The following is a 115,343-nucleotide window of genomic DNA, read 5'->3' as shown; positions in this document are numbered from 1 at the left end:
GATCGTGATGCCCTGCTCGCGCTCGGCCTCCAGGCCGTCGGTCAGCAGCGAGAAGTCGATGCCGCCTTCGGCCACGCGCTTGTACTTGGCGCGCGAGATCGCATCCAGCTGGTCGGCGAACACGCCTTTGCTGTCATACAGCAGGCGGCCGATCAGCGTCGATTTGCCGTCGTCGACCGAACCGGCCGTGATCAGGCGCAGCACGCCCGTGCCTGCGCCCGAAAGAAAAGAATCGTTTACTGCATTCATGTGCGTCCCCTGTGGCCGGCGCTGCGCCGGCCGCTCGTGCAATCAGAAATAGCCTTCTTTCTTGCGGCGCTCCATCGAGGCCTCGGAAGTCTGGTCGTCCATGCGCGTGGCGCCGCGCTCGGTGATGTCGGTCACGGCCGTCTCGGCGATGATGGCGGCGGTGTCGGCGGCGTCGGACGCCACCGGGCAGGTGCACGAGATATCGCCCACCGTGCGAAAGCGCACCGGCAGGCGCTCGACCGTCTCGCCGTCCTGCGGCGGCGTCAGGCGCGTGACCGGCACCAGCAGCCCCTTGCGCCGGACCACCTCGCGCTCGTGGCTGAAATAGATCGGCGGCAGCGCCAGCTGCTCGCGCTGGATGTACTGCCAGACGTCCAGCTCCGTCCAGTTCGAGATCGGGAACACCCGCATGTTCTCGCCGCGGTGCACCCGCGTGTTGAACAGGTTCCACAGTTCCGGACGCTGGGCCTTGGGATCCCATTGGCCGAACTCGTCGCGGAACGAGAAGATGCGTTCCTTGGCGCGCGCCTTTTCCTCGTCGCGGCGGGCGCCGCCGATGCAGGCGTCAAAGCCGAATTCCTCGATGGCTTCCAGCAGCGTCACGGCCTGGGCGGCGTTGCGCGAATCGGTTTCGCGGCGCAGCACCACGCTGCCGCGCTTGATCGAATCTTCGACGCTGCGCACGATCAGGGTCTCGCCCAGCTCGGCGGCGCGGGCATCGCGAAAGGCGATGACCTCGTCGAAGTTGTGGCCGGTGTCGATGTGCATCAACGGAAACGGAAAGCGCCCGGGGCGGAAAGCCTTCTCGGCCAGGCGCAGCAGCACCACCGAGTCCTTGCCGCCCGAGAACAGCAGCACGGGCTTTTCGCTTTCCGCGGCCACCTCGCGCATGATGAATATGGCTTCCGATTCCAGCCAGTCCAGGTGGCTGCGTTGGATCACTGCGGACATAGGTATTCCCCTAAAACAGATTTCTGATGAGCGGCGGGCGTCACGTGCGCGCCGGCACGACGCTGACGACGCGGTTGCCAGCGTGCAGGCCGCATTCCTTGGAATCGGACGATTCCCACCACCACCGCCCCGCCCTCAGGTCTTCGCCTGGACGGATCGCGCGGGTACAGGGTTCGCAGCCAATGGACGGGTAGCCCTGGTCGTGCAGCGGGTTGTACGGAATGCCCAAGGCGCGGATGGCGCCCCAGACGTCCGCCTCGCTCCAGTCGGCCAGCGGGTTGAATTTGTAGAGGCCGAAGGTCTGGTCGTCTTCTTCCAGGTGCAGTTCGCCGCGCGTCGTCGACTGCGCTCGCCGCTGGCCCGTGATCCAGGCGCCCCGCCCGGCCAGCGCGCGCTTGAGCGGTTCGACCTTGCGGATCTGGCAACAGGTTTTGCGCAGGTCCACGCTTTCATAGAACGCAAAGGCGCCGTGTTCGGCCACGTGGCGCTCGACCGCCTCGGCGACCGGCCGGTACACGGTGATGTCACGGCCATAGCGCTCGCGCACGGCGTCCAGCACGCCCAGCGTTTCCGCGTGGAGCCGGCCGGTATCCAGCGTGAAGACCTCCAGGTCCAGCCCGGCGTCATAGATGGCATGCGTCAGCACCATGTCCTCAGCCGCCAGCGACGAGGCCAGCGCGGCGTCGGGATAGCGCTGGCGAATGTCCGCCAGCCTGGTGATCAGTTCGGCCCAGCGCGCCGCGAGCGCCGGCTCGGCATCCCGTGCGGCCTGCGGGGCCAGTTCAGTTGCCGTCATGATTGCACCGCGAAAATGCGCGCCCGGCGCGGACGCGCCAGCAGGGTTTCACCGTCCTGCAGCCCCAGTTCCCGGTACAGGTGCTCGGGCACTTCGGCTTCGAGGATGGCGTCGGAATCCTGGCGAGTCAGTTCCAGGTACGCGCTGGGGCCGGCCAGGTAGGCATGGGCCAGGCGCACCGGGATGCCGTCGCCGCCCGCGCGATAGCGCTCGATATCGAATTCGTGCGGCCGCACGTAGGCGGTGGCGCGCTGGTTTTCGGCCTGCGCCAGTTCGGGCGCCGGCAGCGACAGGCCCGCGCCTTCCCAGACGCCGCGGCTGGCCACGCCTTGCAACTGGTTCACGTCTCCCAGGAAGCCGTAGACGAACGGCGTGGCCGGGCCTTCCCAGACTTCGCGCGGCGTGCCCACCTGTTCGATCTTGCCGGCGTTCATCAGCACCACCCGGTCGGCCACTTCCAGCGCTTCTTCCTGGTCATGCGTGACGAACACGCTGGCCACGTTCAGTTCATCGTGCAGCCGGCGCAGCCAGCGGCGCAGTTCCTTGCGCACCTTGGCGTCCAGCGCGCCGAACGGCTCGTCCAGCAGCAGCACGCGCGGCTCGACCGCCAAGGCGCGCGCCAGGGCAATGCGCTGGCGCTGGCCGCCCGACAGCTGGGCCGGATAGCGGTCCGCCAGCCAATCCAGCTGCACCAACCCCAGCAGGTCGTGCACCTTGCGCTGGATCTGGTCTTCCGACGGCCGCTGCGAGCGGTGCTTGACCCGCAGCCCGAAGGCCACGTTCTCGAACACGGTCATGTGCTTGAACAGCGCGTAATGCTGGAACACGAATCCCACCTGGCGCTGGCGTACGTCCACCGACGTGGCGTCTTCACCGGCGAACAGCACGCTGCCGCTGTCGGCCGCTTCCAGCCCCGCGATGATGCGCAGCAACGTGGTCTTGCCACAGCCCGAAGGCCCCAGCAGCGCCACCAGCTCGCCGGTCTCGATGTGCAGGGATACGTCGTTGAGCGCCCGGAACTGGCCGAAACGCTTGGATAGGTTGCGAACTTCGATGCTCATGCTTGTCTCCGTCTGGCCGGCCGCGTCAGGCGGCGGCCGGCTTGATGGCCGTCACGGGCCCGGGATATTCGACCGGCAGTTCCGCCGCCCGCAGATAGCGCGCGTTGCGCCACTCGACCACGTTCTTGGCCACCAGCGTCACCAGCGCCAGGAGCGCCAACAGCGAGGCCACCGCGAACGCCGCCGAGTACTGGTATTCGTTGTAGAGAATCTCGACATGCAGGGTCATGGTATTGGTCAGGCCGCGGATCTGGCCGGACACGACCGACACCGCGCCGAACTCGCCCATGGCGCGCGCATTGCAGAGAATCGCGCCGTACAACAGGCCCCACTTGATATTGGGCAGCGTCACGCGCCAGAAGATCTGCCAGCCGCTGGCGCCCAGCGTCAGCGCGGCCTGCTCTTCTTCGCTGCCCTGCGCCTGCATCAGCGGAATCAGCTCGCGCGCGACGAACGGAAAGGTCACGAACAGCGTGGCCAGGATGATGCCGGGCACGGCGTAGACGATCTTGATGTCGTTGTCCTGCAGCCAGCCGCCGAACCAGCCCTGGGTGCCGAACAGCAGCACGAACACCAGCCCCGCCACCACCGGCGACACCGAAAACGGCAGGTCGATCAGGGTGATCAGGAACTGCTTGCCGCGGAACTGGAATTTGGTGATGGCCCAGGCCGCGGCCACGCCAAACACCAGGTTCACCGGCAGCGCAATGGCCGCCACCAGCAACGTCAGCTTGATGGCCGACCAGGCATCGGGCTCGACGATGGCGTCCAGATACAGCTGCCAGCCCTTGCGGAACGCCTCGATGAACACGGCGGCCAGCGGTACCAGCAGAAACAGCGTCAGAAAGCCCAACGCCAGGAACAGCAGCACGCCGCGCACCCAGCGCGGCTCGGTCAGGTGGGCCGGACGGTCTATAGCGCTCATGCCTGTCTCCCCAAGCCGCGACGGGCTTGCCAGCCCTGCAGCAGATTGATGACCAGCAGCAGCACGAAGGACAACGCCAGCATCACGGTCGCGATCGCTGCGGCGCCGGCATAGTCGAACTGCTCCAGCTTGGCGATGATCAGAAGCGGCGTGATCTCGGACACCATCGGCATGTTGCCGGCGATGAACACCACCGATCCGTACTCGCCCACCGCACGGGCAAACGCCAGCGCGAACCCGGTCATCAGCGCGGGCAGGATCGTGGGCAGCAGCACGCGGCGGATGGTCTGCCAGCGGTCGGCGCCCAGGCTGGCCGCGGCCTCTTCGATCTCGCGTTCGACGTCTTCCAGCACCGGCTGCACCGTGCGCACCACGAACGGCACGCCGATGAAGATCAGCGCAATCACGATACCCAGCGGCGTGAACGCCACTTTCAGACCGAACCACTCGGCCAGCGGTGCGCCCAGCCAGCCTTTTTCGGAATACAGCGCCGTCAGCGCAATGCCGGCCACCGCGGTGGGCAAGGCGAACGGCAGGTCGACCAGGGCGTCCAGGATCTTCTTGCCGGGAAAGCGATAACGCACCAGCACCCAGGCCACGATGGTGCCGAACACCAGGTTCACCACCGCCGCCAGCAGCGACGCGCCGAAGGTCAGCTGATACGACGCCACCACGCGCGGCGCCGTCACCGCATCCCAGAAGCCCTGCCAACCGAGCGAAGCGCTCTTGATGGGCAGTGCCGCCAGGGGGATCAGCACGAGCACGCTCAGGTAGAGCACCGCGTAGCCCATGGAAATGCCGAAACCGGGCAGCACGCCCGGGCTGTTGCGCCGAACGGCAAAAGGCGCCTGCGCGCCCTTTGCCGTCGGAATCGAGGCTGAAGTCATGGCCGTCGTCCGCTGGTTGTCCGCTTATTTCTTCTGCGGCTGGTAGATCTGGTCAAACGTGCCGCCGTCGCTGAAGTGATCCTTCTGCGCCTTGCGCCAGCCGCCGAAGATCTTGTCGTCGATCGTCACCAGCTTGACCTTCGGGAATTTGCTTTCGTACTTGGCGGCCACGGTCTTGTCGATCGGGCGGTAGTAGTTCTTGGCGATGATTTCCTGCGCGGCGGGCGTGTACAGGAATTCAAGATAGGCTTGCGCGGCGGCGCGGGTGCCCTTCTTGTCGACGATCTTGTCGACGATGGCCACGGGCGGCTCGGCCAGGATGGACAGCGACGGCACCACGATGTCGAACTTGTCCGGACCCAGTTCCTCGAGCGCCAGGAAGGCCTCGTTTTCCCAGGCCAGCAGCACGTCGCCCACGCCGCGCTCGACGAAGGTGGTGGTGGCGCCACGGGCGCCGGTATCCAGCACCGGCACGTGCTTGAGCAGGTCGCCGACGTAGGCACGCGCCTTCTCTTCGCTGCCGCCGTTCTTTTCCAGCGCGTAGGCCCAGGCCGCCAGGTAGTTCCAGCGCGCGCCGCCCGAGGTCTTCGGGTTGGGCGTGATCACCTGCACGCCGTCCTTGATGAGGTCGTCCCAGTCCTTGATCTGCTTGGGGTTGCCCTTGCGCACCAGGAACACGATGGTCGAGGTGTACGGCGAGCTGTTCTGCGGCAGGCGCGCCTGCCAGTTCTCGGGCACCAGGCCGCGGTCGGCGATGGCGTCGATGTCGTAGGCCAGCGCCAGCGTCACCACGTCGGCTTCCAGCCCGTCGATGACCGAACGCGCCTGGCGGCCCGAACCGCCGTGCGACTGGCGAATCGTCAGATCGACGTTGGCCTTTTCCTTGTATTGCTTGATGAAGGCGTCATCGATGGCGCGGTACAGCTCGCGCGTCGGATCGTAGGACACGTTCAACAGGGTCTGCTTCTGCTGCGCCTGGGCCGGCGCGATCGCGGCAAAGGACACCGTCACTGCGGCCAAGGCGGCCAACCAACCCGCTTTCCTGAAAGACATTCCTTGCTCCCTTCCCGTGTTTGGCAATGTGGAAGCAAGTTTGCCGGGGGCCTGTTCTGAACGGAACGAATCATTCTTTGATTGCTCATCGCTCCCAGGCATATAGCGCGGCGGTGCGCGGCGTCCCCAGAATGCAAAAAAGCCGCGCTTTCCCAGGGGAAAACGCGGCGCTACGGGCATTGCCCGCCGAAATCGGGTAAGGCGGCGCGGGCCGCCTTGCGCACGATTTTCTTATTTACTTATTCGGTTGCGGCGTAATGCGCAGGTACGGGCGCACGGCCTTGTAGCCCTTGGGGAATTTCTGCTTGATCACGGCTTCGTCCTGCAGGGACGGAACGATGATCACGTCGTCGCCGTCTTCCCAGTTGACCGGCGTGGCCACGCTGTGGCTGTCGGTCAGCTGCAGCGAATCGATGACGCGCAGGATCTCGTTGAAGTTGCGGCCGGTGCTGGCCGGGTACGTGATGGTCAGGCGAACCTTCTTGTTCGGATCGATGATGAACACCGAGCGCACCGTCAGGGTGGCGTTGGCGTTCGGGTGGATCATGTCGTACAGCTCGGACACCTTGCGGTCCTTGTCGGCCAGGATCGGGAAATTGACCTTGGTGGACTGCGTGTCGTTGATGTCTTCGATCCACTTGCTGTGCGAATCGGCGCCGTCCACGGACAGGGCCAGTACTTTCACGTTGCGCTTGGCGAATTCATCGGCCAGCTTGGCGGTGTAGCCCAGCTCGGTCGTGCAGACCGGCGTGAAGTCGGCCGGATGCGAGAAAAGGACACCCCAGCTATTGCCCAGATACTCATGGAAGCGGATCGGGCCGGCCGAGGATTCCTGTTCGAAATCGGGGGCGGTATCGCCCAGGCGTAGATGACTCATGGTGTCTCCTGCGTGCGCATTCAGGTTTACGGAACCGGCGGGTCTCCAGGCCCGGGACCCACCGGGTAATCGTTTCAGTGGCGGCAAGGGCCGCCCCGGAAATCGATTCTTCCATCAAACCTGTTGCGGGGGAAATACGCAAGGCATATAACCTTATGCAATATTCGCAGCGGCCCCGCACGCGTCCGCGACCACCCCGGCACGCACCGCGGCGGACAGCGCCAAGGCGCGCGGCAGGATGTGCGCCGCATAGAACAATCCGGTGGCCAGCTTCTCGCGATGGAACGGATCGGACGAGCCCCCGGCCAGGCGCCGGCGGCATGCCAGCACCGCGCGCGCCATCTGCCAGCCGCCATGCACCACGCCGGCCAGCATCAGGTAAGGCACGCTGCTGGAATAGACCGCGCGGATGTTCGCGGCCGATTGCTCAAGTATGAATTCCACGCCGGCCTCATACGCCTGAATCGCGCTGTCCAGGTTGTCGCGCAGCAAGCGCAGGCCATCGCGCTCGGCGCCCGAAGCGCGCGAGGATTCGGCCTCGACCGCCCGCAGCGTTTCGCGCATGGCCGCAATGGCGGCGTAGGCCGTGGCGCCCGCGTCGCGTTGCGTCTTGCGGCTGACCAGGTCGTTGGCCTGGATCGCCGTCGTGCCTTCATAGATGGGCAGGATGCGGGCATCGCGGTAATACTGCGCCGCCCCGGTCTCTTCGATGTACCCCATGCCGCCGTGCACCTGGATGCCCAACGACGCCACCTCGACGGCGGACTCGGTCGAAAAGCCCTTCACGATGGGCACCATGTATTCGTAGAACGCCCGGTTGCGGGCGCGCTGCTCGGGATCGGGATGGTGCGTGCCCTTGTCGTGCGCCGCCGCCGTCACGTAGGACACGGCCCGCGCCGCCTCGGTCAGCGCCTTCATGGTCAGCAGCATGCGCTGCACGTCCGGATGGCGCGCGATGGCCACCGGCGCCGCCGAGCCTTCCACCGCGCGCCCCTGCACCCGCTCGCGTGCATAGGCCAGCGCGTGCTGGTAGGCGCGTTCGGACACGCCGATGCCCTGCTGCCCCACCGAATAGCGGGCGGCGTTCATCATGATGAACATGTATTCCAGCCCGCGGTTCAGCTCGCCCACCAGGTAGCCCACCGCGCCCTCGCCGGCCTCGCCCTTGCCCGAGCCGTACAGCAGCACCGCGGTGGGGCTGCCGTGGATGCCCAGCTTGTGTTCCAGCGACGCGCACCAGACGTCGTTGCGCGCGCCCAGGCTGCCGTCGGCGCCGACCAGGAACTTGGGCACGATGAACAGCGAAATGCCCTTCACCCCCGGCGGAGCGTCCGGCGTGCGCGCCAGCACCAGGTGGATGATGTTCTCGGCCAGGTCATGTTCGCCGTAGGTAATGAAGATCTTCTGGCCCGACAGCCGGTAGCTGCCGTCTTCCTGGCGCACGGCGCGCGTGGCCACCTGCGCCAGGTCCGAACCGGCCTGCGGCTCGGTCAGGTTCATGGTGCCCGTCCACTTGCCGCCGATCAAATTGGGGACGAACTTCTTGCGCTGCTCGTCGGACCCCACCGTCAGGATGGCCTCGATCACGCCGTCCGTCAGCATCGGACACAACGAGAACGCCAGGCTGGCCGCCTGGATGTTTTCGCCCGGCGCGGCCGCCACCAGCTTGGGCAAGCCCTGCCCGCCCCAGGCCTGCGGATGCTGCAGGCCCTGCCACCCCCCGGCGGCATAGTCCTTGAAGCCCTGCGCGTAGCCCGGCGTCGCCGTCACGTGCCCATCGTTCCAGACGGGCGGCCGGGTGTCGCCCGGCACGTTCAGCGGCGCAATCGCCTGCTCGACGAAGCGGCCGTTTTCTTCCAGGATGGCGTCCACCAGGTCGGGCGTCACCTCTTCGAAGCCGGGCAGCTTCAGGACGTCGTCCAGGCCGGCCAGTTCTTTCAGCGCAAAGCGGAAATCCTGCAACGGGGTAAGGTAGGGCATCGTGTCTCCATGAGCCTGTCGTCCGTGACGGCGGACGCGGCGGTATGCGGGGGGGCGCCGCCTTCGGTGACACGCGTGGCGCGGGTCGATGGACGGTCTCGGTGGTTTCCCTAACCGATCTTAAACCCTCAACCGCGGTTTGCGGGCGCGCCGCTCGCAAAGTCGCCGCGACAACCGCGCCGCATCACCGGCGCCGCACGGCGGCCTGCTCAGCTCAGGTGATACGCCAGCGACACGATAATCGGCCCCAGCACCGGCAGCAACACGTTGGCGATGGCGTAGGTGACGGTATAGCCCAGCAGCGGCACGGCGCTGCCGCTCGCCCCCAGGATCGCGCTGATGGCCGGCGTGCTGACGTGCTGGCCGGCGATGGCCCCCACCAGCAGCGGCCCTTCTATCTTGAGCAGCTTGTGGCCGACCCACAGCGACAGGCAGGCCGGCCCCAGGGACACCAGCAGCCCGATCAAAGGCAGCACGGCGCCATGCTCGCGGATCAGCGACACCGCTTCGGGCCCGGCCGACAGGCCGACGCAGGCGACGAACACCGCCAGCCCCAGGTCCTTGAGCAACTGCACCGCGTGGTCGGGCATATGGCCCAGCGCGGGCCGCTTGGCATTGATCCAGCCGCACACCAGGCCGCTGACCAGGGCGCCGCCACCGCTGCCCAGAGAAACCGGAATGCCCCACAGGCGCGCGCTCAGGCTGCCTATCAGCAACCCGGCCAGGATGCCGAACGCCAGGAACACCAGGTCGGTCACGCCGCTGCGACGCAGCTCGTTGCCCAGCGCCGCCCCGGCCTCGGACAGTTCCGGTTCGGTGCCCACCAGCGTCACCAGGTCGCCGTACTGCACCACCGTGGCGGGCGTGACCGGCAGCATATGCCCGGACCGCTGGATCGATTGCAGGAACACGCCGCGGGCCCGCTTGGCCCCCGGCCGCTGGGCCAGCTCGCCCACCGTATGGCCGTTGACCGCCTTCTTGCTGACGATGACCGCCAGTTCGCTCAGTTGCAGGTCGTCGGCATGCGCTTCCGGCAGCTGGATTTCCGGCCCGATCACCGAGCCGGCCCGCAATGCGAAGCGGCGCAGGCCCAGCACGACCACGATATCGCCGGTCGCCAACGTATCTTCGGGTGCGGGTTCGACCGCCTCGCCATTGCGCAGGATGCGGCTGATGGCCGTGCGTCCGCCCAAAGCCGCCTCGACCTCGGCCACCGTCTTGCCGTCGGCATCCTTGACCACGTGCGAACGGCCCACCAGACGCGGCAGCGTCGGCAAATTGCTGTCTTCGCTTTCGCCCGAGGCCACGCCCAGCTTTTCCTCCAGCGCCTTCGAGGCGTCGCGCAGGTTGATGCGCAGCAGGGCCGGCGCCACCTGGCTGGTAAAGAAGACGATGCTGATCAGCCCCACCAGATACGTCAGCGTGTAGGCCGTGGCGATATTGGCTTCCATGCGCTGCACGTCGGCATCGGGCAGACCCAGGTGCTTGAGCGCTTCGGCGGCGGTACCCACCACCGCCGATTCGGTTGCTGCACCGGCCGCCAGGCCGGCCGCGGTGCCCGCGTCCAACCCGAACAGCGGCACGGCCGCCAGCACGATGGTCAGCACCAGCAAGGCTTCGATCACCGGCAACACGATGTAGCGCAGGCTGGACCGGTTCAGGTTGGCAAAGAACTGCGGCCCGCCTGAATAGCCCATGGCGAAGATGAACAGGGCGAACGCGACCTCTTTCAGGTCGCCGCGCATCTGGCAGCCGGTCTGGCCGATCAACAGGGCGACGATCAGCGTGCCGCACACGCCGCCCAATTGAATCGGTCCGACCTTGAGCTTGCCGATCAGGTATCCCAACCCCACCGTCAAGAACAGCACCGCGATGGGAACGCTATTGAAAAACCCGACTGAGCACGTCATAAGGTCATGTCGCCCTGGTGGTTGCTGCTAGGGGCTACTTGCCCGCCGTGGCCTTCTTGGCGGAACGTTCCGCCTTGGCGGCCTGCTTCACCGCTTTTTTCACGGCCTTCTTGGCGGCGCCCTTGTCGCCGGCCTTGCGCTTGGCCGCCGATGCCTTGACCGTCTGGCCCTTGCCCGCGGTGGGGCCCGAACGCACCAGTTGGCCGGCCTTCCAGGCTTCGACGTATTCCGTGGCAGCCTCGACCATGTGCTTGCCGATCTTGGAATAGTCGCCATCGTCCAGGTTGGCCAGCGAGATGCGGATGGACCAAGGCGGGCCGCCGAAGCCGCCGCCGTCCATCAGCACCACGCCCGACCTCTCGGCCAGGCGGAACAGGAAGTCCACCGGTTCGTAGTTCGTCGTCATGTACTTGCAGAAGGCATCGCCGTAGGTGTTCTTGGCCCACACCATGAAGTCCAGCTCGACGTAGTACCAGCCGCGCATGGGATCTTCCGGCGGCAGCGGCGCCCCCAGGCCGCGCCACAGCGCATCGCGGCGCGCTCGCACGATCTGCATTGTCAGGTGCTTGTACGCATCCTTCAGGTCCAGCAGGTGCGACAAGGCGAAAAAGCCCATCTGCACCTGCTGCGGCAGCGACAGGCCGGCGGTGTGGTTCAGGGCCACGTTGCGGCTGTCGGCCACCATCCGGTCGATGAACTTAAGCTTTTCCGGCTCCATCGTCATGGCGCCATAGCGCTTGTTCAGGCGCTGCTTCCACGACGCAGGCAATTCGGCGATGCGGCGATCCATCGTGTTCTTTTCGTGGGTCGCGATCACGCCCAGGCGCCAGCCCGTGCAGCCGAAGTTCTTCGAGAACGAATAGACGCAGATGGTGTTGTGCGGCACCTCGGCCATCAGCGAACGGAAGTTCGGTACGAAGGTGCCGTACACGTCGTCGGTCACCAGCACCAGGTCCGGATTCTTGCGGATCAGGCCCACGATCTGCTTCATCTCTACCGGGCTGAAGGCCACCGACGGCGGATTGCTGGGGTTCACCGTCACCGCCAGCTTGATCTTCGGGTTCTCCAGCTTGGCGATCTCGGTCGCCGGATAGTGCCAGTCATGGGTGCCGTCGGCGCGCACGCTGCTGGCATTGATGGCCACGATCTTGAACTGGAAGCGCTCCAGGTGCGCGATTTCGATATACGGCGTGAAGGTCGGCAGGAACAGCGCGATGGTGTCGCCCTGCTTGAGCAGGCCGTTCTGCATCAGCGAGTCGAAGATGTAGCACATGGCCGCCGTGCCGCCTTCGACCGGGAACAGGTCGAACTTGCCCTTGGGCGGCTGGCCGTCGCACATTTCCTTGATCAGGTAGTCGTGCACCACCTGTTCCAGATGCACCAGCGCGCGCGGCGGCACCGGGTAGTTGTCGCCGATGATGCTGTCGGTCAGCTCATGGATCCATTCGTCCGGCACGAAGCTCTTGATCTTGACGCCATACTCCAGCACCCCGGCCAGGAAGTCCGCCCCTGCGGCGCCCTTGTTCTTGGACAGGAACTTGCGCAGCCGGTCGGCGCAGCCCTTCTTGGGCGGCATGCCCGCCAGGATCACGTCATCGCGTACCCGGCGCGCTTCCTTCATGGCGAACTGGCCCAGCAGGAAGAACGCGTCGCGCGGTTCGGTGGCGATCCAGTTGGGGTTGCCGCGACCGGCGTTCAGCATGGTCAGCGCGGCGGTCTGCTGGCTGTCCTTGGCCAGGGTGATCAGGTAATCCTTCAGCTCGAACGGCGACAGTTGTTCCAGGTCGCGCTGGCGGGAACGGGTGGTTTTCAGGGCCGAGGCCAGGCTGACGGTGAGAGGCGCGGTGGAAGCCATTATTCAGTACTCCTGGTTTGCGATTTGACAGGCGCTTGCCGGGGATTTCCCCCGTATCCGCTTGATGCCCCGCTCGCGCTGCGCGAGCGGGGATTTGCCGCTAGGTCATCAACATGACGATGACGATGCCCCAAATGATGAGCAAGGTGTTGCCGATGGCATAAGGCACGGTGTAGCCCAACGCGGGCACCTGGCTCTTGGCGGTCTCGGTGATCTGCCCGATGGCCGCCGTGGTGGTGCGGGCGCCGGCGCAGACACCCAGCACGATGGCGGGGTGAAACTTGAACACGTAGCGGGCGATATACACCCCCAGGATCATCGGTATGCTGGTGGCGATGATGCCGGCGATGAACAGCTTGGCGCCCAATTGCTGGAAGCCCAGCACAAAGCCCGGCCCGGAACTGATGCCGACCACCGCCACGAAGGCCGTCAGGCCGACGGATGTCAGGAACCAATGCACGGGTTCCGGCACCCGCCCGAACGTCGGATGCACCGACCGCAAGTAGCCGAAGATCAGGCCGGCGATCAGCGAGCCGCCCGAGGTCGACAGGGTGATGGGAATGCCGCTCACGGTCAGCACCAGCGTGCCGAACAGGCCCCCCAGCAAGATGCCGAAGCCCACGAACACCATGTCGGTCTGCTCGGTGGGACGGTCCACGTAGCCGACCTTGCCGACCACCCGTTCCACGTCGCGCTTGGCGCCCAGGATGAACAGGTGATCGCCGCGGTCCAGCTTCAGCCCCCAGTTGACCGGCATTTCGTGCCCGCCGCGCACCACTTTGCGCAGGAACACGCCCCGGCCCAGCTGACGGACCGACTCCAGCTCGGAAATCTCCTTGACGGTCTTGCCGGCCAGATTCTTGTTGGTCAGCACCACCTCGATGATTTCGGCGGGCAGGTTGAGCAGGTCTCGGTCCTCGACTTCGGTGCCGATGATGCCGGCCGCCTGCAGCACCAGCGCATCGTGCCGGCCGGTCACGCCCAGCACGTCACCGGCCTGCAGCACGGTGGTGGAATCGTTGTCGATGATCTGGTCGCCGCGGCGGATGCGTTCGACGAACACGCGCGCCTCGACAAAGTGCGATTCCAATTCGCCGACGGTCTTGCCCACGTATTCCAGGTGCTCGAGCTTGTAGGCGCGGGCCGTGAACTTGCGATAGCCGGACAGTTCCATCGAGTCGGAAGCGCCGGACATCTTGGCCTCGTACTCCTTGCACTCTTTGACGATGTCCACCCGCATCAGCTTGGGTCCCAGCGATGCCAGCAGCCAGGCGCTGCCGACCGTGCCGAAGATGTAGCAGACGGCATAGGCCACCGGAATGCTGTCGATCCATTTCTTCTTGGTCGCCGCATCGATGCCCAGGCCGTTGATCGTGTCGGTTGCCACGCCCATCACGGCTGAAATCGTCTGCGCGCCGGCCAGCAGGCCCGCACCGGTACCCGCGTCAAAACCAAAGCCCACGGCGGTCGCCCAGGTGACCAGCAGGCAGATGACGCAGATGACGACGGCGAAGATGACCTGCGGCAGGCCATCGCTTTTCATGCCACGGAAGAATTGCGGTCCGACGCCATAACCCAGGCCGAACAGGAACAACAGGAAAAAGACTTGCTTGACGATAGGGGCGATGGTGATGTCGAGCTGGCCGACCAGCACGCCGACCAGCAAGGTGCCGGTCACCGCCCCCAGGTTGAATCCGAATATTTTCTTGGCCCCTATCCAATACCCCAGACCCAGGGTGAGGAAGATTGCAAGCTCCGGATATTTTCGCAGAGTGTCAAAGAACCATTCCATCCCGAATCTCCTTCGTTATGTATAGGCCAAGCACTTGCGCGAATCTAGCTGCGCGCGGAACACATTATCAGAATCTTTCCAAAGATCAAAAGTTTTAGTGGGTCGATATCAAATAGTTTCGATTGTCAGCCGGCCATGAAAAAACCCGCGGACATAATGTTCGCGGGTTTTGGGTACCACTGGATTATCGAGGCTTACAGCGCGCCGGTCAGTTCGGGAACGACCTGGAACAAATCACCCACCAAACCATAATCGGCCACGCCGAAAATCGGCGCTTCGGGGTCTTTGTTGATGGCCACGATGACCTTCGAATCCTTCATGCCGGCCAGATGCTGGATGGCGCCCGAGATGCCCACCGCCACGTACAGCTGCGGCGCAACAATCTTGCCGGTCTGGCCGACCTGCCAGTCGTTGGGGGCGTAGCCGGCGTCGACGGCTGCGCGCGACGCGCCCAGCGCGGCGCCCAGCTTGTCAGCCAGCGGATCCAGGATCTTGAAGTTCTCAGCGCTGCCCAGGCCACGGCCGCCGGACACGACGACGCGGGCGCCGGCCAGTTCCGGACGGTCGCTCTTGGCGACTTCGCGGCCGACGAAGCTCGACAGGCCCGAATCGGCCACGGCGGCAATGTCTTCCACGGCAGCCGAACCGCCCTGCGCGGCCACGGCGTCAAAGCCGGTGGTGCGCACGGTGATGACCTTGACCGAGTCGGCCGATTGCACGGTGGCAATGGCGTTGCCGGCGTAGATCGGGCGCTGGAAGGTGTCGGCGGATTCCACGCCGATGATGTCCGAGATCTGGGCGACATCGAGCTTGGCGGCCACGCGCGGGGCCACGTTCTTGCCCGAGGCGGTGGCCGGGAACAGGATGTGGCTGTAGTTCGAGGCCACGGCCAGCACCTGGGCCGCGACGTTTTCGGCCAGGCCGTCGGCCAGTTGCGGGGCGTCGGCCAGCAGCACCTTGGCCACGCCGGCCGCTTGCGCGGCCTGGTCGGCCACGGCGCGGGCGTTGGCGCCGACGACCAGCACGTGGACGTCGCCTCCGATCTTGGCGGCGGCGGCGACGGCGTTCAGGGTTGCGCCCTTGAGCTGGGCGTTATCGTGTTCGGCAATAACCAGCGTCGTCATCTCAGACCACCTTCGCTTCGTTCTTGAGTTTGTCCACCAGGGCGGCGACATCGGCCACCTTGATGCCGGCCTTGCGGGCGGGCGGCTCGCTGACCTTCAAGGTCTTCAGGCGCGGCGCGGGGTCCACGCCCAGGTCTTGCGGCGTGACGGTGTCCAGTTGCTTCTTCTTGGCCTTCATGATGTTGGGCAGCGTGACGTAACGCGGCTCGTTCAGGCGCAAGTCGGTGGTGACGATGGCGGGCAGCTTGAGCGTCAGGGTTTCCAGGCCGCCGTCGACTTCACGGGTGACCGTGACCTTGCCGTCGGCCAGTTCGACCTTGCTGGCGAACGTGGCTTGCGGCCAGTCCAGCAGCGCGGCCAGCATCTGGCCGGTCTGGTTGGCGTCGTCGTCGATGGCTTGCTTGCCCAGGATCACCAGTTGCGGTTTTTCCTTGTCGACCAAGGCCTTGAGCAGCTTGGCCACGGCCAGCGGCTGCAGCTCGGCGTCGGTCTGGACCAGCACGCCGCGGTCGGCACCGATTGCCATGGCGGTGCGCAGGGTTTCCTGGCATTGCGCAACGCCGCAAGAAACCGCCACGACTTCGGCCACGGCGCCCTTTTCCTTCAGGCGGGTGGCTTCTTCGACGGCGATTTCGTCAAAGGGGTTCATGGACATCTTCACATTGGCGATATCCACGCCAGTCTGATCAGACTTGACGCGCACCTTGACGTTGTAGTCAACGACGCGCTTGACAGGTACCAACACCTTCATCCCGCTGCCTCCAAATGGAAATTAATTACCCGGCGTATGCGCCGGGATCGCATTGCACAATTTTTTCCTGATTCTACAGCTTCGCCAGCGCCCGTATATGCGCCACGACGCTGCGCCCCAGGGCGGACAGGTTGTAACCGCCCTCGAGCGTGCTGACGATCCGGCCCTGGCAGTGGCGTTCGGCCACGTCCACGAGCTGCTCGGTGATCCAGGCATAGTCGGCCTCCACCAGCCCCATCTGCCCCATATCGTCCTCGCGATGGGCATCGAAGCCGGCTGATATCAGAATGAGTTCCGGGCGGTGTGCTTCCAGGCGCGGCAGCCAGGTATCGGTGACGATGGGGCGCACGGCCGCGCCCGTCGTATAGGCGGCCACCGGCACGTTCAGCATGTTGGCGGCCGGGTCGGCGGTGCCGCTGTTGGGAAAGAACGGGTGCTGGAAAAAGCTGCACATCAGCACGCGGTCGTCGCCCGCGAAGACATCTTCGGTGCCGTTGCCGTGGTGGACGTCGAAATCGACGATGGCCACTCGCGACAGGCCGTGGAAATCCAGCGCATGGCGGGCCGCGATGGCCACGTTGTTCAAGAAGCAAAAGCCCATGGCCTGCGAGCGGCAGGCGTGGTGCCCGGGCGGACGCACCGCACAAAAGGCCGTGCGGGCCTCGCCACCCATCACCGCGTCGACCGCCGCCACCCCTGCGCCGGCCGCATGCAGCGCCGCCTCGTAGGTGTGCGGGTTCATGAGGGTGTCGGGATCTATCGGGTAATACCCGTGGTCCGGCGAATGTTCGCGCAGACTGTCCAGATACTGGACAGTGTGCACGCGCAGCAGGTCGTGGCGGGACGCCTGGGGCGCCTGCCGGTCGTCCAGATAAGGCATCAAGCCGCTGGCGAGCAATTGGTCGGAAATGGCATCCAGCCTCTGCGGGCTCTCCGGATGCCAACTGCCCATTTCATGCAAGCGGCATGCCGGGTGGGTAAGATACATGGTCTCCATAAGGAAGATTATGTTCATCTGTCGGCGAATCCTGCAACTCGGAACCCTGACGGCCCTCCTGGCCGGGTGTTCCACCACCGCTCCCACCGCCCCGAATTCAACCGCCGCCCTGGCACCGGCGACCACTGGCACTACCCCCATCCGCATCGGACCCACCGCGCCGACACCCGGCTCCGACGTGGCGGATGACGGCCCGGCCACCCTGACGCCCTCGGGCGCCCTGCGGCCCGAGGTGCGCGCCTTCGTCGAATCGCTGGCGGCCGAACGCAACCTGCCGCTCAAGCCGATGGTGTCGGCGCTGGAAGGCGCGCGCTACAACGCCACGGTGGCGCGCCTGATCGCGCCGTCGCCCCCGGGCAAGAAAATCTGGCGCAGCTGGCTGACCTACCGTTCGCGCTTCGTGGAACCCAAGCGCATCGGCTGGGGCGTGGAGTTCTACAACGAACACCGCGACCAGCTCAACCAGGCGGCGCAGCGCTTTGGCGTGCCGGCCCCGATCATCGCCTCGATCATCGGCGTTGAAACGCTGTATGGCCGCAACATGGGCAACTTCCGCGTGCTTGACGCGCTGGCTACCCTGGCCTTCGACTACCCGGACCCGGCCAAGCCCGAACGCGCCACCATGTTCCGTGGCCAGCTGGCCGACTTCCTGACGCTGGTCATGAACGGCAAGCTGGATCTCGAAACCCGCGGTTCGTATGCGGGCGCCATCGGCATGCCGCAGTTCATGCCCACCAGCATCAAGCACTACGCGGTGGACGGCGACGACAGCGGCCATATCGACCTGACCAACAACACCCGCGACGCGATCATGTCGGTGGGCAGCTTCCTGGCGCAGCATGGCTGGCAGCGCGGCCTGCCGGTATTTGCGCCGGTGACCCTGCCGGCGGACCCCACCGCGCTGGTCGATGGCGGCCTGGAGCCCAAACAAAGCTGGACCAGCCTGACCGCCGCGGGCGCGCGCCTGCAGCCCGGGGCCTCGAGCACCGGCTGGGGCAACCAGCCGCTGGGCGTCGTGGACCTGGTCGAAGAAGCCCGCGGCACCGCGCAATACCGCGTGGGCACGCCCAACTTCTTCGCGCTGACCAAGTACAACCGCAGCTATTTCTACGCCACCTCGGTGGCCGATCTGGCCAGCGAAATCGAGGCCCGGGTCGGACGCTGACCCCCGCACGCCGCACAGACAACGGGCCCGGCTTGCCGCCGGGCCCGTCCTCTTTCAGCGGCACGCTTTCAGCCGTTCTCCACTGCCGCTCAGACCGTGGCCACCGGCGTCGCAGGCGAACCCACCGCGCCGGGCAGGTTCAGGGGTGGTGCGGTCAACAGGAACCGGCTGCGGCCATGCGCGGCCAGCCAGCGGGCCAGCGCGCCCAGGTACCACATCTCGCCGATCGGCATGCCCAGCTTGAAGATGCAATGGTGATGCAGCGGCAATGCGGCGCAGCAGGCGTTGGGCTTTTGCGTCGGGTAGATTTCCAGCGCGTGGTTGTCCGACGCCATGGCGGCCACTTTCGAATCGGTGATCCACTGCAGCAGCCTGTCGTCGCTGCCATCCAGGCCGGCGCAGATCTCGTGCAAGGTGTGAGCGTCCGGCTCGCGGTTCTTTTCCAGCAGGGCATCGCCGAATTCGGTATGGAACAGCACGATATCGCCCTGCTCGATCTCGATCCGGTCCGCCTCCAGGATGCGCATCAGGTCGTCGTAGCCCACCGCCTTCTGCTCGCGGCCGTAGTGCCGGGCCAGATCGACCATCACGCCCCGGCTTTGCAGGCACGACTCGGCCAGGTGGGTGATGTCCAGCTTCTTGGCGTTCGACGCGCCGCCCTGGCCCAGGTCGGTCTTGGCAAAGCCGTTGTCCACGTCGTAGTCCACCGGACCCACCACGTGCTCATTGGGGCGGTAGCCGTTGTAGTAGACGCGTTCGGGCAGGCCGTCGCCGTTGGCGTCGAACAGCGCGCCCACGTGGGCCAGCGAATCCCATTGGGTCGAGTACTGCAGGCTCATCTCGACGATGTCGTCGCTGAGCACGTCGACACAGCCCGGACGCAGCCGCCCCAGCGGGAAGTTCAGGTACAGGTCGCCATCCCTTTCGGTGGGCCGCAGCTTGGGCGGATGGCGCCGGACATTGACGCCGTTGCCCCCGGGGTAATCCAGCGGCAGCGACAGGCAGAAGCTCAATCCCTCGCGGACTTCCTGGATCGCCTTCATCACGTTCGCGGAGGTGATGTAATTCAGGCAACCTCTTTGGTCATCAGGGCCGAAGTCCCCCCAGTTCGATCCCTCGGGACGGTTCTTCCATCTCATGCGTCGCAACTCCTAGGCGATTAACTGCGAATTGACATAAATTTATCACGTATAGGATAATATCATCATGGATGTGAAAACAGCCGCTCGGGTACTCGATGTCCTGAACCTCTTTGCCGAGGCGCAGAAGCCGCTGCTTTACAGCGAAATCGCGGCCCAGATGGAGATCCCGCTGTCCAGCTGCCATGGCCTGCTCAAGACCATGGTCGCGCGCGGCTACCTCTATGAAATCGGCAAGAAGCACGGCTACTACCCCACCCAGAAGCTGATCCACGTCGCCACGCTGATCTGCCGCAGCGATCCCCTGAACGCGGTGATCGAACCGGTCCTGGCGCGCGTGCGCGACATCACCGGCGAAACCGCCCTGCTGGCCAAGCTGGCGGACGACAAGGTGGTGTATCTGATCGTGGCCGAATCCAAGCAGACCATCCGCTTCTCGCACCAGCCTGGCGGCTTCAAGGCAGCGCACGCCACCAGCTCGGGCAAGGCCCTGCTGTCGGTGCTGACCGAAGACGAACGCCAGAAATGGTTCAAGACCTATACGGGATTCACCCGCTACACCGAAACCACGCTCACCAGCCAGGCCGCGTTCGAACGCGACCTGCAGGCCGGCATCCAGCGCGGCTGGCAACGCTCCATCGGCGAAAACGTCGAGGACGTGATGTCCATCTCGCTGGGCTTTCGCGCCTATGAGCAACCCTTCGCCATCGTGGTGGCCGGCCCCTTGGGGCGCATGCAGAAAAACGAAGCCGCCACTGGAAAACAACTGGAAGAGGTCAAGGGGCTGCTGCTCGCGGCCCTGCCCTCGGCCAATCTAACCTTTGTAGGAGAAGACAGCTGATGAACAAGCGCACTTTGCTCGCCGCGGCAGGTTCGGCGATCGCCATCGCGGCGTTGCCGCTGGCCAGCGCGCAGGCGCAGGACGCCTATCCCGACAAACCGATCCGCGTGATCATGCCGTGGGCGGCAGGCGGCCCGACCGACGTCGTGGGCCGCGTGATCGCGGTGCGCATGGGCGAGATCCTGGGCCATCCCCTGGTGATCGAAAGCCGGCCCGGCGCCAGCGGCACCATCGGCGCCGCCCAGGTGGCGCGTGCGCCGGCCGACGGCTACACGGTGCTGATGAATCCGTCCGTGCAGGGCATCTACCCGGCGCAATTCAAGAGCCTGACCTTCGATCCCATCAAAGATTTCCGCATGGTCGGCGTGCTCGGCACGGTGCCCATGGTGGCGGTGGTGCCGCCCGATTCGAAATTCAAGACCTTCGGCGAGCTGATCGCCCAGGCCAAGGCCCAGCCGGGCACGCTCAGCTTCGCATCCCCCGGCGTGGCGACCCTGCCGCACCTGGCCGGCGAGCTGATCAACACCACCACCAAAGCGTCGATCTCGCACGTGGGCTACCGCGGCAGCAGCCCGGCCCTGACCGATGTGGCCGGCGGCCACGTCGACCTGATGTACGCGCCGCTGGCCCCCGCCCTGCCCCTGATCCAGAGCGGCAAGGTGCGCCCGTTGGCCGTCACCACCAAGGCCCGTCTGGCCGAACTGCCCGACGTGCCCACCATCGCTGAAAACGGCCTGCCGGGCTTTGACATCGTCACCTGGTACGGCATGTGGGTGCCCAAGGACACGCCCGAGCCCATCATCGCCAAGCTGAACAAGGCCATGATCGAAGCGTCGCAGTCGCCCAAGGTGATCGACGCCCTGAAGTCGCAAGGCACCCTGCCCAGCACGATGAGCTACCAGGAAGCCGAAGCCTTCAACCTGGCCGAAAGCGCACGCTGGATCAAGGTCATGAAAGACGCCAACATCCAGCCGGAATAAGCGTCAGGGCGCTTGCTGCGACCCGAAGCAAAAGCCCCGCGCGCCGGAGACAATCCGGTGCGCGGGGCTTTTTTTGAGAGCCGCAACGCGGCTGCCCGGCCCTGCGATCAGTTGAAGACGCCCGTGGACAGGTAACGGTCGCCGCGGTCGCAGACGATGAATACGATGGTCGCGTCGTTGACGCGCTCGGCCACGCGCAGGGCCGCCACCAGGGCGCCGGCCGACGAGATGCCGCCGAAGATGCCTTCTTCGGACGCCAGGCGGCGCGCCATGACCTCGGCGTCGGCCTGCTCGATGGATTCGTAGGCGTCGACACGGCTGCGGTCGAAGATCTTGGGCAGATAGGCCTCGGGCCACTTGCGGATGCCGGGAATGGACGAGCCTTCGGCCGGCTGCGCACCCACCACCTGCACCGCGGGATTGCGCGACTTCAGGTAGGTAGACACGCCCATGATCGTGCCCGTGGTGCCCATGGCGCTGACGAAGTGGGTCACGCGGCCGTCGGTCTGGTTCCAGATTTCGGGGCCGGTGGTTTCGATGTGGGCGCGGGGGTTGTCGGGGTTGGCGAACTGGTCCAGCACCAGGCCGCGGCCATCGGCCTGCATTTCGGTGGCCAGGTCGCGGGCATATTCCATGCCGCCCTTGTCGGCCGGCGTCAGGATCAATTCGGCGCCGTAGGCCGTCATGGCGGCGCGGCGTTCCACCGACAGGTTGTCGGGCATGATCAGGATCATGCGGTAGCCGCGCATGGCGGCCGCCATGGCCAGGGCGATGCCGGTATTGCCGCTGGTGGCTTCGATCAGCGTGTCGCCGGGCTTGATGTCGCCGCGCGCTTCCGCATGCTTGATCATGGACAGCGCCGGGCGATCCTTGACCGACCCCGCGGGATTGTTGCCTTCCAGCTTGGCCAGGATGACGTTGCCCCGCGCGGCGCCCGCGGCTCCGGGGATGCGCTGCAGACGCACCAACGGCGTATTGCCGACGGTCTGCTCGATGGTGGGATAGGTGGTAGTCATGAGGCCGATCATAACTCTCCCCGGCGCGGGCCGCGGCGAAAAGCCGCGCTCGCGCCAGGGGTTCATGGCCGGATCAGGGACGAGGCCGCGCCGCGGCGGCAGGCTTGGCGGATGGGGCCGAAGCGCCTGCCTTGGCGCTGGCGGGGCCCGCTGCTCCTGCCGCGCCCATGGCGGGCTTGGCACCGGATCGGGCCGGGTTCGCCGCGAGGTCTGGCGCCACGGCGCTCTTGGCAGCGGATGCGCCGCCCACGGTCAGGCCGGCCGCCTCCAATGCCTGGGCTTTCTTCGCACTGATGCCGCGCACGCGTTCGGCCAGGTCTTGCAATGATTCGAACTTGCCCCCGCGATCGCGCTCGCGCACGATGGTTTCCGCCGTACGCGGACCGATGCCGCGGATGCCATCGAGCTGCTGCGCGGTGGCGCCATTGACGTCGACCGCGTGCGCGGGGGCGCTGGCCAACCCCGCCGCCAGCAGGGCCGTACCCAGCGCCAGCCGCAGCACGCGGCGCGCGGCGCTCGCCGCCGTCCGCGGCCGGCGCCAAGGCGCGGCAAATCGGGGCGCAACCTGGGGCGCCACATGAGGCACCACATGAGGCATCACATGGCTCGCCGCTCGGGTCGCCAGATCAGCCGCCACGGTGGAATGCAAAAAGGGATTCATGAACAGGTCTCCGGATAAGGGCGGCGCAACGGCTGTTGCACCACGACCTGATCATGGCCCGGCGTGCATCGGCGGTGCCTGGCCGGTGAACGATTGCATCCACCCCGGCAACTACGCCGGATGAAAAAAAGCCACCAGCAGTGCGGTGGCTTTCTCAAGGTGACAGGCAAGCGCCCACACGTGGCCAGGCGGCCAGCCCGGCAGCCCTACTTGCGGGCGCGCCAGTAGCGCACGTATTCAGCCACGCCGGTCTGCACGTCGCGCATCGGCGCGGTAAAGCCCGCCGCGCGCAGCTGGCTCACGTCGGCCTGGGTGTAGCTCTGGTAACGGCCCTTCAGGTCGTCCGGGAACGGGATGTAGCGGATCAGGTCTAGTTCGACCAGCTGGGCCAGCGTCAGTTGCGCTTCACCGCGTTCGGCGCGCAAGGTGTTCACCACCGCCGCGGCGACGTCGTTGAACGGCTGTGCACGGCCGGTACCGCAGTTGAAGATGCCCGACGTTTCCGGGTGGTCCAGGAAATGCAGGTTCACGGCCACCACGTCTTCGACCGAGATGAAGTCGCGGCTCTGGCCGCCATCCACATACCCATCCCAGCCTGCGAACAGGCGCACGTGGCCGTGTTCCAGGAACTGGTTCATGTTGTGGAACGCCACCGACGCCATGCGGCCCTTGTGCTGCTCGTGCGGGCCGTAGACGTTGAAATAACGCAGGCCGATGACTTGCGCAGTCAGGCTGTCCATGCGGGTGCGCAGCACCTGGTCGAACAGCAGCTTGGAATAGCCGTAGACGTTCAGCGGGCCTTCGTTAGCCGGGTCTTCGACGTAGACCGACGAACCGCCATAGACGGCGGCCGACGAGGCATACAGGAACGGAATGCGGCGCGCCTGGCAGAACTCGAACAGCTCCAGCGTGACGCGGTAGTTGTTGTCCAGCATGTAGCGGCCGTTGCGCTCGGTGGTGTCCGAGCAGGCGCCCTGGTGCAGCACCGCACGGATTTCCGGCAGGCTGCCCTCGGCGACGCGACGACGGAAATCGTCCTTGTCGAGGTAGTCGGCGATCTTGCAGTCGACCAGGTTGACGAACTTGTCGCCTTCGGTCAGGTCGTCGACCGCGATGATGTCCTGGATGCCGCGGCGGTTCAGGCCCCGCACCAGGTTGCTGCCAATGAAGCCCGCGGCTCCGGTTACGACGATCATGAGAGTTCTCCTGCCAATTCGGCGGCGGTGACGACGGACGTGCCCAGCTTGCCCACGGCGATGCCGCCGGCCCGGTTGGCCCAGCCCATGGCATCCACCCACGGCAAGTCGATGGCGCGCGAGACGGCCAGCGTGGCCAGCACGGTATCACCCGCGCCGGACACGTCGAAGACCTCGTGCGCCTGCGCGTCGATGTGTTCGCGGCCCGTGTCGGTAAACAAAGTCATACCTTGCTCGGAACGGGTCACGAGCAGGGCTTCCAGGTCCAGATCGGCGCGCAGGCGCTGCGCCCGGTCGGTCAGTTCGGATTCGGTGTTCCAGCGGCCCACGGCCTGCTGCATTTCAGAGCGGTTGGGCGTCACCAAGGTCGCGCCGCGATAACGCGAGTAGTCGTCGCCCTTGGGGTCGACCAGCACGGGAATGCCGGCGCTGCGAGCCAGCGCGATCAGCGACTCGACCCGTGCCAGCACGCCTTTGGCGTAGTCGGACAGCACCACGATGTCGTGGTTGGCCAGGTGGCGCGCCAGGGCGGCGTCGATGCTGTCCAGGGCTTCCTGCGCCGGATGCTGTTCGAAGTCGACCCGCAGCAATTGCTGCTGGCGTCCCAGCACGCGCATCTTCAGCGTCGTGTGCAGGCTGCGGTCGGTGATCAGGTCGGCCTGGATTCCGGCCTCGACAGACAGGCGGCGCACGCTGTCGCCGGCCTCGTCTTCGCCCAGTACGCCCACCAGGGTGACATGGCCGCCCAGCGCGGCCACGTTGCGGGCCACGTTGGCCGCGCCGCCCAGGCGGTCTTCGCGGCGCGCAACGCGCACGACCGGGACCGGCGCTTCGGGGGAGATGCGTTCCACTTCGCCGAACCAGTAGCGGTCCAGCATGACATCGCCCACCACGAGCACGCGGCTATGCGAAATGGATTCGGCGGGAAATTGCTTCATTCAAGTTCTTCCAGACGACGCGGCGCGTAGGTCTCCCAGGCATTGCAGCCCGGGCATTGCCAATAGAAGCGGCGCGCTTGAAAACCGCAGCTCCGGCACGCGTAGCGGTCCAGACGTTGCGTATGCTTGTGGATCAGGCTGCGCAGCAGCGTAAGGTCGGCGCCGGGCACCGGACCTTGCTCGGTGGCGCCCTCGCCATTGGCGAGTTCTGCTTCGAGCAGGCGATCCAGGCCCAGCAGCGAGGGATGGCTGCGCAAGGCGCCGCGGGCGAATGCCCAGGCGGGGGCAGACCCTTGCTGCACGCGCAATTCACGAAACACGACATTGAACAGGTCGAGCGAGGCGTGGCGCGCATACTGCCGCTGCAGCAGCTCAAGCCCGGCCGCGGCCTGGTCGGCCGCACGGTAGTTGGCCAACAGCCGTTCAGCCACCAGGCCGGCGTATTCGGGGGCGTCGGTCATGACCGACTCCAGGTACAGGCGCTCGCGCTTGGGGTCTTGTTCGAGCAAGGCCAGGCGCGCGCGCAGCATGGCGGTGCGCACGATGGCGCCCTTGCTCGACATGCCCGCATCGGCCGTGGACAAGGCGTGGTCGGCCGCATCAAGCGCCGTGTGCGCGGCATCGACGTTGGGCGGCTTGGCCGCCAGCGCGGTGGCAGCCTGTTCGCAGTAGTAGTGCACGATCTGCGGCATGGGCTCGTCGACCAGGCCATGCAAGGTCTTGACGGCTTCGATGGCGCGCGGCCAGTCGTGTTCCGATTCGTAGATGCGGATCAGTGAACGCAGCGCCGGCAAGGCGTAGCGGGTGTCTTTGAGCTGCTCGAAACCACTTTCGGCGCGGTCCAGCATGCCGGCCTTGAGGAAATCCTGGGCCAGCTCGTGCTGCGCATGCTCGCGCTCGGCGACGGGCAGGTCGGACCGGTTCAGCAGGCTCTGGTGCACGCGAATGGCGCGTTCCATCTCGCCACGACGGCGAAACAGGCTACCCAGCGCGAAGTGCAGTTCGGTGGTTTCGGGGTCGAGCTTGGCGACTTCGACGAACGCATCGATGGCGCGGTCGGGCTGCTCGTTGAGCAGGAAATTCAGCCCCCGGAAATAGGAGTCAGGCAGGCTGCGGGTTTCCCGGAGCATCTGCCGGATGTCGAAACGCGCGGCCAGCCAGCCCAGCGCGAACAACACCGGCACGAATATCAACCACCAAGGTTCAAAATCCACTGTGCGGGCTCTTGCGGTAATTCAGTACGGGAAAATGGGCATGCCGGCGGCGCTGCACCATCACAGCGGCGACATCGGGGCGACGGCTTCCGGCGGCACGACCGGCGTGGTGCCATTGACGGCGGCCTGGACGCGGTCGAGTTCGCGGCGCAGGCGAATGGCCTCGCGGCGGCGGCGCATGGCAGCGGGCACGGTCAGGAGCAGGCCGAACAGAGCGCCCACCACGAAGACCACCAGCATGACGACGATCAGCGGCACATCCTGCACGACGTAATCGGCGTAGAACTTCACGGCGACGGGATCGGTGTTCTTCAGTGCGAACATCAATACCGCCACGAACACGAGCAATCGCAGGGCCCAGACAAGGTAGCGCATGACGCATGCTCCTAAGTATTCAAGAGGGTCAATTGTAAGCGACCTCCACTACTGAAGGGAGGCCCCAAAAAACAAAGCCCCTTGATTGCTCAAGGGGCGTTGCTCGCGGTCCGATCTGCCCGAAGGCAGCCTTACTGGCCGGTGCCGTCAGTGCATGGCGTGAAGACCTGCCATGGACGGCATCGGTTCACTCGATCCAGAGGATTGAGCGTCCTCGTCGTTGCCGCCGACCAAGTCCACCCGCTCGCGCAATTCCTTGCCTGCCTTGAAGTGCGGCACCTGTTTACCAGGCACCAGCACTTGTTCGCCGGACTTCGGATTGCGACCGATGCGGGGAGACCGCTGCGACAGCGAGAAGCTGCCAAAACCGCGGATCTCGATACGCTGACCCGAGGCCAGGGCCTGGGTCATTGCATCGAGCACGGTCTTGACCGCGTAATCGGTGTCGCGGGCGGCCAGCTGAGGATAGCGGGCCGCCAAGGCGGCGATCAGCTCCGACTTGGTCACGAATTAACCGTCGTTGCGCTGTTGGTCCAGCTTGGCCTTCAGCAGCGCGCCGAGGTTGGTGGTGCCGGACGAAGCGCTGGCATCGGACATGCGCTGGATCGTTTCGGCGGTTTCGGCGTTGTCACGGGCCTTGATCGACAGCTGGATCGAACGCGTCTTGCGGTCGATGTTGACGATCATGGCTTCGATGTTTTCGCCGGCGTTCAGGACGGTGGTGGCATCTTCGACGCGGCCCGAGGAGATCTCGGAAGCGCGCAGGTAGCCTTCGACGTCCACGGACAGCGTCACGACGGCGCCCTTGGCTTCGACCGACTTGATGGTGCCCGGAACCACGGCGCCCTTGTCGAACGTGGCAACGAAGTTGTTGAAGGGGTCGCCTTCCAGCTGCTTGATGCCCAGCGAGATGCGTTCCTTGTCGGTATCGATGCCCAGAACCACGGCTTCGATCTCGTCGCCCTTCTTGAAGTTGCGCACGGCTTCTTCGCCGGTTTCCGTCCACGACAGGTCGGACAGGTGAACCAGGCCATCGATGCCGCCGGGCAGGCCGACGAACACGCCGAAGTCGGTGATCGACTTGATGGCGCCGCGGACCTTGTCACCACGCTTGAAGTTGGTGGCGAACTCTTCCCACGGGTTCTGGCGGCACTGCTTCATGCCCAGCGAGATACGACGACGGTCTTCGTCGATTTCCAGGACCATGACTTCGACTTCTTCGCCCAGGGTCACGACCTTGCGCGGATCGACGTTCTTGTTGGTCCAGTCCATTTCGGAGACGTGCACCAGGCCTTCGATGCCGGCTTCGACTTCAACGAACGCGCCGTAGTCGGTGAGGTTCGTGACCTTGCCGAACAGGCGGGTGCCTTGCGGGTAGCGACGAGCCAGACCCACCCACGGATCTTCGCCCAGTTGCTTGACGCCCAGCGAGACGCGGCTCTTTTCCTGGTCGAACTTGAGGACCTTGGCTTCGACTTCCTGACCCACTTGCAGGACTTCGGAGGGGTGACGCACACGGCGCCAGGCCATGTCGGTGATGTGCAGCAGGCCGTCGATACCGCCCAGGTCCACGAACGCGCCGTAGTCGGTGATGTTCTTGACCACGCCCTTGACCACAGCACCTTCGTGCAGGGTTTCGAGCAGCTTCTGACGCTCTTCGCCCATGCTGGCTTCCAGCACCTGGCGACGCGACAGCACGACGTTGTTGCGCTTGCGGTCGAGCTTGATGACCTTGAATTCGAGGGTCTTGCCTTCGTACGGGGTGGTGTCCTTGACCGGACGCAGATCCACCAGCGAACCCGGCAGGAACGCGCGGATGCCGTTGGTCATGACGGTCAGGCCGCCCTTCACCTTGCCGGTGATGGTGCCGGTAACCAGCTCGCCGTTTTCCAGGGCCTTTTCCAGTTGCAGCCAGGCCGACAGGCGCTTGGCGCGGTCACGCGACAGGATCGTGTCGCCGTAGCCGTTTTCCAGGGAATCGATGGCCACCGAGACGAAATCGCCGGGTTGCACTTCGAGCTCGCCCTGGTCATTCAGGAACTCTTCCAGGGGGATCAGCGCTTCGGACTTCAGGCCGGCGTTGACGACGACGAAATTGTGGTCGACGCGCACGACTTCGGCGCTGATGACCTCGCCGGACTTCATGTCCTGGCTCTTGAGGCTTTGTGCGAAAAGGTCGGCGAAACTTTCGCCGCCGGCGGCGGTAGTGGAAACGGAAGACATGGGGTTGAAATCCATTGGGCCGAAATGGCCGTTAAGAACACACCGCAGCGGATTGCCCGCCACAGTGGAGTCAAAATACCTGCCTGCCGGTTTGCCCTTGCGGGGTGTCCCGTGGGGGTGTCGCCTGGCTAGCGCAGGGCCTATAACAAAAACAAAAAAAGACGTACTTGCTCTACGAGTTTGCGCTACGGATTTGCTGCGGACTGCCAGAAATCCAGGATCGCCTGCACGGTTTGCGCAATCGTCAGATTCGACGAATCCAGTACCTGTGCATCTGCCGCGGGGGCCAAAGGCGCCGTGGCGCGCTGGGTATCTCTTGCGTCCCGCTCGCGCATATCTCGTAGGAGGTCATCAAGATTAGCAGAAATTCCCTTTTCGATCAACTGCTTACGCCGCCTCTCGGCCCGAGCGACCACATCGGCCACCAGGAACACTTTCAGGGACGCATCCGGGAACACCACCGTGCCCATGTCGCGGCCATCGGCCACCAGGCCGGGAGGCAGGCGAAAGGCCCGCTGGCGTTCAAGCAGCGCCTGCCGCACGCCGGGAAACGCCGCCACGCGGGAAGCAAAATTGCCGACCGCTTCGCGCCGGATCTCGTGACCGACGTCGGCTCCCTCGAGATAGACGTGCGGGCCGTCGAAACGCACATCCAGCGTTTCGGCCACCCGCGCCACGGCAGGCTCGTCGGCCGCATCCACGCCGCGGTTGATGGCGGCCAGGGCGGTCAGCCGGTACAGCGCCCCGCTATCGAGCACCGCCCAGCCCAGCGCCTTGGCGACGCGGTGGGCGACGGTGCCCTTGCCCGACGCGGTGGGGCCATCGATGGTGATGACGGGAGCGGGAGAAGTCACGCTTGAATCTGTCAGAGTCATGGAAAAGGAAAGGGCCGCGGCCCGTGAACGCTACGCCGACACCAGGCCCGCGTAGACATCAAAGTAACCCGGGAACGTCTTGCTGACACACCCCGGATCGAGGATGCGCACCGCCGCCGGGCCAAACGCGGCCAGCGAAAAGCACATCGCCATGCGGTGGTCGTCCCAGGTGCCGATGTGCGCGTCGCGCCAGGCGCCCTCGGCGGGCGGGGTGACGCGCAGCCAATCCGCCCCCGATTCCACATGCGCGCCCAGCTTTTCCAGCTCGGTCTGCATGGCGTGGATGCGATCGGTTTCCTTGACGCGCCAGCTGCCGATATTGCGCAGGCGGCACGGACCGTCGGCATACAGGGCCAGCGCGGCCGCAGTCATGGCGGCATCGGGAATCAGGTTGAAGTCGGTATCGAAGGCCTTCAGGCGGCCGCCCTCGGCCACGCGCACGCCGGTCACCTCGATCCAGCCGTCGCCATAGGTGACGCTGGCGCCCATGGCGGCCAGCGTGTCGGCGAATTTGACGTCGCCCTGGATGCTGTCGGCACCCACGCCGGTTACCCGCAGCGGGCCGCCGCCAATCGCGCCCAAGGCCAGAAAATACGAGGCCGTGGACGCATCGCCCTCGACCGCGATGCGGCCGGGGCTGCGGTAGCTGGCGCCGGCCTCGATGGTGAAGCGGCTCCAGCCGTCGCGGCGCACGGTGACGCCAAAGCGCGCCATCAGGTTCAGGGTGATCTCGATGTACGGCTTGGAAATCAGTTCGCCGACCACCTCGATGACGACCGGCTGGCCGCTCTGCCCCGCCTGCAGCGGCGCGGCCAGCAGCAAGGCGGTCAGGAACTGGCTCGACACCGATCCCTGCACCTGGGTGATGGCGGGCGCGGCGATCTGGCCGCGGCCGATGTGCAAAGGCGGATACCCCGGCTGGCCCAGATAGTCGATACGGGCGCCCAGGGCGGTCAGTGCGTCGACCAGGTCGCCGATGGGACGTTCGTGCATGCGCGGCACGCCCGACAGGCGGTAGTCGCCGCCCATCAAGGCCAGCGCGGCGGTCAGCGGCCGGATGGCGGTGCCGGCGTTGCCCATGAACAGGTCGGCGGCGTCCACGGGAAAGCGGCGCACGCCCTGCACGGTGACCTGGCCATTTTCCAGGTCGGACACCGCCACGCCCAGTTGGCGCAGCGCAGCCAGCATCACGCGCGTATCGTCGGAATCGAGCAGCCCCGTGATCGTGGTGGCGCCGTCGGCAATGGCCGCCAGCAGCAGCACCCGGTTGGAAATGCTCTTGGAACCCGGCAAGGCCATCACGCCCTGCGCGCGACGCACGCGCGGCAGATCCAGGAAAGGCAAAGCGCCCATGTCAGCTACTCCTTGCGCCAATGGCGACGCGCCTGCGCCGCGGTATCGAGCAGCGCCAGCAAGGCCGCGCCATCACCGCCGTCGATCGCGCGCTCGGCGCGATCCAGCACGGCGCGCACGGCCGCGATCTCGGTCAGCATGGCGCCGCGGTTGGACAGAAAAATATCGCGCCACATCTCGGGCGAACCGGCGGCGATGCGGGTGAAATCGCGAAAGCCGCTGCCGGCCAGCGCCAGGCGGGTCGCGGCGTCATCGGCGGTGGCGACCTGCTCCATGTAGACGGCCGACAGCAGATGCGGCAAATGGCTGACCGAGGCCAGCACCCGGTCGTGCGCCTCGGCATCCATGTCGATGACGCGGGCGCCGCAGGCCTGCCAGGCGGCGCGCACAAGCGCGACGGCCGCGGCGCTGTTTTCGGGCTGGGGGGTCAGGATGACGCAACGGCCACGGTACAGCGCCGGGTCGGCGGCTTCCGGGCCGGTACGCTCGGCGCCTGCAATAGGGTGGCCCGGCACGAACTGGCCGATACGCTCGCCCAACGCCGCACGGGCCGCGTCGACGACTTCGGCCTTGGTGCTGCCACCGTCGGTCAACACGACACTGTCGGGCAAATGCGGCAGCATGCGCGCCAACACGTCCTGCAGGCCACCCACGGGGGTAGCCAGGAAAACCAGGTCGGCACGGGCGGCGGCGTCTTCGGCGCTGACGGCTTCGTCGATCAGGCCCAGTTCCACGGCACGCGCCAGGGATTGCGCATTGCGCCCGACTCCCAGCACCCGGCCCACCTGCCCCGCCTGGCGCAAGGCCGCGGCGAAGGACCCGCCGATCAGGCCCACGCCCACCACCGCCAGCACAGGAATCAGGGGGCCAGCGGCCCCCTGATCTGGCGTAGAGGAAGCGCCGTTCATTCGGACAGGATGGCGGTCAGCGCGTCGATGAAGCGGGCGTTCTCTTGCGGCAGGCCGATAGACACGCGCAGCCACTCGGGCAGGCCGTCGCCGGCCACCGGACGCACGATGACGCCGCGCTTGAGCAGCGCCAGGTTGATGCGCGGGGCATCACCCACGTGCACCAGGACAAAGTTGCCATAGCTGGGCACGTAGCGCAGCTTGAGCTGGTCGAACGCCGCGCACAGTTGCGCCTTGCCGGCCTTGTTCGAAGCGTAGGCCTCTTCCAGGTAGGCGGCATCGCCCAGCGCGGCCACGGCGGCGGCCTGCGCCAGGGTGTTAACGTTGAACGGCTGGCGCACGCGGTTGAGCAGGTCGGTCAGGGCCGGCTGCGCCACTGCGAAGCCCACCCGCAGGCCCGCCAGGCCGTAGGCCTTGGAGAACGTGCGCGAGACGATCAGGTTGGGATAGCGGCGCACCAGCGCGGTGCTGTCGAAACGGTGCTCCGGATCCAGGTATTCGTTGTAGGCCTCGTCCAGCACCACCGTGACGCGATCGCCATGCGCGGCGTGCACGCGTTCCAGGAAATCAGCCACCTTGTCGCCCGGCACGAAGGTGCCGGTGGGGTTGTTCGGGTTGGCGATGAACAACAGGCGCGTGTCGTCGGCAATGGCCTCGAACATGGCGTCCAGGTCATGGCCGTAGTCTTGCGCCGGCACCACGATGTGGCGCGCGCCGCGGGCCTGCGTGGCCAGGCGGTAGACCGCGAACGAATGCTGCGCGTACACCGCCGAGGCGCCCGGCTCCAGCAGCGCCAGCGCCGCGATTTCCAGGATGTCGTTGGAGCCGTTGCCCAGCGTGATCCAGTTCGTCGGCACGTCGTAGCGCGCGGCCAGCGCGGCCTTCAGGTCAAAGCCGTTGGGATCCGGGTAGCGCGCCAGCGATTCGGCGGCGGCCAGCATGGCCGCACGCGCCGACTGGGGCATGCCCAGCGGGTTTTCGTTGGACGCCAGCTTGACGATGCCGGCCGGATCCAGCCCGAACTCGCGGGCCAGTTCTTCGATGGGCTTGCCCGCCTGGTAGGGCGCGATGGCGCTGACGTGGGCAGGAGCGGCGAGGGGCTTGGTGGTGTTGGTCATGGCAGACTCACGGCGCCGGGTAGGAACCCAGCACTTTCAGGTAGGCAACCTGCGCCCGCAGGGTATCCAGGGCGAGCGCGACGTTCGGATCATTGCGATGTCCCAGGACATCGACGTAGAAATAGTATTCCCACTCGCCGGTGCGCGCCGGCCGCGACTCGAAGCGCGTCATGGAAACGCCATTGGCAGCCAAGGGCGCCAGCATTTCATAGACTGCGCCCGCGCGGTTGGGGACAGCCAGGATCAGGCTGGTCTTGTCCTTGCCGCTGACCAGGGGCTCGATGTTGCCGATGGCCAGGAAACGCGTGCGGTTGTGCGGATCGTCCTGGATGCCGGCGCTGACGACCTGCAGGTTCCAGGCCGGCGCGGCGACTTCGCCGGCGATCGCGGCGATGGTCGGATCGGAGGCGGCCAGACGCGCGGCTTCGGAATTGCTGGCCGCGGCCACGCGATCCAGGTCGGGATAGTTGCGCGTCAGCCAGCCCTGGCACTGCGCCAGCGCCTGCGGGTGCGCGGAAATCGTCTTGATGCCGTCCATGTTGCCCGACTGCGACATCAGGCAGTGGCGGATCACCAGCGAGCGTTCGCCCAGGATCCGCAGCGGCGTATTGAGCAGCAGGTCCAGGCTGCGGTTGACCGCACCCTCGGTGGAATTCTCGACCGGCACCATGCCGACGTCGGCCTGCCCGGCCTCGACGGCGCGAAAGACCTCGTCGAACGACACACACGGCAGTTTCTGCACGGCATGGCCGAAATGCTCAAGCGCCGCCTGCTCGGAAAACGAGCCCTGCGGCCCCAGGTAGGCAACCGTCATGCCGCGCTCGAGGCCGCGACAGGCCGAGATGATTTCCGTCCAGACGGACGCCACACCCGCGGCCGGAAACGGGCCGGGATTCAGTTGCTGCAGGCGCCGGATGACTTCGGCTTCGCGCTCGGGGCGCAGCACCGGGCCATCGGCATGCGCCGCGTGCTTGGCTTCGCCGACTTCCTGCGCGGCGCGGGCGCGCTGCGACAGCAAGTCCAGAATCTGTGCATCGAGCGCATCGATGCGGTCACGCAAGGGGCGCAGCTTGCGCTGCAGATCGTCATCCATAGCGGCGCTCGAATTCCTTCAGGTACTCAACCAGCGCGGCCACGCCGGCCAGCGGCACCGCGTTGTAGATCGACGCACGCATGCCGCCCACGCTCTTGTGGCCCTTGAGCTGGGTCAGGCCGGCCGCGTCGGCGCCTTGCAGGAAGGCGTCGTTGAGCGACTCGTCGCGCAGCACGAACGGCACGTTCATGCGCGAACGCACGGGGGCGTGGATGGGATTGCGGTAGAACTGGGTGCTGTCCAGGTAGCCGTACAGCAGGTCGGCCTTGGCGCGATTGGCTGCATCCATGCCGGCCACGCCGCCATTGGCCTTGACCCACTTGAACACCAGGCCAGCGATGTAGATGGCGAAGGTGGGCGGCGTGTTGTAGCGCGAGTGGTCCGCGGCCACATTGGCGTAGTCGAACGCCGACGGGCAGATCGGCAGCGCGTGGCCGATCAGGTCGCGGCGGGCGATGACCATGGTGACGCCGGCCGGGCCCGCGTTCTTCTGGGCGCCCGCGTACATCATGCCGCAGCGGCTGACATCCATGGGACGCGACAGGAAATGCGACGAGGCATCGACGACCAGCGGCACGTCGGGCGCGCCCAGGGCGGCCGTGTCGGGCCAGTCCATGAACTCGACGCCGCCGATGGTTTCGTTGCTGCACAGGTGCAGGTAGGCCGATTCGGGGCGCACCTTCCAGGTGTCGACCGAGGGCACCCAGGTGAACGGCGCCTGTTCGCGACCGTCCAGCTGGGTCGCCTGGGCGCTGGTGGCGGCGACGTGGGTGTCGCCATAGCGCCCGGCTTCCTTGTAGGAACGCGACGACCAATGGCCCGTCACGACGAAGTCGGCTGCCGGCGCGCCGCGCCGGCCCATGAGGTTCATGGGGACGATGGCGTTCTCGCCGGAACCCCCACCCTGCATGAACATCACGGCGTAGTCGGGCGACAGGCCGAGCAGTTCGCGCAGGTCGTTCTCGGCTTCATCGCAGATCTGCACGAAGTGCTTGCCGCGATGGCTCATTTCCATCACGGACATGCCGCTGCCGTGCCAGTCCAGCATTTCCGCAGCGGCTTGCTGCAGTACCACCTCGGGCAAGGCCGAGGGGCCAGCCGAGAAGTTCCAGGGGCGGGCCATTATTGCTCCGTAGGTTCCGTCGTATCTGCTGCGCCGGCGTCGTCGCCTTCGCCACCTGCTTCCTGGCCGTCTTCCAGATCTTCGCCGTCGTCGTCCGCATCGCTTTCGACGACACGGCGCACGCCGGACAGCGTGCTGCCGTCGTCGACGTTGATCAGGGTGACGCCCTGCGTGGCGCGGCCCATTTCGCGGATTTCCGCGACGCGGGTACGCACCAGCACGCCGCCGGTGGTGATCAGCATGATTTCATCCGAAGGCATGACCAGCACGGCACCGACAACCTTGCCGTTGCGCGAGCTGGTCTGGATGGCGATCATGCCCTTGGTGCCACGGCCGTGGCGCGTGTATTCGCCGATCGGGGTGCGCTTGCCGAAGCCATTTTCGGTGGCGGTCAGCACGGTCTGGGTTTCGTCGCCCGCGACCAGCAGCGCAATCACGTTCTGCGTGTCTTCGAGCATCATGCCGCGCACGCCGCGGGCATTGCGGCCCATCGGACGCACGTCGTTTTCGTCGAAGCGCACGGCCTTGCCGGCGTCCGAGAACAGCATGACGTCGTGCTTGCCGTCGGTGAGGTCGGCGCCGATCAGGTAGTCGCCATCGTCGAGGTCGACCGCGATGATGCCGGCCTTGCGCGGGTTGGAGAAGTCGGACAGCGGGGTCTTCTTGACCGTGCCGCGCGAGGTCGCCATGAAGACGTAGTGGTCTTCGCTGAATTCCTTGACCGGCAGCACCACCGTGATCTTCTCGCCGTCAGCCAGCGGGAACATGTTGACGATGGGCTTGCCGCGCGAGTTGCGCGTGCCCTGCGGCACTTCCCAGACCTTCAGCCAGTACACGCGGCCGCGGTTCGAGAAGCACAGCAGGAAGTCGTGCGTGTTGGCGATGAACAGCTGGTCGATCCAGTCGTTTTCCTTCATCGCGGTCGCCTGCTTGCCACGGCCGCCGCGCTTTTGCGAACGGTATTCGGACAGCGGCTGGCTCTTGATGTAGCCGCCGTGCGACAGGGTCACGACCATGTCGGTGGGCGTGATCAGGTCTTCGGTGTCGAGCTCGGTCGCGTTCAGCTCGATGTCCGAGCGGCGCGAATCCTTGGCGCCGGTCGAGAACTCGGCCTTGATGGCCTGCAGCTCTTCGCCGATGATCGTCGTGATGCGCTCCGGACGGGCCAGGATGTCCAGCAGGTCGGCGATGGTGGACATGACGTCCTTGTATTCGCCGACGATCTTGTCCTGCTCCAGGCCGGTCAGGCGCTGCAGGCGCATGTTCAGGATTTCCTGCGCCTGCGTGTCGCTCAGGCGGTACATGCCGTCGCCTTGCAGGCCGAATTCCACGCCCAGGTCGTCGGGGCGGAAGGCCGCCCGGCCGCCCGGCGTATCGCCGTCGGCGCGCGAGAGCATCTCGCGCACCAGCGACGAATCCCACGACTTGGCCATCAGTTCCTGGCGCGCGACGGGAGGCGTCGGCGCGGCCTTGATGATGGCGATGAAATCGTCGATGTTTGCCAGCGCGACGGCCAGGCCTTCCAGCACGTGGCCGCGTTCGCGGGCCTTGCGCAGCTGGAACACCGTGCGGCGCGTGACCACTTCGCGGCGATGCTGCAGGAAGTAGTCGATCATCTGCTTCAGGTTGAGCAGGCGGGGCTGGCCGTCGACCAGCGCCACCAGGTTCATCCCGAAGGTGTCCTGCAGCTGCGTGTTCTTGTAGAGGTTGTTCAGGACAACCTCGGGCACTTCGCCGCGCTTGAGCTCGATGACCAGGCGCATGCCGTCCTTGTCCGATTCGTCGCGGATGTCGGAGATGCCTTCGATCTTCTTGTCGTTGACCAGCTCGGCGATGCGTTCCTGCAGCGTCTTCTTGTTGACCTGGTAGGGAATCGCGTCGACCACGATGGCCTGGCGATTGCCCTTTTCCATGTCTTCGAAGTGGGTCTTGGCGCGCATGATGACGCGGCCACGGCCCGTGCGGTAGCCTTCGCGCACGCCGGACATGCCGTAGATGATGCCGCCCGTGGGGAAATCGGGCGCCGGGATGATCTCCATGAGTTCATCGACCGTGCAAGCCGGATTGCGCAGGCAGTAAAGGCAGCCGTCGACCACTTCCTGGAGGTTGTGTGGCGGAATGTTCGTGGCCATGCCCACGGCGATGCCCGAGCTGCCGTTGACCAGCAGGTTGGGCAGGCGCGAAGGCAGCAGCAGCGGTTCTTGCTCGCTGCCGTCGTAGTTGGGGCCGAAGTCCACCGTCTCCTGGTCGATGTCGGCCAGCAGTTCGTGGGCGATCTTGGCCAGGCGGATTTCGGTGTAACGCATCGCGGCGGCGTTGTCGCCGTCGATGGAACCGAAGTTGCCCTGGCCGTCGACCAGCATGTAGCGCATGGAGAAATCCTGCGCCATGCGGACGATGGTGTCATAGACGGACTGGTCGCCGTGGGGGTGGTACTTACCGATGACGTCCCCGACGATACGCGCCGACTTCTTGTAGGCGCGGTTCCAGTCGTTGTTCAACTCGTGCATCGCGTAGAGCACGCGCCGGTGGACAGGCTTGAGCCCGTCCCGCACATCCGGTAGCGCCCGCCCGACGATCACGCTCATCGCGTAATCGAGGTAACTGCGGCGCATCTCTTCTTCCAGCGAAACCGGAAGCGTCTCCTTGGCAAAGGAATCCATATATATAACGACAGAATCGTGTAAGGAGGAACCCGGGCCGGGTAAACAGGAAATTCTATCATTCGATTCGGATCGCGGCCCGACGGGCGCCGCCCCTGGCCCCGCGCGGGCCCCGGACCGGATGTCGACGGCGGGCGGCGCCGGCGCGTCCGCCAACGCCCCGGCACCCTGTTGCCAAAAACCAACAGGCCAAACGGATGGAGCGCCGAAATCGCCATATCCAGCGTCAATGCGCCTCTCCAGGGAAGCCAAAGCCCCCCAAATGCCTTAAGATTGTTTCCAGCACGCAGGAAACCCAGTAGCTATTCCTTTGAACCAGCTCTTGGCGTTGCTATACTGGCCCCGTTTTCCTGATATGCGGCGGGGGTTCGCTGCGAGTCACTTATCCAGCTTCAAGCTCAACGAGGAGAAACATGAACAAACCCTCCAAATTCGCTCTGGCGCTCGCCTTCGCTGCCGTCACGGCCTCGGGTGTAGCCTCGGCCCAGTCCTATCCGCAGACGGTGGACAACTGGCGCAATCCGTTCGGTAACGTTTGGAAGAACGGTACGAACGAACTGTGCTGGCGCGATGCGTTCTGGACCCCGGCCACCGGTATCCCCGGCTGCGACGGCGTTCCGGTTGCACAAGCGAAGGCGAAGCCGGCCCCGATGGCGGCCAAGGTCGTCTTCAACGCCGACACGTTCTTCGACTTCGACAAGTCGACGCTGAAGCCCGAAGGCCGTCAGCTGCTGGACCAAGTCGCCCAGCAAGCACGTGGCATCGACCTCGAAACCATCATTGCTGTGGGCCACACCGACTCGATCGGTACGGACGCCTACAACCAGAAGCTGTCCGAGCGCCGCGCCGCTTCGGTCAAGGCTTATCTGGTCAGCAAGGGCATCGACCCCAACCGTATCTATACGGAAGGCAAGGGTAAGAAGAACCCAGTCGCTTCCAACAAGACGAAGGAAGGCCGCGCCCAGAACCGTCGCGTTGAAATCGAAATCGTGGGTAGCCGCAAGTAATTGCCGGACTAGCTACAATAAGGGGCCTCGCATAGCGAGGCCCTTTTTTTCGCCCGGCTTGCACCAAAACCGTGCAAACGTCCCGGCACTCGCGGCGCTGCCCGGCGCTGCACTCCCTCTATATATAGAGAGCCGCCTTATGCTGGACCGCCCATGACCACCCATACCTCCGACACCGCCCAAGCCACCATCAACGCCGACCAGGCCGAACTGGACAAGTTCGGCGCCCTGGCCAGCCGCTGGTGGGACCCCGAAAGCGAGTTCAAGCCTCTGCACGCCATCAACCCGCTGCGCCTGGAATGGATCCAGGAATCGGTGGGCAGCCTGAGCGGCAAGAAGGTGCTGGACGTCGGCTGCGGCGGCGGCATCCTGTCGGAGGCGATGGCGCGGGCTGGCGCAGACGTCACCGGCATCGACCTGGCCGACAAATCCCTGAAGGTGGCTCGCCTGCATGGCCTGGAATCCGGCGTGAAAGTCGACTACCGCAAGGTGCCGGTCGAGCAGCTGGCCGCCGAACAAGCCGGTCAGTTCGATGTGGTGACCTGCATGGAAATGCTGGAACACGTGCCGGATCCGGCATCCATCGTGCGCGCCTGCTCGGCGCTGACCAAACCGGGCGGCTGGGTGTTCTTTTCGACGCTCAACCGCAACGCCAAGGCTTTCCTGTTCGCGATCGTGGGCGCCGAGTACGTGCTGCGCCTGCTGCCGCGCGGCACCCATACCTACGACATGTTCATCAAGCCCAGCGAGCTGGCTGCGGCCGCCCGCGGCGCCGGCCTGGAACCGGTCGGCATGCGTGGCATGGAATACAACCCGATCACGCAGATCTATTCGCTGACGTCCGACACCTCGGTCAACTACCTGATGGCTACCCGCAAATGAGCGCCCTGATCCTGTTCGACTTCGACGGCACGCTGGCCGACACCGCCCCCGACCTGGCCGCCGCCGCCAACCAGCAGCGCACGCGCCGCGGCCTGGATCCCCTGCCCTACGAAGCCCTGCGGCCGGTGGCCTCGCAGGGTGCGCGCGGCCTGCTTCGCGTGGCGCTCGGGCTGAAAGCCGGCGACCCCGATTACGAGCCGACCCGCCTGCAATTCCTGGAAGACTACGCCGCCAGCTCGACCGTACACAGCAAGCTGTTCCCCGGTATCCAGGCGCTGCTGGACGACATCCGCCAGCGCGGCCTGTCCTGGGGCATCGTGACCAACAAGGTCACCTACCTGACGCTGCCGATCGTCGAATTCCTGGACCTGACCCGCGACAGCGCGGTGTTGGTCTGCGGTGACACCACCGCCCATGCCAAGCCGCATCCGCTGCCGCTGCAACATGCAGCGCGCGAGGCAGGCTTTTCGGTGGATCGCTGCGTCTACGTGGGCGACGACCTGCGCGACATCCAGGCCGCCCATGCGGCCGCCATGCCGGCGGTGGCGGCCGCCTATGGCTATGTCGGCGAGGACGAAAACTTGACCACCTGGGAAGCCGAGGCCTGCGCCGATACGCCGGCCGACCTGTGGGCGGCGATCCAGCCGCTGCTGCCGCGCGACGTGCGCTGACCGCCGGCCTTCGCGGCGTGACAACGGTTCGGTCGAATTAGTTGATTTGACCGAACAATTTATCCGGATGCAGTGGCTTTATCCGCCATTGCTGTTGAATTAAAGTAGAGTCCATACCGGCATTCGGGTGCTTCCCGATTGCCTTTCCCGGCAGATGCCGGCGCCGTGCGGCAACGCCCGCACAGCAGATCCACGCCACGCACCGACGGCTTGCAGCCCTCGTGCAATTGCGCACCGACCTGTCACCGGTGCGCAACCCAGACCTTTTTTGAACGCCCATCCCGCACTATCCGCGCGTTGCCGACGGCATCGCGCGCACCAGGAATTGCCTATGCTTTTGCCCATCCTGTTACTTTCAGCCGCCGGCTTCACCGTTCTGACGACGGAATTCCTGATCGTCGGCCTGCTGCCCAGCCTGGCCCGCGACCTGGGTGTCACCGTGCCCCAGGCCGGCCTGCTGGTCACGCTGTTCGCCTTTACCGTGGCGGCCACCGGCCCGCTACTGACCGCATTGATGGCCAATATCGAACGCAAACGCCTGTTCATCGGCGTGCTGGTGCTGTTTGGCCTGTCCAACGCGCTGGCAGCTGTGGCCCCCAATATCTGGGTCATGGCGATCGCCCGCTTCGTCCCCGCGCTGGCGCTGCCCGTGTTCTGGTCGCTGGCCAGCGCCACCGCCGTCGAACTCGTGGGACCGGCCCGCGCCGGCCGCGCCATCTCGATGGTGGCGTTCGGCATCGTGGCGGCCACGGTGTTCGGCATCCCCATTGGCGTATTGATCTCGGACGCCTTCGGCTGGCGCGCCGCCTTCTGGGTGCTGTCCGTGGTGGCGTTCGCCAAAGCGCTGCTGCTGTTGCTGGCCTTCCCCAGCACCCGCATCCGCGCTGAAAGCGTCAAGCTGGTCACGCAGCTGCGTATCTTGCGCAACCCGATCGTCGTCGGCCACGTGCTGCTGTCGCTGCTGGTGTTCACCGGCATGTTCACCGCCTATACCTATCTGGCGGACATGCTGGAACGCCTGGCCGGCTTCAATGGCCAGGTCGTCGGCTGGACGATGATGGCATTTGGCGCGGTGGGCCTGATCGGCAACACGCTGGGCGGCCGCCTGGTCGACCGCAGCCCGCTGGGCGCCACCGCGCTGTTTTCGGCGCTGATGGCCGCGGGCCTGGCCTTCGTGGGTCCGGTGATGCAATCGCACGGCCTGTTGGCGGTGGCGCTGACGACCTGGGGCATTGCCCAGGCAGCGCTGTTCATCGTCTGCCACGTGCGCCTGATGAAGTCCGCCCCCGAAGCGCCCGCCTTTGCCGCATCGCTCAATATTTCGGGCGCCAACATCGGGATCGGCCTGGGCGCGGTGGTCGGCGGCCGCGTGATCGACCAATACGGCCTGGCCTCGCTGGGCTGGGCGGCCGCTGCGATCGTGGCGCTGTCGGTGGCCCTGGCGTTCCTGCTGATGGCGGCTTCACGCCCGCGCGCCGCCGGCAAGGCAGCGTGCGCCAACGTGGCTTGAGCCGGCTCGCTGCGCTTGGCCGTCCCGCCCTGCCGGGCGAGGCGCACAAGCGCAGCAGGCTATTGCGTTTACCAGTACAATAGACTTCTTGGGGCCGATCCGGATTCGACGTGGGTCGCGAAACAACTCAGGGCATGCCGAGCACCAGTTCGCTCGTTAAACCACTGGAAACACTACAAACGCCAACGACGAGCGTTTCGCTCTCGCCGCTTAAGCGGTGAGCCGCTGCACTGATCTGTCCTTGGGTCAGGTGGAGGAAGGCAACTTCCTAGGGGGGGTAACCCTCGAACCACAGCAGCGACATTCACAAGGAATCGGTCTGCGCTGGGGTCACACGGCTCAGATTTAAATTACGTGAATCGCTTTGGTCCGGCCTGTCGGTTGGCTAAGTCCAAGGTTAAAACTAAATAAATCGACTACGCATGTAGAACTGATTGCAGAGGGCTTGCGGACGGGGGTTCAATTCCCCCCGGCTCCACCAAATACTGCGATGTCGCCAAAATGGCCAACCTTCACCGGTTGGCCATTTTTTTTGCGCTGCGCTCAGTGAATGTGTTCCTGCTCGGAACGGTCGGTACGTTCCATCTGCAGCGTGGTGTGGTGCAGGTCGAAGCCTTCCTGCAGGCGCTGCTCGATGTCCAGCCGGACGCTTTCGCCATCGGCCCCCTCGCGCAGCACTACGTGCCCGGTCAGAAGCGGCTGCTTCTGCGTGATCGCCCACAGGTGGATGTCGTGCACGCCCGCCACGCCCGGGGTTTGAACGATGGTGTCGCGCACGGCGCTCAGGCTCATGCCGGGCGGCACGCCTTCGAGCAGCAGATTGATGCATTCGCGCAACAGCACCCAGGTTCTCGGGAAAACCATGAAACCGATGGCCACGGCCAGTGCGGAATCGACCCAACGCCAGCCCGTCAGCCAGATGATGACCGCGCCAGCAATGACGGCCACGGAGCCCAGCATGTCGGCCCAGACCTCCAGATAGGCCCCCTTCACGTTCAAGCTTTCATCCTTGGCGCCCGCCAGGAGACGCATCGATACCAGGTTGATCACCAGCCCGGCGATCGCCACGGCCAGCATGCCGCCCGATTGAATGTCGGGAGGTGCATCCAAACGGCGATACGCCTCGTACAGGATGTAGAAGGCCACGCCCAGCAGCACCAATGCGTTGACGGCGGCAGCCAGGATCTCGAAGCGGGCGTAGCCATAGGTGCGCATCAGGTCCGCCGCCTTGCGGCCCGCCCGGATTGCGATCAGGGCCAGCAGCAGCGCGATGGCGTCGGTCATCATGTGCATGGCGTCGGAGATGAGCGCCAGGCTGCCCGTCCACAGGCCGCCGACGACCTCCACGACCATGAAGGTGCTGGTGAGCCCGAATGCAATCCACAGGCGGGATTCGGGCAGTGCGCGTATTTCGCCGTGCTGGTGGCTGTCGCTCATGCTTGTCCTTGCTGGCGCCGCGGCGGTTGCCGGGCCTGGGGTGTATGAGAAAGCCTGAAGTAGCTATAGCGTCAAGAGGCAATGCAACCGCGGTTCCCTATGTTGGGATTATTCAAAAATGAATGATTATTTCCGGCGCTTCTCGGGCGGCCAAAACCCAGGTCGATTAATCCCGCACATTATCGACAAGGTTTATCACCGGCCTATTAGTAACCAAACGAAACCCCACCGGATATACCGTGATACCCCATTGGCAGGGGATTGAAAGTTGATACGGCCCTAATTTATGCGCCTAGCGGGAGAACGCCTTTCATCCGTCCCCCGCTAATTTCGCAAACTGTTGCCAGCCATTCGGAAGGTCGGGAAATACTCCGTCACATATTACTAATGCTTTCAAGACATAATAAACGCAAGAAAATGCCACCAACTTGGGCCGCTCAACAGCGATGAAGATACTTTCCCTATTCGGAACGCGTCCTGAAGCCATCAAGATGGCCCCCCTGGTGACCGCGCTGCAGCGCGAGCCCTCGATAGAAAGCGTGGTCTGCGTGACCGGCCAGCATCGCCAGATGCTGGACCAGGTGCTGGCGCTTTTCGACCTGCATGCGCAGCACGACCTGGACATCATGGTGCCCAACCAGACCTTGAACGGCCTGTACGCGCGCCTGATCGGCCGCGTGGACGAGGTGCTGGAAAAGGAACAGCCGGATTACGTGCTGGTGCATGGCGACACCAGCACCGCTTCGGCGTGCGCGCTGGCCGCGTTTCATCGCCGCATCCGGATCGGCCACGTCGAAGCGGGCCTGCGCACCGGCAATCTGGCGATGCCCTTCCCCGAAGAAATGAACCGCCGCGTGGTCGACGCGATTGGCGACCTGCTGTTCGCGCCCACCGCGGAATCGCGCGGCAACCTGCTGCGCGAAAACCTGGCCGGCCGCATCACAGTGACGGGCAACACGGTCATTGATGCGCTGGCAATGACCTGCGCCAAGCTGGCTCCCGATGGCGAGCTGGCGCGCGGACTGCAGGCCCGCTATGACTGGCTCGACCCCAAGCGCCGGCTGATGCTGGTGACCGGCCACCGCCGCGAGAGCTTCGGCGGCGGCTTCAAGAACATCTGTGCCGCGCTGGCCGAGCTGGCCCGCCGCGAAGACCTGCAGATCGTCTACCCCGTGCACCTGAACCCGCAGGTGCGCAATGTGGTCATGACGGACCTGGCCGGACTGGACCGCGTGCACCTGATCGATCCGCTGGATTACTTGGATTTTGTGTGGTTCATGCAACGCGCACACGTCATCCTGACCGATTCCGGGGGGGTGCAGGAAGAGGCCCCCTACCTGGGCAAGCCGGTGCTGGTGATGCGCGAAGTCACCGAGCGCCCCGAAGCCGTTCAGGCCGGCACGGTTGCCCTGGTGGGTACCGACACGCAGCGCATCGTCGCCGAGGTCAACCGGCTGCTGGACGATCCCGCCCTGCACGCCTCTTTTTCGCGCCGCATCAACCCCTATGGCGACGGCCACGCCAGCCAGCGCATCGTCGACGCGCTGTGCGGCCGCCCCGTTGCCGAATTCGATCCGTACGGATCCCACGCCGGCACGCCGGCCTGATGCCTTCTGCCCCGTATTCCCCGCCCGGAGCCCCCATGTCAAAGCCCACCCCCTTTCCCGCCGCCCTGACGCTTTGCCGCGCGCTGATGGCCGCCGGCCTGCTGCTGCCGCTGGGCGCGATGGCCAGCCCTGCCGGAGACGCCCTGCGCCAACTGCAAGGCGACGACTGGGTGACACGCAACACCACGCTGGCCGATCTGGGGATCGGCGAGCCGGTGGTACTGAGCAACAGCGACGCGCGCCAGGAATTCTATGTGCCGGTGCCGCGCGGCGTGCCGATCACCGATGCCACGCTGAATTTCGACGCCAAGTACACCAAGGGCGAGCCCGGCCGCACCAGCCTGGTGCTGTGGGCCGACGGCGTGCCGCTGAACGCCCAGCGCATCGCCGACGGCGACGGCACGGTGACGCGCGGTTTCGCGGTGGATCCGCGCAGCCGTGAAAGCGGCTTCCTGCGGGTGGGCGTGGACTGGCAATCGGAAATCGCGCTGCGCCACTGTGAAAGCAATCGCGCCACCGCCAACGCGCTGACGATCTCGCCGCAGACGCGTCTGACCTACCGCTACGACGCCTCGGCCATCGGCAACCTGGATGACGCCTGGGGCACCCTGCCCGGCAAGCCGACCCTGATCGTGGCCGGCGCCAAGCTGGACCAGCAGGCCTTCGACAGCGCCTGGCGCATTGGCGTGGCGCTGGAGCGCGCGGGCAAGCGCGTCGCGGTGCGGGCCTTTCCGGCCGTGGGCGACGAGATCGACACGCGCGGCCTGCAGGCCCCCGAGGGCCTGTCGCATGTGCCCGCGTTCGCCGCGCTGACGGGCAACGAAAAGCACAAGCTGGCCAATGCCGCCGAAATCGGCGCGCTGCTGGTCATGGGCGCGCCGGCCGTGGCGGGCGACGTCGTGATTGCCGATGCCGGGCTGCGCGCCAAGCTGAACGAGGCGCTGGACGCGCTGCAATCGCAGTTTGCCTCCGATGCGGATGCGGCCGAGGCCTTCAAGACCTGGCGTGCGCGCCGCGCGCCGCTGGCCGCGGCCGACCTGCAATCCAAGGAAATCCGCCTGGCCGCCATGGGCCGCCAGGCCGTGATTGCGGTGGCCGCGGATGCCGGCGCCCAGGGCGCGGGGGCGTTCGACACGGCCTGGCGCCGCATCCTGGTGACGCGCCAGGTGCAGGTCAAGGCCGCGATGCCGCCCGAAACCTTCAAGGACGGCGGCCTGCGCCTGACGGCGCTGGGCGGCTCGCCCAACAGCTTCAACGTCGTCGCGAGCGGCGACTGGAACACCACCTTCCCGCTAGCCGCGGTGTCGTCCGATGGCCGCATGCCCGGCGAACTGGTCATGGACGTGTCGGCCGCGCCTGGCGCATCGTCGACGCGGCCGGTGGCGTCGGTGTTCTGGAACGGCATTCTGCTCGCGGCCAAGCAGCTGGACGCCAACGGCAAGCCCGAACGCCTGACGGCGCGCGTGCCCGGCTACGCGCTGGGCGTCACCAACGCGGTGCGCGTGACCTTCCAGCGCCAACCGGTGTCGGTCGATTGCAACGAGATTCCGCAGGGTTACCCGGTGAACGTGCTGCCGACCAGCTACGTGAAGCCCGACCGGGCCGAACCGGACGGCACCTTCGTGGGCCTGTTGCCGCTGCTTGCCGGCAGCCCGCAGGTGATCGTGCCCGACAGCTACCTGGCTGACGCGCCCGACAACCTCAAGCGCCTGATCGGCATTGCCTCGGCCAGCGGCGTGTCGACCACCCGCGCCGAACTCACCGTGGCGGCCGGCGGCCAGGCCGTCAAGCCCGCCCGCCCGTTCCTGGCGATGGAAGTGGCCGTGGACGGCGCCAAGCCGATGGTCACGGTCACCGACCGCAAGCAGTTGCGGGTGGACGGCAAGAACGCGACCTGGCTGGACATTTCCGGACTGGATCACCTGAGCACGGCCGAAGTCATCAGCGCCAGCGGCCAGGACGGCGTGCTGTGGCACACCCTGGGCCAGCGCGCCGGCATGCTGGACGCGCCGTTCGTGCTGAACCGCGGCAACGTGGCGATCATCGGCGCGGCGGGCCCGGTGGCCTGGATCGACAGCGCCAACCCGGATGCCAGCCATCCGCCCGGCGCCGGTGAAAGCGCGTTCTTCGAATGGCGCCGCTACATTTCCTGGAGCGTGCCGGCGATCAGCATCAGCCTGCTGGTATTGCTGCTGATCCTGATCTTCGCGATGCGCGCCAGCCGCAGAAGGAACAAGGACAGCAAGTAATCCAGGACGCGCCAGCCCATGTCTTCGCTTTACTGGCCCTATCTCATCGCCGACTACTACCGCGGCCTGGAGATCGTGACCGCCATCGTTGGCGTGATCATCCTGCTTTCGAGCCTGGATGATCTGTTCATCGATGCGTGGTACTGGGTGCGCGAGACCTGGCGCTCGCTGACCATCAAGCGGCGCTTTGCGCCGCTCGCGGCGTCGCAACTGCGCGACAAGGAAGAACAGCCGCTGGCGATCATGGTGCCGGCCTGGCTCGAGTACGACGTGATCGCGTCGATGCTCGAAACCATGGTGTCGACGCTGGAATACAAGAACTACATGATCTTCGCCGGCACTTACCAGAACGACGAGCGCACGATCAAGGAAGTCGAGCGGATGCGTCGGCGGTATCGCCAGCTGATCCGGGTGGAAGTGCCGCACGACGGCCCCACCTGCAAGGCGGACTGCCTGAACTGGATCGTGCAGGCGATCTTCGCGCAGGATGCCAAGCAGCCGGTGCCGTTTGCCGGCGTGATCCTGCACGACAGCGAAGACGTGCTGCACCCGCTGGAGCTCAAGTACTACAACTACCTCTTGCCGCGCATCGACTTTATCCAGTTGCCGGTGACCTCGCTGGAACGCCACTGGTACGAACTGGTGGCCGGCACCTACATGGACGAATTCGCCGAGTGGCACACCAAGGACCTGGTAGTGCGCGAAAGCCTGTCCAAGATGGTGCCGTCGGCCGGCGTGGGCACCTGCTTTTCGCGCCGCGCCCTGGTCGAGCTGGCCAACGAAACCAATAACCAGCCCTTCAATACCGACACGTTGACGGAAGACTACGACATCGGCGCACGGCTGGCGCAACGTGGCATGCGCCAGATCTTCGGCAAGTTCGGCGTCGAATACGTGACCCGCCGGCGCGCCTGGTTCGGCCTGGGCAAGGAAAAGATCTCCAGCGTGCACATGCCGCTGGGTGTGCGCGAGTACTTCCCCAACACCTTCCGCACCGCCTATCGGCAGAAGGCCCGCTGGACGCTGGGCATCGGCTTGCAAGGGTGGCAACAGGTGGGCTGGACCGGATCGCTGGCCACCAAGTATCTGCTCTTTCGCGACCGCAAGGGCCTGGTGACCTCGTTCATCGCAATCCTGGCGTATGTGCTGCTGGCCAACTTCTTCGTCTTCTACCTGGCGGACCTGTTCGGCTGGTGGAAGGTGTATTACCCGTCGTACTTCAAGCCCGGCGGCTGGCTGGTGACGCTGATGTGGATCAACGCCGTGGCGCTGCTGCTGCGGGTGGTGCAGCGGGCCTATTTCGTGGGCCGCATGTATGGCTGGGAGCACGCACTGCTGTCGATTCCGCGGATGATCGTGGGCAACTTCATCAATGCCATGGCCGCCGCGCGCGCCTGGAAGCTGTTCATCGGCCACCTGATCACGGGCAAGCGGCTGGCCTGGGACAAGACCATGCACGACTTCCCGTCCACCGATCAATTGGCCCAGCAGCGCCAGCGCCTGGGTGAACTGTTGCTGTCGTGGCAGGCGATCGACGAAGATAAACTATCGCGCGCACTGGAAATCCAGGCGCGCGACAAGCGGCCGCTGGGCGAAATCCTGATGGAACAAGGCTGGCTGGACGAAGGCACCCTGAAGGAAGCCATTCATTTCCAGCAAGGCGGCCAGACCGACGCCACGGCGGCGGCTGCCGCGCCGGCACATACCGACGAAAAACCCGCGACCCCATGAAGCCACTGACCCGATCGTTGTTGCTGTCCGCCGCGCTGGCTTGCGCCGGGAACGCCGGGCCGGCCCAGGCCCAATCCGCGCCCCGCGCCGCCGAGGCCCCGCTGGAAGGCGCCGCCTACCAATTCGCCGACGAAGGCTACAAGAGCTACGACGCCGGCAATTACGCGCTGGCGCAGCAACAGGCCGAATCGGCCATTGCGCTGCGGCCGGACGTCGAGCGGCTGCGTCTGCTGCTGATCTATTCGCTGCAAAAGCAAGGCAAGCTGCAAGAGGCGGACAAGGCCGCGGCGGACGCGATCAAGAGCGGGCTGGACACGCCGGGCCTGCGTCAGGCCCGCGCCAACCTGCGCCCCCGCGCAGCCCAGCCGGCGGGCGCGGCAGCCGGCGGCGCGCCGGGCACCACGGCAGCCTACCGCCGCGGCTTTCCGATCGCCACGCGCGCCTACACCGACTACAACCGCGGCGACTTCCCGGCCGCACAGCGCGGCGCCGAGCAGGCCTTCCGCATCGACCCCAAGCAAGGGGCCTGGGCCATGCTGTGGCTGGACGCGCTGGAATCCCAGGGCAAATACGCCGAGGCCGAAGCCGCCGCGGACAAGGCCATCGCGCTGGGCGCGCCCAACAAGAATGACCTGACCGCGCGCCGCACCACCATGCAGCGTCGCCTGGCGATCAAACCCGCCGAACAGGGTTACCAGGCGCTGATCGCCAACCGCCCCGGCGACGCGGTGCCACTGGCGCGCGAAGCGGTGGCGCTAGCCCCGGACACCGCCAGCCACCGCCTGCTGCTGATGACGGCGCTGATGCTGGACAACCAGTTGGCCGCCGCCGAAGACGCGGCGACCGATGCCCTGAAGCAGGACGACGAGAACACCGTGGCACTGGTAATGCGCGCCTACCTGCGCCAGCGCCAGGGCAAGACGGACCTGGCCAACGCCGACTTCGACGCGGCGCTCAAGCAGGACTGGCTGGATGAAGACCAGCGCCGCAATGTGCGCCTGATTGCCGCCGACGCCTCGTTGGCCGGCGGCGACACGGCGCGCGCGCTGGCCTTGGTGCAGCCCCTGGGCGCCAAGGACGAAGCTGCGACCGCCCGCATCAAGCGCGCCCGCTCCAAGCCGACGGTGCCGGCCACGCTGACGCTGGCCAACTACCCTGCCCCGGTACAGGATTGCCGCGACACGCCCTACGGCACGTCTTGCGAGCTGCTGCCGTCCGACGCCGCCGGCAGCGGCGGCCCGGCATCGCTGGCCTACGCGGCCTATGCGCGCGAGGACTACCAGGAAGCCATCGCCCAGGCCCGCAAGGCGTCCGAGCAGGACCCGACCAACAAGGAATTGCAGCGCCTCCTGACCACCACGCTGGCCGCGGGCAACGCCGCGCAGCTGGCCGAGGCCGACAAGCGCATGAGCGATGCGCTGGCCGCGCAACCCGATGACCCCGCCCTGCTGATGCAGCGCGGCTACCTGCACCAGCGCATGGGTCAGCCCAAGCTGGCGCTGCAGGATTTCCAGGCGGCGCGCGCGACGGGCAAGGCCCCGCCCACGGTGATTCTGGACGAGGGCTATGCGTTGTCCGGGGTGGGCGACAAGCGCGGCGCGGTCGACAAGCTGAAAGAAGCCATCGACGAAGCGGACGCCGGGCGCCTGGAACTCACGCCGCAGCAGCGCTTTGACACCCGCAGCGGCATCGCTGGGTTGTCGCGCGAATGGGGCGGTTATGTGTCCGCCGGCTATCGCGGCGCGCGGCCCGCCTCGTCGGGGCTAGCCGGTGCAGCCATTACGGTGCCAGGCGACGCGATCTTCAGCACCACGGAAATCTTCTGGCGGCCGTCGGACTTCCTGAACTCGTCGACGCAGACCTTCGAGCTGTACGGACGACTGTCGAACACGCTATACGACAAAGGTAGCAAGACCAAGACTCAAACCGTGGACAATCGATGTGGTGAAGGAGTCATCAATGTTCAAGGCAGGGACAACGACGGTATAGCCGGCTTTCCCACCACCGTCGGTTCTTTAGGGATGCGCTTCACCCCTTCCACCGAAGTAGGGCTGACTTTTGGCTTGGAGCGCCAGTTCAATCTGGGCACCGCGACTCGCAATGGCACGTTGACGCCGCGCTCCACCAATCTTTACTGCGCGCTCAATGGTGAAAACCAGACCGCTCACTACAAGACGGACGCAGGCAGCGGCGGCTGGCTCGCCTATGTCACGTATGGCCTATACGAAGGCACCACACTACGCATCGACCGCCCCGACTGGTTCACGATGGAAGGCTATGTCCAAGCTGGCTATTCGTGGCAAGACATGCCGGGCCGATTCTGGCTGCGCGACAACGCAACCGATGCCGATACCAACACGACCTCGGGCAAGCTCAAGCGCGACCAGGCATTCGGCGCTGGAGAGTTGCGAATTGGCCGCAGCTATCGCGTCGACGCCATCAGCGACCGCCTGGTGTTTTTCCCGTATGGCGTCATCGGCGCCGACTGGCTCTGGAACAATAACAAAGTTACAGGCGTGAACATTGACGGCGTGGGCGACATTCCGCTGCAAGGCAATGGCTCAACCTGGTCCATCGGAGCCGGCCCTGGCTTCAATTTCCGCTACTGGTTCCGCGAAGACCACTACAACGCGCCGCGTTCGTACCTGGACTTGACCACCCAATACCGCTTCAATATCGGCGGCGGCCAGGCCGACCGGGCCAAGGGTCTGTTCATCAACCTGACCCTGTCCTACTGAGCCGCCCCCCTTTTTTCAGGAGTCCGCCTGGCATGACTACCGTTACCCTTCATCCTCCCCGGCCCGCGCGCCGGCTGGTTTCGGCCCTGTGCGGCGCGCTGCTGGCGCTGGCCGCAGCCGGGGCCCAGGCGCAGCAAGCCTCGTCCATCGTCATCCAGGGCAAGGACAACTGGCTGTTTCCCGGTTGGGGCAGCCTGACGCAGGTCGATACCCGCGGCATCGACGCCTCGACCCAGCTGGTGCGCGAGACCCGCGATGCGCTGGCCGCCAAGGGCATCCAGCTGGAAGTGCTGGTGCTGCCGGACAAGACCCTGTTCTACCAGGACAAGCTGCCGGATGGCACGACGCTGAGCGCCGAGGTCAAGAAGCGCTACCAGACCATCCAGGACAAGCTGAAAGCCGCGGGCGTGTCCTCGTTCGACGACGAAGCCGTGCTGCGCCGCGTGAAGGACGGCGGCCAGGACGTGTTCTATCGCACCGATCAGCACTGGACCCAGCCGGCCGCCGACGCCACCGCCGAAGCGCTGGCCCAGCGCATCAAGCAGGACGTCAAGACACTGGCGGGCAAGCCGGGCACCGGCATGCCGCTGGGCAGCGTGGTCAACGAGCGCCGCTACGGCGACCTGGCCGAACTGTTCCTCACGCCCGACCAGCGCAAGCAGGCCGGCCGCGAGACCTTCACCGTGCGCCGCCAGGCCGACAACCAGAGCCTGATCGATGATGCGCCGGCGCCGGTGCACGTCACCGGCCACAGCATGGTGCAGCCGTACTTCGGCTTCCCGCAGAAGCTGTCCAACGTGCTGGACCGCCCGGTTTCCGTGAACTGGAAGCCCGGCAACGTCGGCCAGTGGATCATGCTGCTGGAATACCTGGAGTCACCCGCGTTCAAGCAGAACAAGCCGCAGGTGCTGGTGTGGCAGATGTTCGAGCCCACCTTCGCACAAGGGCCTGACGCCAAGGGGCTGTGGGACAACGCGTCCATCATGACCACCGACAGCTGGCGCAGCCGCATGAAGGCGGCGGTGGGGCAGTAACGCCGTGGCGCAAGCAGACAAGGCGACGCCGCCCCCGGCTGCCGGACACCGGCTGCACGCCATCGTGTTTGGCGTGCTGCTGGCGCTGGGCCTGGGCTGGGGCGCATGGTGCCTGGTTCAGGCCAGGCTGACCACGGCCGACGTCGCACCGTCGGCCTGGTTGAACGGCACTGCGGGCACGGCATTGAACAAGTCATTGCGCCTGCCCGCCCAGGCCACCGTGGACACCTGGAATTCCTCGGTGCGCTACCGCGTGCTGGGGGAACTGGGCGACCAGGTCGCCATGGGTTGCCCCGAATGGCTGTTCTATCGCGACGGCCTGCGCCCGCAGCCTGGTGTGCACGTGTTCGACCAGCGCCTGCGCCTGATGCGGCATTGGGTCGACGAACTGCGCCGCCAGCAGGTGCAGGTGCTGGTGGTGGCGGTGCCCGACAAGTCGCGCATCGAGGCCGACCATCTTTGCGGCCAGACCGTGTCGCTGCCGATGCAGGGCACGCTGGATGCCTGGCAGGACGCCCTGCGCGCCCAGAACGTGCCCTTCGTCGACCTGCGCCAGGCGCTGCAAGCCGCGCAGGCGCCGCGCTTTTTCCGCACCGACGTCCATATGAACGCGGCCGGCGCCCAGGCCGCGGCCCGTCAAGTGGCCGAGGCGGCCCTGCCCTTGTTGAAGGGGCCTGGCACGCAGGCCTTCAATGAAGACAAGCCGGGGCCGCTGCAACCCCGCATGGGCGACCTGATCGTCCTGGCCGGGCTGGAACACGCTCGGCCGGGCTGGCGCCCTGAACTGGACCTGGCCGCGCCGCAGAAGATCGAACCGGTGCGCGGCGGCGGCTTGCTGGACGAGACGCCGCCGGTCGAAGTGCTGCTGGCGGGCAGCTCGAACGGCCGCCGCAGCAATTTCGCCGAACGCTTGGGGATGGGGCTGGGCCGCGAGGTCTGGAACCTGAGTCTGGACGGCGGGCAGTTTTCCGGGGCCCTGCTGGTGGCGCTCAAACAGCGCGAGCAGTGGCCCAAGAGCTTGAAACTGGTGATCTGGGAGTTTTCGGAAATGGCGCTGTCGCTGCCGCTGACCGACGACGAGAAATCCGTGCTGGCCCGACTGCCCTGACCCGAGATGCTATTCAATTCCTACCTGTTCCTGCTGATCTTTCTGCCCGTGACGCTGGCCGTGTACTACGGCGCCGGGCGGCTGAACCTGCGGCTGGCGGCCCTGTGGCTGTGCCTGACGTCCTTCGTGTTCTATGGCTGGTGGAATCCGCAGTTCGTGGTGCTGCTGGCCGGGTCCATCGCTTTCAATTACCTGGTCAGCCTGCTGATCCTGCACACCGCGTCCCGGCCGCGGCTGCAAGGGCTGATCGTGGGCCTGGGCGTGGGCGCCGACCTGGCGCTGCTGTTCCACTACAAGTATTTCGCCACGCTCTTGAATTTCCTGACCGACCTGGGCATGACCAGCTCGACCATGGATTCGATCATCCTGCCGCTGGGGATATCGTTCTTCACGTTCACCCAGATCGGCTATCTGCTGGACTGCCGCGCCGGCGTCGTGAAAGAACGCAGCCTGCTCAGCTACGTGCTGTTCGTGACGTTCTTTCCGCATCTGATCGCCGGCCCGATCCTGCATCACAAAGAGATGATGCCGCAGTTCGCGCAGCCGGAAAACTACCGCTTCAAGGCCGAAAACCTGTCAGTGGGCGGCATGCTGTTCGTGATCGGTCTGGCCAAGAAAGTATTGCTGGCCGACGGCATTGCGCCCTATGCCGATGCCGGCTTCGCCGCCCCGGGCGACCTGCAGTTCTGGGGCTCGTGGGGTGCCAGCCTGTGCTACGCGCTGCAGCTCTACTTCGACTTTTCCGGCTATTCGGACATGGCGCTGGGGCTGGCCAAGATGTTCGGCATCCGTTTCCCGCTGAACTTCAATTCGCCCTACAAGGCGGGCAGCATCATCGAGTTCTGGGCCCGCTGGCACATGACGCTGACCCGCTACCTGACCGCCTATCTCTACTACCCGGTGGCGATGGCGGTATCCAAGTGGCGCACCAACCGCAACCTGCCCGTGGGCGCCGAGGGCGTCAGCACGCTGGGCGGCTTCGTCGGCAGCATCGTCAGCCCCACCCTGTTCACGATGGCGCTGGCCGGCGTGTGGCACGGGGCCGGCTTCCAGTTCCTGGTCTTCGGCCTGCTGCACGCCATGTACCTGTCGGTGAACCATGCGTGGCGCATCTTCGTGGTGGGCAGAAAGCCCGCGGCGGCGCGCAACCTCAACATGTTCAAGCGCGCGATCTGCGTGCTGCTGACCTTCGTGGCCGTGCTGGTGGCGCAGGCGTTCTTCCGGGCCCATGGCGTGGGCGATGCGATGCTGCTGATGCAGGGCATGATCGGCCTGCGCGGCATGGAAACGCTGGACCTGGCCACGCACGTCAGCGGCCTGGCCTGGGGCGACGCCTGGCGCGTGCTGGTCGGCCATCACATGCAACTGATCTATGCTGTGGTGCTGCTGGGCATTGCCTGGTTCACGCCGAACGCCCACCAGATCCTGGGCCGCTATTCGCCGGCGCTGTTCAAGCCCCAGGAAGCGCCCTCGCCCTGGATGCGCTGGCGCCCCAACCTGGCGTGGCTGACGGTCATGCTGGTCCTGCTCTTTTTCTGCCTGGTCAACCTGCACAAGGAAACCCGGTTCCTCTATTTCCAATTCTGACCGCGGCGCGGTCGCGGAGCACGCTATGGACATCAACGAGATCGAAGCCAAGGTGGCCGACCTGATCGAAGGCATCATCCTCACCAAGGTCGACCCCGACACCCTGCTGATCGAATCCGGACTGATCGACTCGCTGTCGGCGGTGGATGTGGCTCTGGCCGTCGAACGCCAGTTCGGCTGCAAGATTCCGCCCACCGAGATCGACGTGCACCTGGAATCGGTGCACACGCTGGCGACCTTCATCGCGGAGCATCCGCGCGCCTGACACCCCGGGAGGGCTGGACGATGCGTTTCGATTTCAACGCCTTTGATTTCGTGGACACCGCGGTCGGTACCGATGCGGTGGCGGTGGTGGATGCCCAGGGCGCCCTGAGTTGGGGCCAGTTGCTGGCGGCCACGCAGGCCTGGGAACAGGCGGCGCGGCTGGCGGGCGTCACGGCGGGCGTGCCGCTGGTGATCTCCGGCCACAAAGAGGCTGCCTTCCTGGTCGCGATCCTGGGCTGCCTGCGGCTGAAGGTGCCGTTCGTGCCGGTCGACGTGATCAACCCGCCCGAGCGCATCGCCCGCATCGGCGAGCTGGTGCGCGCCGGGCTGCGCTATGACGCGCAGGCCGGCGAATTCGTCCCCGGCAGCGCCGCCCCGGCGCCGCTGGACGAGGCCGGGCTGGCCTACATCATGTTCACCTCGGGCAGCACCGGCGACCCGAAGGGCGTGCAGATCGGCCGCGAAAGCGTGTCGCTGTTCGCCGGCTGGATTCGCGACTGCCTGAACCTGGGGCCGGCCCCCGCGTTCATGGACCAGATGCTGTTCAGCTTCGACTTCTCGCTGTTCAACTGGGTCGGCGCGCTGGAACTGGGCGGCACTTGCGTGCTGTGCCCGCGCGAGACCATCGCGCAGCGCGACACCTTCGTGGGCTACCTGGCCCACACCGGCATCAACGTCTGGGCCTCCACGCCGTCGTTCGTGCGCCAGCAGCTGTTCAACCCCGACTTCGACCGCGCCCACCTGCCGCAACTGCACGCCTTCGTGTTCGGCGCCGAATCGCTGACGCCGACCCTGGCCGAAGAACTCTGGCAGCGCTTTCCGGACGTACGCATCATCAATTCGTACGGGCCGACCGAGGCGACCTGCTCGACCACCTGGGTCGAGATCGACGCGGAACTGCGCGCCCGCGCGCCCAATCCCTTCCCTATCGGCCGCGCCAAGCCCTATGCAGACGTCTTCATCGAGAACGGTGAGATCAGCATTGCCGGTGACCACGTCATGCGCGGCTACCTGAACCGGCCCGACCTGAACGCCCAGCGCATGTTCACCCGCAACGGCAAGCGCGGCTACCGCAGCGGCGACCTGGGCGAAATCGACGCCGCCGGCCTGGCGACTTTTCGGGGCCGGATCGACGACCAGATCAAGATGCACGGCTACCGCATCGAGCTGGCCGAGATCGACGCCGCCATCGCCGCCCTGCCCGGCGCGCGCGCGGGCGCCACCGTTGCGTTGCGCCGGCCCGATGGCGCTATCATCCGATTGATCGGGTTCGTCGAGCCCGCCGAGGCCGGCCCGGGCGGCCTGCAGCCGCTGCCCGCGGCATTGCAGGACTGGAAAGCCGCCCTGGGCCGCCGGCTGCCACCCTACATGATTCCGTCTGAACTGGTGGCGTGCCACCGTTTCCCGACGACCAGCACCGACAAGGCGGACCGCAAGCAACTTGAACGCTTGTACCTGCAAGCCCGCCTGAGCAAGAAACCGGAGTCCCAAGCATGACCCGTCGTATTCGTTTCCCCGCCCTGGCGCTGGCATCGGCGCTGGGCCTGGCCGCTGGCGGCGCGGCGCATGCCGAGGGCGTGTTCGCCCAGCTCTACGCCGCGCGCCCGCCCGCCGGCTCCTCGTTCGTACGAGTCGTGAATCCCGAAGTCGGGCCGTTCAGCGTGCAGGTCGCCAATGGCCCGTCGCAGGAAATCGGCCCGACCAAGCCAGCCAGCACCTACGCCATCGTCAAGGGCAACCAGACATTCAACGTGCTGGTCGACGGCAAGCCGGTGGCCAGCCTGCAAGTCGCGCCCGACACCTTCAGCACGCTGGTGGTACACCGCGACGGCGTCAAGGTCACCTATGCGCTGGTGGACGACAGCAACGGCGCGCAGGACGCGCTCAAGGCCGAACTGCGTTTCTACAACCTGGCGGCCGACTGCCCCGCCGCCGCGCTGGCGGTCAGCCCGACCGGCCCCACGCTGTTCCAGGACGTCAAACCCGGCGCATCGGCCGCCCGCGCCATCAATCCGGTCAAGGCATCCCTGGCAGCCGGCTGCGGCACGGTGCAATCGCCGTCCGTGCCGTTGCCCGCGCTGCAGCCCGGCGACCACTACAGCCTGTTTCTCACCGGCAGCGCCACCGCCCCCACCTTGAGCGGCCAAGTCAGCGCCACGGACCCCTATAGCAAGTAAGGAGGCCGTATGCGCCGCGTATTCAGGGATGACCACGAGCTTTTCCGCGACCAGGTCCGGCGCTTTGTCGCCGAAGAGATCGCGCCCCACTATGCCGATTGGGAAAAGGCCGGCATCGTGCCGCGCTCACTGTGGCTGCGCGCGGGCGAAGAAGGCCTGCTCAATTGCGCCCTGCCCGACCCCTACGGTTTGGGCGGCGACTTCGGCCATGCCGCCGTCGTCATTGAAGAACTGGCGCGCGCCAACTACCTGGGGGTGGGCTTTTCGATCCACTCCGACATGGTGTCGCCCTACCTGGAAGCCTTCGGCACCACCGCCCAGAAAGAGCGCTGGCTACCCGCCATGACCCGCGGCGAAGTGATCGGCGCCATCGCCCTGACTGAACCCGGTGCGGGCAGCGACCTCAAGGCCGTGCGCACGCGGGCCCGCCGCGATGGCGACCACTACGTGCTGAACGGCCAGAAGACCTTCATCACCAATGGCGTCAACGCCGGCTTGTCCATCGTGCTGGCCAGTACCGACCCCGACCTGGGCGCGCGCGGCCTGTCGCTGTTCTGCGTCGAAGAGAACCTGCCCGGCTTCACCAAGGGCCCGGCGCTCAGCAAGATCGGCCAGCACTGCCAGGACACCTGCGAGCTGTACTTCGACGACGTGCGCCTGCCGGCCGACTGCCTGCTGGGCCAGGAAAACGCCGCCTTCGAATACATGACGCAGGAACTGGCGCGCGAACGCCTGGCGATCGCGCTGCGCGCCGGCGCCTCGCTCGAAGGCATGCTGGACGAAACGGCCGAATACACCCGCAACCGCAAGGTCTTCGGACGGCGCGTCTTCGACTACCAGAATTCGCGCTTCAAGCTGGCCGGGGCGCGCGCGCAAAGCACCATGCTGCGGGTCTTCCTGGACGACTGCCTGGCCCGCCACATGGCCGGCGAACTCGACCCCACCACGGCCGCCATCGCCAAGCTCAACGCCACCGAAATGCAGGGCGCGGTGCTGGACGACTTGCTGCAACTGTATGGCGGCTATGGCTACATGGCGGAGTACGGTATCGGCCGTGCGTGGGTGGATGCGCGTGCGTTGCGCATCTTTGGCGGCACCAGCGAGATCATGCGGGAAATCATCGGCCGCAGCTTCCTCTGAGCGCCCGGCAGCGGCTGCGTCAGACGCGCGCCGCCATCCAGGCGCGCATCAGCGCGCGCGCCTCGGGCGTATCGCCGATAACCCAGGGGTCCACAGTAAAGGCCACCACGCGCTTGGCGCCGTAGCCGCGCGCCACCTGCCACTGCTGCTTGACCCGGTCGAAATCGGCCGAGCGCGCCTTGAAGGTGGTGCCGTCAGTACTGCCGGATGGCAGTTCCTCGAACAGTTCCATGACCAGGTCGAACGACGCCCGGCGCTTGAGCAGCATGTCGTGCAGGGGTTCCAGCGCCTGGTAGTTCGCCAGCCCCGCCACGCCCACGCCGTCCTGGATCATCGGATGGATGGCCACGTGGTCCAGCACTCGTGACCACAGCTGGGTCAACGAGCCATCGCCGCCCAGGCGGCTGAAATAGGTGGAGATGGTCGGCACGCGATAGCTGGAGGCCTGCGCGGCGCGCGCAAAGGCGTCCAGCCATGGCACCAGCAGCGCCTGGCGCTGCGGGCGCGACCAGTTGTACTGCTCCAGTTCGTAAGGCAGGTACCAGCCGCGGAAATTGCGGCGCTTGGACCAGGCCGCGCTTTGCATGTAGGCCACGCCACGGTCGCGCGTGTGGTCCAGGTAGGCGGCCAGCGCGGCGTCGTCGGGCGAGGCCAGCATGTTCCACCAGCGCTGGTCGTAGGGCAGGCCCACATGCACGCCCAGGCCGCTGCGCTCGGCTTCGTCGAAGATCGCGTCCAGCATGGCCTTGGGCGCCATCCAGTCATCCGGCCGACCGCCTTCCAGGCCGGTCCATTGCAGGAAGATCTCGCGGCAGCCCAGCCGGCGGTAGGCGGCGATGCGGCGGCGCCAATCGTCGGCGGTCAGGTCCAGGTGGCTGAGCCAGAGCTGCAGGAAAGTGGCATTCAGCGAGATCGGCGGCGCGCAGGCCGCCAAGGGCGCAAGCGCGCCAAGCGCCAGCGCCTGCAACAGGCGCCGGCGCAACAGGGACCGGGGCAGCGGGCGCGTCAGGAGCGTGTCTCCTGGCGCATCAGCCGCGGTTGCCGAACAGGCCGGACAGCGATGCCAGCAGGTCGGTGGGATTGAAGCTCTGGCCCGGCTGGACCGCGCCGTCGGGCGTGGCCTTGTCGACCAGTTGCGGCAGCAGTGCGGACAGGGAACCGAGCACGGAGCCGGTGTCCTGGCCCGTCTTGGCCGCCAGTTCGTTCACCACGCCCGGGTCCAGCACGCGGCCAAGCTGGTCGGCGCTGACGGGCAGGTTCTGCCCCTTGCCGATCCACGAGGCGACGATTTCGCCCAGGCCACCCTGCTGGAAGCTGGCGATCAGGCCAGACAGGCCGCCGGGGTATTTGTTCAGTTGTTCGATCAGGGCCGGCAGCAACGAGGCCGAGCCCCCTTGCTGACCGCCGCCGGCCATCGAGGCCAAGGTATCCAAGAGACTCATCACCGTGCTCCAGAAAAGTCGGAAATCCAGTATAGGCCCAGGCCCGCGCAAATCTGGCCCTCGCCGCGGCCTGGATACCGATCTTTGCAAAACTTGTATTGGGCGGCCCGCTCAGCCCCCATTGCGCAGGGCGTTCAGCGCCTTCTGCCCGGCCCGGCCGTCCGCCGGCAGGCCCAGTTGGCGCTGCGCCGCCTGCAGCGCTTCGCGGGTACGGGTGCCGATCATGCCATCGGGTTCGCCCAGTTCATAGCCGCGAGCAATCAAGAGGCGTTGCAGTTCGCGCCGCTCGGCCCGCGACAAGCCGGGATCGTCGGTCGGCCAGGCCTGGACCAATGGCCCGCCCCCGCGCAGGCGGTCGGACAGGTGCGCAATGGCCAGCGCATAGCTTTCGGCCGCGTTGTAGGAATACAGCGCGTCGAAATTGCGGGTCACCAGGAAAGCCGGGCCCTTGGGGCCGGCCGGCAGCAGCAGTCCGACCGGCGTGTCGCCCGGCGGCAGCGGACGGCCGTCGGCGCGGGTCACGCCCTGGCCGACCCACGATGACAGCGCACGCTTGTTCTTGCGCCCGGCCCCGGCCGTGTTCAGGCCCGCAGGCAGCTTGACCTCGTAGCCCCAGTCCAGGCTGCTGTTCCAGCCGGCGCGCTTGAGGAAATTGGCGGTGGACGCCAGCGCATCCGGCACGCTGTCGATCAGGTCGCGGCGGCCATCGCCGTCGAAGTCCACGGCCAACCGCAGGTAGGTCGACGGCATGAATTGCGTCTGGCCGAACGCGCCCGCCCAGGAACCGGTCAACTTTTCCGGTGCGATGTGCTCGTCCTGCAGGATCTTGAGCGCGGCGTAGAACTCGCCACGAAAGTAAGCTTGGCGCCGGCCGAAGCACGACAGCGTGGACAGGGACGTGAGCAGCGGCCGTCCGCCCAGCGTGCGGCCATAGTTGCTTTCGACACCCCAGACCGCCGCGATGGTGGCCGAGTCCACGCCGAAACGGGCCGAGGCCCGGTCCAGTTCCGCGCGCCAGCGCTCGATGCCGGCGCGACCATCGGCCACGCGTTCGTCGTCGACCAGCGCCGCCATGTAGTCCCAGATCGGCGTCTTGAATTCGGGCTGCGCATCCAACAGGCCGATCACCGCCATGTCCGGGACCAGGCCCGCGGTATGCGTATCGAAGGTGGCGCCGGACACGCCCGCCTTGGCCGCGGGGGCGCGCAACTGCGCCAGGCACGAAGCAAAGGCATCGGCGGCCTGAGCGCCTTCGATGGGCAGGGCGAACGCGGCGACGGTCAGCGCAACGGCGGGGAAAAGCGTTTTCATCAGGGGGAAAGGCTCCGGGGATTGGGCGGTGTCGATCGCGATGGGCGGGCCGGTCAGCCGGCCTGCAACGCAGCCAGTTCGGCTTCGTCGAAGCCGGCGGCGCGGCGCGCGGCCAGGTTGAACGGGCCGCGCAGGCGTGGCGCGTCGTAGCGGGCGGCCAGCTCGGCATAGCAGGCCACCGGTTCTTTGCCCTGTTCGGCGCAAAGGCGCTTGTACCAGTCGTTGCCGATGGCGACATGGCCGATTTCGTCGCGCAGGATGATGTCGACGATGGCCGCGCTTGGCGCATCGCCTGCGCCCGCCAGCTTGTTGCGGATCAGCGGCGAGGCATCGAGGCCGCGCGCTTCCAGCGTGCGCGGCACCAGCGCCAGCCGCGCCAGCAGGTCGCCGCGCGTGCGCTCGGCCATGTCCCACAAGCCGTTGTGGGCCGGGAAATCGCCATAGGCGTAGCCCAGGCTGGCCAGCCGCTGGTTCAACAGGTCGAAATGGTAGGCCTCTTCGGTGGCCACGCGCAGCCAGTCGCGGTAGAACGCGTCGGGCATGTCGGCAAAGCGCCACAGGATATCCAGCGCCAGGTTTACCGCGTTGAATTCGATGTGCGCCAGCGCGTGCAGCAGCGCAGCGCGGCCTTCCAGCGTGGCCATGGAACGCTGCGGCACCTGAGCCGGCGGCACCAGCTCGGGCACGGCGGGCCGGCCGGGCAAGGCGGCGGGCGCCACGTACTGCCGCGCGGGGTCAAGCGGTGCGTCGGCGGCAATGGCGCGCACCCGCGCCAGCTTGTCCGCCCATTCGGTGGCGGCCAGCGCCTGCAACGCCTGGGCACGCAGGCACGCCGCGCCTGGCTGGTACGGACCTGTCCCGTCCGCGGGAAGGTTCGAATGGCTGTCCATGAGGGTTCCCGATACCGGGGCGGCTCGCAGCCGCCCGAAAAACAATGACAATGCGCCATGCGCTGACGAAGACTTTATCATTCGCCCATGGATTCACCGCTACGCCTGACCATCGAGACCGACCTGTCCCGCATCGACGCTCGTCAATGGGACGCCCTGGCCGGCGACCAGCCCTTTCTGCGCCATGCATTCCTGTGCGCCCTGCACGACACCGGCTGCGCTGCGCCGGACACCGGCTGGGCGCCGCATTTCCTGGCGCTGTGGCGCGATGGCCAATTGGCTGGCGCCGTGCCGCTCTACCTGAAATCACATTCACGCGGCGAGTACGTCTTCGACTATGCCTGGGCCGACGCCTTCCAGCGCCACGGCCTGCGCTACTACCCCAAGCTGCTGTCCGCGATTCCGTTCACGCCCGTCACGGGTCCGCGCCTGTTGGCGGCCAATGACGAGGACCGCGACACGCTCGTGCGCGGCCTGGTCGCGTTCGCCGAAGAAGTGCGGGTGTCGTCGCTGCATCTGCTGTTTCCCGCCGCGACCGATCTGCGCGCCCTGCGCGAGGCAGGTTTCATGGTCCGCGAAAGCGTGCAGTTTCACTGGACCAATGCGGGCTATGCCGATTTCGACGCCTTCCTGGCCACGATGAGCCACGACAAGCGCAAGAAGATCCGCCAGGACCGCAAGAAAGTCGCCCAGGCCGGACTGGAATTTCGCTGGCGGCACGGCGCGCAGATCCGCCCAGAAGACCTGGATTTCTTCTATCAGTGCTATTGCCACACCTACTTCAACCACGGCAATCCGCCCTACCTGAACCGTGAATTCTTCCAGCGCGCCTATCGCGAGCAACCCGACGCCTTCGTGCTGGTGATGGCAGAACGCGATGGCCAGCCTGTAGCCGCGGCGCTGAACCTGGTCGGCGGCGGCGTGCTGTACGGACGGTATTGGGGCGCGACGGAATACGTGCCGGGGCTGCATTTCGAGACCTGCTACCTGCAGGCCATCGCCTACTGCATCGTCCATGGCCTGACCCTCTTCGAAGGCGGCGCGCAAGGCGAACACAAGATGGCGCGCGGCCTGTTGCCCACGCCGACGTGGTCGGCGCACTGGGTCGCCGACCCGCGCTTTTCGGCCGCGATCCAGCAATTCCTGGATGAGGAAACCGCGGCGGTGGACGACTACCTGGGTGAACTGGAAGCGCACACGCCGTTCAAGCGGCGGGCGACGGACGGCGCCTGAACGAACGCGGCACGCGCAATCAGAGAAAGCGGTCCAGCAGCTTGCGGCTGTGCTTGTCCAGCGACGGCACGTCGCGTACCAGATAGAAGATGCCGTGGCTGTCGGCAATCAGCAGCGTGTGCTGGCTCAACCGACGGATGTCTTCTTCGCCGCGCAGCGTGAACGTGGTGGGCCCGCGATCGGTTTCCACCTTCCAGGTGCTGGGGGTGGCATAGGTGGACACGCTGGCCAGCTTGCGGATCTCGGGCATGAACTCGCGGCCCGCGAGTTCCTCTTCGATCAGCGCGCGCTCGGCGGGCGGCACATCGGCGAGGCGTTCGATCCAGACCAGTTCGTGGCCGTCGCCGGTCACCAGCGACAGGCCGCGATCGGCCTCGCTGATCGGAAAGGCGCGCACCGGGATGACGCCCTCGTGCGTTGCGCCGTCGGCGCCCTGGTACACCAAACGCCCGAACGCATTGCGTTGCAGCTGAAAAACGGGAAGCGTCATGACGGTTATCTCGATTCCGTGTCAGGCCACGGCGGCCATGTCGTCGCCGCCGGAAGCCTGCGCATCGGCTTCGGCCTGACGCGCCTGCGCCTGGTAGAGGCGGTAGTAGGCGCCTTCGCGCGCCATCAGTTCCTCGTGCGGACCTTGCTCGACGATCTGCCCGCGGTCCAGCACCACCAGCCGGTCGGCCTTGCGCAACGTGCTCAGGCGGTGGGCGATGGCAATCGTGGTACGGCCGCGCACCAGGTTGTCCAGCGCCTTCTGGATTTCCTTTTCGGTGGTGGTGTCGACCGACGAGGTCGCTTCGTCCAGGATGAGAATGCGCGGATCGATCAGCAACGCGCGGGCGATCGAGATACGCTGGCGCTCGCCGCCCGACAGCGCCTGGCCGCGTTCGCCCACCAGCGAATCGTAGCCATGCGGCAGGCGCAGGATGAACTCGTGGGCGTGCGCGGCGCGAGCGGCAGCGACGATTTCGTCGCGCGTTGCGTCGGGCTTGCCGTAAGCGATGTTCTCGGCGATGGTGCCAAAGAACAGGAAAGGCTCTTGCAGTACCAGGCCGATATTGCGGCGGTAGTCGGACACGCGCACCGAGCGGATATCCGCGCCGTCCACCAGGATGGCGCCCTCGGACACGTCGTAGAAACGGCAGATGAGGTTGATCAGCGTGCTCTTGCCCGAGCCGCTATGCCCCACCAGCCCGATCATTTCACCCGGGGCGATGGTCAGGTCCAGGCCGCGGATGACCTGGCGGTTGCCGTAGCGAAAGCCCACGTCGCGCAATTCGATGCGGCCGTTGATGTGCGGCAGCTTGGCCGGGTTCTGCGGTTCCGGCACGCTGGACACGTGGTCCAGGATGTCGAAGATGCGCTTGGCGCCGGCGGCGGCCTTCTGGGTCACCGACACGATGCGGCTCATGGAATCCAGGCGCGTATAGAAGCGCCCGATATACGCCAGGAATGCCGCCAGCACGCCCACCGTGATCTGCTTTTGCGACACCTGCCAGATGCCGAAGATCCAGACGACCAGCAGCCCGACTTCGGTCAGGAGCGTCACGGTCGGGGAAAACAGCGACCAGGTGGTGTTGACGCGATCGTTGACTTCCAGGTTGCGGTTGTTGGCTTCGCGAAAACGCGCCACTTCGCGCTTTTCCTGGGCAAAGGCCTTGACCACGCGGATACCGGGAATGGTGTCGGCCAGCACGTTGGTGATCTCGGACCAGATGCGGTCGACCTTTTCAAAGCCGTGGCGCAGGCGGTCGCGGACCGCGTGGATCATCCAGATGATGAACGGCAGCGGTACCAGGGTGACCAGGGCCAGCCACGGATTGATCGAGAACAGGATCACCGCGGTCATGATGATCATCAGGATGTCGTTCGCGAAATCCAGCAGGTGCAGCGACAGGAACACGCAGATGCGGTCGGTTTCGCTGCCGATGCGGGAAATCAGGTCGCCCGTGCGCTTGCCGCCGAAGTACTCCAGCGACAGCTGCTGCAGATGCTCGTAGGTTGTGGTGCGCAGGTCGGCGCCGATGCGCTCGCTGACCCAGGCCAGGATGTAGGTGCGGGCCCAGCCCAGCCCCCACGCCAGGAAGGCGGACCCCAGCAGCCCGCCCAGGTACAGGCGAACCTTGCCGTAGTCGATGGGCGCGCCGTTCTGGAACGGGATCAGCACGTCGTCCATCAGCGGCATGGTCAGGTACGGCGGCACCAGCGTGGCCGCGGTGCCCAACAGCGTCAGCAGGAAACCGGCCAGCAGCGGCAGGCGGTATGGGCGGGCAAAGCGCCACAGGCGCAGCAGCGCCCAGGTGGACGACGGCGCGGCCTGTTCCTGGTTGCAGGTCGGGCATTCCTCCTGCCCAGCCGGAATGGCGTTGTTGCAGATGGTGCACTGGCGCTCGGCGGCCTCGTCCGACGGCTGACCGGACAGGCGGATGGCCTGCTGCGCCTCGAACTGGCCCAGCAGCCGCAGCGCCGCCGGGTTGCGGGCCAGCGTGAAACGCCAGATGCCCAGGCGCGCGGTATCGTCGTGCAGCTCGAGCACGGCGGCGCCGGCATGGTCGGAAAGATTCAGGGACAGTTGGGGGCCGAAAGGCCAGGATTCCCAGCCGGTATCGGCGGAATTGCGGGCGATCAGGCGGCGGTCGGTCAGGACAAGCAGGCCGGGCTGGAACTTCAGGCGCTGGTCCAGGTCTATTTCAACCGAGGCCAGCAAGGTTTCGCCCTCCGCCAGTTCAGCGCGGATTTCGTCCCGCCAACGGGCAGGAAAGGCATCGGCTAGGCCGGAAAGCAGGTGTGGTTTTTTCATTAGAACGCATACCGGGCCAGGACTCTGCCCTACAAGGCGGCGACCGTTCCCAACACCAGGCTGAAAACGTGTCCCTTCCTTACAACACAACGAGTTCACGCCTTTGAAGGCGTCGTATAGTATCAGCCGATTTTTCTAATTAGGAATATCTGGGATCCCCCACTCGTTGGCATTATTCTTAAGGCGCAACCCCAATAAATTCGCGGTCTTGCATAGGGGCGTCCGCGCGTGCCAACCTGCTTCTCAAGTAAATTAAAACATGAAAAAGAAAGACATTGAATTTCTCGATGTCGTGGCTTTGCGCGGCCCGAACATTTGGACGTACCGTCCGGTCCTTGAAGCGTGGGTGGATATCGGCGAACTGGAGGACTACCCCTCCAACACGATCCCCGGCTTCTACGAGCGCCTGACCGAATGGCTGCCGACCCTGATCGAGCACCGCTGCAGCCCGGGCGTACGGGGCGGTTTTCTGGCCCGCCTGAAAGAAGGCACCTGGCCCGGCCACATTCTTGAACATGTCACGCTCGAACTGCAGAACCTGGCCGGCTTGCGCGGCGGTTTCGGCAAGGCCCGTGAAACCTCCACCCGCGGCGTCTACAAAGTCGTTGTCCGCGCCTGGCAGGAACAGGTCACCCGCACCGCCCTGAACGAAGCCCGCGACCTGGTCATGGCCGCCATCGAAGACCGCCCGTTCGACGTCGATGCCACCGTGACCCGCCTGCGCCGCCTGGTCGACCGCCATTGCCTGGGCCCCAGCACCGCCTGCATCGTCGATGCCGCCGATGACCGCGACATTCCCTACATCCGCCTGTTCGAGGGCAACCTCGTGCAATTCGGCTATGGCGCCCGCCAACGCCGTATCTGGACGGCCGAAACCGACCGTACCAGCGCCATCGCCGAAGGCATCTCGCGCGACAAGGACCTGACCAAGGAACTGCTCTCGACCTGCGGCGTGCCCGTCCCTGAAGGCCGTCTGGTCGACAGCGAAGACGACGCCTGGTCGGCCGCCGAAGACATCGGCCTGCCCGTCGTGGTCAAGCCTTATGACGGCAACCACGGCCGCGGCGTGTTCACCAACCTGACCACCCGCGAAGACGTCGTATCGGCCTACCGCGTGGCGGTGGACGAAGGCAGCGGCGTCATCGTCGAACGCTTCGTGCTGGGCAACGAGCACCGCCTGCTGGTGGTGGGCAACCGCATGGTGGCCGCCGCCGCCGGCGAGCCGGCCTGGGTCACCGGCGACGGCAAGTCCACCCTGACCGACCTGATCGACACCCAGATCAATACCGACCCGCGCCGCGGCCGCACCGAGAACCATCCGCTGAATCCGGTGCGCCTGGATTCGGCCGCGCGGCTGGAAATCGCCCGCCAGGGCCTGACCGAAGACAGCGTGCCGGCCGACGGCCAGCGCGTGCTGGTGCAGCGCAGCGGCAACGTCGCCTTCGACGTGACCGATCGCGTGCACCCCAGCATCGCCGCCACCGTCACCCTGGCCGCCCGCATCGTGGGCCTGGACATCGCCGGGGTCGACCTGGTCGCCGAAGACATCTCGCGCCCGCTGGACGAACAGCGCGGCGCCATCGTCGAAGTCAACGCCGGCCCCGGCCTGCTGATGCACCTGAAGCCGGCCGACGGCACGCCGCGCCCGGTGGGCCGCGCCATCGTCGACCACCTGTTCCCGGAAGGCGACGCGGGCCGTATCCCCATCGTCGGCGTCACCGGCACCAACGGCAAGACCGTCGTGGCGCGCCTGGTGGCCCGCCTGCTGCACCTGTCGGGCAAGCGCACCGGCCTGGCCTGCAGCGAAGGCCTCTACCTTGACCGCCGCCTGGTGCAAAAGGGCGACCGCGCCGATTTCGCCTCGGGCACGCGCCTCTTGATGAACCGCAACGTGGATGCCGCCGTCATCGAAAACGACAGCGGCGTGATCCTTGGCCAGGGCCTGGCCTACGACCGCTGCCAGGTCGGCGTGGTCACCAACATCGACGACGCCGATCACCTGGGCGACTTCGACATCAACGAAACGGAACGCATGTTCAATGTGTTCCGCACGCAGGTCGACGTGGTGCTGCCCACCGGCACCGCCGTGCTCAACGCGCGTGATCCGCGCGTGGTCGAAATGGCCGAGCTGTGCGACGGCGCCGTGATCTTCTTCGGCATCGACCCCGCCCTGCCCGCCATTGCCGCCCACCTGCAGCAGGACGGCCGCGCGGTCTACGTGCGTGACGGCGCCATCGTGCTGGCGCAAGGCGCCCGCGAAGAACGCCTGGCCGCAGTCGCCGCCATTCCCCTGACCCACGGCGGCCGCGTGGCCTTCCAGGTCGAAAACGTGCTGGCGGCGGTGGGCACCGCCTGGGCGCTGGATATCCCCGTGGAACTCATCCGCGCGGGCATCGAGACCTTCGACATCGACCAGGCCGATGCGCCCTGGCAATTCACCCTGTTCGAGCGCAACGGCAGCACCGTGGTGGTGGACGACGTGCACAACGCGTCCGCGCTGCGTCCACTGATCGCGGCCATCGACCAGTTCCCGTCGACCACGCGCGCCGCCGTCTATTCGGCCGGCGCCGACCGCCGCGACGCGGACCTGATCGAACAAGGCCGCCTGCTGGGCGACGCCTTTGACCGCGTGGTGCTCTACGACGACGCCACGGTCGCCAGCAAGCGCCCGGCCGGCCAGGCGCGCGCATTGCTGCGCCGGGGCCTGGAACAAGGCAGCCGCGTCAAGCAGATCCTGGACGAACCCGACCACGGCCGGGCCATCGAAAGCCAGCTGGACGGCATCGCCGCAGGCGACTTCGTCCTGCTGCAATCCGACGAGGCGTTCTCCGGCCCCACCATCGATCTCGTGCGTCGCTGGATCCAGCAACACTGACATCACTGTGCGCGCCCCGGCCCCGGCCGCGGGCGCGCGTAAGCTAGACAGGAATACCTGCCATGGAAGTTTCCCGTATCCGAGCACTGCGCGGCCCCAATCTGTGGAGCAAGAACACCGCGATCGAGGCCATCGTTTCCTGCGCCGACGCCGAATGCTCCATCGATAACCTGCCCGACTTCGAAGCCCGCCTGCGCGCCCGGCTGCCGCAGACCGGCCTGCTGCGCCCCGAAGGCCATCAAGGCGCCGTGTCGATTGCCCACGTGCTGCAGATCGTCGCGCTGACGCTGCAGGCCTACGCCGGCTGCCCCGTCACGTTCGGCCGCACCTCGTCCACCATCGAACCCGGCGTGTTCCAGGTCGTGGTGGAATACAGCGAAGAAGAAGTCGGCCTGCTGGCGATGGACCTGGCGCAAGCGCTGGTGCACGCCGCGCTGAACGACACCCCGTTCGACCTGGCCGACGCCTTGAAGCGCCTGCGCGAACTGGACGAAGACGTGCGCCTGGGCCCCAGCACCGGCTCCATCGTCAACGCCGCCACTGCCCGCAACATTCCCTATCGCCGCCTGACCCAGGGCAGCATGGTGCAGTTCGGCTGGGGCAGCAAGCAACGCCGCATCCAGGCCGCCGAAACCGACCTGACCAGCGCCATTTCCGAATCGATCGCGCAAGACAAAGACCTGACCAAGATGCTGCTGGACGCCGCCGGCGTGCCGGTGCCGCTGGGCCGCTCGGTCACCACCGCCGAAGACGCCTGGGCGGCCGCCCAGGAGCTGGACGGCCCCGTGGTGGTCAAGCCGCGCGACGGCAGCCAGGGCCGCGGCGTGGCCGTCAACATCGAAACGCGTGAACGCGTGATCCAGGCCTTCGAAGTCGCCGAGGAAATCAGCTCCGAAGTCATCGTCGAACGCTACATTCCCGGCCACGACTTCCGCCTGCTGGTGGTGGGCGGCGCGCTGGTGGCAGCCTCGCGCCGCGATCCGCCCCAGGTCACGGGCGATGGCGTGCAGACCATCCGCCAACTGGTGAACCAGGTCAACGCCGACCCCTTGCGCGGCGACGGCCACGCGACCTCGCTGACCAAGATCCGCTTTGACGACATCGCGCTGGCCACGCTGAAAAAGCAGGGCTTCGACGCCGACTCGGTGCCGCCCCCCGGCACCCTGATCTTCCTGCGCAACAACGCCAACCTCAGCACCGGCGGCTCGGCCACCGACGTCACCGACGAAGTGCATCCCGAAATGGCGGCGCGCGCGGTATCCGCGGCGCGCATGATCGGCCTGGACATCTGCGGCGTGGACGTCGTAGCGGAAAGCGTGCACTACCCGCTCGAAGAGCAGCACGGTGGCGTGGTCGAAGTGAATGCGGCCCCCGGCCTGCGCATGCACCTGAACCCCTCGTTCGGCAAGGGCCGCGCGGTGGGCGAAGCCATCATCGCCAACATGTACGCGGACGGCGACGACGGCCGCATTCCGGTGGTGGCCGTGGCCGGCACCAACGGCAAGACCACCACCGTGCGCCTGACCGCGCACATCCTGGGCGTGGCCGGCAACCGCGTCGGCATGACCAATTCCGACGGCGTCTACGTCGACAACCTGCGTATCGACACCGGCGACTGCAGCGGCCCGCGCAGCGCCCGCAGCGTGCTGATGCACCCGGACGTCGATGCTGCCGTGTTCGAAACGGCGCGCGGCGGCATCCTGCGCGAAGGCCTGGCATTCGACCGCTGCAACGTGTCCATCGTCACCAACATCGGCATGGGCGACCACCTGGGGCTGGGCTACATCAGCACCGTCGAAGACCTGGCCGTAGTCAAGCGCGTGATCGTGCAGCACGTGCATCCCAGCGGCACGGCCGTGCTGAACGCGGCCGATCCCATCGTGGCCGACATGGCCGCCAGCTGCCCCGGGTCGATCACCTACTTCGCCGAAGACCGCAACCACCCCATCATGGCGACGCACCGCGCCCAGGGCCTGCGCGTGGTCTACCGTGATGGCGATGCCATCGTGGCGGCGCAAGGCAGCGAGGAAACCCGCTTCCCGCTGGCCGAGATTCCGCTGACCCGCAACGGCACCATCACGTTCCAGGTCGAGAACACCATGGCCTCGGTTGCGGCCGCCTGGGCGCTGAACCTGGACTGGGCCATCATTCGCCGTGGCCTGGCCACCTTCGTCAACGACGCGCAGACCGCTCCTGGCCGCTTCAACGTGTTCGACTATCGCGGTGCCACCGTGATCGCCGACTACGGCCACAATCCCGACGCCATCCTGGCGCTGGTGCGCGCGGTCGATGCCATGCCGGCGAAACGCCGCTCGGTGGTGATCAGCGGCGCCGGCGACCGCCGCGACGAAGACATCCGCATGCAGACCGAGATCCTGGGCGCCGCCTTCGACGACGTGCTGCTCTACCAGGACCAATGCCAACGCGGCCGCGAGGACGGCGAGGTGCTGGCCCTGTTGCAACAGGGCCTGGTTGGCGCCAGCCGTACCCGCCACATCGAAGAGATCCACGGCGAGTTCCTGGCGATCGACACGGCGCTGGCCCGTCTGGGCGCGGGCGACCTGTGCCTGATCCTGGTGGACCAGGTCGAAGAGGCGCTGGACCACATCGCCCGCCGCATCAAGGAAGCCTGACCGGCAGCCGTGCGCCGCCGGCAATGGCGGCGCAAGCAGACCAACGGGGCGCCCATGGGCGCCCCGTTCTCTTTGGCCTGGCCGTGCGCCGGATCGCCGCGCGACAGATACCGCGCTAGCTGACGGCCCGGATGGAGGGCGCCTCGGCCTGATACCGGTCCGTGACATGCGTGCACCCCAGCGCCGCCATCGCGGTCAGCGCCAATAAGACCGCGCGGCAGAATCGTTGCGTCATGTGTGTGCCCTCCAGAGTGGGATGCCGACGCTTGCGAAGCCGAGGCCCACGCAAGCTGCTGCACCGACTATACCGACGCGTCGCCATTGCTGCCAGCCATCGCGAAAAACGCCTCAACATCGCGTATGTCCCGTTACTTGCCCCGCTCAAAACAGGACAAGACGTTGCTCAACTGTAACTCCCACTCTGCGCACGGCCTGCTCAAACTCCGTCGCGGGACGCGCGATTTGCCCCGTCCCCGGCCGTTACATTTACCCACAGCGTCCTTTGACAGCCCGCAAGACGGCCCTGTACCTTGAACCCAAGCTGATCAGTGTCCAACTCACCCGCGACTGCCAGGTTTATCGGCCATAAGCCCACGCAGCCGCCACTACAAAGAGAGGTCACCATGAATAACGACATCATCGCTGGCAAGTGGAAGCAGCTGTCCGGAAAGGCCAAGGCGGCCTGGGGTGAACTCACCGACGACGAGTTGACCCGTACGGAAGGCAACGCCGAGCGCCTGGCTGGCCTGATCCAGGAGCGCTACGGCAAGACCAAGGAACAGGCCGAAAAGGACGTGCGCGATTTCTTCGATCGCAATCGTTGATTTCCAAGCCACCCAGGAGAAGCTGACATGCTGCACTACGCCGTTGTTTTCTTCGTGATTGCGATCATCGCGGCCGTCCTGGGCTTCGGCGGCATCGCCGCCGGCGCCGCAGGGATCGCCAAGATCCTGTTCTTCGTCTTCCTGGTTCTGGCGCTGCTGTCCATTCTGGGCGGCGCATTCAGAAAGAAATAGAACAATCGCACCCAAAGATTTTTCGCTAGCCGTTGCGTACAACCGAACGCGCTGAAACCCCTACACAAGGAGCATAACTATGGAATTCCGCAAGCTGATCGCCGCCGCCGCACTGGGCACGGGCGCTGTCTTCACTTCCATGGCCTTTGCCGCCAATGACGGCAAGCCCAAGCAATCCGTGGGCGAATACGCGTCCGACGCGACCGTGACCACCAAGGTCAAGGCCGCCTTCGTGGCCGACAAGCAGTTGAGCGCCCTGGACATCGCCGTGGAAACCACCGATGGCGTGGCCAAGCTGACCGGCACGGTCGGCACCGCTGCCGAAGCCGATCACGCCGCCACCGTGGCCCGCGGGGTCGAAGGGGTCAAGCAAGTGATGAACAACATCAAGGTCGACCCGGCCAAGAACAAGAAGTAAACGCCATCACCTCGAGGTGATCTCCGCGGCGCCTGCGTGCAAACGCAGGCGCCGCGTTGTTTTTGATGCGCGCAGCACTCAGACGTTGACGGTGCCGCGACCGATTTCCAGCGCACGCCCGCCGACCTGGATGCGGCCGTCGGCCTGCACGTCCAACAGCAGTCGGCACGGCCGGCCCATCTGGTCGCCCTGCTCGACCAGGATGCTGGCCGGCAAGACGCGCCCCTGATGGCGCAGCCAGCCCCCAAGGTTGGCGCAGGCCGAGCCCGTGCCCGCATCTTCGTCCACGCCCCCGCCCGCCTTCGCAAAGAAATAGCGCGCCACCACCAGGTCGCGATCATCCTGGCGACGGCCTTGGTCGAACGCGAACAGGTAGCAGGTCTTGCGGCCCAGGCTGCTGGCCTGCCAGCGGTGCAGTTGGGTGGCATCGGGACGCGCGCGGCGCACGGCCTCGACGTTCTTGAGCGGCACCAGCAACTGATCGGCGCCGGTATCCACCCAGATCGGTTCGCCCAGCAGGTCAGCGGGCTGCAATCCCATCAGGGCGGCAATGTCGGCGGCCGGCAGTTCGGGCGGCGCCGTGCGCACGCCGTCGGGGCACGGTGCGGTAAAGGTCCAGGCATCGCCTTGGGCCGTCACCGGCACGATGCCGGCCTTGAATTCCAGCGTCAGGGCATCGCCGGACTTGAGCAGATCGCGCAGCACCTGCGACGTGCCGATGGTGGGGTGGCCAGCGAACTTCATCTCATAGCCGGGCGTGAAGATGCGCACGCGCGCATCGGCCTGATCCGACGGCAGGATGAATGTGGTTTCAGACAGGTTGAATTGCGCCGCCAGGTTGAGCATGGTGGCGTCGTCCATGCCGCGCGCGTCTTCGAAGACGCATAGTTGATTGCCGCTGAACGTGCTGGAGGCGAAGACGTTGATGAGACGAAACGCGTAGGTGGCCATGATCGGATAAAGCGAGGGAAGCCGCCCGGGCGGCAAAGGCCCTCACTTTATCGCATCGCGCTTACCAGATCGCGAAGAACAGCACCCAGGCCCAGCAGAACGGGGCCAGGCCTGCCAGCAGCACCAGCCAGGCCAGCGCTTTCTTGAATGGGCTGGCCGGGCGTTGATTCAGCAGCCGCGCGAACAGGCGCAGGGTCCACAGCACGGCCAACGTCAGCAGCGTGAAGCGCACCGGCGCCGCCCAGGCGGCGCGCACGCCTTCATGCTTGAGCAGGTTGACCGTGGTGGCAGACAGGCCCAGGAACACGCCGATGCCGGCCGAAGGAATCAGCGCCTGGGCCAGCTTGTGCAGACCGGGGCGGAACCAGCCGCCGGCCGACGGCGTAGCCGAGGGCGCCGCAGGCACCAGGCGGTCGGCGATCCAGAGCGACAGGAAGCTGGCGCCGCCGACGATCACCGTGGCGCCGACCACGAACATCAGGATGCCCGCGCCATCGAGCCACGAGAAGCTGTCGTTCACTTCCGGATAGTGCGTCAGGATGAACCACGGCGCGTTGTCCATCAGCGGCCACAGGATGTCGTGTTCGACCAGCCAGGTGGCGGCCCATTGCTTGGCGGCCACGTACCAGGGGCTGGCGCTCCAGAGGAACGCGCCCATGGCGATGCCCATCAGGCCAAAGCACAGCAAGACGGTCTGCCAGCCCTCGCCTTCGGTGACGTTGACGATTTCTTCTTCGGGCGAACGCGGCGTCAGCGCAATGGCGCCGCGGTAGTCGCTGCAGCGGCCGCACATGTGGCAGTCGCCGGCGCCCTTCATGTGCCGCAAGGGCACCAGCGGCGCACAGTTGATGGGCTCGATCCGGATGACCGGATGACGCCACTTTTCTTCGTCGACCTTGAAGTGCCACGGCGCCAGCTTGGCCAGCACATTGAAGACGCCGTTGACCGGACAGAGGTACTTGCACCAGACGCGCTTGCTGCGACCGTAGCGCCAGCCGACGATCATGGCCGCCACCGTGGACCCGCCCAGCACCGCCAGCACCGCCAGCGGATACTGGTACACGCTGACAAGCTGGCCGTAGACGGTGGTGAGCGCGAAGGCCACGAACGGCCAGCCGCCCCACCGCATCCATTTCGGGATGGCACGCCCCTGGCCGCGTTCGCTGGCCCATTCGGTGAGCATGCCCTCCGGACAGAACCAACCGCACCAGGCCCGCCCCAGGATCGGCATCGAGATCAACACGAACGGCCACCAGACACCCCAGAAGGCGAACTGCGCGACGATGGTGAGATTGTTGAACACCGATGCCGAATTGCCTGGCAACGGCATGATGGCGGGGACGATCAGGAGGAACGCGTATATCGCAACAATGCCCCACTGCAGCTTGCGTAGCAGTGGGGCATGGTCTCGAAGAAAGCCGGCGATACGGGAGGTTGCCCTCCCGAGTGCTGCTGCCATGGTTAAACCTTCATTAATTCAGTCCGGCAAAGGCGTCGGAATCAGGAGGGTGCGCGGGCGGCGGCGACCGGGGCGGGCTTGCCGCCCACCCAGCGCAGCAGCGCCCACACCACGATCCAGTACGCAACCCACAACAATACCGAAATCAAGGCCGGCAAGGCGCGGTACCCGGCAAAATCAGCCAGAATCTTGCCCACACCGGTGCTGTCGCTGAGCAACCAGGAACTATCCCAGACCGGGTCGATGATGGTCGGCAGCACATCCAGCGAAATCAGGTGATCCAGGCCGCCCACCAGCAGCGAACCGGCCAGCAGCAACAGCAGGATTTCGGTCACGCGGAAAAACCGGCGCCAGGTGATGAGCTTGCCGCCCAGCTGCAACAGCCAGAACGTCAGCAGCGCGACGATGAAGCCGGCCACGCCGGCCAGGGCCAGCATGAACATGCTGTTGCCGTCTTCACCCGCGGCTACCGTGCCGTACAGGAACACCACGGTTTCGCTGCCTTCACGCGCAACCGCAATGGCCACCAGGATGAACAGGCCCCACCAGTTGTCGCTGGCAACGGATGAGCGCGCGCCGCTTTCGAGTTCGCCCTTGAGCGTGCGGCCGTGCTTTTTCATCCACACGACCATCTGCACCACCAGCGCGCACGCGGCCAACGACATGATGGCCTGGAACCATTCCTGCCCTTCGTCGCTGAGCCAGGACGACACGCCCAGCAGCACCAGTGCCAGCGCAACCGCCAGCGCCAGGCCGGCGGCCACGCCGCCCCACAGATACTTCAGCCCGCGCGCGCCTTCGGGCGTCGAGCGCAGCCAGGTGTACAGAATGCCCACCACCAGCATGGCTTCGACGCTTTCGCGCCAGACGATAAAGAGGACCTGTTCCATGTAATGCTGCCTGCCTATTCCTTGGCCTTGACGACCAGGGTGCCTTTCACCGACTGGTGAAAGTCATCGAAGAAGGGATACTCGCCGGGGCGCGAGATGGTGATGACCACGAAGGACTTCACGCCAGGGCCCAGCACTTTTTCCTTGCGCAGCGGAATGCTTTCGAATTCCACCGGCTCGTTGCTCTCGTTGATGAGCTCGATCTTGAAACGGCCCGCCGGGACTTCCAGCCGCGCGGGCTCGAAGGTGCCGTCGGGCTTGAACGTCAGGGTGAAGGTGGGCAGTTCGTCCGCCTGGGCGGGCGCCATGCCCGCCAAGCCGGCCACGCTGATCAACAGCGCGGCAACCACGCGTAGCAGGCGGCGCACGATCAGTAACCGCCCTTCTTGCCGGTGCCGGCATAGACGAATTCATAATCCAGTTCGATCGGCTCGAACCAGTCGCCCACACCGGTTTCCTTGTCGATGTGACGGCCGAAGTGGCTCATCTTGTTGGCCGTCGGCGGCAGGATCGTGTACTTCAGCTTGTACTTGCCCGGGCCTTCGAGCTTGATGTTTTCGCCGTAGTGCGGGCCGTCGTTGGCGACCATGGGCATGAAGGTGCCCTTTTGCACGTTCTGGCTGCCGACCTTCTGGATTTCGTAGTTCACGACCAGGTAGGGCACCCATTCGCCTTCCGGGAAACCGGTCTTGTTGCCGGCGGTGGCGTGGATGTCGGCCTCGAGGTGCACGTCGGAATCCTTGGCGGGACGCATCATCCCGGGCGGGTCCATTTCGATCGGCTGCAGATAGACCGCGCCGATTTCCATGCCGCCCTTCTCTACCGGCTTGCCGATGGGGTATTCAGCCGCTTGGGCGACGGACACGCTCAAACCGACAATGGCCAGCGCCAAGGCTTTCTTGATCATGGGGTATTCCTCGATACACGAATGAAACGGCGGTTCTGAAAAATATAAACAAGAACCGTTTGCATTAATGTAACGAAAAAAACTGACAAGCTCCTGAACTCAACAGCTGGAAAAGAGTCCGATTGTTGCGTCCCATCAAGCAAAAGAAAAACCGGCGGGCCACTGCCACGCCGGCGTATCCAGAGCCTGGCCCGCGGCATTGCCGGGACCGGGCGCCCTGCCTTTTACTTGCGTCCGCCGCCTTGCGTACCGCCCGGGGTGAACGGGAAGGTCGAGAACATGGCGCGGGTCTGGTCTTGCATCTGGTCCTGCATCTGCACGAACAGGTTTTTGCTCTGGTCGATGTAGTTGTTCATCATGTTCTGCAGCATCGGGGTCTGCACGTTCATGAACTGGGTCCAGGCTTCGGGACCGAACTGGCTGCCGTACAGGCCCTTGGACTGCTCGGCCATGCGTTGCTGGATTTCCATGAAGGCCTGGATGTTCTTTTCCAGGTACGAACCCATGATGCCCTGCATGGCGTGACCGTAGAAGCGGATGATCTGCGACAGCATGTTCGACGAGAACATGGGCATGCCGCCGCTTTCTTCTTCCAGGATGATCTGCAGGAGAATGCTGCGCGTGAGGTCTTCGGCGCTCTTGGCGTCGACGACCTGGAATTCCTCGTTGGCCAGAACCAGCTGCTTGACATCGGCCAGGGTGATGTAGGTGCTGGTCCGGGTGTCGTATAGACGACGGTTGGGGTACTTTTTAATCAGGCGCAGGCTGGCGCCGGTTTGTGCTTGCGTCATGTTTGTCCCCGGATCGGGCGATCTCTAAGACTTCGAATAGGTTGGAGTGTAATGCCGCAAGCCTTCTCCCCGAAGCTGCGCGGCGCGGAAGGGCCGCCCGCCGGGCGGCCCGTAGTGCGTCAGCCCATGTGCAGGCCGCCATTGAGCGAGAAATCCGCTCCGGTGGAAAAGCCGGATTCATCCGAGGCCAACCACGACGTCATGGACGCGATTTCCTCGGGCGTGCCCAGGCGGCGCACGGGGATGGTGGCGACGATCTTTTCCAGCACGTCCGGGCGAATGGCGCGGACCATGTCGGTGCCGATGTAGCCGGGCGAAATGGTATTGACCGTGACGCCCTTGCTCGCGACTTCCTGGGCCAGCGCCATGGTGAAACCATGGATGCCGGCCTTGGCCGTGGAGTAGTTGGTCTGGCCGAACTGGCCCTTCTGCCCGTTCACCGAGCTGATGTTGATGATGCGCCCCCATTGGCGCTCGACCATGCCGTCGATGACCTGCTTGGTCACGTTGAACAGGCTGTTCAGGTTCGTGTCGATGACCGCGCGCCAATCGTCGGCGGTCATTTTGCGGAACAAGCCGTCGCGGGTGATGCCCGCGTTGTTGACCAGCACGTCCACCGGGCCCAATTCCGAAGTCACGCGTTCGAACGCGTCTACGGTGGACTCCCAGTCAGAGACATTGCCGACGGACGCATAGAACGTATAGCCCTGCGCCGACTGTTCATCCAGCCATTGCTGGTAATTGCGGCTGGGGCCGCAGCCTGCCACGACGCGAAAGCCATCTTTGGCCAAGCGTTGGCAAATAGAGGTGCCGATACCGCCCATCCCGCCTGTAACGTAAGCCAGTTTTCCGCTCATTGGACTTCCTCCTGTGTGCGACGGACGCCTCGTTGATTGACTTTCTTATTGGCCTGGGCCCACCGCCTTTGCGGCTTCAGGCGGCCCTGACCTTCACATACCTGCCCGGTGCCGGCTCGATCGGCCGATACTGGGCATTGCCTGATTTCGTACGCGCCTTGACCTGCTTGCCGGAATGGCCGGCCAGCCAGTCGGTCCAGTCGGGCCACCAGCTGCCCGGCTTTTCCTGGGCCTGGGCCAACCAGGCGTTGGGATCGCCCGGCAAGGGCTGGCCCGATTGTTCGGTATTGTCCGCTACCCAGTAGCTGCGACGTTTCTTGGCGGGCGGATTGACCACGCCCGCGATATGGCCCGACGCGCCCAGCACGAACCGCTGCGGGCCACGCAGCACCTGGGTCGACGCGTAGGCCGAGACCCACGGCACGATGTGGTCTTCGCGCGAACCGAAAATATACGCCGGCATCGTCAGGCGCGTCAGGTCCAGCGGCAAGCCGGCGGCCTGGGCCCGACCCGGCACCTTCAGGTTGTTCTCGAGGTAGGTATTGCGGAAGTACCACGAGAAGAACGGACCCGGCAGGTTGGTGCTGTCGCCGTTCCAGAAGAGCAGGTCGAAGGCGGGAGGCCGTTGGCCTTTCAGGTAGTTGCCGACGACGTAGTTCCAGACCAGTTCGTTGGGCCGCAGGAACGAGAAGGTAGTGGCCAGGTCGCGCCCGGGCATCAGGCCGCCGGCGCCCAGTTGGTGGTCGCGCCACAGCGCGTGGGCTTCGTCGACGAAGACGTTGAGGATGCCGGTATCGTGAAAATCGAGCAGCGAGGTCAGCAGCGTGAGCGCCGCGACGGGATGCTCGCCGCGCGCTTCGGCCAGCGCCAGGGCTGAGGCCAGCATGGTGCCGCCGACGCAGAAACCCAGCGCGTTCACCTGCGGCTGCCGGGTGATGTCGCTGGCCACGCGCAGCGCCTGCAGCACCGCGTTGTCCAGGTAATCGGACCAGGTGGCGCGGTCGACGCCGTCGGTGTCGCTGGCCAGCGGGTTGCGCCAGGAAATCAGGAACACCGTGAAGCCCTGCTCGACCGCATGGCGCACGAAGGAATTGTCGGGCTGCAGGTCGAGGATGTAGAACTTGTTGATGTTCGGCGGCACGATCACCAGCGGGCGCTCGTGCACGGTGGCGGTGGCCGGCGAATACTGGATCAGCTGGAACAGCGGGTTTTCATACACCACGTCGCCCGGCGTGATCGCCACGTTGCGGCCGATCTCGAACTGGGTTTCGTCGGTTTGGGTGATGCGGCCTTTCTTGACGTCGCCAAGCAGGTTGGCCAGCCCTTCGTTCAGGGCGCGGCCGGCGCTTTCGACGATGGACTGCTGGGCATCGGGGTTCAAGGCCAGGAAATTGGACGGCGACAGCGCGTCGACCCATTGCATGATCGAAAAGCGCAGGCGGTCGCGCAGGGGTTCGCTGACCTGGGCGGCATCCACCATGCGCGACATGGCGCGGGCGGACAGCAGATAGGTGTGCGCCATCAGCAGGTGCGAACCATTGGCGGCCCAGGCGTCGCCAGAAAAGCGGCGATCGGCCAGCGGAGTCAGCGCGCCGCGACGGGCGTCATCGCACAGGCGCTGCCACTCGCGAGAGAATTCAGCCTGGATGTCGGCCAGGACGTCCGGAGCCACGCTCACCGGAAGGGGCCCTGAGGCGGAGAGATTGGCATTCACTTCGACACCTTGTTATCGAGACTTCCCGATTGATGTTGCATGGCGGGTAAAGGGCTGTCAATGCGGGTATTCAATGAGGCCGGCAAGCCTGCCAGCCCTTTTACCAAGCCGCTTTGCGCGGGATCAAGCCGGGTCCAGCCAGGCCAGCAGCGCCATACGTCCGGTCTCGCCATCGCGCCGGTACGAGAAGAAGCGTGCAGCGTCAGTCACGGTGCACAGGCCACTCTGGCTGATCTCTTGTACCCCGGCGCGGCGCAGGCGGAAACCGGCCAGGCCGGCGAGGTCGGCCAGCCATTTGCCCGGCACGCCGGGCCGAGGGCGAAAGTAGGACTCAGTCGCGGGGTCGTCCGCCATGAAGGCGTCCAGCACGTCGCGCCCGACCTCGAATGCCTCGGGCCCGATGCCGGGGCCGACCCACGCGCGCCAGGCCGTGGCCCGGGGCGCCTTGGCGCGCATGGCGGCCAGGGTGTTTTCCAGCACGCCGCCGGCCAGGCCACGCCAGCCGGCGTGCGCCGTGCCCAGCACACGGCCATCGGCATCGGCCATGACCACGAGCAGGCAGTCGGCCGCCATCGCGACCAGCACCCGGCCCGGCTGCGTCGTGACGCTGGCGTCCAGCGTAGGCTCAGGCGGCACGTCGGCCTGGTCGGCGTCGATGACGTCGCTGCTGTGCACCTGGCGCAGCCAGAGCGGCTCGCCCGGCAGGGCCGCGCGCAGGCGGCGGCGGTTTTCGGCCACCGTGTCGGGATCGTCCCCGGCACGCAGGCCCAGGTTCAGGGTGTCGTGCGGGGCAACGCCCACGCCGCCCGCGCGGGTGGTGCAGAAATAGTGGACGCCGGCCCAGGCGGGGCCGGTCACCACGGGCAAGCCTTGAATCACGCGTTCCATGTGATCGCTTCCTGGACCAGGGTCATGTCCACCGGGACGGGGGCGGCGAATTGGACGTCGCCGCGGCCACCCGGATCGTCGAAATGCAGGGCGCGGGCGTGCAGCATCTGCCGCGTGGCACCCGCGATGTTCTTGCCGCCATAGAGGGTGTCGGCCAGGAGCGGATGCCCCAGGCTGGCCATGTGCACCCGGATCTGGTGGGTGCGGCCGGTTTCCAGGCGGCACACCACTTCGGTGACGCGCCCGCCGGGGTCGACCTGGCCGCGCCGGGCGGGGGTGTAGTGCGTGATGGCCGGCTTGGGCGCCACGGGGCGCTCGACGCTCATGCGCACCGGTACGCGCGGATCGCGGCCGATCGGGCGGTCGACCTTGCCGGCCGCGGTCGCCCAGCCATGCGCCAGGGCGATGTACTCGCGGCCCATGCTGCGGGCCTGCAACTGGCGTACCAGATGGGTCTGCGCAATTTCGTTGCGCGCCACGACCATCAGGCCGGAGGTGTCTTTGTCCAGCCGGTGAACGATGCCGGCGCGCGCCACATGAGCCAGTTCGGGGTAGCGGTGCAACAGGCCGTTGAGCAGCGTGCCGCTCCAGTTGCCGGCGCCGGGATGCACCACCAGGCCGGCCGGCTTGTTGACCACGATCCAGTCGGGGCTTTCGTCGACCACCGGAAAATCGATGGCTTCGGGGGCAAACGCAAGGGTTTCGGGGGCAGGCTGGACCCAGACGGTGATCTCGTCGCCCGGGCCGACGGTCTGGCGGACCTTGCCGGGCGAGCCATTGACGTGGACGTTGCCGGCTTCGATCCAGCCTTGCAGGCGGCTGCGGGAGTGGTCCGGCAACAGGCCGGCCAACACCTTGTCCAGCCGGTCGGCGCGCGTGCCCGACGGCACCGTTACAAGTTGCGGCTCACCCCGGTTTTCGCCCGGATTTTCGCCAGGAAGACCCAGGAGTTCATCGTCGGAAACGAGATCTGCGCTGATGGCTGTATCAGACATGGAGACAAATCATATAATCAGCCTGCCATGCTAACACCAAGGATACGATTCTCGTGATTCACCACTCCGCAGCTCCCTTGAACCCCGCCTCCCGAAGCGGGTCGGTTTTGCGCGTGGTTATCGCGCTATTTGCCGTTATCGCCATTGCCGGTTGCGGCTCGACCAACAGCAAGTACGACAAGACCACCAACTGGAGCGCCGAACAGCTGTACGCCGACGCCAAGGCGGAAATCTCGTCCGGGGGCTGGAAAGAAGCCCGCGAGCGCCTGACCGCCATCGAAAGCCGCTACCCCTTCGGCGTCTACGCCCAGCAGGCCTTGCTTGAACTGGCCTACGTCAACTGGAAAGACGGTGAAAACGAACAAGCCCTGGCCGCGATCGACCGCTTCCAGCAGCTCTACCCCAACCACCCCGGCACCGACTACGCCCTTTACCTGAAGGGCCTGATCAACTTCACGCCGGCCAGCGCCTTCATGAGCAGCCTGACCGGCCAGGATCCGGCCGAACGCGACCCCAAGGGCCTGCGCGCGTCCTACGACGCCTTCAACGAGCTGATCAAGCGCTACCCGGACAGCAAGTACACGCCGGATGCCGAAAAGCGCGTTGCCTGGCTGGTCAACACCATCGCCATGAACGAAGTGCACGTGGCGCGCTACTACTATGAGCGTGGCGCCTACATTGCCGCGGCCAACCGCGCGCAGACCGTCATCACCGACTTCGAAGGCGCCCCCGCCACCGAAGAAGCGCTCTACCTGATGGTGCAGTCCTACGACAAGCTCGGCATGACCGAACTGAAGAACGACTCGCAGCGCGTATTCGACAAGAACTTCCCCAACAGCTCGTTCAAGGACAAGGGCCTGAAGGCCGACAAGAGCTGGTGGAACCCGTTCAACTGATCGGCCACCGCATGGGAAAAAAAGCCCCTCGATTTCTCGAGGGGCTTTTTTATTCCTGCTTGCGCCGATAGAAGGCCAGGACTTCTTCCAGTTCGCGCGTTCGCGCGAACGGCGGCAGGCCGCGCCATAGCTGCTTGCCGTAGGGCTTTTCGACCAGGCGGGCATCGCCCACCATCAGCACGCCCCAATCGGCTTCGGTACGGATCAGGCGGCCGGCGCCCTGCTTGAGCGAAATGGCGGCCTCGGGCAACTGGTATTCCGAGAACGGATTGCCGCCGTGGGCGCGGCAGGCCCGCAGGCGCGCCTCGATCACGGGGTCGTCGGGCGGCGCAAACGGCAGCTTGTCGATGGCCACCAGGGTCAGCACGTCGCCGGGCAGGTCGATCCCTTCCCAGAAGCTCGCGCTGCCCACCAGCACCGGGTGGGTCAGCTTGCAGAAGCGGTCCAGCAGGTCGCGGCGCGTGCCCTCGCCCTGCTTGAGCAGCGGCCAGTCGTGGCCGGCATCGTCGAAAGCGTCGGCCAGCAGGTTGGCGACCTTGTCCACGGCGCGCAGCGTCGTGCATAGCACCAGCGTGCCGCCGGGGCTGGCCTCGAGCAGCGGCAGCAGCGTCTGGACGAAGCGGTCCAGGAACTGCGGCGACTGGGGTTCGGGCATGCCACGCGGCACGAACAGCAGTGCCTGCTGCGGGTAGTCGAAAGGCGATTCCCATTTGCCGGTGCGCGCGCGCTCCAGGCCCAGCTGGCTGGTGAAATGATGGAATTCGCCGTTCACCGACAAAGTGGCCGACGTCATGATCCAGGCCTGGCCCGGCTTGCGGTATTTGGAAAAGGCCTGGGCCACCGACAACGGTGCGGAGTGCAGGCGTACGTGGTGCAAGCCGTGTTCGACCCAGCGCACTGCCGGACCGGTCCATTCGACGGCGGCGGCGGCCCCTTCCAGAATGGCGGTCGGCGTGGACAGGCCATCGCCCAGCGCAGCGGCGGGCGGCTCGGGCGCCTGGTTGTCGCGACCCCAGCCTTCGTCGTCAAAGCCCGAGCCGCCGCGGCCAGGCGTGGCCCAGCGTTTCAGGCGCACGGAAATCTCGGCGCCGGTGCGCGCGGCGGCCACCAGGTCGGGGTGGCGCTCGGCGACGGACCCGAGCGCGTTGGTGGCGGTGTCCACCGCTTCGCGCAGCACCGCCAGCGCGGTGTCGAATTCATCGGCGTTGGGAATGGCCTCGAACGTGGCCTTGCGGCCCGGTAGGCGTTCCAGCGGCGCACAGGCCAGCCGCAGCTCGCGGGCGGCCGTTTCCAGATGGCGTGAGATGTCGCTCCATTTGGTGGCTTCGCGCGCATAGGCGAGGCCGGCGACTTCCAGCGCCCGGCCGAAATCCATGAGCTGGTGCGTGGACACGCTGCTGCCCAGAAAGCGCGTGGCGGTGTCCGGCAGTTGATGGGCTTCGTCGAAGATGACGGTGTCGGCTTCGGGCAGCAGGTCGGTGACGCCCTCTTCGCGCAGCACCAGGTCGGCCATGAACAGCGCATGGTTGACCACCACCACGTCGGCTTCCTGGGCCTGTCGGCGCGCCTTGACCACGAAGCAGTCGCGGATGCGCGGGCATTCCTGGCCCAGGCAGTTTTCGCGGGTCGAGGTGACGCGCTGCCAGATGTCGGCGTCTTCGGGCACCTGGGCCAGGTCGCCGCGATCGCCAGTCTTGGAAATGCCGGCGAACACCTGGATCTGGCGCAGCTGCTGGATTTCGGACCGCGATTTCAGCGCCCGGTCATCGCCCTGCAGACGATCGAGGTGATAGTGGCAGACGTAGTTGCCGCGGCCCTTGAGCAAGGCGGCCGTGACCGGCGCGGCCAAGGCGGCGCGCACGCGCGGCAGGTCGCGGGAAAAAAGCTGGTCCTGCAGCGTGCGGGTACCGGTGGAAATCAGCACCTTGCCGCCCTGGATGAACGCGGGTACAAGATAGGCCCAGGTCTTGCCGATGCCGGTGCCGGCCTCGGCCACCAGCGTGGCGCGGTCGGAGATGGCCTGGCCGATGGCCTGGGCCAGCTCGACTTGCGACGGGCGTGGCTTGTAGCCGGGCATGGCCGACGCAAGCGGCCCGTCCTCGGCGAAGAATTCGGATATGTCCAGGTCCAGCATTGAAACAGCCTAGTGTCGAAGTCAACCGTGCCGGTCGACGGTCGGGGCGCCAGACACTGATGGTGGGAAAGGACCAAATGATACCCGCTGCGGCCGCGCTTTTCCGCTTGCCATGTCGCGGTCGCCCCCTGTCGCAGGGACGGATCGGTCACCCCTGGCACGTTCTGTAACAGTGGCTTATGGCACAATCCGCCCCTTGTTTTTCCTTTTTGCCGTCGTATCGAGATGTCTGAAACTTCCGTTATCACGAACGTCGCCGCCGGCGTCGACAATGCCCGTATCGTTGCCCAGCTCGCCACCGAGCTCGGCGCACGCGCCTCCCAGATCGCCTCGGCGGTCGAACTGCTTGATGACGGCGCCACCGTGCCCTTCATCGCGCGCTACCGCAAGGAAGCCACCGGCGGCCTGGACGACACCGTCCTGCGCAACCTGGAAGTGCGCCTGGGTTATCTGCGCGAGCTCGAAGAACGCCGCGGCGCGATCCTCGAATCCATCTCGCAGCAAGGCAAGCTCACGCCCGAACTGCAGCAGGAGATCTCCACCGCCGATACCAAGCAGCGCCTGGAAGACTTGTACGCGCCGTACAAGCCCAAGCGCCGCACGCGCGCCCAGATCGCCCGCGAGGCCGGCCTGGAACCGCTGGCCGACGCCATCCTGGCCGATACGGCCTGCGATCCGGCCGCGCTGGCCGCGCAATACCTGAACCCCGAAGCCGCGATCAACGACGCCAAGACGGCGCTGGATGGCGCGCGCGACATCCTGGCCGAGCGCTACGCCGAAAACGCGGACCTGCTGGCCGACATGCGCGAGCATCTCTGGTCCACCGGCCTGCTGTATTCCAAGATGGTCGACGGCAAGGAAACCGAAGGCGCCAATTTCCGCGACTGGTTCGACTTCAACGAACCGCTGCGCACGCTGCCGTCGCATCGCATCCTGGCGCTGCTGCGCGGCCGCCAGCAAGGCGTGCTGGAAATCCGCCTGGGCCTGGAAGCCGAACTCGAAGCGCAACTGCCGCACCCGTGCGTGGCGCGCGTGGCCAACTTCCTGAAGCTGGGCAACGGCCTGTTCGCGCTGGACGCCTCGCCGCGCGCCCGCTGGCTGGGCGAAGTATGCCGCTGGACCTGGCGCGTCAAGCTGGTCACGGCGTTCGAAAGTGAGCTGATCGGCCGCCTGCGTGAAACCGCCGAAGCCGAAGCCATCCGCGTGTTCGCCGCCAACCTCAAAGACCTGCTGCTGGCCGCGCCGGCCGGCCCCAAGGCCGTGCTGGGCCTGGACCCGGGCATCCGCACCGGCTGCAAGGTGGCGGTCATCGACCAGACCGGCAAGGTCGTCGACACCACCACCGTCTACCCGTTCGAACCGCGCCGCGACCGCGACGGCACCATCAACACGCTGGCCGCGCTGGTAGCCCGCCACAAGGTCGACCTGATCGCCATCGGCAACGGCACCGCCTCGCGTGAAAGCGAGAAGCTGGTGGGCGACATGATGGAACGCTTCCCCGACCTGAAGGTGACCCGCGTGGTCGTGTCCGAAGCCGGCGCGTCCGTCTACTCGGCATCCGAAATGGCCGCCCAGGAATTCCCCGACCTGGACGTGACGCTGCGCGGCGCCGTGTCCATCGCCCGCCGCCTGCAGGACCCCCTGGCCGAGCTGGTCAAGATCGATCCCAAGGCCATCGGCGTGGGCCAGTACCAGCACGACGTCAACCAGCGCGAGCTGGCCCGTTCACTGGATGCCGTGGTCGAAGACTGCGTGAACGCCGTCGGCGTGGACGTCAACACCGCGTCTGCCGCCCTGCTGGCACGCGTGTCGGGCCTGAACTCGTCGCTGGCCAAGAACATCGTGGCCTGGCGCGACGAAAACGGCGCCTTCCCCACGCGCGACATCCTGCGCAAGGTGCCGCGCTTCGGCGAAAAAGCCTTTGAACAGGCCGCGGGCTTCTTGCGCATTCCCAATGGCGACAACCCGCTGGACGCGTCGTCGGTGCACCCGGAAGCCTATCCGGTGGTCGAGCGCATCGTCGCCAAGATCAAGGCCGAGGTGAAGCAGATCATCGGCCAGCGCGAGGCCCTGAAGGGCGTGTCGCCGTCGGACTTCACCGACGAGCGCTTCGGCCTGCCGACGGTGCGCGACATCTTCGCCGAACTCGAAAAGCCCGGCCGCGATCCGCGTCCGGAATTCAAGACCGCGCAGTTCAAGGAAGGCGTCGAAACGCTGAACGACCTGTTCCCCGGCATGGTGCTGGAAGGCGTGGTCACCAACGTGGCCAACTTTGGCGCGTTCGTCGACATCGGCGTGCACCAGGACGGCCTGGTCCACATTTCGGCACTGGCCGAGAAGTTCGTGAAGGACCCGCGCGACGTCGTGCGCGTGGGCCAGACGGTCAGCGTGAAGGTGCTGGAAGTGGACGTGGCGCGCAAGCGCGTGGCCTTGACCATGCGCATGAACGATGCCGCCGTGCCTGCACGACGCGGCTCGGACGCTCCGGCCAAGGGCGGCGACCGCCCCGGCCGCCGTCCGCAAGGCGACAGCGGCCGCGGCAACGCAGGCGGCGGCGCCGCGATGAACAGCGCCATGGCCGACGCGTTCGCCAAGCTCAAACGCTGATCCCGCCCTGGCCTGCCCTCACAAGGCAGCCAGGACGCAACAGGCAGGTCCCCAACCGGCGCTCAGGCGCCGGTTGTCATTTCAGGGGGTCATTTCAGGGTGTCACTTCGGGGCGTCACTTCGGGGCGTCACTTCGGGGTTGTCATTCAACTAAGGACTTTCCCGCAATGGGTCGATTTCCTTGCGATCCCTCAAGCCCTGCGCAATAAAAATAAGAGAAAATATCTAATTGTGTCCAAATAATAAAACGCCGTTGGCATCGGACCGGCACGGCGACAGCAGACCCACGATCAGGCGAGCGGCGGCGCAAGCGTCTATCGGGTAGAAGCACAAGAACAACATGCGCCATACCCTGAGAGATCGGAGATCCGTCCGCCATGCGCAATACCATTACGCTTGCCGCCAATGAAGCGGCAACCATTACCGAAAAAGAAGCGAGCCTGAGCGGCGCGTACAACGAAGTCACGCTGGGCCAATACGCCCACCTGACCGTGGACGGCGCCGAAGTCACCTTCAAGCACATCACCCTGGAACGCCTGGGCAGCCGCGTGATCGAACTGGTCAACGGCGCCCAGCTGCACGTGGGCGCGCTGGGCTTTGCCAGCATGGGCGCCAGCATCGTCTACCGCATCGGCGCCGGCTGCGCGCTGATCTTCGACGCCAGCCAATGGGACCCGGAAGTGGTCGCCAACACCACCTTCGATTTCGTCAGCCAGGGCAGCGGCACGCTGAAGTATTTTCCGTTCATCAACCCGGAATGGCTGGACTGCCCGAACGTCACCGGCTATTCGTCGGGCGACATGCTTGAGATCGCGGGCCAGGGCAGCGCGCAGCGCTTCCAGGTGCTCGACGGCCGCATCGTGAGCAGCGCAACCCGCTGAACGGCCGCCGCCCGACGCGCGCTTATTCCTGCGACATCGACGCCAGCGCTTCGCGCGCCTTGGCCAGCAAGGCCTGGGCATCGCCCTGGGCGCCGGCCGGCGCCGTGGCCACGGCCACGCCATCGAGCACGGCGGCCGGGCCGGCGTCGGTCGCTTGCAGCAGCGTGTCCGGGGCCTCGGCCTGCAGGCGGCGCATCAGCGCACCGGCTTCCTTGGGGTCGGCAAAGCCTTGCGACAGCAGCAGCTCTTCGCCATCAGCCGCCAGCAGGCGGAAGCGGAAGCTGCCGTCTTCGTCGCGGAAGCTGACAAAGCGTGCGCCCTTGCCCTTTTCCTTCTTGGCCTGCGTGCTCTTGGTCGGCGCCTGGGCGTTCAGGTTGCGCAGGCCCACGGCCTCGCGCAGTTCGCGCATCATCGGCACGGCCAGCTTGCGGGCCTTGACGGCGCCAGCCTGCAGCACGTCTTCGATGCGGCCGGGGTTGGCCATCAGGTCGAAGTAGCGCTCGCGCATGGGCGCCAGCAGGTTTTCAAGATGGTCGTACAGCGCCTGCTTGGCCTCGCCCCAGCCCAGCCCTTCTTCGAGCTGCTTGCGGAAGGCGGCGGCCTCGGCCTGCGTGGCGAACGCGCGGTAGATGGTGTACAGGTGCGAGCCTTCGGCATCCTTGGGCTGGCCGGGCTCGAGCGAGTCGGTCACGATGCGCATGATCGAGGCGCGCAGCGCCTTGGCGCCGCCTTCGAACAGCGGAATCGTGTTGTTGTAGCTCTTGGACATCTTGCGGCCGTCCAGCCCCGGCAAGGTGGCCACGTCTTCTTCGATGGCGACCTCGGGCAGCGTGAAGTAGTCGCGGCCATACAGGTGGTTGAAGCGCTGGGCGATGTCGCGCGCCATTTCCAGATGCTGGATCTGGTCGCGCCCCACCGGCACCTTGTTGGCGTTGAACATCACGATGTCCGCCGCCATCAGCACCGGGTACGAGAACAGCCCCATCGTCACGCCATCGTCGGGGTCCACGCCCTTGACCACGTTCTGGTCGACCGATGCCTTGTACGCGTGCGCGCGGTTCATCAGGCCCTTGGCGGTGACGCAGGTCAGCAGCCAGCTCAGCTCGGGAATTTCAGGAATGTCGGACTGGCGATAGAACGTGACGCGTTCGGGGTCCAGTCCGACCGCCAGCCAGGTGGCGGCGATCTCGAGCCGCGAGCGCGCGACGCGGGCCGGATCATCGCACTTGATCAGCGCATGGTAGTCGGCCAGGAAGAAAAACGCGTCGACACCCGGTTGCGTGCTGGCCTGGACCGCAGGGCGGATCGCGCCGGCGTAGTTGCCAAGGTGGGGAGTTCCGGAGGTGGTGATGCCAGTGAGGACGCGGGTATTCATGGACGATGAGGCGGTTGCGTGGAGAAAAGCCCAGTGTAACGTGCCGCGCCGCCCGCCACGGCCCGTGCCGGGCCCGGTGGCGCCGTCCCGACGCCTACAGGACGGCCAGCACCGGGGCGGCCAGCGCGCACAGGCCGCCCGCCGTCAGGGCGGCGCGCGGACGGAAGGTCAGGAACCAGATCAGCAGCAGGCCCGCGATGCTGAGAATGCCGATCCATTCCACCGTGCCGTAGCTCCAGCCCCAGACCGCGGCCGAGGCGCACAGCGACAAGGCCAGCGCGCCCCAGCCAAAGGCCCGCAGCGGCAGCCGGTGGCGTCGCGGCAAGGCTCGGTCGAACAGGTCTTCGTAGTGACGGTCCATGCCCAGGCACAGGGCGGAGAACCCTGCGTAGGCCAGGCAGAAAGCGGCGAGCGTCATGGCGTATCACCTCGGTTCATAGGCAGCTTCGGAAGTGGGATGCGCCTGGCCGGCAGTCCTGGCCGAGGCCTTGGCGGCCGTCTTGGACGGCGCCTTGCGGGCCCGGGCGGCCTTGCGCGCCATCCAGGCCAGCAGCAGCGCCCCGGCCAGGCAGGTCAGGTCGAACCCCGCCATGACCCAGTCGCCCGCCGGCAGCGACACGCCCAGGTGGCGCGACGTGGTGAGCGCGTTGACCACCGGCACCAGCGCCAGCGACGCGGCGGCCGCGGACAGCAGGTCTTGCCACTTGCGCTTCTGGAACACGAACGCATACACCAGCGACAGGCCCCAGGCGGCGAAGAACGCGCGCGTTTCCCAGAGCTGGCGACCCGGCAGGTCGGCGGGCACCAGGCGATTGGCCCAGAAGAACGCCGCCACCGCGATGAACAGGCCGGCGATCGTGCCGGCATTCAGGCCGTCCACCAGCCGCAGCGAAAAGGCTTCGCGCGCGCCGGGACGTGCCTTCTGGCGCCGCTTCGAAATCCACAGCACCAGGCCACTGCCGACCATGGCGGTGCCCGCCAGGCTGACCAGGAAATACAACCAGCGCAGCAGCGGTTCGGCAAACAGGCCCAGGTGCAGGCCGACGATCACGCCGGCCGTGCGCACGGTGGGACTGAGTTCATCCTGCCCTTCCTGCACCGCGCCGCTCACCCCGTCGAAACGCAGGTAGGGCGATAGCCGGCCATAGGACACGCCATCGGCCGCATCGCGGGTCACGGTAACGGTGGCGCCCGCGTCGCCGGGGTTGTTGACCGTGACGCGCCCCACCCGGCCGTGCCAGCGCTGCTGCGCCTGATCCACCAGCGGGGCGATATCGACCAGCGGCGCCGGCTCGTTGCGCGGCGGCGTGACCTTGAATGACGCGAACACGTCGTCGGTGTACTGGCGCGGGTGTTCATACACCGCCAGAATCCCGGCGGGCATCAGCATGGTCATGAACAGCACCAGCCCGCTGAAGGTGATCATCAGGTGAAACGGCAACCCCAGCACCGACAGCGCATTGTGGCCATCCATCCAGGCGCGTTGCCCGCCCTTCTTCGGCCGGAAGGTGAAGAAGTCAGCGAAGATCTTCTTATGGGTGATGATGCCGCTGATGATGGCCACCAGCATGAACATGCCGGCAATGCTGGCCAGCCAGCGGCCCCACGGAAATGCGGTTTCCAGTTCGAAGTGGAAACGGTAGAAAAAGTCGCCGCCGCGGGTCTCGCGCGCTTCAAGCGCCTGGCCGCTGTGCGGGTCGAGCTTGACGCGCACGAAGCCACGTTCGCCCGGCTTGGGCTTGGGTGACTGGTACAGCATCGAGATCACGGGCTCGCGATCCGACGGCGGGGTGATGAACCAGCGCTTGGCGTCGGGCGCGTGTTCGGTCAGGTAGCGCTGCGCCAGCGTCACGGATTCCAGCACGGGGGCCTTCTGTACCTGGATCTCCGGCTGCATCCAGCGGGTGATCTCGGGGCGGAAGAACGCCAGCGTGCCGGTCAGGAACATCGCGAACAGCACCCAGCCGAAGATCAACCCCGACCAGGTGTGCAACCACGACATGGATTGGCGCAGGCCTTCTTCACCTTGCGCTTTTCCGGTATTCGGTTTCATGCCGCCCCCACCAGCCCGTGGGCCAGGAACAGGCCGCCGAACACCGCCGCCGGCACCACGATGCCCGCCCAGGCGCGCCAGGCGTTGCGGGTGGCAAACACCCAGATGACGCCACAGGTGTAGACCACGAAGGACACCATCTGCGCCGTGACGACGGCCTCGGCGCGTTGCAGGGGCAGCCACACAGCCAGGCAGGCCGCAGCCGCCGAGGCCAGGCCGTAGCCGCCAAGAATGGCGGCCACCGCCCGGGAGGCCACGGCAAAACGGTAGCGCATCATGCCTGCGCCGGCTGCGGGAGCTTTCACTTGGTCACGTTGAAGGTCAGGGTGGAAACGTAGCGGATCTTGGTATAGGCCTTGCCGTCGGTCTGGCCGGCTTCTTCGACGACGTGGGCGGCTTCCAGCACGTACTGGCCCGGCCACGGGGTGGTGATCTCGATGCGGCCGTTTTCGTCGCTGTGGAAACGCTTTTCCCACTTGGGCGGGCCGAACACGGTGACTTCGGTCTTGGCCAGGGGCTTGCCCTTGAAGTGCAGCACGAACGTATTGCTGCCCGCGGCGGCCGGTACCAGCTCCAGGTCCAGCTTGCCCTCGGTGTCGCTGCGGCCGGCCTTGGCGCCGTACTGCATCAGCGTTTCCTTGAACTGGATCGGCTGCGACAGGCGCACATCGCCCTTGCCGCTGGCGGGAAACTCGACGAAATCCGCGCCCTCGGCCGACGCCTTCAGCGCCTTGCCGTCGGCGCCGGTCACCACCGGCGCCACCAGGACCTTGCCCAGCAGGCCGTCGCGCTTTTCGCGCAGGTCGTCCGCCCATTCGCCGAAGTAGGCTTTCGCCGGGCCCTGATCGGCCCGTTCCAGCCAGACGAAGTGCGCCTGCGCCGCGCCGGCGCTGCCCAGCAGCGCGATGGCTGCCAAAGTCCTTGCGAATGTCATTGTCGATTTTCCTGTTGTCTGCGCCGATCTGGGCCCGCCCCGCGGCGGATTGCGTGTCGGCAGGGTCTGAATTATAACCATTCTCACTACGAAACAGTACCTACCCCAGACGCCCGCGGCCATGCGCGGGCCCTGGGGCCAGGCTTACCAGCGATAACGCAGGCTGGCCTTGATCGAACGCTGGTACCCGTACCAGCACCAGGAATCGCCCGAGCACGAGGCGATGTATTCCTTGTCGAACAGGTTCTGCACGTTCAGCGCCACCTGCATGCCCTTGAGCGACGGCGACATGCGGCCCAGGTCGTAGTCCAGCATCAGGTCGAACAGCGTGACCGACGGCACCTTGATGGTGTTGGCATCATCCACGTACGACGAGCCGATGTAGCGCACACCGCCGCCCACGCCCAGGCCGGCCAGCGGCCCGCCCTGCAACTGGTAGCGGGCCCACGCCGACGCCTGCTGCGACGGCACGCCCACCGGCGACTTGCCCTTCAGGTTGAAACCGGTCAGGTTGGGGTTGGCCTTGGAATAGGCGTTGTCCAGCAGCGAGTAGCCCGCCAGCAGCGTCAGGCCGCGCATCGGCTCGGTCTTGGCTTCCAGCTCGATGCCCTGCGTGCGCAGCTCGCCCGCCTGCACTTGGCAGCGGGCGTTGGACGTGCCGCACAGGTGCGTCGGGTCCGGATCGGTGGTGGTCATGTTCTCGCGGCGGATGTCGAACGCCGCCACCGACAGCATCGTGGCGCTGCCCGGCGGCTGGTACTTGATGCCGACCTCGTACTGGTTGCCTTCGATCGGCTTGAACGGTGCGTTGTTCCAGCCCGTGCCCGACTGCGGTTCGAACGATTCGGAATAGCTGAAGTACGGCGCCACGCCGTTGTCGAAGTTGTAGATCACCCCGAAACGGCCGGTGAACGCTTCGGCGCTCAGCGACGACGGCGCGACCCGGCCGGTGGCGATGGTGGTGGTCTCGCCGACGTTGCGCGACCAGTCGTAGCGCCCGCCCAGCAGCACCGACAGGCGGTCGATCTTGATCTGATCCTGGAAGTACAGGCCGGTCTGGTATTGCTTGGTGGTCGCGTCGGTCGAGAACGCCGGCACCGGGATGTTCTGGTGGTTGTTCGGGTTCAACACCTCCAGCGCGGGCGCGGTGCCAAAGCCCGACAAGGTGTCGGTCTTGACGTGCTGGTAGTCAAAGCCCAGCAGCACGGTGTGGCCGAACTTGCCCGTGTCAAAGCGCGCCTGCAGGTTGTTGTCGATGGTCAGCGCGCCGACCTCCACGTCGGTCGCGATCGAGGCGCGCTGCTGGTACAGGTAGCGCTTGTCGGTGTAGCCGTAGTTGGCGGTGGACGCGCCGTAGATGCTGCGGTACTGCGCTTCGGAACGGGTCCAGCGCAGGCTCTGCGAGGCCTTGAACGTGTCGTTGAAACGGTGATCCAGCACGTAGCCCAGCGAATAGCTCTTGCGGTCGCTCTTTTCGAAGTTGGCGTCACCGTCGTAATAATCCGGCCCCAGGCGCTTGCCGTCGGGCGCCGAGAACAGCGTGCGCATCGGCGACACGCTGCCATAAGAACCCATGTCGGGATCGCGCTGGAAGTTCGTCAGCACGGTCAGCGAGGTATCACCGTTGGGCTTCCAGGTGAAGGCCGGCGACACGAAATAGCGGCGTTCCTTGGTGTCCTTGACCTGGCCGTCGGACATATAGCCCGACCCCACCAGGCGATACAGGTACTTGCCTTCCTCATCCAGCGGACCGCCGAAATCGACGTTGGCGCGCCGGTAGTCATAGTTGCCGACCTGCAGCTCGACCTCGCGCTGCGCTTCTTCCAGCGGCCGCTTGCTGACCTGGTTCACCACGCCGCCGGGGCCGCCCTGGCCGTACATCACCGAGGCGGGGCCTTTCAGCACATCCACGCGTTCCAGGCGGTAGGCATCGACCTGCGGCAGCGCATCGCGGCCGCCGAACACGCGCAAGCCGTCCAGGTAGGTCGAGGCCGAGAAGCCACGCACGTTGAACTGGTCCAGGCGCGTAGCGGTGGCGCCGCGCGATTCCGTGGCCACGCCCGGGGTGTAGCGCAGCACCTGGTTCAGCGTTTGCGCGCCCTGCTCCGAGATCTGCTCGCGCGTGATCACGGACACCGATTGCGGCGTCTCGATCAACGGGGTATCGGTCTTGGTGGCGCTGACGCTGGCGCTGGCCACGTAACCCACGGTGGGGGCCAATGCACTGATCGAATTGCCCGACACCGTCACGGGCGCCAGGGTGTGCGTTCCGCCCGCAGGCGCGGACGGCGCCGGCACCAGCGTCCAGGTATTGCCCGCCTGGCCACGCGCCTGCAGGCCGCTGCCCGACAGGATGCGGGCAAAGCCGGCGCCCACCGAATAGGCGCCGTCCAGCCCGTCCGAGCGCAGGCCGCGCACCTGGGCCGGGTCGAACGACAGCACCACGCCCGCGCTGCGCGCGAACTGGGTCAACGCATCGGCAAGCACGCCAGGGGCGATCTTGTAGGAACGGGGCGCTTGCGCCTCGGCGGGGGCCGACTGGGCCCAGGCGGCGGGCGCAGCGGCCAGCCAGGCGCCGGCGCAGGTGGCGGCAAGCACGGCCAGGCGGCCGGCGGTCAAGGTAGCGCCCAGGCGCGGGCAAGATGAAGCGGACACGAAAACTCCCTATACGTAGGTCTCTATCTCTGCCTTTCCGTACGGGAATCAAAAACCTGCAGGACAACGTGAAAAAAAATTGTAACGGTCAGGTCTCGCGCGGACCGACCTGCAGCCAGTACTGTGTATGACGGGTCACGGCGATGGGCAGGGCCGGCTCCAGCGCCTTCAGCGCGCGCTCGGCGTCGTCCAGTGGAAACACACCCGACAGCCGCAACCCGGCCACGGCCGGATCGACCCGGATCATCCCCACGCGCTGACGCGCCAGGTACTGCGCGAAATAATCCAGCCGCCAATCCTTGGCCACCACCAGGCCATCGACCCAGGCCAGCCGGTCGGGGTCGGACGCGTGCCGCACCACGCTGCCGTGGTCGCGGTAGTGCAGCCGCTCGCCCGCCTCGGCCTGCGCGGCCTGTCCGTCACGCAGCAGCGATACGCTGCCCTCGTACACGCCCAGGCGCGCACCGCTGTCGGTGCGGCGCACGTCAAAGCGCGCGTTCTCGGCCACCAGCACGCCGTAGCCGGTATCCACCCGCAGCGCCGCCGCGCCGGGGCGCGATTGTGCGTTGACCAGGATTTCGCCGCGCAGCAGATGGATGCCGCGGGCCCCGCCATCCAGGCGCAGGCGCAACGCGCTGTCGCTGTTCAAGGTGACGGCCAGGCCGTCGGCCAGCGCAACCGAGCGGCGCTCGCCCACGCCCGTGCTCAGGTCGGCCGCCAGGCGCTGCCACGGCGTGTGGCGGTAGCCGGCCCACGCCGCCACGCCCACCCCGGCCAGCGACAGCGTGGCGCGCAGGGCATTGCGCCGGCCGGGCGATGCCGGGCCGTCCAGCGCCGCATGCGCCAGCGCGGCCGGCACCCGGCGGGCGTCTCGGCCGATGGCCTCCAGCCGTTCCCAGGCCTGGCGATGCGCGGGGTCTTGCGCCAGCCAGGCATGGCAGGCCTCGCGATCGGCGTCGATATCCACGCCGGACTGCAGCCGGGCCCACCAGGCAATCGCCTGGCGCACCACCGGGTCGGCGGGCGCAGCCACTACGCGGTTCGCAGCGCTAGTCATAGAACGCTGCATAGCAGGCGGACATCGCCCGCACCATGTACTGCTGCACCGAACTGAGCGATACGCCCAGGCGATGCGCGATCTCGGGATAGGTCAGGCCGTCCAGCTGCGACAACAGAAAGGCCGAGCGCGCCTTGGGCGGCAGGCTGTCCAGCAGGCGGTCCAGCTGCATCAGCGCCTGCATCTGCTCGGCCTGGGTCTCGGGCGACGGCGCGTAGGCCTCGGGCATGCCGGCCAGGTAGGTCAGATAGGCATTCTCCAGGGCGGCGTGGCGCTGGTGATCCACCACCAGGCCCTTGGCGATGGTGGTGAGCAACGCCCGCGCGTCGTCCGCGCGCACGCACTTGCGGCCCTGTATCACCCGCACGAACACGTCTTGCGCCAGGTCTTCGGCGCGATGCGCGCAACCCAGCTTGCGGCGCAGCCAGCCGAACAGCCACGGCCGATGGTCCCGGTACAGGCCGTCGACATGCGTGGCGGGAACATCGGCGTGCGAAGCCGGGGAAGAAACGAAGGTGGAAGACACTTGAAGACTGCGGCGCGGGGACCTGAAGTCTTCAAATGTTAATTGATAATGACTTGCATTACTAATTTTAAGTACGCAAATCGCGCCACGCCTGCCCTCGCGGCGCAGGCGTGCGGCATAACTACAACGTTACCGTCAGGCGGCGTTCGGATTCCAGGTACTCGCGTGACTGCATTTCCAGAATGCGCGAGACCGTGCGGTGGAATTCGTTGGCCAGCGCACCCTCGGTATAGATCTCTTCGGGTTCGCATTCGGCCGACATGATCAGCTTGACCTTGTGGTCGTAGAACACGTCGATCAGCCAGGTGAAGCGGCGCGCCTCGGACGCCTGGCGCGGCCCCATGCGCGGCACGCCGGACAGGATCACCGCATGAAAGCGGTTGGCCAGTTCCAGGTAGTCGTTCTGCGAACGGGGGCCGCCGCACAGCGTGGCGAAGTCGAACCACACCACCGAACCGGCCAGCGCCAGCGCGCGGATCTCGCGGTGCTCGATATGCAGCAGCGGCTCCTGCGGCGGCGTATCGGCCAGGGTGTTGAAGGCCTCTTGCAGCGCCGCCTGCGCACGCTCGTCCAGCGGCGAGTGATAGCACTGCACCTGTTCGAGCGAACGGCGGCGGTAGTCGACGCCGGCGTCGACGTTCATCACGTCCATGCGCGCCTGGATCAGCTCGATCGCGGGCATCACGCGGTCGCGGTGCAGGCCGTCCGGGTACAGGGTGGACGGCTCGTAGTTGGACGTCATCACGAACGACGTGCCGTATTCGAACAACTTCAACAGCAGACGATGCAGGATCATCGCGTCCGCCACATCGGACACGTGGAATTCGTCGAAACAGATCAGGCGATAGCGCTTGGCCACGCGCTTGGCCACTTCGTCCAGCGGGTCCTGCATGCCCTTCACTTCTTCGAGCTCGCGGTGCACCCCGCGCATGAACTCGTGAAAATGCAGGCGCGTCTTGCGCACCACGGGCACGGTGGCGTAGAAGGCGTCCATCAGGAAGCTCTTGCCCCGTCCCACCCCGCCCCACAGGTAGACGCCGCGCGGCACGTCGGGACGGTTCAAGAGTTTCTTGAGCGCGTTCGAGCGCAACGCCTTGAACTTGACCCATTCGTCGTAATAGCGCTGCAGCCGATCGATCGCCTTTTTCTGGGCGGCATCGGGCTGGTAGCCGCGTTCGGCCAGGGCATGTTCGTAGTATTCGCGGACGTTCATGGAGGAGGCAAAGTCAAGCGGATGAAAAAAAGGGCGGGTCCGAGAACCCGCCCCCTTGGCTATGCGACAGCGCGGCGCAGGATCAGAAGTTCAGGGCGCGCTTGTCAACGGCCAGCGCCGCTTCCTTCACGGCTTCCGACAGCGTCGGGTGCGCGTGGCAGATGCGGGCGATGTCTTCGGCGGCGCCGCGGAATTCCATGATCGTCACGGCTTCCGAGATCAGCTCCGAGGCCATCGGGCCCACGATGTGCACGCCCAGGACCTCGTCGGTCTTGGCGTCGGCGATCACCTTGGCAAAGCCGGTGGTATCACCCAGGGCGCGGGCACGGCCGTTGGCCAGGAACGGGAAGCTGCCGGCCTTGTACTCGCGGCCTTCGGCCTTGAGCTGCTGTTCGGTCTTGCCGACCCAGGCGATTTCCGGCGAGGTGTAGATCACCCACGGCACGGTGTCGAAGTTGACATGGCCGTGCTGGCCGGCGATACGCTCGGCCACGGCAACGCCTTCTTCTTCGGCCTTGTGCGCCAGCATCGGGCCGCGCACCACGTCGCCCACCGCCCAGACGTTGGGCAGGTTGGTCTTGCAGTCGCCGTCCACGGCCACGAAGCCGCGCTCGTCCAGCTTCAGGCCCACCACGTCGGCGTTCAGGCCGCCGGTGTAGGGCACGCGGCCGATCGAGACGATCAGCTTGTCCACGACCAGCTTCTGCTCGGCGCCCTTGGCGTCGACGTAGGGCACGGTCACCGACTTGGCGGTCGCCTTGATCTCGCCGATCTTGACGCCCATCTGGATGTTCAGGCCTTGCTTGGTGAAGGCCTTCAGGGCTTCCTTGGCCACTTGACCGTCGGCGGCGGCCAGGAATTCCGGCATCGCTTCCAGGATGGTGACTTCGGAACCCAGGCGGCGCCACACGCTGCCCATTTCCAGGCCAATCACGCCCGCACCGATCACGCCCAGGGTCTTGGGCACGGCGCCGATGTTCAGCGCGCCGTCGTTGGACAGCACGACCTTTTCGTCGAACGGCAGGCCGGGCAGCTCGCGCGCCGACGAACCCGTGGCGACCACGACGTGCTTGGCAACCAGGTCTTCTTCGGTGGTGCCGGTGACCTTGATGGCCCAGCCGCCGTCGACCTGGCCGCTGAACGCGCCCTTGCCGTGGAAGAAGGTGACCTTGTTCTTCTTGAACAGGTACAGGATGCCGTCGTTGTTCTGCTTGACCACCGTGTTCTTGCGGCCGATCAGCGTGTCGAGCTTCAGGCTGACGCCCTTGACTTCGATGCCGTGCTCGGCGAAGTGGTGGTTGGCTTGTTCGAAGTGCTCGGACGATTGCAGGAGCGCCTTGGACGGGATGCAACCGACGTTGGTGCAGGTGCCGCCGGGAGCCGGGCCGCCTTGGCCATTCTGCCAGGCGTCGATGCAAGCCACCGACATGCCGAGCTGCGCGGCGCGAATGGCGGCGATGTAGCCGCCGGGGCCCGCGCCGATGACGACGACGTCAAATTGTTTGGACATAGTGTTCTCGCGAATGAGGAGGGTGTGGAACTCGCCCCGGCCCGCGCAAGCCGGCTCGGAGCCGGCCGGGCGCCGCGGACCGAGGGTCGCGGCGGCGCCGGGCGCGGGGCGCCGAGATTACAGGTCCAGCAACAGGCGCTGCGGATCTTCCAGGGCGTCCTTCATGGCGACCAGGCCCAGCACGGCTTCGCGGCCGTCGATGATGCGGTGGTCGTAGGACAGGGCCAGGTAGTTCATCGGGCGGATGACGATCTGGCCGTTTTCCACCACGGCGCGATCCTTGGTGGCGTGCACGCCCAGGATGGCCGATTGCGGCGGGTTGATGATCGGGGTCGACAGCATCGAACCGAACACGCCGCCGTTGGAGATCGAGAAGGTGCCGCCGGTCATTTCTTCAATGCCCAGCTTGCCGTCGGCAGCGCGGCGGCCGAAGTCAGCGATGGTCTTTTCGATTTCAGCGATGGACAGCTGGTCGGCGTTGCGCAGGATCGGCACCACCAGGCCACGCGGGCTGCCGACAGCGATACCGATGTCGAAGTAGCCGTGATAGATGATGTCCTTGCCGTCGATCGAGGCATTGATCAGCGGGTACTTCTTCAGGGCGGCCACGGCGGCCTTGACGAAGAACGACATGAAGCCCAGCTTGATGCCGTGCTCTTTCTCGAACTTGTCCTTGTACTTGCTACGCAGATCGATGACCGCTTGCATGTTCACTTCGTTGAACGTGGTCAGGATCGCGTTTTCTTGCTGCGATTGCAGCAGGCGCTCGGCGATGCGGGCGCGCAGGCGGCTCATCGGCACGCGCTGTTCCGGACGGCCGTCCAGCGACAGCGTGGTCGGGGCGGGAGCAGCCGGGGCCTTGGCCGGTGCGGCCTTGGCGGCGGGGGCGCTGGCGTTCAGGGCGTCGCCCTTGGTGACGCGGCCGTCACGGCCGGTGCCGGCGACGTTGGCGGCATCCACGCCCTTTTCGGCGAGGATCTTGGCTGCGGCGGGCGAAGCCACGCCAGCGGCGGCGGTCGATGCCGGGGCGGCAGCGGCCGGGGCAGCGGCGGCTTGCGCGGCCTTGGGCGCTTCGGCGGCGGGGGCGGTCGCGGCGGCGGCGGCCTTGCCGGCGGTGTCGATGCGGGCCAGGATTTCGCCCGAGGTGACGGTGCTGCCGTCGCCCTTGACGATTTCAGCCAGCACGCCCGAGGCGGGGGCCGGCACTTCCAGCACGACCTTGTCGGTTTCGACTTCGATCAGGATTTCGTCCGCTTCGACGGCAGCGCCGGGCTGCTTCTTCCAGGTCAGCAGGGTCGCTTCGGAGACGGATTCGGAGAGTTGGGGGACGACGACGTCGGTGATAGCCATTTTGTTTGTTCCGTAAAGTGTGTGTTCTTGTGGGGGCGGCGCGGCAAGGTTCGAAACGGGGTTTCAGACACTTGCCGCGCGGCACGCGCATCCAGCGGGTTTACTTCGTCAGCATGACCTTGAACTTGGGCGCGAAGGCCGTTTCGATCAGGGCCTTCTGCTGCTCCTGGTGCTTGGCCAGGTAGCCCACGGCCGGCGACGCCGAAGCGGCGCGACCTGCGTAGCCCAGCTTCTGGCCTTCGACCATGTTCTCGTACACGTGATGCTGCACGTAGAACCACGCACCTTGGTTCTGCGGTTCGTCCTGCACCCAGATGACTTCCGTCGCCTTCGGGTACTTGCGCAGTTCGGTCTCGAAAGACTTGTGCGCGAACGGGTAGAGCTGCTCGACACGGACGATGGCGACGTTGTCGGCGCCACGCTCGCGGCGGGCGTTGACCAGGTCGTAGTACACCTTGCCCGAGCAAGCCAGCACGCGCTTGACCTTGCTGGCGTCGATGGCCTCGTCGACTTCACCGATGACCGGGCGGAAGCTGCCGCCGGCCAGATCGGTCAGGGGCGAACCGGCGTCCTTGTTGCGCAACAGCGACTTCGGCGTGAACAGCACCAGCGGCTTGCGGAACGGGCGGATCATCTGGCGGCGCAGAACGTGGAAGATCTGCGAAGCCGAGGTCGGCTGAACCACTTGCATGTTGTTGTCGGCGCACAGTTGCAGGAAGCGCTCGATGCGGCCCGACGAGTGCTCGGGACCTTGGCCTTCGTAGCCGTGCGGCAGCATCAGGGTCAGGCCCGACTGGCGGCCCCACTTGGCTTCGCCGGAGCTGATGAACTGGTCGATCACGACCTGGGCGCCGTTGACGAAGTCGCCAAACTGGCCTTCCCAGATGGTCAGCGTGTTCGGTTCAGCGCTGGAATAGCCGTATTCGAACGCCAGCACCGCCTCTTCGGACAGCACGGAGTCGATCACGGTGAACGGCGCCTGGCCTTCCGAGACGTTCTGCAGCGGGATGTAGGTGCCGTCGTTCCAGCGCTCGCGATTCTGGTCGTGCAGCACGGCGTGGCGGTGCGTGAACGTGCCACGGCCCGAGTCCTGGCCGGTGATGCGGATGGCGTAGCCCGAGGACACCAGGGTCGCGAAGGCAAGGTGTTCGCCCATGCCCCAGTCCAGGTTCAGCTCGCCCTTGGCCATGGTGCGGCGGTCGTTCAGCAGCTTGGCGACCAGCGGGTGCACCGTGAAGCCTTCCGGCACGGCGGTGATGCGTTCGCCGATGCGCTTCAGTTCAGCCAGCGGCACGGCGGTGTCGGCCTGGTCGGTCCACTTGGCGCCCAGGAACGGCGACCAGTCGATGGCGTACTTGCTCTTGTAGTCGGTCAGCACCGGTTCGATGGTGCGCTGGCCGTCTTCCATCAGCTGGCGGTAGTCCTTGACCAGTTGGTCGGCTTCGCCTTCGGCCAGCACGCCTTGCGTGGTCAGCTTGTCGGCGTACAGCTTGCGCGTGCCGGGGTGATGGCCGATGCGCTTGTACATCAGGGGCTGCGTCAGCGACGGGGTGTCTTGCTCGTTGTGGCCCAGCTTGCGGAAGCAGACGATGTCCACGACGATGTCGTGGCGGAACTGCAGGCGGTAGTCCAGGGCCAGCTTGGTGACGAACACGACGGCTTCGGGATCGTCGCCGTTGACGTGGAACACCGGCGCTTCGATCATCTTGACCACGTCGGTGCAATACAGCGTCGAACGCGAGTCACGCGGGTCGGACGTGGTGAAGCCGATCTGGTTGTTGATGACGATGTGCAGCGTGCCGCCCGTGCCGTAGCCGCGGGTCTGGGCCAGGTTCAGGGTTTCCATCACCACGCCCTGGCCGGCGAAAGCCGCGTCGCCGTGCACCAGCACCGGCAGCACTTGCTTGCCTTCGGCATCGCCGCGGCGTTCCTGGCGAGCGCGCACGCTGCCTTCGACCACGGGGTTGACGATTTCAAGGTGGGACGGGTTGAACGCCAGCGACAGGTGCACCGGACCGCCACGGGTCGACAGGTCGCTCGAGAAGCCGTTGTGGTACTTCACGTCGCCGTCGGTCAGGCCTTCGGCGTGCTTGCCTTCGAACTCGGCGAACAGGTCGCCAGGCATCTTGCCCATGATGTTCACGAGCAGGTTCAGGCGGCCGCGGTGGGCCATGCCGACCACGATTTCCTGGACGCCGTTTTCACCGGCGTGGTTCACCACTTCGTCCATCGAGGCGATGAAGCTTTCGCCGCCTTCCAGCGAGAAACGCTTCTGGCCGACGTACTTGGTGTGCAGGAAGCGCTCGAGGCCTTCGGACTCGGTCAGCTGCTGCAGGATGTGGCGCTTTTCTTCGACCGAGTAGGCGGGCGCGCCCAGGGTGGTTTCCAGGCGTTCCTGGATCCAGCGCTTGGCGGCGGGGTCGGAGATGTGCGTGAATTCAGCACCGATGCTGCGGCAGTACGTGTCGCGCAGCGCCTTCAGGATGTCGCGCAGCGTCATCGTGCTGGCGGTCGTGAAGTAGGTGTTGGTGGCCGAGTAGGTCTGGTCCAGATCGGCTTCGGTCAGGCCGTAGAAGGCCGGATCGAGTTCGGGGATCGGCGGACGTTCCTGGCGCTTGAGCGGATCCAGGTCAGCCCAGCGCGAACCCAGCGAGCGGTAGGCAGCAATCAGCGATTGCACCGACACTTGCTTGGTGGCGACGCTCAGGTCGGGTTCGGCGGCGCGTTGCACGAAGGCATTGGCCTTGGCGCGCTGGGCGAACGATTCGACGATGGGAGCGTGGGCCTGGTCGCGGGTGGATTCCTGGCCGTCGGTAGCGGGAGCATGTTGCAGCTGGTCGAAGTATTCGCGCCAGTTGTCAGGTACCGAACCGGGATTGTCGAGGTAGGCTTCGTAAAGCTCCTCAACATAAGGGGCGTTACCCCCAAAGAGATAAGACGTGGATAGAGATTCTATTTCCGAAGACATATCGCTTCACCTTTACGAGTGCTTCACTCGACACGATGCAGGAAAACCTTCCGCGACACGGGCTTCCCGTTGAGCGGATAGCAGGGGCAGAAGGCGCGTACAAGCCTTGATAGCCGTATGAATGAAAGTATAACCCTTTGAGTTTAAGGGCGTCTTCTTGCGTTTGCGTGACGCAAAAGCGTCTGTGGAATGGCTTCATGCAGTGTTGGAATGTCCGTCGAACCCCTGCAAAAACGCCGTCTACGCACCACCAAATTCCGCTAACCAAAATTGCCGCATTGCGGCATTTTTTTGTGCCCGCGCACAGGGTGTTGCGCATTAGCCTCGTCAGACCGGCAGTTCAGTGGTCGACAGAATCTCTTTGAGCACGAAAAAAGTGCGGATCTGGCGCACGCCGGGCAGCTTGATGATCTCGCCCGCGTGCAGCTTGTTGAAGCGTTCCAGGTCGCGGATGCGCAGCATCAGGAAGTAGTCGAACTCCCCCGCCACCAGGTGGCATTCCAGGCAGCCGCTGATGCCTCGGGCGGCCGCTTCGAAGTCGGTGAAGGAGTCGGGCGTGGAGCGGTCCAGCACCACGCCCACGATGACCAGGGTGGCCATGTCGACCTCGGCCGGTTCGAGCAACGCGACCGTCTTCTTGATGATGCCTTCGGCCTTCAGCTTTTCGACCCGCCGCAGGCACGCGGCCGGACTCAGGTGCACGCGCGCGCTCAGGTCCAGATTGGTGATCTGCGCGTCCTGCTGCAAGAGGCGCAGGATGTGGCGGTCGATGCGGTCCAGTCCGGCGATGGCAGTCATTCAATGCGTCCCTGAAAATTTAATTTCTTCGGATATTTATTTTTATAAATATTAAATCCAAAAATAATCCATGAAGAAAATTTAAATCATCGAATTTAAAAAAATACGCAATTGACCGAAAAACCCTGCGATTCCTATGATTTTTCCATCCGCGGCACCCCTCGCCCGGACCCGACTTCCAGGAGCCCGCATGGATCTGCAACGCTTTGCCCGCCACCGCCTGACCTTCGGCGACACCCCCATCGAAAAGCTCGAGCGCCTGTCCGCCCACTTGGGCGGCAAGGTCGAGATCTACGCCAAGCGCGAAGACTGCAACAGCGGCCTGGCCTTCGGCGGCAACAAGCTGCGCAAGCTGGAATACCTGATTCCGCAGGCCTTGGAACAAGGCTGCGACACCCTGGTCACCATCGGCGGCATCCAGTCCAACCACACCCGCATGGTGGCGGCGGTGGCCGCCAAGCTGGGCCTGGCCTGCGTACTGGTGCAGGAAAACTGGGTGGACTATTCAGACGCCGTCTACGACCGGGTCGGCAACATCATGATGAGCCGGCTGATGGGCGCCGACGTGCGGCTGGTCGACCAGGGCTTTGATATCGGCTTTCGGCGCAGCTGGGAAGAGGCCCTGGAAGACGTACGAAAACGCGGCGGCAAGCCCTATGCCATCCCCGCGGGCGCGTCCGACCACGAACTGGGTGGGCTGGGATATGTAGGTTTCGCCGAGGAAGTGCGCCGGCAAGAGGCCGAACTGGGTTTCAAGTTCGACTACATCGTGGTCTGCGCCGTCACCGGCAGCACGCAGGCGGGCATGGTGGTGGGCTTTGCCGCCGATGGCCGCGCCGACCGGGTGATCGGCATCGACGCCTCGGCCACGCCCGACCAGACCCGCGCGCAGATCCTGCGCATCGCCCGGCGCACGGCCGACCTGGTCGGCCTGGACCGCCCCATCACCGACAGCGACGTGGTGCTGGACACCCGCTACGCCTACCCCGCCTACGGCCTGCCGTCGGCCGAGACCAACGACGCCATCCGCCAGTGCGCCCGGCTGGAGGGCATGATGACCGACCCGGTGTACGAGGGAAAATCCATGCAAGGCATGATGGACATCGTGCGCCGCGGAGAAATCCCGGCGGGCTCGCGAGTGCTGTACGCGCATCTCGGGGGGGTACCGGCGATCAACGCCTACAGCTTTCTGTACCGCAACGGCTGAGGCAGGATTCTGCGCGGCCGGCTTTGGCGCGATGGGGTGGCCGGCCGGGGATTTACGCTGACCGTCTATTGCGTCTTGGCGCCGGCCTGGAACCAGGCCCCCAGCAAGGCGCGTTCGTCCTCGGTCATGCCTGTGGAATTGCCCATCGGCATGATCCGGGACACCACCGCCTGCTGGTACACCGCCTGCGCATGGGTAGCGACCTGCAGGGGGGAATCCAGCCGCACCCCCTTCATCTGCACCTGCTCGCCATGGCACAGGAGGCAACGCTGTTCGAACACCTGGCGCACCTGGGCATACGACACCGCGGCTGGCGCGGGCGCGGCAACGGCAGCGGCCACCGGCGCCGGCTGCATCCAGACGATGGTCAGGCCCAGTACCGCCACGCCCAGCAGTGCATAAGGCCACGGGTTGCGCGCATTGCCCAGCTTGAAACGATGGCGCACCACGAAGAACTGCCGGATGGCCGCGCCGCCCAGCATGATGAGCAGCAGCACGATCCAGTTGTAGGCGTGCGTGTACGTGAAGCTATAGTGGTTGCTCATCATTGCAAACACCACCGGCAGCGTGAAATAGGTGTTGTGCACGCTGCGCTGCTTGCCGCGCTGGCCGTTGGCCGGGTCCACCGGCTTGCCCGCGCGCATCGCGGCCACGTTGCGGCGCTGCCCCGGAATGATCCAGAAGCACACGTTGGCGCTCATGGTGGTGGCCATCATGGCGCCCACCAGCAGGAAGGCGGCGCGGCCCGCGAACCAGTGGCAGGCCAGCCACGACGCCAGCACGATGAACAAGGCCACCAGCACGCCGACGATGCGATCGCCGTGCTTGCCACGGCCGAACAGACGACAGATGCCGTCGTACACGAACCAGAACGCCACGAAGAAGGCCAAGGCCACGATCACCGCGGTCGACGGCGCCCAATCCATCTTGGAGCGGTCTATCAAGTACGTGCTGGCATTCCACAAATAGGACATGGAGAACAGCAGGAAGCCGGTGACCCAGGTGCTGTAGCTTTCCAGGAACGACCAGTGCAGGTGTTCCGGCAGCTTCTTGGGTTGCACCGCGTACTTCTGCATGTTGTAGAAGCCGCCGCCGTGCAGCGCCCATTGCTCGCCGCCCACGCCTTTTTCAAGGGATTCCGGGTCGCGCGGCTTCTCCAGGCTGTTGTCCAGCATGACGAAATAGAACGACGTGCCGATCCAGGCGATGCCGGTGATGATGTGGGCCCAGCGCAGCAGCAGATTGACCCAATCCAGGTAGTAGCTTTCCATTCATGCCCCTCGCAGCGGGCGGGCCGGGAAAGGGCGCCGCCACACTGCCTACCACCGCGGGCGCTGTAAGCAGAAGACAGATCGCGCACAAGGCCGTCGGGCCCCGCACCGCTGCGATCAAGATCGGAGAATTGTATGCAGTTTTTGTACTCGAAACTACGCTTCGCAGCGTGGCCGCGCATCAGGAATACCCTGATGCGCGGGGTTCAGGAACCCCGATAAGTGGAGTAGCTCCAGGGGCTGACCAGCAGCGGCACGTGATAGTGCTGGTCGGTACGCGCCACGCCGAAGTCCAGGCTGACGCGGTTCAGGAAGTTGGGGTCGGGCAGGGCCACGCCCCGCGCCTTGAAATAGCCCGCCACATCGAACACCAGGCGGTAGGTGCCGGCCTTCAGGTCGCCATCGGAAAACAGCGGGCCCGCCGTGCGCCCATCGGCATTCAAGGTGTGGCGGCTGATCGGCGTGGCCGTGTCGCCGTCCGTGGCATACAGCGCCACCGACATGCCGGCGGCCGGACAGCCGTGCATGGTATCGAGTACGTGCGTGGTCAAGCCCATGGTGTCTCCTGGTGCCGGGGCGGTGCCCGGCCGTCTCATGGTTATCCTGGATGATGTACAGAAATTGTATACACGTTCTTGCTTTCCAGCTATTGTTTAGCCCATCATGAACGGCACGGTCGCTGGCCGCAGGGCCAGCCAACCCCGTCCACCCGTATCAACCGCCGCCGGCGCCTGCCGGCCTCACGCCTCACCCGCCATGGCCCTCTACGATTCCACGCTGCCCTACCCCCGTGACCTGGTCGGCTACGGCCGCAACCCGCCGCACGCGCAATGGCCCGACCGCGCACGCATCGCCGTGCAGTTCGTGCTGAACTACGAAGAAGGCGGCGAAAACCACGTCCTGCATGGCGACGCCGGGTCCGAACAGTTCCTGTCCGAGATGTTCAATCCGGCCAGTTATCCCGACCGCCATGTCAGCATGGACGGCATCTATGAATACGGTTCGCGGGCCGGCGTCTGGCGCATCCTGCGCGAATTCGAAAAGCGCCAGTTGCCACTGACCGTCTTCGGCGTCGGCATGGCGCTGCAACGCCATCCCGAACTGACTGCGGCCTTCGTCGAACTCGGCCACGAAATCGCCTGCCATGGCTGGCGCTGGATTCACTACCAGAACGTCGACGAAACCACCGAACGCGAACACATGCGGCTGGGCATGGACGCCATCACGCAGCTCACCGGCCAGCGCCCGCTGGGCTGGTACACCGGCCGCGACAGCCCGCGCACCCGCCGCCTGGTGGCCGACTACGGCGGCTTCGAATACGACAGCGATTACTACGGCGACGACCTGCCTTTCTGGATGCAGGTGCAAAAGACCGACGGCACGGTCGCGCCGCAATTGATCGTGCCCTACACGCTCGATTGCAACGACATGCGCTTCGCGCTGCCGCAGGGTTATTCGCACGCGGACCCCTTCTTCCAGTACCTGAAAGACAGCTTCGACGCGCTTTATGCCGAAGGCGACGAAGCGCCCAAGATGCTCAGCATCGGCATGCACTGCCGTCTGCTCGGGCGCCCGGGACGCATCACGGCACTGCAGCGCTTCCTGGACCACATCGCCCGCCACGACCGCGTCTGGGTGTGCCGGCGGCTGGATATCGCCCGGCACTGGAAGACCGTTCATCCCTACACCCCCAACCGTTGAGCCCCGCCACCATGGCCCTTACCCTGGAACAACTCAATGCCGCCGCGCCCGATGCGGCTTGCGCAATGCTCGACGGCGTGTACGAGCATTCGCCCTGGATCGCCCGCCAGGCGCTCGCGGCCCGGCCGTTCCGGTCGCTCGCGCATCTGCAGGACCAGTTGCAGCGTGCCGTCGACGCCGCCCCGCTGGACGCGCGCCTGGCGCTCATTCGCGCCCACCCCGAACTGGCCGGACGCGCCATGGTGCGCCAGGACCTCACGGCAGAATCCACCCACGAACAGACCCAGGCGGGCCTGACGCAGTGTTCGCCCGAGGAATTCAACCGCCTGCAGCAGTTGAACGCCGACTACAACGCCCGCTTCGGCTTCCCGTTCATCCTGGCCGTGCGCGGCGCGCGCGGCACCGGCCTCACTCGCGCGCAGATCATCGATGAATTCGCGCGCCGGCTGGACAACCCGCCCGACATCGAGCGCGACGAAGCCCTGCGCAATATCCATCGCATCGCGCAACTGCGCCTGGCCGACAAGTTCGGCCAGGACCTGACGCTGGGCAACGACATCTGGGACTGGCAGGAACGCCTGGCCGTTCACAGCGACCCGGGCTACGCCGAAAAGGGCCAGCTCACCGTCACCTACCTGACCGACGCGCATCGCGCCTGCGCGCAGCGCATTTCGCACTGGATGCGCGATTGCGGCTTCGACGAAGTCGAAATCGATGCCGTCGGCAACGTGGTGGGGCGCTACCACGCCGATCGGCCCGACGCGCTCACGCTGATGACCGGCAGCCATTACGACACCGTGCGCAACGGCGGCAAATACGATGGCCGGCTGGGCATCTTCGTGCCGATGGCCTGCGTGCGCGAGCTGCACCGCCAGGGCCGTCGCCTGCCCTACCACCTTGAAGTCATCGGCTTTGCCGAAGAAGAAGGCCAGCGCTATCGCGCCACCTTCCTTGGCTCTGGCGCCCTGATCGGCGATTTCAAGCCGCAATGGCTCGACCAGAAAGATGCTCAGGGCATCACCCTGCGCGAAGCCATGCAGCACGCCGGCCTGTGCATTGACGACATCCCCAAGCTGCGGCGCGATGCCCGCCGCTACCTGGGCTTCATCGAAGTCCATATCGAACAAGGCCCGGTGCTGTACGAAATGGGGCTGCCGCTGGGCATCGTCACGTCCATCAACGGCAGCGTGCGCTACCAGGTGCAGGTGCTGGGCGTGGCCTGCCACGCCGGCACCACTCCCATGAACCGCCGACGCGATGCGGCCGCGGCCACCGCCGAACTGGCGCTGTATCTCGAACAGCGCGCCGCCCGCGACGGCGATTCGGTCGGCACCATCGGCATGCTGGAAGTACCCAGCGGCTCGATCAACGTGGTGCCCGGCGAATGCCGCTTCAGCCTGGACCTGCGCGCGCCCAGCGATCCGCAGCGCGATGCCCTGGTCAATGATGTGCTGGCCGAACTGGCGACCCTGTGCGAGCGGCGCGGCGTACGCTACACGCTCGAGGAAACCATGCGCGCCTCGGCCGCCCCCAGCGCGCCCGACTGGCAGCAACGCTGGGAACGCGCGGTCGACGCCCTGGGCGTGCCCGTGCACCGCATGCCCAGCGGCGCCGGCCACGATGCCATGAAACTGCACGAGGTCATGCCCCAGGCCATGCTGTTCGTGCGCGGCCAGAACGCCGGCATCAGCCACAACCCCCGCGAATCCACCACCCGAGACGACATGCAGCTGGCCGCGCAGGCCATGCAAGGCCTGCTGAACGATCTTGCCCACGACATTTCCACTCGCTAGACACTCCATGACCGACTACGCCCGCCTTGACGCCTGGGTCGATGCCCACTTCGACGAAGAAGTCCGCTTCCTGCAATCCCTGGTGCGTGTGCCCACCGACACGCCGCCCGGCAACAACGCGCCGCACGCCGTGCGCACCGCCGAACTCCTGCAAGACTTCGGCTTCGACGCCGAAGCGCACGCCGTACCCGACCAGGAAGTCCGCGACTACGGCCTGCAATCCATCACCAACCTGATCGTGCGGCGCGAATACGGCCCCGGCCTGCGCGTGGCGCTCAATGCGCACGGCGACGTGGTGCCGCCCGGCGACGGCTGGCAGCACGACCCCTATGGCGCCGAGATCGACAACGGCAGCCTGTACGGCCGCGCCGCCGCGGTCAGCAAAAGCGATTTCGCCAGCTTCACCTTCGCCGTGCGAGCGCTGGAAGCCGTTGCCCAGCCCACGCACGGCTCGGTCGAACTGCACTTCACGTATGACGAAGAATTCGGCGGCCTGCTCGGCCCCGGTTGGCTGCTGCGCCAAGGCCTGACCCAGCCCGACCTGCTGATCGCCGCCGGCTTCAGCTATGAAGTCGTCACTGCGCACAACGGTTGCCTGCAAATGGAAGTAACCGTGCACGGCAAGATGGCGCATGCCGCCATTCCGGCCAGCGGCGTGGATGCGCTGCAAGGCGCGGTCAAGATCCTGAACGCGCTGTATGCCCAGAACACGCTGTACCAGCAGGTCACCTCGCAGGTGCCGGGCATCAGCCACCCCTACCTGAATATCGGACGCATCGAAGGCGGCACCAACACCAACGTAGTGCCGGGCAAGGTCAGCTTCAAGCTCGACCGCCGCATGATCCCCGAAGAAAACGCCGCCGACGTCGAAGCCGACATCCGCCGCATCATCCAGGAAGCCGCGGCGCAATCGCCCGGCATCCAGGTCGAGATCAAACGCCTGCTGCTGGCCAACTCGATGCGCCCCCTGCCCGGCAACCAGCCGCTCGTCAGCGCCATCCAGAAACACGGCGAAGCCATCTTCGGCGAACCGATACCTGCCATGGGCACGCCGCTCTATACCGACGTGCGACTGTATGCCGAAGCCGGCATTCCCGGCGTGATCTACGGCGCGGGCCCGCGCACGGTGCTTGAATCGCACGCCAAGCGCAGCGACGAACGCGTCGTGCTCGAAGACCTGCGCCGCGCCACCAAGGTCATCGCGCGCACACTGGCCGACTTGCTCCAACCGGCCTGAAGGGCGCGGGCCGGATCGACAGGATCTGTCCGAGATGATCTGACCGAAATGTTCTGAACGAGTGATCTGACCCGCCACCCACCGGCCAGCTTTCAGCTGGCCGGTTCCGATCGCTCAGCACACGCGCTCCCTGCCTCACCGGCCCGACTGCGGGCACCTCGTTGCCGCGCGGTTCCCGCCCCAAAAGCCGCAGCATTCCCCCATACCGCTGGCCCCTGATTTGCACCGGGTTTTCCTCTATTCTGCATGCCTCTCGTTTTGTATACATTTTCGGTACACAGTTAAGCGCCACAGGAATTCCCCCCCCGACCGACACCCCTACTCCGCCAGGAGATTTGGCTATGCAGGCAGCACCCCGCGTGTCCCCCGAGGTTCATCCCGTCGACCAGCGTCTGCCCTCAGGCAAGCTCGCGGCGCTGGGTCTGCAACATGTACTGGTGATGTATGCGGGCGCCGTGGCCGTGCCGCTGATCGTTGGCCGCGCCCTGAACCTGTCGCCCGCCGAAGTCGCGATGCTGATTTCCGCCGACCTTTTCTGCTGTGGCCTTGTCACCCTGATCCAGGCGTTGGGCGCCACGCAGTGGTTCGGCATCAAGCTGCCGGTGATGATGGGCGTGACGTTCGCGTCGGTAGCGCCCATGGTGGCCATGGCCAACGCCCATCCGGGCACGGCGGGCGCGCAGACCCTGTTCGGCACCATCATCGGTGCGGGCATCGTGTCCATATTGGTTGCACCGCTCATCAGCAAGATGCTTCGCTTCTTCCCGCCGGTGGTCACCGGCACGATCATCACGCTGATCGGCATCACCCTGATGCGCGTCGGCATCAACTGGATCTTCGGCAACCCGGCCGGCCCGACCGCGCCGGTCATCGTCGATCCGGCCTATGCGCAGTGGCTGGCGCAGGCAACCTCACCCGGCAGCCCGCTGCCGCCGGTGCCGCAAGGCTTTGCCATCATGCCGTCGATGCTGAACCCGCGCTATGCCGATCCGGCCGGGCTGGCCGTGGCCGCGCTGGTGCTGCTGACCATCCTGCTGATCGTCAAGTATGCGCGCGGCTTTGTCGCCAACATTTCGGTGCTGCTGGGCATCGTGATCGGCGCGGTAGCGGCCTCGGCGCTGGGCATCATGACCTTCGAGAAAGTCAGCCGCGCCGAGTGGGTCGACGTGGTGCTGCCGTTTCACTTTGGCATGCCGCAGTTCGACCCGATGCTGATCCTCAGCATGTCGCTCATCATGGTGGTGGTGATGATCGAATCCACCGGCATGTTCCTGGCGCTGGGCGAGATGACCGGCCGCAAGGTCGGCCAGCAGGACCTGGCCCGCGGCCTGCGCACCGATGGCCTGGGCACCGTGATCGGCGGCGTTTTCAACACCTTTCCGTACACCAGCTTTTCGCAGAACGTCGGGCTGGTTGCAGTGACCGGCGTGAAAAGCCGCTATGTCTGCGTGGCCGGCGGCGTGATCCTGATCGTGCTGGGCCTGTTGCCCAAAATGGCCGCGCTGGTGGAATCGCTGCCCACGGTGGTGCTGGGCGGCGCCGGCATCGTCATGTTCGGTATGGTCGCCGCGACCGGCATCCGTATTCTTTCCGGCGTGGATTTCAAGGGCAACCGCCACAACGCCATGATCGTGGCAGTGTCGATCGGCATCGGCATGGTGCCGCTGATCGCGCCCGACTTCAAACAGTGGCTGCCGCACTCGCTGCATACGCTGCTGGAATCCGGCATCTTGCTGGCGTCGATATCGGCCGTGCTGCTCAATGCCTTCCTGAACGGCGCCGCCTGCGATGAACGCGCCGTGATCGCGGCCGCGCTGCAAGCCGAAAAACACTGACCTCGGCCATTGCAGGGATGGGCGCGGCGGGGCCATCCCGCCCC

At 66.0% G+C, this 115,343-nt stretch carries 96 protein-coding genes and 1 other RNA gene (1 of these 97 running past the window's edge); 33 read left to right on the top strand and 64 right to left on the bottom strand.

The annotated features are described in order from the left end of the window. The 15 genes from U858_RS0126730 to U858_RS0126660 form a co-directional block, all read right to left on the bottom strand. Nucleotides 1–249, bottom strand: partial view of a sulfate adenylyltransferase subunit 1 gene (locus U858_RS0126730; RefSeq protein WP_025140189.1) — the 5' end (the start) only. Its footprint begins 1,050 nt before the window's first position; the window shows 249 of its 1,299 coding nt (coding positions 1–249); it begins with the start codon at nt 247–249; the stop codon falls past the left edge of the window. Between the two features lie 42 nt (nt 250–291). Continuing rightward, nucleotides 292–1,200 carry a sulfate adenylyltransferase subunit CysD gene (gene cysD, locus U858_RS0126725; protein ID WP_025140188.1) on the bottom strand — a complete coding sequence of 303 codons (909 nt, stop codon included), beginning with the start codon at nt 1,198–1,200 and terminating at the stop codon, nt 292–294. Nucleotides 1,201–1,240: 40 nt separating this feature from the next. Beyond that, nucleotides 1,241–1,999, bottom strand: coding sequence for a phosphoadenylyl-sulfate reductase (locus U858_RS0126720; RefSeq protein ID WP_025140187.1), 759 nt, complete (start codon nt 1,997–1,999; stop codon nt 1,241–1,243). After that, nucleotides 1,993–3,057: a sulfate/molybdate ABC transporter ATP-binding protein gene (locus U858_RS0126715; RefSeq protein ID WP_025140186.1), complete on the bottom strand. Its 1,065-nt coding sequence runs from the start codon at nt 3,055–3,057 to the stop codon at nt 1,993–1,995. The genes U858_RS0126720 and U858_RS0126715 overlap by 7 nt, the downstream gene beginning before the upstream one ends. Nucleotides 3,058–3,082: 25 nt before the next feature. Beyond that, nucleotides 3,083–3,982 carry a sulfate ABC transporter permease subunit CysW gene (cysW, locus tag U858_RS0126710; RefSeq protein WP_025140185.1) on the bottom strand — a complete coding sequence of 300 codons (900 nt, stop codon included), beginning with the start codon at nt 3,980–3,982 and terminating at the stop codon, nt 3,083–3,085. Continuing rightward, complete coding sequence (cysT, locus tag U858_RS0126705) at nt 3,979–4,869, bottom strand: sulfate ABC transporter permease subunit CysT (RefSeq protein ID WP_025140184.1); 891 nt, start codon at nt 4,867–4,869, stop codon at nt 3,979–3,981. Before cysT ends, cysW begins: the two co-directional genes overlap by 4 nt. A 24-nt stretch (nt 4,870–4,893) precedes the next feature. Then, nucleotides 4,894–5,922 (bottom strand): sulfate ABC transporter substrate-binding protein, encoded by a 1,029-nt coding sequence (locus U858_RS0126700; RefSeq protein ID WP_025140183.1) that lies wholly within the window; start codon nt 5,920–5,922, stop codon nt 4,894–4,896. A gap of 235 nt (nt 5,923–6,157) precedes the next feature. Continuing rightward, nucleotides 6,158–6,799: a peroxiredoxin gene (locus tag U858_RS0126695; protein ID WP_025140182.1), complete on the bottom strand. Its 642-nt coding sequence runs from the start codon at nt 6,797–6,799 to the stop codon at nt 6,158–6,160. A 153-nt stretch (nt 6,800–6,952) separates the two neighbouring features. Continuing rightward, the gene (locus U858_RS0126690) at nt 6,953–8,779 is read right to left on the bottom strand and encodes an acyl-CoA dehydrogenase (protein WP_025140181.1); all 1,827 of its coding nucleotides are present in this window, start codon (nt 8,777–8,779) and stop codon (nt 6,953–6,955) included. Between the two features lie 209 nt (nt 8,780–8,988). After that, the gene (gene aspT / locus U858_RS0126685) at nt 8,989–10,689 is read right to left on the bottom strand and encodes an aspartate-alanine antiporter (RefSeq protein WP_025140180.1); all 1,701 of its coding nucleotides are present in this window, start codon (nt 10,687–10,689) and stop codon (nt 8,989–8,991) included. 34 nt (nt 10,690–10,723) lie between these two features. Continuing rightward, a complete protein-coding gene (locus tag U858_RS0126680) occupies nt 10,724–12,544 on the bottom strand; it encodes a bifunctional aspartate transaminase/aspartate 4-decarboxylase (protein WP_025140179.1) in 1,821 nt (606 codons plus the stop codon). Between the two features lie 100 nt (nt 12,545–12,644). Further along, complete coding sequence (gene aspT / locus U858_RS0126675; protein WP_025140178.1) at nt 12,645–14,336, bottom strand: aspartate-alanine antiporter; 1,692 nt, start codon at nt 14,334–14,336, stop codon at nt 12,645–12,647. 194 nt (nt 14,337–14,530) lie between these two features. After that, nucleotides 14,531–15,460: an electron transfer flavoprotein subunit alpha/FixB family protein gene (locus U858_RS0126670; protein ID WP_025140177.1), complete on the bottom strand. Its 930-nt coding sequence runs from the start codon at nt 15,458–15,460 to the stop codon at nt 14,531–14,533. A 1-nt stretch (nt 15,461) separates the two neighbouring features. After that, a complete protein-coding gene (locus U858_RS0126665; RefSeq protein ID WP_025140176.1) occupies nt 15,462–16,211 on the bottom strand; it encodes an electron transfer flavoprotein subunit beta/FixA family protein in 750 nt (249 codons plus the stop codon). Between the two features lie 73 nt (nt 16,212–16,284). Then, nucleotides 16,285–17,208, bottom strand: a complete 924-nt coding sequence (locus U858_RS0126660; RefSeq protein WP_025140175.1) for a histone deacetylase family protein — start codon at nt 17,206–17,208, stop codon at nt 16,285–16,287. Nucleotides 17,209–17,218: 10 nt separating this feature from the next. Here U858_RS0126660 and mltB point away from each other — a divergent pair, with 10 nt between their 5' ends. Next, entirely contained in the window at nt 17,219–18,373 is a 1,155-nt protein-coding gene (gene mltB / locus U858_RS0126655) for a lytic murein transglycosylase B (protein WP_025140174.1), read from the top strand. 89 nt (nt 18,374–18,462) lie between these two features. Here the strand turns inward: mltB and U858_RS0126650 are convergent, their stop codons facing one another. Further along, entirely contained in the window at nt 18,463–19,512 is a 1,050-nt protein-coding gene (locus U858_RS0126650; RefSeq protein ID WP_025140173.1) for a cyclase family protein, read from the bottom strand. A gap of 67 nt (nt 19,513–19,579) precedes the next feature. Between U858_RS0126650 and U858_RS0126645 the strand changes: the two genes are divergently transcribed. Then, a complete protein-coding gene (locus tag U858_RS0126645; protein WP_025140172.1) occupies nt 19,580–20,353 on the top strand; it encodes an IclR family transcriptional regulator in 774 nt (257 codons plus the stop codon). Then, nucleotides 20,353–21,333 carry a tripartite tricarboxylate transporter substrate binding protein gene (locus tag U858_RS0126640; protein WP_025140171.1) on the top strand — a complete coding sequence of 327 codons (981 nt, stop codon included), beginning with the start codon at nt 20,353–20,355 and terminating at the stop codon, nt 21,331–21,333. The genes U858_RS0126645 and U858_RS0126640 overlap by 1 nt, the downstream gene beginning before the upstream one ends. A gap of 107 nt (nt 21,334–21,440) precedes the next feature. On the opposite strand, the gene cysM is transcribed toward U858_RS0126640, so the two are convergent. The 15 genes from cysM to gyrA form a co-directional block, all read right to left on the bottom strand. Next, nucleotides 21,441–22,349: a cysteine synthase CysM gene (cysM, locus tag U858_RS0126635; protein WP_025140170.1), complete on the bottom strand. Its 909-nt coding sequence runs from the start codon at nt 22,347–22,349 to the stop codon at nt 21,441–21,443. A 73-nt stretch (nt 22,350–22,422) separates the two neighbouring features. Continuing rightward, complete coding sequence (locus U858_RS0126630; protein WP_232786611.1) at nt 22,423–23,010, bottom strand: helix-hairpin-helix domain-containing protein; 588 nt, start codon at nt 23,008–23,010, stop codon at nt 22,423–22,425. 206 nt (nt 23,011–23,216) lie between these two features. After that, nucleotides 23,217–24,206: an ADP-glyceromanno-heptose 6-epimerase gene (rfaD, locus tag U858_RS0126625; RefSeq protein WP_025140361.1), complete on the bottom strand. Its 990-nt coding sequence runs from the start codon at nt 24,204–24,206 to the stop codon at nt 23,217–23,219. Continuing rightward, on the bottom strand, nt 24,203–25,144 hold the full coding sequence (gene rfaE1, locus U858_RS0126620; protein WP_042885650.1) for a D-glycero-beta-D-manno-heptose-7-phosphate kinase: 942 nt from the start codon (nt 25,142–25,144) through the stop codon (nt 24,203–24,205). Before rfaE1 ends, rfaD begins: the two co-directional genes overlap by 4 nt. Next, entirely contained in the window at nt 25,141–26,358 is a 1,218-nt protein-coding gene (gene lapB, locus U858_RS0126615) for a lipopolysaccharide assembly protein LapB (protein WP_025140168.1), read from the bottom strand. Before lapB ends, rfaE1 begins: the two co-directional genes overlap by 4 nt. A 60-nt stretch (nt 26,359–26,418) precedes the next feature. Further along, entirely contained in the window at nt 26,419–26,733 is a 315-nt protein-coding gene (locus U858_RS0126610) for a lipopolysaccharide assembly protein LapA domain-containing protein (RefSeq protein ID WP_025140167.1), read from the bottom strand. Nucleotides 26,734–26,880: 147 nt separating this feature from the next. Continuing rightward, the gene (locus tag U858_RS0126605) at nt 26,881–27,240 is read right to left on the bottom strand and encodes an integration host factor subunit beta (RefSeq protein WP_006388263.1); all 360 of its coding nucleotides are present in this window, start codon (nt 27,238–27,240) and stop codon (nt 26,881–26,883) included. Nucleotides 27,241–27,243: 3 nt separating this feature from the next. Next, nucleotides 27,244–28,956, bottom strand: a complete 1,713-nt coding sequence (gene rpsA, locus U858_RS0126600) for a 30S ribosomal protein S1 (protein WP_025140166.1) — start codon at nt 28,954–28,956, stop codon at nt 27,244–27,246. A gap of 185 nt (nt 28,957–29,141) precedes the next feature. Further along, the gene (gene cmk, locus U858_RS0126595; protein WP_029954334.1) at nt 29,142–29,831 is read right to left on the bottom strand and encodes a (d)CMP kinase; all 690 of its coding nucleotides are present in this window, start codon (nt 29,829–29,831) and stop codon (nt 29,142–29,144) included. A gap of 30 nt (nt 29,832–29,861) precedes the next feature. Beyond that, the gene (gene aroA, locus U858_RS0126590) at nt 29,862–31,184 is read right to left on the bottom strand and encodes a 3-phosphoshikimate 1-carboxyvinyltransferase (protein ID WP_025140164.1); all 1,323 of its coding nucleotides are present in this window, start codon (nt 31,182–31,184) and stop codon (nt 29,862–29,864) included. 5 nt (nt 31,185–31,189) lie between these two features. Further along, nucleotides 31,190–32,092: a prephenate dehydrogenase/arogenate dehydrogenase family protein gene (locus tag U858_RS0126585; protein ID WP_025140163.1), complete on the bottom strand. Its 903-nt coding sequence runs from the start codon at nt 32,090–32,092 to the stop codon at nt 31,190–31,192. Then, nucleotides 32,089–33,210: a histidinol-phosphate transaminase gene (gene hisC / locus U858_RS0126580; RefSeq protein ID WP_025140162.1), complete on the bottom strand. Its 1,122-nt coding sequence runs from the start codon at nt 33,208–33,210 to the stop codon at nt 32,089–32,091. The genes U858_RS0126585 and hisC overlap by 4 nt, the downstream gene beginning before the upstream one ends. Before the next feature lie 7 nt (nt 33,211–33,217). Continuing rightward, entirely contained in the window at nt 33,218–34,303 is a 1,086-nt protein-coding gene (gene pheA / locus U858_RS0126575; protein WP_025140161.1) for a prephenate dehydratase, read from the bottom strand. Then, nucleotides 34,296–35,426: a 3-phosphoserine/phosphohydroxythreonine transaminase gene (gene serC / locus U858_RS0126570; RefSeq protein WP_029954332.1), complete on the bottom strand. Its 1,131-nt coding sequence runs from the start codon at nt 35,424–35,426 to the stop codon at nt 34,296–34,298. Before serC ends, pheA begins: the two co-directional genes overlap by 8 nt. Then, complete coding sequence (gene gyrA / locus U858_RS0126565; RefSeq protein WP_025140159.1) at nt 35,426–38,089, bottom strand: DNA gyrase subunit A; 2,664 nt, start codon at nt 38,087–38,089, stop codon at nt 35,426–35,428. The genes serC and gyrA overlap by 1 nt, the downstream gene beginning before the upstream one ends. Nucleotides 38,090–38,502: 413 nt before the next feature. On the opposite strand from gyrA, the gene ompA reads away from it, so the two are divergent. The 5 genes from ompA (at nt 38,503) to ssrA (ending at nt 42,640) form a co-directional block, all read left to right on the top strand. Beyond that, nucleotides 38,503–39,096, top strand: a complete 594-nt coding sequence (ompA, locus tag U858_RS0126560) for an outer membrane protein OmpA (RefSeq protein ID WP_025140158.1) — start codon at nt 38,503–38,505, stop codon at nt 39,094–39,096. A 153-nt stretch (nt 39,097–39,249) separates the two neighbouring features. Then, entirely contained in the window at nt 39,250–39,978 is a 729-nt protein-coding gene (gene ubiG / locus U858_RS0126555) for a bifunctional 2-polyprenyl-6-hydroxyphenol methylase/3-demethylubiquinol 3-O-methyltransferase UbiG (protein WP_025140157.1), read from the top strand. Further along, complete coding sequence (locus U858_RS0126550) at nt 39,975–40,649, top strand: HAD-IA family hydrolase (RefSeq protein ID WP_025140156.1); 675 nt, start codon at nt 39,975–39,977, stop codon at nt 40,647–40,649. The genes ubiG and U858_RS0126550 overlap by 4 nt, the downstream gene beginning before the upstream one ends. A gap of 331 nt (nt 40,650–40,980) precedes the next feature. Further along, the gene (locus tag U858_RS0126545; RefSeq protein ID WP_025140155.1) at nt 40,981–42,159 is read left to right on the top strand and encodes an MFS transporter; all 1,179 of its coding nucleotides are present in this window, start codon (nt 40,981–40,983) and stop codon (nt 42,157–42,159) included. Nucleotides 42,160–42,249: 90 nt separating this feature from the next. Beyond that, nucleotides 42,250–42,640, top strand: a transfer-messenger RNA (tmRNA) gene (ssrA, locus tag U858_RS35095). 62 nt (nt 42,641–42,702) lie between these two features. Here the strand turns inward: ssrA and U858_RS0126540 are convergent. Next, entirely contained in the window at nt 42,703–43,596 is an 894-nt protein-coding gene (locus U858_RS0126540) for a cation diffusion facilitator family transporter (RefSeq protein ID WP_025140154.1), read from the bottom strand. A 446-nt stretch (nt 43,597–44,042) separates the two neighbouring features. On the opposite strand from U858_RS0126540, the gene wecB reads away from it, so the two are divergent. From wecB to U858_RS0126485, 11 genes are read left to right on the top strand one after another with little or no spacing between them, the layout of a single operon-like run. Then, the gene (gene wecB / locus U858_RS0126535; protein ID WP_025140153.1) at nt 44,043–45,203 is read left to right on the top strand and encodes a non-hydrolyzing UDP-N-acetylglucosamine 2-epimerase; all 1,161 of its coding nucleotides are present in this window, start codon (nt 44,043–44,045) and stop codon (nt 45,201–45,203) included. 35 nt (nt 45,204–45,238) lie between these two features. Continuing rightward, the gene (locus U858_RS0126530) at nt 45,239–47,452 is read left to right on the top strand and encodes a cellulose biosynthesis cyclic di-GMP-binding regulatory protein BcsB (RefSeq protein ID WP_025140152.1); all 2,214 of its coding nucleotides are present in this window, start codon (nt 45,239–45,241) and stop codon (nt 47,450–47,452) included. Nucleotides 47,453–47,470: 18 nt separating this feature from the next. After that, nucleotides 47,471–49,183 carry a glycosyl transferase family protein gene (locus U858_RS0126525; protein ID WP_025140151.1) on the top strand — a complete coding sequence of 571 codons (1,713 nt, stop codon included), beginning with the start codon at nt 47,471–47,473 and terminating at the stop codon, nt 49,181–49,183. Then, nucleotides 49,180–51,921, top strand: a complete 2,742-nt coding sequence (locus U858_RS0126520) for a tetratricopeptide repeat protein (RefSeq protein ID WP_025140150.1) — start codon at nt 49,180–49,182, stop codon at nt 51,919–51,921. Before U858_RS0126525 ends, U858_RS0126520 begins: the two co-directional genes overlap by 4 nt. A 32-nt stretch (nt 51,922–51,953) precedes the next feature. Next, the gene (locus U858_RS0126515) at nt 51,954–52,955 is read left to right on the top strand and encodes a twin-arginine translocation pathway signal (RefSeq protein WP_025140149.1); all 1,002 of its coding nucleotides are present in this window, start codon (nt 51,954–51,956) and stop codon (nt 52,953–52,955) included. Nucleotides 52,956–52,959: 4 nt separating this feature from the next. Continuing rightward, entirely contained in the window at nt 52,960–54,063 is a 1,104-nt protein-coding gene (locus U858_RS0126510; RefSeq protein WP_025140148.1) for a cell division protein FtsQ, read from the top strand. A gap of 6 nt (nt 54,064–54,069) precedes the next feature. After that, complete coding sequence (locus U858_RS0126505) at nt 54,070–55,650, top strand: MBOAT family protein (RefSeq protein WP_025140147.1); 1,581 nt, start codon at nt 54,070–54,072, stop codon at nt 55,648–55,650. Nucleotides 55,651–55,675: 25 nt separating this feature from the next. Then, a complete protein-coding gene (locus U858_RS0126500) occupies nt 55,676–55,915 on the top strand; it encodes an acyl carrier protein (protein WP_025140146.1) in 240 nt (79 codons plus the stop codon). A gap of 20 nt (nt 55,916–55,935) precedes the next feature. Next, a complete protein-coding gene (locus U858_RS0126495) occupies nt 55,936–57,411 on the top strand; it encodes an AMP-binding protein (protein ID WP_025140145.1) in 1,476 nt (491 codons plus the stop codon). Then, nucleotides 57,408–58,091 (top strand): alginate O-acetyltransferase AlgF, encoded by a 684-nt coding sequence (locus tag U858_RS0126490; protein ID WP_025140144.1) that lies wholly within the window; start codon nt 57,408–57,410, stop codon nt 58,089–58,091. Before U858_RS0126495 ends, U858_RS0126490 begins: the two co-directional genes overlap by 4 nt. Before the next feature lie 9 nt (nt 58,092–58,100). After that, nucleotides 58,101–59,231, top strand: a complete 1,131-nt coding sequence (locus U858_RS0126485; protein WP_025140143.1) for an acyl-CoA dehydrogenase family protein — start codon at nt 58,101–58,103, stop codon at nt 59,229–59,231. Between the two features lie 19 nt (nt 59,232–59,250). Here U858_RS0126485 and U858_RS0126480 read toward each other — a convergent pair whose 3' ends face one another. The 4 genes from U858_RS0126480 to U858_RS0126465 form a co-directional block, all read right to left on the bottom strand. Next, on the bottom strand, nt 59,251–60,213 hold the full coding sequence (locus tag U858_RS0126480) for a DUF4434 domain-containing protein (protein WP_232786610.1): 963 nt from the start codon (nt 60,211–60,213) through the stop codon (nt 59,251–59,253). A 46-nt stretch (nt 60,214–60,259) separates the two neighbouring features. Beyond that, a complete protein-coding gene (locus U858_RS0126475) occupies nt 60,260–60,673 on the bottom strand; it encodes a YidB family protein (protein ID WP_025140141.1) in 414 nt (137 codons plus the stop codon). A gap of 111 nt (nt 60,674–60,784) precedes the next feature. Beyond that, nucleotides 60,785–61,984, bottom strand: a complete 1,200-nt coding sequence (locus U858_RS0126470) for a lytic murein transglycosylase (RefSeq protein ID WP_025140140.1) — start codon at nt 61,982–61,984, stop codon at nt 60,785–60,787. Nucleotides 61,985–62,037: 53 nt separating this feature from the next. Further along, nucleotides 62,038–62,874, bottom strand: coding sequence for a ferritin-like domain-containing protein (locus U858_RS0126465; RefSeq protein WP_025140139.1), 837 nt, complete (start codon nt 62,872–62,874; stop codon nt 62,038–62,040). Between the two features lie 87 nt (nt 62,875–62,961). Between U858_RS0126465 and U858_RS0126460 the strand changes: the two genes are divergently transcribed. Next, nucleotides 62,962–64,107, top strand: a complete 1,146-nt coding sequence (locus U858_RS0126460) for a GNAT family N-acetyltransferase (protein WP_025140138.1) — start codon at nt 62,962–62,964, stop codon at nt 64,105–64,107. Between the two features lie 19 nt (nt 64,108–64,126). Here U858_RS0126460 and U858_RS0126455 read toward each other — a convergent pair whose 3' ends face one another. Beyond that, nucleotides 64,127–64,597 carry a DUF1854 domain-containing protein gene (locus U858_RS0126455; protein WP_025140137.1) on the bottom strand — a complete coding sequence of 157 codons (471 nt, stop codon included), beginning with the start codon at nt 64,595–64,597 and terminating at the stop codon, nt 64,127–64,129. Nucleotides 64,598–64,618: 21 nt separating this feature from the next. Then, the gene (locus tag U858_RS0126450; RefSeq protein WP_025140136.1) at nt 64,619–66,904 is read right to left on the bottom strand and encodes an ABC transporter ATP-binding protein; all 2,286 of its coding nucleotides are present in this window, start codon (nt 66,902–66,904) and stop codon (nt 64,619–64,621) included. Between the two features lie 259 nt (nt 66,905–67,163). Between U858_RS0126450 and cphA (U858_RS0126445) the strand changes: the two genes are divergently transcribed. The 5 genes from cphA (U858_RS0126445) to U858_RS0126420 all read left to right on the top strand — a co-directional run bounded on the left by cphA (U858_RS0126445) (nt 67,164) and on the right by U858_RS0126420 (nt 73,846). Beyond that, the gene (cphA, locus tag U858_RS0126445; RefSeq protein ID WP_025140135.1) at nt 67,164–69,779 is read left to right on the top strand and encodes a cyanophycin synthetase; all 2,616 of its coding nucleotides are present in this window, start codon (nt 67,164–67,166) and stop codon (nt 69,777–69,779) included. 62 nt (nt 69,780–69,841) lie between these two features. Continuing rightward, nucleotides 69,842–72,412 (top strand): cyanophycin synthetase, encoded by a 2,571-nt coding sequence (cphA, locus tag U858_RS0126440; protein ID WP_025140134.1) that lies wholly within the window; start codon nt 69,842–69,844, stop codon nt 72,410–72,412. Nucleotides 72,413–73,035: 623 nt separating this feature from the next. Beyond that, nucleotides 73,036–73,236 carry a CsbD family protein gene (locus tag U858_RS0126430; RefSeq protein WP_025140133.1) on the top strand — a complete coding sequence of 67 codons (201 nt, stop codon included), beginning with the start codon at nt 73,036–73,038 and terminating at the stop codon, nt 73,234–73,236. A 27-nt stretch (nt 73,237–73,263) separates the two neighbouring features. Beyond that, nucleotides 73,264–73,428, top strand: coding sequence for a DUF1328 domain-containing protein (locus U858_RS35090; protein WP_006389411.1), 165 nt, complete (start codon nt 73,264–73,266; stop codon nt 73,426–73,428). A gap of 79 nt (nt 73,429–73,507) precedes the next feature. Next, nucleotides 73,508–73,846, top strand: a complete 339-nt coding sequence (locus U858_RS0126420) for a BON domain-containing protein (RefSeq protein WP_024068163.1) — start codon at nt 73,508–73,510, stop codon at nt 73,844–73,846. 78 nt (nt 73,847–73,924) lie between these two features. On the opposite strand, the gene U858_RS0126415 is transcribed toward U858_RS0126420, so the two are convergent. From U858_RS0126415 to U858_RS0126370, 10 genes are all read right to left on the bottom strand, one after another. Next, on the bottom strand, nt 73,925–74,797 hold the full coding sequence (locus U858_RS0126415) for a PhzF family phenazine biosynthesis protein (protein WP_025140132.1): 873 nt from the start codon (nt 74,795–74,797) through the stop codon (nt 73,925–73,927). Nucleotides 74,798–74,858: 61 nt separating this feature from the next. Then, nucleotides 74,859–76,256: a 4Fe-4S binding protein gene (locus U858_RS0126410; RefSeq protein WP_025140131.1), complete on the bottom strand. Its 1,398-nt coding sequence runs from the start codon at nt 76,254–76,256 to the stop codon at nt 74,859–74,861. 41 nt (nt 76,257–76,297) lie between these two features. After that, a complete protein-coding gene (locus tag U858_RS0126405) occupies nt 76,298–77,146 on the bottom strand; it encodes an FTR1 family protein (protein WP_025140130.1) in 849 nt (282 codons plus the stop codon). A gap of 14 nt (nt 77,147–77,160) precedes the next feature. Next, nucleotides 77,161–77,520, bottom strand: coding sequence for a cupredoxin domain-containing protein (locus U858_RS0126400; RefSeq protein ID WP_042885617.1), 360 nt, complete (start codon nt 77,518–77,520; stop codon nt 77,161–77,163). Next, the gene (locus U858_RS0126395; protein ID WP_025140128.1) at nt 77,517–78,053 is read right to left on the bottom strand and encodes an iron transporter; all 537 of its coding nucleotides are present in this window, start codon (nt 78,051–78,053) and stop codon (nt 77,517–77,519) included. The genes U858_RS0126400 and U858_RS0126395 overlap by 4 nt, the downstream gene beginning before the upstream one ends. 224 nt (nt 78,054–78,277) lie before the next feature. After that, nucleotides 78,278–78,844, bottom strand: coding sequence for a polyhydroxyalkanoate synthesis repressor PhaR (gene phaR, locus U858_RS0126390; protein ID WP_025140127.1), 567 nt, complete (start codon nt 78,842–78,844; stop codon nt 78,278–78,280). A 119-nt stretch (nt 78,845–78,963) separates the two neighbouring features. Beyond that, nucleotides 78,964–79,701, bottom strand: coding sequence for a 3-ketoacyl-ACP reductase (locus U858_RS0126385; protein ID WP_025140126.1), 738 nt, complete (start codon nt 79,699–79,701; stop codon nt 78,964–78,966). Between the two features lie 76 nt (nt 79,702–79,777). Next, nucleotides 79,778–81,415, bottom strand: coding sequence for an alpha/beta hydrolase (locus U858_RS0126380; RefSeq protein WP_025140125.1), 1,638 nt, complete (start codon nt 81,413–81,415; stop codon nt 79,778–79,780). A gap of 123 nt (nt 81,416–81,538) precedes the next feature. Next, nucleotides 81,539–82,303: a peptidoglycan editing factor PgeF gene (gene pgeF, locus U858_RS0126375; protein ID WP_025140124.1), complete on the bottom strand. Its 765-nt coding sequence runs from the start codon at nt 82,301–82,303 to the stop codon at nt 81,539–81,541. Next, the gene (locus U858_RS0126370) at nt 82,291–83,298 is read right to left on the bottom strand and encodes an RluA family pseudouridine synthase (RefSeq protein ID WP_025140123.1); all 1,008 of its coding nucleotides are present in this window, start codon (nt 83,296–83,298) and stop codon (nt 82,291–82,293) included. The genes pgeF and U858_RS0126370 overlap by 13 nt, the downstream gene beginning before the upstream one ends. Nucleotides 83,299–83,405: 107 nt before the next feature. Here U858_RS0126370 and U858_RS0126365 point away from each other — a divergent pair, with 107 nt between their 5' ends. Then, nucleotides 83,406–84,194 carry an outer membrane protein assembly factor BamD gene (locus U858_RS0126365; protein WP_025140122.1) on the top strand — a complete coding sequence of 263 codons (789 nt, stop codon included), beginning with the start codon at nt 83,406–83,408 and terminating at the stop codon, nt 84,192–84,194. Between the two features lie 49 nt (nt 84,195–84,243). On the opposite strand, the gene U858_RS0126360 is transcribed toward U858_RS0126365, so the two are convergent. Continuing rightward, nucleotides 84,244–86,328: an ATP-dependent DNA helicase gene (locus U858_RS0126360; RefSeq protein WP_025140121.1), complete on the bottom strand. Its 2,085-nt coding sequence runs from the start codon at nt 86,326–86,328 to the stop codon at nt 84,244–84,246. Nucleotides 86,329–86,553: 225 nt separating this feature from the next. Between U858_RS0126360 and tex the strand changes: the two genes are divergently transcribed. Both tex and U858_RS0126350 read left to right on the top strand, forming a co-directional pair. Further along, nucleotides 86,554–88,935 carry an RNA-binding transcriptional accessory protein Tex gene (gene tex / locus U858_RS0126355; protein ID WP_025140120.1) on the top strand — a complete coding sequence of 794 codons (2,382 nt, stop codon included), beginning with the start codon at nt 86,554–86,556 and terminating at the stop codon, nt 88,933–88,935. 377 nt (nt 88,936–89,312) lie between these two features. After that, complete coding sequence (locus tag U858_RS0126350; protein ID WP_025140119.1) at nt 89,313–89,816, top strand: hypothetical protein; 504 nt, start codon at nt 89,313–89,315, stop codon at nt 89,814–89,816. A 22-nt stretch (nt 89,817–89,838) separates the two neighbouring features. Here U858_RS0126350 and U858_RS0126345 read toward each other — a convergent pair whose 3' ends face one another. From U858_RS0126345 to U858_RS0126285, 13 genes are all read right to left on the bottom strand, one after another. Then, nucleotides 89,839–91,191: a tryptophan--tRNA ligase gene (locus U858_RS0126345; RefSeq protein WP_025140118.1), complete on the bottom strand. Its 1,353-nt coding sequence runs from the start codon at nt 91,189–91,191 to the stop codon at nt 89,839–89,841. A gap of 94 nt (nt 91,192–91,285) precedes the next feature. Further along, a complete protein-coding gene (locus U858_RS0126340) occupies nt 91,286–91,609 on the bottom strand; it encodes a DUF3325 domain-containing protein (RefSeq protein WP_025140117.1) in 324 nt (107 codons plus the stop codon). Nucleotides 91,610–91,615: 6 nt separating this feature from the next. After that, a complete protein-coding gene (locus tag U858_RS0126335) occupies nt 91,616–93,244 on the bottom strand; it encodes a PepSY domain-containing protein (protein WP_025140116.1) in 1,629 nt (542 codons plus the stop codon). Beyond that, nucleotides 93,241–93,522, bottom strand: coding sequence for a DUF3649 domain-containing protein (locus tag U858_RS0126330; RefSeq protein ID WP_042885614.1), 282 nt, complete (start codon nt 93,520–93,522; stop codon nt 93,241–93,243). The genes U858_RS0126335 and U858_RS0126330 overlap by 4 nt, the downstream gene beginning before the upstream one ends. 23 nt (nt 93,523–93,545) lie before the next feature. After that, nucleotides 93,546–94,178, bottom strand: a complete 633-nt coding sequence (locus U858_RS0126325; protein WP_025140114.1) for a DUF4198 domain-containing protein — start codon at nt 94,176–94,178, stop codon at nt 93,546–93,548. Nucleotides 94,179–94,322: 144 nt separating this feature from the next. Then, on the bottom strand, nt 94,323–96,833 hold the full coding sequence (locus U858_RS0126320; RefSeq protein WP_025140113.1) for a TonB-dependent siderophore receptor: 2,511 nt from the start codon (nt 96,831–96,833) through the stop codon (nt 94,323–94,325). Between the two features lie 88 nt (nt 96,834–96,921). Continuing rightward, nucleotides 96,922–97,890 carry a FecR domain-containing protein gene (locus tag U858_RS0126315; protein ID WP_081821737.1) on the bottom strand — a complete coding sequence of 323 codons (969 nt, stop codon included), beginning with the start codon at nt 97,888–97,890 and terminating at the stop codon, nt 96,922–96,924. Further along, nucleotides 97,883–98,416: a sigma-70 family RNA polymerase sigma factor gene (locus tag U858_RS0126310; protein ID WP_025140111.1), complete on the bottom strand. Its 534-nt coding sequence runs from the start codon at nt 98,414–98,416 to the stop codon at nt 97,883–97,885. The genes U858_RS0126315 and U858_RS0126310 overlap by 8 nt, the downstream gene beginning before the upstream one ends. A 121-nt stretch (nt 98,417–98,537) precedes the next feature. Then, the gene (gene zapE, locus U858_RS0126305; protein ID WP_025140110.1) at nt 98,538–99,629 is read right to left on the bottom strand and encodes a cell division protein ZapE; all 1,092 of its coding nucleotides are present in this window, start codon (nt 99,627–99,629) and stop codon (nt 98,538–98,540) included. Nucleotides 99,630–99,711: 82 nt separating this feature from the next. After that, the gene (gene lpdA, locus U858_RS0126300) at nt 99,712–101,139 is read right to left on the bottom strand and encodes a dihydrolipoyl dehydrogenase (RefSeq protein WP_025140109.1); all 1,428 of its coding nucleotides are present in this window, start codon (nt 101,137–101,139) and stop codon (nt 99,712–99,714) included. 117 nt (nt 101,140–101,256) lie between these two features. After that, entirely contained in the window at nt 101,257–102,489 is a 1,233-nt protein-coding gene (gene odhB / locus U858_RS0126295; protein WP_025140108.1) for a 2-oxoglutarate dehydrogenase complex dihydrolipoyllysine-residue succinyltransferase, read from the bottom strand. A 100-nt stretch (nt 102,490–102,589) separates the two neighbouring features. Then, the gene (locus U858_RS0126290) at nt 102,590–105,457 is read right to left on the bottom strand and encodes a 2-oxoglutarate dehydrogenase E1 component (RefSeq protein ID WP_025140107.1); all 2,868 of its coding nucleotides are present in this window, start codon (nt 105,455–105,457) and stop codon (nt 102,590–102,592) included. 327 nt (nt 105,458–105,784) lie between these two features. Further along, a complete protein-coding gene (locus U858_RS0126285; protein ID WP_025140106.1) occupies nt 105,785–106,255 on the bottom strand; it encodes an Lrp/AsnC family transcriptional regulator in 471 nt (156 codons plus the stop codon). A gap of 190 nt (nt 106,256–106,445) precedes the next feature. Between U858_RS0126285 and U858_RS0126280 the strand changes: the two genes are divergently transcribed. Continuing rightward, entirely contained in the window at nt 106,446–107,462 is a 1,017-nt protein-coding gene (locus U858_RS0126280) for a 1-aminocyclopropane-1-carboxylate deaminase (protein ID WP_025140105.1), read from the top strand. A 65-nt stretch (nt 107,463–107,527) separates the two neighbouring features. On the opposite strand, the gene U858_RS0126275 is transcribed toward U858_RS0126280, so the two are convergent. Together U858_RS0126275 and uraH are read right to left on the bottom strand one after the other, a co-directional pair. Then, the gene (locus U858_RS0126275; protein ID WP_025140104.1) at nt 107,528–108,733 is read right to left on the bottom strand and encodes a urate hydroxylase PuuD; all 1,206 of its coding nucleotides are present in this window, start codon (nt 108,731–108,733) and stop codon (nt 107,528–107,530) included. A 206-nt stretch (nt 108,734–108,939) separates the two neighbouring features. Further along, nucleotides 108,940–109,290, bottom strand: coding sequence for a hydroxyisourate hydrolase (gene uraH / locus U858_RS0126270; RefSeq protein ID WP_025140103.1), 351 nt, complete (start codon nt 109,288–109,290; stop codon nt 108,940–108,942). 199 nt (nt 109,291–109,489) lie between these two features. Between uraH and puuE the strand changes: the two genes are divergently transcribed. From puuE to U858_RS0126250, 4 genes are all read left to right on the top strand, one after another. Continuing rightward, nucleotides 109,490–110,434 carry an allantoinase PuuE gene (gene puuE, locus U858_RS0126265; protein WP_025140102.1) on the top strand — a complete coding sequence of 315 codons (945 nt, stop codon included), beginning with the start codon at nt 109,490–109,492 and terminating at the stop codon, nt 110,432–110,434. An 11-nt stretch (nt 110,435–110,445) separates the two neighbouring features. Beyond that, nucleotides 110,446–112,227, top strand: coding sequence for a 2-oxo-4-hydroxy-4-carboxy-5-ureidoimidazoline decarboxylase (uraD, locus tag U858_RS0126260; protein ID WP_025140101.1), 1,782 nt, complete (start codon nt 110,446–110,448; stop codon nt 112,225–112,227). Nucleotides 112,228–112,234: 7 nt separating this feature from the next. Continuing rightward, nucleotides 112,235–113,464: a M20/M25/M40 family metallo-hydrolase gene (locus tag U858_RS0126255; protein ID WP_025140100.1), complete on the top strand. Its 1,230-nt coding sequence runs from the start codon at nt 112,235–112,237 to the stop codon at nt 113,462–113,464. 341 nt (nt 113,465–113,805) lie between these two features. Beyond that, the gene (locus tag U858_RS0126250) at nt 113,806–115,299 is read left to right on the top strand and encodes a nucleobase:cation symporter-2 family protein (RefSeq protein ID WP_025140099.1); all 1,494 of its coding nucleotides are present in this window, start codon (nt 113,806–113,808) and stop codon (nt 115,297–115,299) included. Nucleotides 115,300–115,343 lie beyond the last annotated feature (44 nt).

This window comes from Achromobacter sp. DH1f, assembly GCF_000633435.1.
Classification (GTDB): domain Bacteria; phylum Pseudomonadota; class Gammaproteobacteria; order Burkholderiales; family Burkholderiaceae_B; genus Achromobacter; species Achromobacter deleyi.
The sequence above is the reverse complement of the archived record's forward strand: the minus strand, read 5'-3'. Positions and strand labels throughout refer to the sequence as shown.

Excerpts from the sequence above, each read along its gene's own strand:
- pgeF (WP_025140124.1), bottom strand. The coding sequence starts at position 82,303 with ATGGAACGCGTGATTCAAGGCTTGCCCGTGGTGACCGGCCCCGCCTGG.
- U858_RS0126585 (WP_025140163.1), bottom strand. The coding sequence starts at position 32,092 with ATGAACGGCGCTTCCTCTACGCCAGATCAGGGGGCCGCTGGCCCCCTG.
- cysD (WP_025140188.1), bottom strand. The coding sequence starts at position 1,200 with ATGTCCGCAGTGATCCAACGCAGCCACCTGGACTGGCTGGAATCGGAA.
- U858_RS0126460 (WP_025140138.1), top strand. The coding sequence starts at position 62,962 with ATGGATTCACCGCTACGCCTGACCATCGAGACCGACCTGTCCCGCATC.
- U858_RS0126695 (WP_025140182.1), bottom strand. The coding sequence starts at position 6,799 with ATGAGTCATCTACGCCTGGGCGATACCGCCCCCGATTTCGAACAGGAA.
- U858_RS0126350 (WP_025140119.1), top strand. The coding sequence starts at position 89,313 with ATGCGCAATACCATTACGCTTGCCGCCAATGAAGCGGCAACCATTACC.
- gyrA (WP_025140159.1), bottom strand. The coding sequence starts at position 38,089 with ATGGATTCCTTTGCCAAGGAGACGCTTCCGGTTTCGCTGGAAGAAGAG.
- U858_RS0126430 (WP_025140133.1), top strand. The coding sequence starts at position 73,036 with ATGAATAACGACATCATCGCTGGCAAGTGGAAGCAGCTGTCCGGAAAG.
- U858_RS0126665 (WP_025140176.1), bottom strand. The coding sequence starts at position 16,211 with ATGAAGGTGTTGGTACCTGTCAAGCGCGTCGTTGACTACAACGTCAAG.
- uraD (WP_025140101.1), top strand. The coding sequence starts at position 110,446 with ATGGCCCTTACCCTGGAACAACTCAATGCCGCCGCGCCCGATGCGGCT.
- uraH (WP_025140103.1), bottom strand. The coding sequence starts at position 109,290 with ATGGGCTTGACCACGCACGTACTCGATACCATGCACGGCTGTCCGGCC.
- zapE (WP_025140110.1), bottom strand. The coding sequence starts at position 99,629 with ATGAACGTCCGCGAATACTACGAACATGCCCTGGCCGAACGCGGCTAC.
- U858_RS0126650 (WP_025140173.1), bottom strand. The coding sequence starts at position 19,512 with ATGAGATGGAAGAACCGTCCCGAGGGATCGAACTGGGGGGACTTCGGC.
- U858_RS0126255 (WP_025140100.1), top strand. The coding sequence starts at position 112,235 with ATGACCGACTACGCCCGCCTTGACGCCTGGGTCGATGCCCACTTCGAC.
- rpsA (WP_025140166.1), bottom strand. The coding sequence starts at position 28,956 with ATGTCTTCCGTTTCCACTACCGCCGCCGGCGGCGAAAGTTTCGCCGAC.
- hisC (WP_025140162.1), bottom strand. The coding sequence starts at position 33,210 with ATGACCAACACCACCAAGCCCCTCGCCGCTCCTGCCCACGTCAGCGCC.
- U858_RS0126485 (WP_025140143.1), top strand. The coding sequence starts at position 58,101 with ATGCGCCGCGTATTCAGGGATGACCACGAGCTTTTCCGCGACCAGGTC.
- U858_RS0126495 (WP_025140145.1), top strand. The coding sequence starts at position 55,936 with ATGCGTTTCGATTTCAACGCCTTTGATTTCGTGGACACCGCGGTCGGT.
- U858_RS0126550 (WP_025140156.1), top strand. The coding sequence starts at position 39,975 with ATGAGCGCCCTGATCCTGTTCGACTTCGACGGCACGCTGGCCGACACC.
- U858_RS0126490 (WP_025140144.1), top strand. The coding sequence starts at position 57,408 with ATGACCCGTCGTATTCGTTTCCCCGCCCTGGCGCTGGCATCGGCGCTG.
- aspT (WP_025140180.1), bottom strand. The coding sequence starts at position 10,689 with ATGACGTGCTCAGTCGGGTTTTTCAATAGCGTTCCCATCGCGGTGCTG.
- lpdA (WP_025140109.1), bottom strand. The coding sequence starts at position 101,139 with ATGTCCAAACAATTTGACGTCGTCGTCATCGGCGCGGGCCCCGGCGGC.
- U858_RS0126415 (WP_025140132.1), bottom strand. The coding sequence starts at position 74,797 with ATGGCCACCTACGCGTTTCGTCTCATCAACGTCTTCGCCTCCAGCACG.
- U858_RS0126690 (WP_025140181.1), bottom strand. The coding sequence starts at position 8,779 with ATGCCCTACCTTACCCCGTTGCAGGATTTCCGCTTTGCGCTGAAAGAA.
- U858_RS0126660 (WP_025140175.1), bottom strand. The coding sequence starts at position 17,208 with ATGGAGACCATGTATCTTACCCACCCGGCATGCCGCTTGCATGAAATG.
- U858_RS0126670 (WP_025140177.1), bottom strand. The coding sequence starts at position 15,460 with ATGACGACGCTGGTTATTGCCGAACACGATAACGCCCAGCTCAAGGGC.
- U858_RS0126530 (WP_025140152.1), top strand. The coding sequence starts at position 45,239 with ATGTCAAAGCCCACCCCCTTTCCCGCCGCCCTGACGCTTTGCCGCGCG.
- wecB (WP_025140153.1), top strand. The coding sequence starts at position 44,043 with ATGAAGATACTTTCCCTATTCGGAACGCGTCCTGAAGCCATCAAGATG.
- U858_RS0126285 (WP_025140106.1), bottom strand. The coding sequence starts at position 106,255 with ATGACTGCCATCGCCGGACTGGACCGCATCGACCGCCACATCCTGCGC.
- U858_RS0126370 (WP_025140123.1), bottom strand. The coding sequence starts at position 83,298 with ATGTCTGATACAGCCATCAGCGCAGATCTCGTTTCCGACGATGAACTC.
- U858_RS0126420 (WP_024068163.1), top strand. The coding sequence starts at position 73,508 with ATGGAATTCCGCAAGCTGATCGCCGCCGCCGCACTGGGCACGGGCGCT.
- puuE (WP_025140102.1), top strand. The coding sequence starts at position 109,490 with ATGGCCCTCTACGATTCCACGCTGCCCTACCCCCGTGACCTGGTCGGC.
- aroA (WP_025140164.1), bottom strand. The coding sequence starts at position 31,184 with ATGGGCGCTTTGCCTTTCCTGGATCTGCCGCGCGTGCGTCGCGCGCAG.
- ubiG (WP_025140157.1), top strand. The coding sequence starts at position 39,250 with ATGACCACCCATACCTCCGACACCGCCCAAGCCACCATCAACGCCGAC.
- U858_RS0126640 (WP_025140171.1), top strand. The coding sequence starts at position 20,353 with ATGAACAAGCGCACTTTGCTCGCCGCGGCAGGTTCGGCGATCGCCATC.
- U858_RS0126330 (WP_042885614.1), bottom strand. The coding sequence starts at position 93,522 with ATGATGCGCTACCGTTTTGCCGTGGCCTCCCGGGCGGTGGCCGCCATT.
- serC (WP_029954332.1), bottom strand. The coding sequence starts at position 35,426 with ATGGCCCGCCCCTGGAACTTCTCGGCTGGCCCCTCGGCCTTGCCCGAG.
- cysT (WP_025140184.1), bottom strand. The coding sequence starts at position 4,869 with ATGACTTCAGCCTCGATTCCGACGGCAAAGGGCGCGCAGGCGCCTTTT.
- U858_RS0126715 (WP_025140186.1), bottom strand. The coding sequence starts at position 3,057 with ATGAGCATCGAAGTTCGCAACCTATCCAAGCGTTTCGGCCAGTTCCGG.
- U858_RS0126280 (WP_025140105.1), top strand. The coding sequence starts at position 106,446 with ATGGATCTGCAACGCTTTGCCCGCCACCGCCTGACCTTCGGCGACACC.
- ompA (WP_025140158.1), top strand. The coding sequence starts at position 38,503 with ATGAACAAACCCTCCAAATTCGCTCTGGCGCTCGCCTTCGCTGCCGTC.
- U858_RS0126540 (WP_025140154.1), bottom strand. The coding sequence starts at position 43,596 with ATGAGCGACAGCCACCAGCACGGCGAAATACGCGCACTGCCCGAATCC.
- U858_RS0126470 (WP_025140140.1), bottom strand. The coding sequence starts at position 61,984 with ATGAAAACGCTTTTCCCCGCCGTTGCGCTGACCGTCGCCGCGTTCGCC.
- aspT (WP_025140178.1), bottom strand. The coding sequence starts at position 14,336 with ATGGAATGGTTCTTTGACACTCTGCGAAAATATCCGGAGCTTGCAATC.
- odhB (WP_025140108.1), bottom strand. The coding sequence starts at position 102,489 with ATGGCTATCACCGACGTCGTCGTCCCCCAACTCTCCGAATCCGTCTCC.
- U858_RS0126335 (WP_025140116.1), bottom strand. The coding sequence starts at position 93,244 with ATGAAACCGAATACCGGAAAAGCGCAAGGTGAAGAAGGCCTGCGCCAA.
- U858_RS0126500 (WP_025140146.1), top strand. The coding sequence starts at position 55,676 with ATGGACATCAACGAGATCGAAGCCAAGGTGGCCGACCTGATCGAAGGC.
- U858_RS0126405 (WP_025140130.1), bottom strand. The coding sequence starts at position 77,146 with ATGGAACAGGTCCTCTTTATCGTCTGGCGCGAAAGCGTCGAAGCCATG.
- U858_RS0126645 (WP_025140172.1), top strand. The coding sequence starts at position 19,580 with ATGGATGTGAAAACAGCCGCTCGGGTACTCGATGTCCTGAACCTCTTT.
- U858_RS0126520 (WP_025140150.1), top strand. The coding sequence starts at position 49,180 with ATGAAGCCACTGACCCGATCGTTGTTGCTGTCCGCCGCGCTGGCTTGC.
- U858_RS0126360 (WP_025140121.1), bottom strand. The coding sequence starts at position 86,328 with ATGCTGGACCTGGACATATCCGAATTCTTCGCCGAGGACGGGCCGCTT.
- phaR (WP_025140127.1), bottom strand. The coding sequence starts at position 78,844 with ATGACGCAAGCACAAACCGGCGCCAGCCTGCGCCTGATTAAAAAGTAC.
- cysW (WP_025140185.1), bottom strand. The coding sequence starts at position 3,982 with ATGAGCGCTATAGACCGTCCGGCCCACCTGACCGAGCCGCGCTGGGTG.
- U858_RS0126515 (WP_025140149.1), top strand. The coding sequence starts at position 51,954 with ATGACTACCGTTACCCTTCATCCTCCCCGGCCCGCGCGCCGGCTGGTT.
- pheA (WP_025140161.1), bottom strand. The coding sequence starts at position 34,303 with ATGGATGACGATCTGCAGCGCAAGCTGCGCCCCTTGCGTGACCGCATC.
- U858_RS0126275 (WP_025140104.1), bottom strand. The coding sequence starts at position 108,733 with ATGGAAAGCTACTACCTGGATTGGGTCAATCTGCTGCTGCGCTGGGCC.
- U858_RS0126700 (WP_025140183.1), bottom strand. The coding sequence starts at position 5,922 with ATGTCTTTCAGGAAAGCGGGTTGGTTGGCCGCCTTGGCCGCAGTGACG.
- U858_RS35090 (WP_006389411.1), top strand. The coding sequence starts at position 73,264 with ATGCTGCACTACGCCGTTGTTTTCTTCGTGATTGCGATCATCGCGGCC.
- U858_RS0126465 (WP_025140139.1), bottom strand. The coding sequence starts at position 62,874 with ATGGACAGCCATTCGAACCTTCCCGCGGACGGGACAGGTCCGTACCAG.
- cysM (WP_025140170.1), bottom strand. The coding sequence starts at position 22,349 with ATGACTACCACCTATCCCACCATCGAGCAGACCGTCGGCAATACGCCG.
- U858_RS0126545 (WP_025140155.1), top strand. The coding sequence starts at position 40,981 with ATGCTTTTGCCCATCCTGTTACTTTCAGCCGCCGGCTTCACCGTTCTG.
- U858_RS0126395 (WP_025140128.1), bottom strand. The coding sequence starts at position 78,053 with ATGATCAAGAAAGCCTTGGCGCTGGCCATTGTCGGTTTGAGCGTGTCC.
- U858_RS0126525 (WP_025140151.1), top strand. The coding sequence starts at position 47,471 with ATGTCTTCGCTTTACTGGCCCTATCTCATCGCCGACTACTACCGCGGC.
- rfaE1 (WP_042885650.1), bottom strand. The coding sequence starts at position 25,144 with ATGAAGCAATTTCCCGCCGAATCCATTTCGCATAGCCGCGTGCTCGTG.
- U858_RS0126410 (WP_025140131.1), bottom strand. The coding sequence starts at position 76,256 with ATGGCAGCAGCACTCGGGAGGGCAACCTCCCGTATCGCCGGCTTTCTT.
- cphA (WP_025140135.1), top strand. The coding sequence starts at position 67,164 with ATGAAAAAGAAAGACATTGAATTTCTCGATGTCGTGGCTTTGCGCGGC.
- U858_RS0126475 (WP_025140141.1), bottom strand. The coding sequence starts at position 60,673 with ATGAGTCTCTTGGATACCTTGGCCTCGATGGCCGGCGGCGGTCAGCAA.
- U858_RS0126505 (WP_025140147.1), top strand. The coding sequence starts at position 54,070 with ATGCTATTCAATTCCTACCTGTTCCTGCTGATCTTTCTGCCCGTGACG.
- U858_RS0126455 (WP_025140137.1), bottom strand. The coding sequence starts at position 64,597 with ATGACGCTTCCCGTTTTTCAGCTGCAACGCAATGCGTTCGGGCGTTTG.
- cmk (WP_029954334.1), bottom strand. The coding sequence starts at position 29,831 with ATGACTCTGACAGATTCAAGCGTGACTTCTCCCGCTCCCGTCATCACC.
- U858_RS0126385 (WP_025140126.1), bottom strand. The coding sequence starts at position 79,701 with ATGAGCGGAAAACTGGCTTACGTTACAGGCGGGATGGGCGGTATCGGC.
- tex (WP_025140120.1), top strand. The coding sequence starts at position 86,554 with ATGTCTGAAACTTCCGTTATCACGAACGTCGCCGCCGGCGTCGACAAT.
- U858_RS0126290 (WP_025140107.1), bottom strand. The coding sequence starts at position 105,457 with ATGTCTTCGGAAATAGAATCTCTATCCACGTCTTATCTCTTTGGGGGT.
- U858_RS0126345 (WP_025140118.1), bottom strand. The coding sequence starts at position 91,191 with ATGAATACCCGCGTCCTCACTGGCATCACCACCTCCGGAACTCCCCAC.
- U858_RS0126315 (WP_081821737.1), bottom strand. The coding sequence starts at position 97,890 with ATGACTAGCGCTGCGAACCGCGTAGTGGCTGCGCCCGCCGACCCGGTG.
- mltB (WP_025140174.1), top strand. The coding sequence starts at position 17,219 with ATGTTCATCTGTCGGCGAATCCTGCAACTCGGAACCCTGACGGCCCTC.
- U858_RS0126630 (WP_232786611.1), bottom strand. The coding sequence starts at position 23,010 with ATGAATCCCTTTTTGCATTCCACCGTGGCGGCTGATCTGGCGACCCGA.
- cphA (WP_025140134.1), top strand. The coding sequence starts at position 69,842 with ATGGAAGTTTCCCGTATCCGAGCACTGCGCGGCCCCAATCTGTGGAGC.
- U858_RS0126325 (WP_025140114.1), bottom strand. The coding sequence starts at position 94,178 with ATGACATTCGCAAGGACTTTGGCAGCCATCGCGCTGCTGGGCAGCGCC.
- U858_RS0126340 (WP_025140117.1), bottom strand. The coding sequence starts at position 91,609 with ATGACGCTCGCCGCTTTCTGCCTGGCCTACGCAGGGTTCTCCGCCCTG.
- U858_RS0126680 (WP_025140179.1), bottom strand. The coding sequence starts at position 12,544 with ATGGCTTCCACCGCGCCTCTCACCGTCAGCCTGGCCTCGGCCCTGAAA.
- U858_RS0126450 (WP_025140136.1), bottom strand. The coding sequence starts at position 66,904 with ATGAAAAAACCACACCTGCTTTCCGGCCTAGCCGATGCCTTTCCTGCC.
- U858_RS0126250 (WP_025140099.1), top strand. The coding sequence starts at position 113,806 with ATGCAGGCAGCACCCCGCGTGTCCCCCGAGGTTCATCCCGTCGACCAG.
- rfaD (WP_025140361.1), bottom strand. The coding sequence starts at position 24,206 with ATGATCGTCGTAACCGGAGCCGCGGGCTTCATTGGCAGCAACCTGGTG.
- U858_RS0126610 (WP_025140167.1), bottom strand. The coding sequence starts at position 26,733 with ATGCGCTACCTTGTCTGGGCCCTGCGATTGCTCGTGTTCGTGGCGGTA.